Origin of the sequence: Enterococcus malodoratus, from assembly GCF_027659535.1 — a bacterium.
Classification (GTDB): domain Bacteria; phylum Bacillota; class Bacilli; order Lactobacillales; family Enterococcaceae; genus Enterococcus_A; species Enterococcus_A malodoratus.
This window is the reverse complement of record NZ_JAQDPG010000004.1, coordinates 1-115,343: the sequence shown is the minus strand read 5'-3', so window position 1 is coordinate 115,343 and position 115,343 is coordinate 1. Positions and strand designations below refer to the sequence as shown.

The 115,343-nt window shown below is 41.6% G+C and carries 115 protein-coding genes, 1 tRNA gene and 2 pseudogenes (1 of these 118 running past the window's edge); 92 read left to right on the top strand and 26 right to left on the bottom strand.

What is annotated here, in order from left to right; all coding sequences use genetic code 11:
- From PGP85_RS08205 to PGP85_RS08180, 6 genes are all read left to right on the top strand, one after another.
- Positions 1 to 1,980, top strand: partial view of an LTA synthase family protein gene (locus PGP85_RS08205; RefSeq protein WP_270327004.1) — the 3' portion only. It extends 87 nt beyond the left edge of the window; only the last 1,980 of its 2,067 coding nucleotides appear in the window; its start codon lies beyond the left edge, outside the window; it ends in the stop codon at positions 1,978 to 1,980.
- A gap of 421 nt (positions 1,981 to 2,401) precedes the next feature.
- The gene (locus PGP85_RS08200; protein WP_010741614.1) at positions 2,402 to 2,755 is read left to right on the top strand and encodes a DUF1622 domain-containing protein; all 354 of its coding nucleotides are present in this window, start codon (positions 2,402 to 2,404) and stop codon (positions 2,753 to 2,755) included.
- Between the two features lie 152 nt (positions 2,756 to 2,907).
- A tRNA-Sec gene (locus PGP85_RS08195) sits at positions 2,908 to 3,004 on the top strand.
- Positions 3,005 to 3,174: 170 nt separating this feature from the next.
- Positions 3,175 to 3,459, top strand: a complete 285-nt coding sequence (locus PGP85_RS08190; RefSeq protein ID WP_010741615.1) for a DUF1905 domain-containing protein — start codon at positions 3,175 to 3,177, stop codon at positions 3,457 to 3,459.
- A 153-nt stretch (positions 3,460 to 3,612) separates the two neighbouring features.
- On the top strand, positions 3,613 to 4,107 hold the full coding sequence (locus PGP85_RS08185; RefSeq protein WP_010741616.1) for a hypothetical protein: 495 nt from the start codon (positions 3,613 to 3,615) through the stop codon (positions 4,105 to 4,107).
- Between the two features lie 335 nt (positions 4,108 to 4,442).
- Entirely contained in the window at positions 4,443 to 5,552 is a 1,110-nt protein-coding gene (locus PGP85_RS08180) for a peptidylprolyl isomerase (RefSeq protein ID WP_270327001.1), read from the top strand.
- A 57-nt stretch (positions 5,553 to 5,609) separates the two neighbouring features.
- Here the strand turns inward: PGP85_RS08180 and PGP85_RS08175 are convergent, their stop codons facing one another.
- Both PGP85_RS08175 and PGP85_RS08170 read right to left on the bottom strand, forming a co-directional pair.
- The gene (locus tag PGP85_RS08175; protein WP_010741618.1) at positions 5,610 to 6,077 is read right to left on the bottom strand and encodes an ImmA/IrrE family metallo-endopeptidase; all 468 of its coding nucleotides are present in this window, start codon (positions 6,075 to 6,077) and stop codon (positions 5,610 to 5,612) included.
- 4 nt (positions 6,078 to 6,081) lie between these two features.
- On the bottom strand, positions 6,082 to 6,408 hold the full coding sequence (locus PGP85_RS08170; protein WP_270326998.1) for a helix-turn-helix domain-containing protein: 327 nt from the start codon (positions 6,406 to 6,408) through the stop codon (positions 6,082 to 6,084).
- A gap of 218 nt (positions 6,409 to 6,626) precedes the next feature.
- On the opposite strand from PGP85_RS08170, the gene PGP85_RS08165 reads away from it, so the two are divergent.
- From PGP85_RS08165 to PGP85_RS08150, 4 genes are all read left to right on the top strand, one after another.
- The gene (locus tag PGP85_RS08165) at positions 6,627 to 7,016 is read left to right on the top strand and encodes a RinA family phage transcriptional regulator (RefSeq protein WP_010741620.1); all 390 of its coding nucleotides are present in this window, start codon (positions 6,627 to 6,629) and stop codon (positions 7,014 to 7,016) included.
- 331 nt (positions 7,017 to 7,347) lie between these two features.
- On the top strand, positions 7,348 to 7,563 hold the full coding sequence (locus PGP85_RS08160) for a BhlA/UviB family holin-like peptide (RefSeq protein ID WP_010741621.1): 216 nt from the start codon (positions 7,348 to 7,350) through the stop codon (positions 7,561 to 7,563).
- A gap of 265 nt (positions 7,564 to 7,828) precedes the next feature.
- Complete coding sequence (locus PGP85_RS08155) at positions 7,829 to 8,506, top strand: peptidoglycan amidohydrolase family protein (protein ID WP_270326996.1); 678 nt, start codon at positions 7,829 to 7,831, stop codon at positions 8,504 to 8,506.
- Positions 8,507 to 8,527: 21 nt separating this feature from the next.
- Positions 8,528 to 9,220 (top strand): phage tail tip lysozyme, encoded by a 693-nt coding sequence (locus tag PGP85_RS08150; protein ID WP_010741623.1) that lies wholly within the window; start codon positions 8,528 to 8,530, stop codon positions 9,218 to 9,220.
- Between the two features lie 54 nt (positions 9,221 to 9,274).
- Here the strand turns inward: PGP85_RS08150 and PGP85_RS08145 are convergent.
- Together PGP85_RS08145 and PGP85_RS08140 are read right to left on the bottom strand one after the other, a co-directional pair.
- Positions 9,275 to 10,000: pseudogene (locus PGP85_RS08145) on the bottom strand (class I SAM-dependent methyltransferase); the annotation flags it as partial.
- An 86-nt stretch (positions 10,001 to 10,086) separates the two neighbouring features.
- Positions 10,087 to 10,302 (bottom strand): hypothetical protein, encoded by a 216-nt coding sequence (locus tag PGP85_RS08140; protein ID WP_010741625.1) that lies wholly within the window; start codon positions 10,300 to 10,302, stop codon positions 10,087 to 10,089.
- 535 nt (positions 10,303 to 10,837) lie between these two features.
- Here PGP85_RS08140 and PGP85_RS08135 point away from each other — a divergent pair.
- The gene (locus tag PGP85_RS08135; protein ID WP_010741626.1) at positions 10,838 to 11,269 is read left to right on the top strand and encodes a universal stress protein; all 432 of its coding nucleotides are present in this window, start codon (positions 10,838 to 10,840) and stop codon (positions 11,267 to 11,269) included.
- A gap of 57 nt (positions 11,270 to 11,326) precedes the next feature.
- Positions 11,327 to 11,755, top strand: a complete 429-nt coding sequence (locus tag PGP85_RS08130) for a universal stress protein (protein WP_010741627.1) — start codon at positions 11,327 to 11,329, stop codon at positions 11,753 to 11,755.
- Positions 11,756 to 11,776: 21 nt separating this feature from the next.
- Here the strand turns inward: PGP85_RS08130 and PGP85_RS08125 are convergent, their stop codons facing one another.
- Both PGP85_RS08125 and PGP85_RS08120 read right to left on the bottom strand, forming a co-directional pair.
- On the bottom strand, positions 11,777 to 12,337 hold the full coding sequence (locus PGP85_RS08125) for a GNAT family N-acetyltransferase (RefSeq protein ID WP_270326993.1): 561 nt from the start codon (positions 12,335 to 12,337) through the stop codon (positions 11,777 to 11,779).
- Positions 12,338 to 12,502: 165 nt separating this feature from the next.
- The gene (locus PGP85_RS08120; RefSeq protein WP_010741629.1) at positions 12,503 to 12,652 is read right to left on the bottom strand and encodes a hypothetical protein; all 150 of its coding nucleotides are present in this window, start codon (positions 12,650 to 12,652) and stop codon (positions 12,503 to 12,505) included.
- Positions 12,653 to 12,926: 274 nt separating this feature from the next.
- On the opposite strand from PGP85_RS08120, the gene PGP85_RS08115 reads away from it, so the two are divergent.
- The 3 genes from PGP85_RS08115 to PGP85_RS08105 all read left to right on the top strand — a co-directional run bounded on the left by PGP85_RS08115 (position 12,927) and on the right by PGP85_RS08105 (position 15,167).
- Positions 12,927 to 13,649, top strand: a complete 723-nt coding sequence (locus PGP85_RS08115) for a C39 family peptidase (protein WP_010741630.1) — start codon at positions 12,927 to 12,929, stop codon at positions 13,647 to 13,649.
- 149 nt (positions 13,650 to 13,798) lie between these two features.
- Complete coding sequence (locus PGP85_RS08110; protein WP_010741631.1) at positions 13,799 to 14,227, top strand: universal stress protein; 429 nt, start codon at positions 13,799 to 13,801, stop codon at positions 14,225 to 14,227.
- Positions 14,228 to 14,411: 184 nt separating this feature from the next.
- Entirely contained in the window at positions 14,412 to 15,167 is a 756-nt protein-coding gene (locus PGP85_RS08105) for a MerR family transcriptional regulator (protein WP_010741632.1), read from the top strand.
- Between the two features lie 22 nt (positions 15,168 to 15,189).
- On the opposite strand, the gene PGP85_RS08100 is transcribed toward PGP85_RS08105, so the two are convergent.
- Positions 15,190 to 15,870 carry a hypothetical protein gene (locus PGP85_RS08100; protein WP_010741633.1) on the bottom strand — a complete coding sequence of 227 codons (681 nt, stop codon included), beginning with the start codon at positions 15,868 to 15,870 and terminating at the stop codon, positions 15,190 to 15,192.
- A 125-nt stretch (positions 15,871 to 15,995) separates the two neighbouring features.
- Here PGP85_RS08100 and PGP85_RS08095 point away from each other — a divergent pair, with 125 nt between their 5' ends.
- Both PGP85_RS08095 and PGP85_RS08090 read left to right on the top strand, forming a co-directional pair.
- Positions 15,996 to 16,268, top strand: coding sequence for a hypothetical protein (locus tag PGP85_RS08095; protein WP_010741634.1), 273 nt, complete (start codon positions 15,996 to 15,998; stop codon positions 16,266 to 16,268).
- Positions 16,269 to 16,706: 438 nt separating this feature from the next.
- Positions 16,707 to 17,132 (top strand): universal stress protein, encoded by a 426-nt coding sequence (locus PGP85_RS08090; RefSeq protein WP_010741635.1) that lies wholly within the window; start codon positions 16,707 to 16,709, stop codon positions 17,130 to 17,132.
- Positions 17,133 to 17,162: 30 nt separating this feature from the next.
- Here PGP85_RS08090 and PGP85_RS08085 read toward each other — a convergent pair whose 3' ends face one another.
- From PGP85_RS08085 to PGP85_RS08075, 3 genes are all read right to left on the bottom strand, one after another.
- A complete protein-coding gene (locus PGP85_RS08085) occupies positions 17,163 to 17,423 on the bottom strand; it encodes a hypothetical protein (protein ID WP_010741636.1) in 261 nt (86 codons plus the stop codon).
- Positions 17,410 to 17,664, bottom strand: a complete 255-nt coding sequence (locus PGP85_RS08080) for a DUF5960 family protein (protein WP_010741637.1) — start codon at positions 17,662 to 17,664, stop codon at positions 17,410 to 17,412. The genes PGP85_RS08085 and PGP85_RS08080 overlap by 14 nt, the downstream gene beginning before the upstream one ends.
- A gap of 533 nt (positions 17,665 to 18,197) precedes the next feature.
- Positions 18,198 to 18,569, bottom strand: a complete 372-nt coding sequence (locus tag PGP85_RS08075; RefSeq protein WP_010741638.1) for a hypothetical protein — start codon at positions 18,567 to 18,569, stop codon at positions 18,198 to 18,200.
- Between the two features lie 184 nt (positions 18,570 to 18,753).
- Here PGP85_RS08075 and PGP85_RS08070 point away from each other — a divergent pair, with 184 nt between their 5' ends.
- Positions 18,754 to 19,191, top strand: a complete 438-nt coding sequence (locus PGP85_RS08070) for a universal stress protein (protein ID WP_010741639.1) — start codon at positions 18,754 to 18,756, stop codon at positions 19,189 to 19,191.
- Between the two features lie 28 nt (positions 19,192 to 19,219).
- On the opposite strand, the gene PGP85_RS08065 is transcribed toward PGP85_RS08070, so the two are convergent.
- Positions 19,220 to 19,540 (bottom strand): DUF960 family protein, encoded by a 321-nt coding sequence (locus tag PGP85_RS08065; protein WP_010741640.1) that lies wholly within the window; start codon positions 19,538 to 19,540, stop codon positions 19,220 to 19,222.
- Between the two features lie 190 nt (positions 19,541 to 19,730).
- Between PGP85_RS08065 and PGP85_RS08060 the strand changes: the two genes are divergently transcribed.
- Positions 19,731 to 20,624, top strand: a complete 894-nt coding sequence (locus PGP85_RS08060; RefSeq protein WP_010741641.1) for a diacylglycerol/lipid kinase family protein — start codon at positions 19,731 to 19,733, stop codon at positions 20,622 to 20,624.
- A gap of 19 nt (positions 20,625 to 20,643) precedes the next feature.
- The gene (locus PGP85_RS08055; protein WP_010741642.1) at positions 20,644 to 21,051 is read left to right on the top strand and encodes a pyridoxamine 5'-phosphate oxidase family protein; all 408 of its coding nucleotides are present in this window, start codon (positions 20,644 to 20,646) and stop codon (positions 21,049 to 21,051) included.
- Positions 21,052 to 21,100: 49 nt separating this feature from the next.
- Here the strand turns inward: PGP85_RS08055 and PGP85_RS08050 are convergent, their stop codons facing one another.
- Complete coding sequence (locus PGP85_RS08050) at positions 21,101 to 22,360, bottom strand: MFS transporter (RefSeq protein ID WP_010741643.1); 1,260 nt, start codon at positions 22,358 to 22,360, stop codon at positions 21,101 to 21,103.
- A 428-nt stretch (positions 22,361 to 22,788) separates the two neighbouring features.
- On the opposite strand from PGP85_RS08050, the gene PGP85_RS08045 reads away from it, so the two are divergent.
- From PGP85_RS08045 to PGP85_RS08020, 6 genes are all read left to right on the top strand, one after another.
- Positions 22,789 to 23,355: a glycerol-3-phosphate responsive antiterminator gene (locus PGP85_RS08045; RefSeq protein ID WP_010741644.1), complete on the top strand. Its 567-nt coding sequence runs from the start codon at positions 22,789 to 22,791 to the stop codon at positions 23,353 to 23,355.
- A 174-nt stretch (positions 23,356 to 23,529) separates the two neighbouring features.
- Entirely contained in the window at positions 23,530 to 24,306 is a 777-nt protein-coding gene (locus PGP85_RS08040; RefSeq protein ID WP_010741645.1) for an SDR family oxidoreductase, read from the top strand.
- A gap of 65 nt (positions 24,307 to 24,371) precedes the next feature.
- A complete protein-coding gene (locus tag PGP85_RS08035) occupies positions 24,372 to 25,493 on the top strand; it encodes an ABC transporter ATP-binding protein (protein ID WP_010741646.1) in 1,122 nt (373 codons plus the stop codon).
- Positions 25,494 to 25,504: 11 nt separating this feature from the next.
- On the top strand, positions 25,505 to 26,125 hold the full coding sequence (locus tag PGP85_RS08030; RefSeq protein WP_010741647.1) for an ABC transporter permease: 621 nt from the start codon (positions 25,505 to 25,507) through the stop codon (positions 26,123 to 26,125).
- Between the two features lie 4 nt (positions 26,126 to 26,129).
- Positions 26,130 to 27,038: an osmoprotectant ABC transporter substrate-binding protein gene (locus PGP85_RS08025; RefSeq protein WP_010741648.1), complete on the top strand. Its 909-nt coding sequence runs from the start codon at positions 26,130 to 26,132 to the stop codon at positions 27,036 to 27,038.
- Positions 27,038 to 27,655 carry an ABC transporter permease gene (locus tag PGP85_RS08020; protein WP_010741649.1) on the top strand — a complete coding sequence of 206 codons (618 nt, stop codon included), beginning with the start codon at positions 27,038 to 27,040 and terminating at the stop codon, positions 27,653 to 27,655. Before PGP85_RS08025 ends, PGP85_RS08020 begins: the two co-directional genes overlap by 1 nt.
- Before the next feature lie 82 nt (positions 27,656 to 27,737).
- Here PGP85_RS08020 and PGP85_RS08015 read toward each other — a convergent pair whose 3' ends face one another.
- Positions 27,738 to 28,451, bottom strand: a complete 714-nt coding sequence (locus PGP85_RS08015) for a MurR/RpiR family transcriptional regulator (RefSeq protein ID WP_010741650.1) — start codon at positions 28,449 to 28,451, stop codon at positions 27,738 to 27,740.
- 203 nt (positions 28,452 to 28,654) lie between these two features.
- Between PGP85_RS08015 and PGP85_RS08010 the strand changes: the two genes are divergently transcribed.
- The 6 genes from PGP85_RS08010 (at position 28,655) to ade (ending at position 36,260) form a co-directional block, all read left to right on the top strand.
- Positions 28,655 to 30,142 (top strand): FAD-binding oxidoreductase, encoded by a 1,488-nt coding sequence (locus tag PGP85_RS08010; protein ID WP_010741651.1) that lies wholly within the window; start codon positions 28,655 to 28,657, stop codon positions 30,140 to 30,142.
- Between the two features lie 70 nt (positions 30,143 to 30,212).
- The gene (locus tag PGP85_RS08005) at positions 30,213 to 31,001 is read left to right on the top strand and encodes an electron transfer flavoprotein subunit beta/FixA family protein (RefSeq protein WP_010741652.1); all 789 of its coding nucleotides are present in this window, start codon (positions 30,213 to 30,215) and stop codon (positions 30,999 to 31,001) included.
- Positions 31,001 to 31,927, top strand: coding sequence for an electron transfer flavoprotein subunit alpha/FixB family protein (locus PGP85_RS08000; RefSeq protein WP_270326990.1), 927 nt, complete (start codon positions 31,001 to 31,003; stop codon positions 31,925 to 31,927). Before PGP85_RS08005 ends, PGP85_RS08000 begins: the two co-directional genes overlap by 1 nt.
- Before the next feature lie 47 nt (positions 31,928 to 31,974).
- Complete coding sequence (locus tag PGP85_RS07995; protein ID WP_270326988.1) at positions 31,975 to 32,751, top strand: SDR family oxidoreductase; 777 nt, start codon at positions 31,975 to 31,977, stop codon at positions 32,749 to 32,751.
- 119 nt (positions 32,752 to 32,870) lie between these two features.
- On the top strand, positions 32,871 to 34,316 hold the full coding sequence (locus PGP85_RS07990) for an FGGY-family carbohydrate kinase (protein WP_010741655.1): 1,446 nt from the start codon (positions 32,871 to 32,873) through the stop codon (positions 34,314 to 34,316).
- A gap of 204 nt (positions 34,317 to 34,520) precedes the next feature.
- Positions 34,521 to 36,260, top strand: a complete 1,740-nt coding sequence (ade, locus tag PGP85_RS07985; protein ID WP_270326985.1) for an adenine deaminase — start codon at positions 34,521 to 34,523, stop codon at positions 36,258 to 36,260.
- A gap of 44 nt (positions 36,261 to 36,304) precedes the next feature.
- On the opposite strand, the gene PGP85_RS07980 is transcribed toward ade, so the two are convergent.
- Positions 36,305 to 36,562: a hypothetical protein gene (locus PGP85_RS07980; protein WP_010741657.1), complete on the bottom strand. Its 258-nt coding sequence runs from the start codon at positions 36,560 to 36,562 to the stop codon at positions 36,305 to 36,307.
- 268 nt (positions 36,563 to 36,830) lie between these two features.
- Between PGP85_RS07980 and PGP85_RS07975 the strand changes: the two genes are divergently transcribed.
- A complete protein-coding gene (locus tag PGP85_RS07975) occupies positions 36,831 to 37,361 on the top strand; it encodes a 5' nucleotidase, NT5C type (RefSeq protein WP_010741658.1) in 531 nt (176 codons plus the stop codon).
- 56 nt (positions 37,362 to 37,417) lie between these two features.
- Here the strand turns inward: PGP85_RS07975 and PGP85_RS07970 are convergent, their stop codons facing one another.
- Complete coding sequence (locus PGP85_RS07970; RefSeq protein WP_270326983.1) at positions 37,418 to 38,437, bottom strand: hypothetical protein; 1,020 nt, start codon at positions 38,435 to 38,437, stop codon at positions 37,418 to 37,420.
- 440 nt (positions 38,438 to 38,877) lie between these two features.
- Complete coding sequence (locus PGP85_RS07965) at positions 38,878 to 40,644, bottom strand: Na/Pi cotransporter family protein (RefSeq protein WP_270326981.1); 1,767 nt, start codon at positions 40,642 to 40,644, stop codon at positions 38,878 to 38,880.
- A 271-nt stretch (positions 40,645 to 40,915) separates the two neighbouring features.
- Here PGP85_RS07965 and PGP85_RS07960 point away from each other — a divergent pair, with 271 nt between their 5' ends.
- Both PGP85_RS07960 and PGP85_RS07955 read left to right on the top strand, forming a co-directional pair.
- Positions 40,916 to 42,316 carry a glutamate decarboxylase gene (locus tag PGP85_RS07960; protein ID WP_251864880.1) on the top strand — a complete coding sequence of 467 codons (1,401 nt, stop codon included), beginning with the start codon at positions 40,916 to 40,918 and terminating at the stop codon, positions 42,314 to 42,316.
- A 23-nt stretch (positions 42,317 to 42,339) separates the two neighbouring features.
- On the top strand, positions 42,340 to 42,657 hold the full coding sequence (locus tag PGP85_RS07955) for a DsrE family protein (RefSeq protein ID WP_090406124.1): 318 nt from the start codon (positions 42,340 to 42,342) through the stop codon (positions 42,655 to 42,657).
- Positions 42,658 to 42,764: 107 nt separating this feature from the next.
- Here the strand turns inward: PGP85_RS07955 and PGP85_RS07950 are convergent, their stop codons facing one another.
- Positions 42,765 to 44,075, bottom strand: coding sequence for an FRG domain-containing protein (locus tag PGP85_RS07950; protein WP_270326977.1), 1,311 nt, complete (start codon positions 44,073 to 44,075; stop codon positions 42,765 to 42,767).
- A 468-nt stretch (positions 44,076 to 44,543) separates the two neighbouring features.
- On the opposite strand from PGP85_RS07950, the gene PGP85_RS07945 reads away from it, so the two are divergent.
- From PGP85_RS07945 to PGP85_RS07890, 12 genes are all read left to right on the top strand, one after another.
- Positions 44,544 to 46,469 carry a BglG family transcription antiterminator gene (locus PGP85_RS07945; RefSeq protein ID WP_270326975.1) on the top strand — a complete coding sequence of 642 codons (1,926 nt, stop codon included), beginning with the start codon at positions 44,544 to 44,546 and terminating at the stop codon, positions 46,467 to 46,469.
- Positions 46,470 to 46,474: 5 nt separating this feature from the next.
- Entirely contained in the window at positions 46,475 to 46,801 is a 327-nt protein-coding gene (locus PGP85_RS07940) for a PTS lactose/cellobiose transporter subunit IIA (RefSeq protein ID WP_090406130.1), read from the top strand.
- 27 nt (positions 46,802 to 46,828) lie between these two features.
- Complete coding sequence (locus PGP85_RS07935; RefSeq protein WP_270326972.1) at positions 46,829 to 47,167, top strand: PTS sugar transporter subunit IIB; 339 nt, start codon at positions 46,829 to 46,831, stop codon at positions 47,165 to 47,167.
- 15 nt (positions 47,168 to 47,182) lie between these two features.
- Positions 47,183 to 48,532, top strand: a complete 1,350-nt coding sequence (locus PGP85_RS07930) for a PTS sugar transporter subunit IIC (RefSeq protein ID WP_010741666.1) — start codon at positions 47,183 to 47,185, stop codon at positions 48,530 to 48,532.
- Positions 48,533 to 48,604: 72 nt separating this feature from the next.
- Positions 48,605 to 49,687, top strand: coding sequence for a M24 family metallopeptidase (locus PGP85_RS07925; protein WP_270326969.1), 1,083 nt, complete (start codon positions 48,605 to 48,607; stop codon positions 49,685 to 49,687).
- A complete protein-coding gene (locus PGP85_RS07920) occupies positions 49,671 to 50,717 on the top strand; it encodes a M42 family metallopeptidase (protein WP_270326967.1) in 1,047 nt (348 codons plus the stop codon). The genes PGP85_RS07925 and PGP85_RS07920 overlap by 17 nt, the downstream gene beginning before the upstream one ends.
- Positions 50,704 to 51,897, top strand: a complete 1,194-nt coding sequence (locus PGP85_RS07915) for a MalY/PatB family protein (protein ID WP_270326966.1) — start codon at positions 50,704 to 50,706, stop codon at positions 51,895 to 51,897. Before PGP85_RS07920 ends, PGP85_RS07915 begins: the two co-directional genes overlap by 14 nt.
- Before the next feature lie 163 nt (positions 51,898 to 52,060).
- Entirely contained in the window at positions 52,061 to 53,701 is a 1,641-nt protein-coding gene (locus PGP85_RS07910) for a BglG family transcription antiterminator (protein ID WP_270326965.1), read from the top strand.
- Positions 53,698 to 54,147, top strand: a complete 450-nt coding sequence (locus PGP85_RS07905) for a PTS sugar transporter subunit IIA (RefSeq protein WP_270326964.1) — start codon at positions 53,698 to 53,700, stop codon at positions 54,145 to 54,147. The genes PGP85_RS07910 and PGP85_RS07905 overlap by 4 nt, the downstream gene beginning before the upstream one ends.
- Positions 54,144 to 54,425 (top strand): PTS sugar transporter subunit IIB, encoded by a 282-nt coding sequence (locus tag PGP85_RS07900; protein ID WP_010741672.1) that lies wholly within the window; start codon positions 54,144 to 54,146, stop codon positions 54,423 to 54,425. The genes PGP85_RS07905 and PGP85_RS07900 overlap by 4 nt, the downstream gene beginning before the upstream one ends.
- A 4-nt stretch (positions 54,426 to 54,429) precedes the next feature.
- Entirely contained in the window at positions 54,430 to 55,680 is a 1,251-nt protein-coding gene (locus tag PGP85_RS07895; protein ID WP_010741673.1) for a PTS ascorbate transporter subunit IIC, read from the top strand.
- Entirely contained in the window at positions 55,681 to 56,418 is a 738-nt protein-coding gene (locus tag PGP85_RS07890) for an SIS domain-containing protein (protein ID WP_270326961.1), read from the top strand.
- Positions 56,419 to 56,454: 36 nt separating this feature from the next.
- Here PGP85_RS07890 and PGP85_RS07885 read toward each other — a convergent pair whose 3' ends face one another.
- The gene (locus PGP85_RS07885; protein ID WP_010741675.1) at positions 56,455 to 56,634 is read right to left on the bottom strand and encodes a hypothetical protein; all 180 of its coding nucleotides are present in this window, start codon (positions 56,632 to 56,634) and stop codon (positions 56,455 to 56,457) included.
- 74 nt (positions 56,635 to 56,708) lie between these two features.
- Between PGP85_RS07885 and PGP85_RS07880 the strand changes: the two genes are divergently transcribed.
- The 8 genes from PGP85_RS07880 (at position 56,709) to PGP85_RS07845 (ending at position 62,289) form a co-directional block, all read left to right on the top strand.
- Entirely contained in the window at positions 56,709 to 56,876 is a 168-nt protein-coding gene (locus PGP85_RS07880; RefSeq protein ID WP_270326959.1) for a hypothetical protein, read from the top strand.
- A gap of 86 nt (positions 56,877 to 56,962) precedes the next feature.
- Positions 56,963 to 57,151 carry a CsbD family protein gene (locus PGP85_RS07875; protein WP_090402663.1) on the top strand — a complete coding sequence of 63 codons (189 nt, stop codon included), beginning with the start codon at positions 56,963 to 56,965 and terminating at the stop codon, positions 57,149 to 57,151.
- A 474-nt stretch (positions 57,152 to 57,625) separates the two neighbouring features.
- Positions 57,626 to 58,093, top strand: a complete 468-nt coding sequence (locus PGP85_RS07870; protein WP_010741678.1) for a cysteine hydrolase family protein — start codon at positions 57,626 to 57,628, stop codon at positions 58,091 to 58,093.
- Positions 58,094 to 58,197: 104 nt separating this feature from the next.
- Complete coding sequence (locus PGP85_RS07865) at positions 58,198 to 58,797, top strand: short chain dehydrogenase (RefSeq protein ID WP_090402687.1); 600 nt, start codon at positions 58,198 to 58,200, stop codon at positions 58,795 to 58,797.
- An 89-nt stretch (positions 58,798 to 58,886) separates the two neighbouring features.
- The gene (locus PGP85_RS07860; protein ID WP_270326955.1) at positions 58,887 to 59,519 is read left to right on the top strand and encodes a DUF998 domain-containing protein; all 633 of its coding nucleotides are present in this window, start codon (positions 58,887 to 58,889) and stop codon (positions 59,517 to 59,519) included.
- Between the two features lie 136 nt (positions 59,520 to 59,655).
- On the top strand, positions 59,656 to 60,567 hold the full coding sequence (locus PGP85_RS07855) for an AraC family transcriptional regulator (RefSeq protein WP_270326953.1): 912 nt from the start codon (positions 59,656 to 59,658) through the stop codon (positions 60,565 to 60,567).
- Entirely contained in the window at positions 60,560 to 61,498 is a 939-nt protein-coding gene (locus PGP85_RS07850) for a glycosyltransferase family 2 protein (protein ID WP_270326951.1), read from the top strand. Before PGP85_RS07855 ends, PGP85_RS07850 begins: the two co-directional genes overlap by 8 nt.
- Complete coding sequence (locus tag PGP85_RS07845) at positions 61,495 to 62,289, top strand: Cof-type HAD-IIB family hydrolase (protein WP_270326948.1); 795 nt, start codon at positions 61,495 to 61,497, stop codon at positions 62,287 to 62,289. Before PGP85_RS07850 ends, PGP85_RS07845 begins: the two co-directional genes overlap by 4 nt.
- Before the next feature lie 42 nt (positions 62,290 to 62,331).
- Here the strand turns inward: PGP85_RS07845 and PGP85_RS07840 are convergent, their stop codons facing one another.
- Both PGP85_RS07840 and PGP85_RS07835 read right to left on the bottom strand, forming a co-directional pair.
- The gene (locus PGP85_RS07840; RefSeq protein ID WP_270326946.1) at positions 62,332 to 64,425 is read right to left on the bottom strand and encodes an LTA synthase family protein; all 2,094 of its coding nucleotides are present in this window, start codon (positions 64,423 to 64,425) and stop codon (positions 62,332 to 62,334) included.
- 205 nt (positions 64,426 to 64,630) lie between these two features.
- A complete protein-coding gene (locus tag PGP85_RS07835) occupies positions 64,631 to 65,374 on the bottom strand; it encodes an epoxyqueuosine reductase QueH (RefSeq protein ID WP_090402652.1) in 744 nt (247 codons plus the stop codon).
- Positions 65,375 to 65,867: 493 nt separating this feature from the next.
- On the opposite strand from PGP85_RS07835, the gene PGP85_RS07830 reads away from it, so the two are divergent.
- From PGP85_RS07830 to PGP85_RS07795, 8 genes are all read left to right on the top strand, one after another.
- Entirely contained in the window at positions 65,868 to 66,599 is a 732-nt protein-coding gene (locus PGP85_RS07830; RefSeq protein ID WP_270326942.1) for a GntR family transcriptional regulator, LSA1692 subfamily, read from the top strand.
- Between the two features lie 48 nt (positions 66,600 to 66,647).
- Positions 66,648 to 67,949, top strand: a complete 1,302-nt coding sequence (locus tag PGP85_RS07825; RefSeq protein ID WP_270326940.1) for a Sapep family Mn(2+)-dependent dipeptidase — start codon at positions 66,648 to 66,650, stop codon at positions 67,947 to 67,949.
- A 180-nt stretch (positions 67,950 to 68,129) separates the two neighbouring features.
- Entirely contained in the window at positions 68,130 to 69,083 is a 954-nt protein-coding gene (locus PGP85_RS07820) for a N(4)-(beta-N-acetylglucosaminyl)-L-asparaginase (RefSeq protein ID WP_010741688.1), read from the top strand.
- Between the two features lie 20 nt (positions 69,084 to 69,103).
- Positions 69,104 to 69,433 (top strand): PTS sugar transporter subunit IIB, encoded by a 330-nt coding sequence (locus PGP85_RS07815; protein WP_010741689.1) that lies wholly within the window; start codon positions 69,104 to 69,106, stop codon positions 69,431 to 69,433.
- 26 nt (positions 69,434 to 69,459) lie between these two features.
- Positions 69,460 to 70,815 carry a PTS cellobiose transporter subunit IIC gene (celB, locus tag PGP85_RS07810; RefSeq protein ID WP_010741690.1) on the top strand — a complete coding sequence of 452 codons (1,356 nt, stop codon included), beginning with the start codon at positions 69,460 to 69,462 and terminating at the stop codon, positions 70,813 to 70,815.
- Positions 70,816 to 70,847: 32 nt separating this feature from the next.
- A complete protein-coding gene (locus PGP85_RS07805; protein WP_010741691.1) occupies positions 70,848 to 71,171 on the top strand; it encodes a PTS lactose/cellobiose transporter subunit IIA in 324 nt (107 codons plus the stop codon).
- Between the two features lie 102 nt (positions 71,172 to 71,273).
- On the top strand, positions 71,274 to 72,071 hold the full coding sequence (locus PGP85_RS07800; protein WP_270326935.1) for an N-formylglutamate amidohydrolase: 798 nt from the start codon (positions 71,274 to 71,276) through the stop codon (positions 72,069 to 72,071).
- Positions 72,072 to 72,075: 4 nt separating this feature from the next.
- Entirely contained in the window at positions 72,076 to 72,819 is a 744-nt protein-coding gene (locus PGP85_RS07795; RefSeq protein WP_270326933.1) for a methyltransferase domain-containing protein, read from the top strand.
- A 35-nt stretch (positions 72,820 to 72,854) separates the two neighbouring features.
- On the opposite strand, the gene PGP85_RS07790 is transcribed toward PGP85_RS07795, so the two are convergent.
- Positions 72,855 to 73,397, bottom strand: a complete 543-nt coding sequence (locus PGP85_RS07790) for a helix-turn-helix domain-containing protein (protein WP_010741694.1) — start codon at positions 73,395 to 73,397, stop codon at positions 72,855 to 72,857.
- Between the two features lie 239 nt (positions 73,398 to 73,636).
- Between PGP85_RS07790 and PGP85_RS07785 the strand changes: the two genes are divergently transcribed.
- From PGP85_RS07785 to PGP85_RS07725, 13 genes and pseudogenes are all read left to right on the top strand, one after another.
- Complete coding sequence (locus PGP85_RS07785) at positions 73,637 to 74,416, top strand: glycyl-radical enzyme activating protein (protein WP_270326930.1); 780 nt, start codon at positions 73,637 to 73,639, stop codon at positions 74,414 to 74,416.
- A 49-nt stretch (positions 74,417 to 74,465) separates the two neighbouring features.
- Positions 74,466 to 76,868, top strand: coding sequence for a trans-4-hydroxy-L-proline dehydratase (gene hypD / locus PGP85_RS07780; RefSeq protein ID WP_010741696.1), 2,403 nt, complete (start codon positions 74,466 to 74,468; stop codon positions 76,866 to 76,868).
- A gap of 628 nt (positions 76,869 to 77,496) precedes the next feature.
- The gene (gene trxB / locus PGP85_RS07775; RefSeq protein ID WP_270326928.1) at positions 77,497 to 78,426 is read left to right on the top strand and encodes a thioredoxin-disulfide reductase; all 930 of its coding nucleotides are present in this window, start codon (positions 77,497 to 77,499) and stop codon (positions 78,424 to 78,426) included.
- A gap of 96 nt (positions 78,427 to 78,522) precedes the next feature.
- Positions 78,523 to 78,840, top strand: coding sequence for a thioredoxin TrxA (gene trxA / locus PGP85_RS07770; protein WP_010741698.1), 318 nt, complete (start codon positions 78,523 to 78,525; stop codon positions 78,838 to 78,840).
- A 44-nt stretch (positions 78,841 to 78,884) separates the two neighbouring features.
- Complete coding sequence (gene grdA / locus PGP85_RS07765; protein WP_408639893.1) at positions 78,885 to 79,349, top strand: glycine/sarcosine/betaine reductase complex selenoprotein A; 465 nt, start codon at positions 78,885 to 78,887, stop codon at positions 79,347 to 79,349.
- An 82-nt stretch (positions 79,350 to 79,431) separates the two neighbouring features.
- Complete coding sequence (gene grdC / locus PGP85_RS07760; RefSeq protein WP_270326926.1) at positions 79,432 to 80,967, top strand: glycine/sarcosine/betaine reductase complex component C subunit beta; 1,536 nt, start codon at positions 79,432 to 79,434, stop codon at positions 80,965 to 80,967.
- A 4-nt stretch (positions 80,968 to 80,971) separates the two neighbouring features.
- A complete protein-coding gene (gene grdD, locus PGP85_RS07755) occupies positions 80,972 to 82,129 on the top strand; it encodes a glycine/sarcosine/betaine reductase complex component C subunit alpha (protein ID WP_270326925.1) in 1,158 nt (385 codons plus the stop codon).
- Positions 82,130 to 82,194: 65 nt separating this feature from the next.
- Positions 82,195 to 83,520: a glycine/sarcosine/betaine reductase component B subunit gene (locus PGP85_RS07750; protein ID WP_270326924.1), complete on the top strand. Its 1,326-nt coding sequence runs from the start codon at positions 82,195 to 82,197 to the stop codon at positions 83,518 to 83,520.
- 91 nt (positions 83,521 to 83,611) lie between these two features.
- Positions 83,612 to 84,898, top strand: a pseudogene (locus tag PGP85_RS07745) (glycine/betaine/sarcosine/D-proline family reductase selenoprotein B).
- A gap of 67 nt (positions 84,899 to 84,965) precedes the next feature.
- Positions 84,966 to 86,456: a BCCT family transporter gene (locus PGP85_RS07740; protein WP_010741706.1), complete on the top strand. Its 1,491-nt coding sequence runs from the start codon at positions 84,966 to 84,968 to the stop codon at positions 86,454 to 86,456.
- Between the two features lie 182 nt (positions 86,457 to 86,638).
- On the top strand, positions 86,639 to 87,337 hold the full coding sequence (locus PGP85_RS07735; RefSeq protein WP_270326922.1) for a GntR family transcriptional regulator: 699 nt from the start codon (positions 86,639 to 86,641) through the stop codon (positions 87,335 to 87,337).
- A 40-nt stretch (positions 87,338 to 87,377) separates the two neighbouring features.
- The gene (locus PGP85_RS07730) at positions 87,378 to 87,935 is read left to right on the top strand and encodes a DUF3841 domain-containing protein (protein ID WP_010741708.1); all 558 of its coding nucleotides are present in this window, start codon (positions 87,378 to 87,380) and stop codon (positions 87,933 to 87,935) included.
- Entirely contained in the window at positions 87,911 to 88,510 is a 600-nt protein-coding gene (locus PGP85_RS07725; protein ID WP_270326920.1) for a DUF3841 domain-containing protein, read from the top strand. The genes PGP85_RS07730 and PGP85_RS07725 overlap by 25 nt, the downstream gene beginning before the upstream one ends.
- 46 nt (positions 88,511 to 88,556) lie before the next feature.
- Here the strand turns inward: PGP85_RS07725 and abc-f are convergent, their stop codons facing one another.
- Entirely contained in the window at positions 88,557 to 90,050 is a 1,494-nt protein-coding gene (abc-f, locus tag PGP85_RS07720) for a ribosomal protection-like ABC-F family protein (RefSeq protein WP_270326917.1), read from the bottom strand.
- Positions 90,051 to 90,611: 561 nt separating this feature from the next.
- Here abc-f and PGP85_RS07715 point away from each other — a divergent pair.
- The 8 genes from PGP85_RS07715 (at position 90,612) to PGP85_RS07680 (ending at position 102,777) form a co-directional block, all read left to right on the top strand.
- Positions 90,612 to 92,360, top strand: a complete 1,749-nt coding sequence (locus PGP85_RS07715; RefSeq protein ID WP_270326916.1) for a glycoside hydrolase family 13 protein — start codon at positions 90,612 to 90,614, stop codon at positions 92,358 to 92,360.
- Between the two features lie 80 nt (positions 92,361 to 92,440).
- Entirely contained in the window at positions 92,441 to 92,812 is a 372-nt protein-coding gene (locus PGP85_RS07710; protein WP_270326914.1) for a DUF1304 domain-containing protein, read from the top strand.
- Positions 92,813 to 92,957: 145 nt separating this feature from the next.
- Positions 92,958 to 95,573, top strand: coding sequence for a pyruvate, phosphate dikinase (gene ppdK / locus PGP85_RS07705; RefSeq protein ID WP_270326912.1), 2,616 nt, complete (start codon positions 92,958 to 92,960; stop codon positions 95,571 to 95,573).
- A gap of 629 nt (positions 95,574 to 96,202) precedes the next feature.
- Complete coding sequence (gene pepV, locus PGP85_RS07700; RefSeq protein WP_270326910.1) at positions 96,203 to 97,621, top strand: dipeptidase PepV; 1,419 nt, start codon at positions 96,203 to 96,205, stop codon at positions 97,619 to 97,621.
- A gap of 85 nt (positions 97,622 to 97,706) precedes the next feature.
- A complete protein-coding gene (locus PGP85_RS07695; RefSeq protein WP_010741715.1) occupies positions 97,707 to 99,626 on the top strand; it encodes an OPT/YSL family transporter in 1,920 nt (639 codons plus the stop codon).
- Positions 99,619 to 99,984, top strand: a complete 366-nt coding sequence (locus tag PGP85_RS07690) for a PqqD family protein (protein ID WP_010741716.1) — start codon at positions 99,619 to 99,621, stop codon at positions 99,982 to 99,984. Before PGP85_RS07695 ends, PGP85_RS07690 begins: the two co-directional genes overlap by 8 nt.
- 185 nt (positions 99,985 to 100,169) lie before the next feature.
- Positions 100,170 to 101,543: an ATP-binding protein gene (locus tag PGP85_RS07685; RefSeq protein WP_270326909.1), complete on the top strand. Its 1,374-nt coding sequence runs from the start codon at positions 100,170 to 100,172 to the stop codon at positions 101,541 to 101,543.
- A 73-nt stretch (positions 101,544 to 101,616) separates the two neighbouring features.
- Positions 101,617 to 102,777, top strand: a complete 1,161-nt coding sequence (locus PGP85_RS07680; RefSeq protein WP_270326907.1) for an MFS transporter — start codon at positions 101,617 to 101,619, stop codon at positions 102,775 to 102,777.
- Positions 102,778 to 102,829: 52 nt separating this feature from the next.
- Here the strand turns inward: PGP85_RS07680 and PGP85_RS07675 are convergent, their stop codons facing one another.
- A complete protein-coding gene (locus PGP85_RS07675; RefSeq protein ID WP_270326904.1) occupies positions 102,830 to 103,102 on the bottom strand; it encodes a zinc ribbon domain-containing protein in 273 nt (90 codons plus the stop codon).
- Between the two features lie 109 nt (positions 103,103 to 103,211).
- On the opposite strand from PGP85_RS07675, the gene PGP85_RS07670 reads away from it, so the two are divergent.
- The 5 genes from PGP85_RS07670 to PGP85_RS07650 all read left to right on the top strand — a co-directional run bounded on the left by PGP85_RS07670 (position 103,212) and on the right by PGP85_RS07650 (position 108,363).
- Entirely contained in the window at positions 103,212 to 105,602 is a 2,391-nt protein-coding gene (locus PGP85_RS07670; protein ID WP_270326903.1) for a Xaa-Pro dipeptidyl-peptidase, read from the top strand.
- Between the two features lie 174 nt (positions 105,603 to 105,776).
- On the top strand, positions 105,777 to 106,685 hold the full coding sequence (locus PGP85_RS07665) for a DMT family transporter (RefSeq protein ID WP_270326901.1): 909 nt from the start codon (positions 105,777 to 105,779) through the stop codon (positions 106,683 to 106,685).
- Between the two features lie 88 nt (positions 106,686 to 106,773).
- A complete protein-coding gene (locus tag PGP85_RS07660) occupies positions 106,774 to 107,607 on the top strand; it encodes a TMEM175 family protein (protein ID WP_270326900.1) in 834 nt (277 codons plus the stop codon).
- Positions 107,591 to 107,788, top strand: a complete 198-nt coding sequence (locus PGP85_RS07655) for a hypothetical protein (RefSeq protein ID WP_270326898.1) — start codon at positions 107,591 to 107,593, stop codon at positions 107,786 to 107,788. Before PGP85_RS07660 ends, PGP85_RS07655 begins: the two co-directional genes overlap by 17 nt.
- Positions 107,789 to 107,814: 26 nt before the next feature.
- A complete protein-coding gene (locus PGP85_RS07650) occupies positions 107,815 to 108,363 on the top strand; it encodes a hypothetical protein (protein WP_270326896.1) in 549 nt (182 codons plus the stop codon).
- Positions 108,364 to 108,424: 61 nt separating this feature from the next.
- Here the strand turns inward: PGP85_RS07650 and PGP85_RS07645 are convergent, their stop codons facing one another.
- A complete protein-coding gene (locus PGP85_RS07645) occupies positions 108,425 to 108,754 on the bottom strand; it encodes a hypothetical protein (RefSeq protein WP_010741724.1) in 330 nt (109 codons plus the stop codon).
- A 237-nt stretch (positions 108,755 to 108,991) separates the two neighbouring features.
- On the opposite strand from PGP85_RS07645, the gene PGP85_RS07640 reads away from it, so the two are divergent.
- Positions 108,992 to 109,486, top strand: coding sequence for an Lrp/AsnC family transcriptional regulator (locus PGP85_RS07640; protein ID WP_010741725.1), 495 nt, complete (start codon positions 108,992 to 108,994; stop codon positions 109,484 to 109,486).
- Positions 109,483 to 110,646 (top strand): aminotransferase class I/II-fold pyridoxal phosphate-dependent enzyme, encoded by a 1,164-nt coding sequence (locus PGP85_RS07635; RefSeq protein ID WP_010741726.1) that lies wholly within the window; start codon positions 109,483 to 109,485, stop codon positions 110,644 to 110,646. The genes PGP85_RS07640 and PGP85_RS07635 overlap by 4 nt, the downstream gene beginning before the upstream one ends.
- A 68-nt stretch (positions 110,647 to 110,714) precedes the next feature.
- Here PGP85_RS07635 and PGP85_RS07630 read toward each other — a convergent pair whose 3' ends face one another.
- Positions 110,715 to 111,905: an AI-2E family transporter gene (locus tag PGP85_RS07630; RefSeq protein WP_270326892.1), complete on the bottom strand. Its 1,191-nt coding sequence runs from the start codon at positions 111,903 to 111,905 to the stop codon at positions 110,715 to 110,717.
- A gap of 241 nt (positions 111,906 to 112,146) precedes the next feature.
- Between PGP85_RS07630 and PGP85_RS07625 the strand changes: the two genes are divergently transcribed.
- The gene (locus PGP85_RS07625) at positions 112,147 to 113,268 is read left to right on the top strand and encodes an AI-2E family transporter (RefSeq protein ID WP_270326890.1); all 1,122 of its coding nucleotides are present in this window, start codon (positions 112,147 to 112,149) and stop codon (positions 113,266 to 113,268) included.
- 138 nt (positions 113,269 to 113,406) lie between these two features.
- Here PGP85_RS07625 and PGP85_RS07620 read toward each other — a convergent pair whose 3' ends face one another.
- Positions 113,407 to 114,795 (bottom strand): amino acid permease, encoded by a 1,389-nt coding sequence (locus PGP85_RS07620; RefSeq protein ID WP_010741729.1) that lies wholly within the window; start codon positions 114,793 to 114,795, stop codon positions 113,407 to 113,409.
- Positions 114,796 to 115,343: the final 548 nt, after the last annotated feature.

Genomic DNA, 115,343 nt, shown 5'->3' with positions numbered 1-115,343 from the left:
TATTATGTTGATTTTTCACTAGGTGTAGAAGGGTCCATTCAGTATTTGATCTTATGGATTAATCCGATCGCTACGACTTTACTGCTTTTTGGTGTTTTCCTCTACGTCAAAAAATTTAAGCCGGCCTTGATCGTGTTGTTTTTAATGGATCTGCTGAATACCTTGATTCTATATCTGAACGTGATTTTTTATCGGGAATTTACCGATTTTGTGACGATCAAATCGATTTTAGGTTTTTCTAAAGTGTCACAAGGAATTTCAGGCAGCTCTTTTGCCTTGATGAAAGTTCATGACATTTTTTATTGGGCGGACTTGCTCGTATTTTTAGGAATTTTGATCTACATCATTGCTAAACGTAAAGAAATCACCAGCAAGCCAGTCAAAAAGACCTTTGCGGTTGCGGTCAGCTGTTTGGCAGCTATGACTTTTTCTGTCAACTTATCATTGAGCGAGGCTAACCGACCTCAACTATTGCAACGGACGTTTGACCGTTCTTATATTGTAAAATATTTAGGGCTGGATGCCTTTACCGTTTATGATGGGATAAAAACTGAGCAGACAAATAGTGTCCGGGCCCATGCTTCAAGTAACGGGCTAACAGATATAATGAAGTACACCAAAGATCATTACGCCGCTGCTGATCCAAGTAAATATGGTATCGCCAAAGGCAAAAACATCATCGTCATTCATTTGGAAAGCTTCCAACAATTCTTGATCAATATGAAGGTCGATGGACAAGAAGTTACACCGTTTTTAAATAGTCTGGAAAATGACAATAAACAAACCTTAGCCTTCGATAATTTCTTCCATGAAGTCGGTCAAGGAAAGACGAGCGATGCGGAAAATATGCTGGAAACCAGTACCTTTGGTTTGCCTCAAGGGTCATTGTTTACTCAATTAGGGTCTGATAATACATTCCAGGCAGCACCAGCTATTTTAAACCAAGAAGCCGGCTACAGCAGTGCTGTTTTCCATGGGAATGTCGGCAGCTTCTGGAATCGTGACCATGTCTACAAAAATTTAGGTTATCAGGATTTCTTCGATCGGTCTTATTTCAACCAATCAGATGAAAACTTGGGCTACGGGATCTTAGACAAGGATATGCTGAAGGAAACAGTTGGTCATTTAGAGCATTTGCAACAACCGTTCTATTCAAAATTCTTAACGGTAACGAACCACACGCCTTATTTGACGGATGAAAAGAATTTTAATTTCCCATCGTTAAAAACGGGCAACAGTACTGTTGATGATTATGTGCGGACAGCACATTACTTGGATGAATCATTGCGCCAATTCTTTGATTATTTAAAAGCTTCCGGCGTTTACCAAAACTCGATCTTCATGATCTATGGCGACCATTTCGGAATTTCCGATAGCAACAACAAGGATTTGGCCAAAGCGATAGGAAAAGATCCAACGACTTGGAGTAAATTTAACGATGCGCAAATGCAGCGTGTTCCATTGATGTTCCATATTCCTGGCTATACAAATGGCGGAATCCAACATCAATACGGCGGTGAGATCGATGTCTTGCCAACTTTGCTGCACTTGATGGGCATTGATAATAAAAAATATATTCAATTTGGTACAGATCTGTTTTCACCACAGCATGATCAAACCGTCGCGTTCCGCAATGGCGACTTTGTTTCACCAAATTATACGGAATTAGGCGGCGAGACCTATGACAATAAAACAGGTGAGAAAATTGATCCGAAAGCTTTAGGCGTTGCGCCAGAGATTGATAAGGATCAAAAACAAGTCAAGCAAGCATTGAGTTTGTCTGATAAGCTGAACCAAGAAAATCTTTTGCGTTTCTACACGCCAGAAGGTTTCACACCGGTCGATCCGAAAAATTATGATTATCATAATCTTGATAAGAAAAATACGGCGATTGAAAAAGAAAAGGGCAATCAGTCAACGAGTATTTACTCGAAAAACGGTAATAAGACAACGGCTGGACTTTACCCGCCAATCCAATAGTTTTATGTAAGAAGTATCCACTCAAAGGATGCTTCTTTTTTTAGGTTAAAATCGGTTCGAGGAACCTGTTGAGCAGGTTGGATCCCTACATATTCCCGCCCCACAAGTTTTTATCAGGTCAATGATCCAATAGCTGGCTGATTATTTGGTAAAATAGATGAGAGAGAAGCAATATTGTTAAATCGTAGAAGGCGTCTTTTAAAAAGCTAGGTGTATTTTCTTTTAAGGTTTTTAACATAATAATCATCCTTTCAAACTAGTCATGGCTTCACCATAAATAGTGAAGCTTATGACCGACTTAAAAGATCCTAAGAAAATGTAAACGTAGATTTGGCAGAAGGAGAGTCAAAATCTATTTGATTCAAAAATGCTTTCGGCTTAATATGGATAGAGAGAATGAAAAGGAAAAGGTAGGATAGCTGTGACTAATTTCGAGAATATTATTCAACATGTTTTTCATCCAATCGTTCTATTATTGGATGTTGTATCGATTTCCATTATTGTACTTGGAGCGATTTTTGCGTTTATAAAATTAATTCATCGAGAAGACAAGAAGGATTTTTCGTCCGTTTTGCATAAAAACAGATATATCAAAGCGTATCTTGGCAGCTACATTTTATTGAGTTTAGAGTTTTTGATCGTGGCGGATATTATTGAATCTATTATCAATCCTACCTTTCAGGACATTATCCGGTTAGCGCTGATCGTGCTTATTCGAACCATGATTTCTTATTTTTTAAATAAAGAAATCAGCGAGTTTTCTGAAGATCAATAAATTATCAGATGAAAACCAAGCCCGTGTTTACCCTAATAGTTTAGTCATTTTAAAAAAGGAAGGAAGTATTCAAAAGATGGATGTTTCTTTCTTTTTTCTTTGCGATTTGTTATTGATTCCCACTTAAAGGAATGGTATGATTGTTTTGTTTCGGGAGTGGATGGGTTCTGGTGTTCCCTCTGGTCTTCAAAACCAGTATGAGGAGTTAGGAGCTTCTTGGGTAGGTTCGATTCCTACACATTCCCGCCAATATGACGTTAATAGCCAACGAGCTTTGATTTGGATTTTTCTAAGTCGGCGAGTTGGCTTTTTGTTTCAATTAAATCTATTGTCTTCATAAAAGAGTGTTTTATTATCTGTAAACGGCGGGTTGTTTTCTTATATAGAATGAAATTACGAAATAGGAGGGATTCTAGACAATGCAGGAATATAAATTTGAATCGGAAATTTACGCTTCGGATATTGGAAAAGGCGGTGCGTATATTATTTTTCCTTATGATCTTCGAACAGAGTTTAATAAAGGTCGCGTAAAAGTGCAGGCAACCTTTGACGGCATTGACTATCAAGGGAGTATTGTTAATATGGGTGTAAAAAATCAGGATGGCAGTATTTGCTACATTTTAGGAATTCGGAAAGATATCCGCAAAAAGATCAATAAAGATATTGGTGATCGGGTATCTATGGTGGTACGGCCGATTGAATGATTGACGTTAAAGAAAAATTCGTTTCCACAGTAAAACAAATGGGGTGCGGAATAACTCGTTGATTTTTTGAAGATTTTTTTTACTTTAATGACTAATCGATCATACAACGGAATCCTTTCCTCCTGTATAATAGGAGGAAAGGAGGCGTTTACAATGAAAAAAAGTTCCGTACTGATCTTTTTGTTGTTTGGTTGCCTGGCTTTATTCGGTTTCTCGACCAAAGTTTCCGCAGATGTCACTGTCTATCGTCTGTATAACCCTAATTCTGGTGAGCATTTTTACACTACGCAACTGCATGAGAAGGTTAATTGTGTAAGATCCGGCTGGCATGATGAAGGTGTCGGATGGAAAGCGCCTGAAACAGGGATGCGTGTATTTCGTGTGTATAATCCGAATGCCGGCGATCACCATTACACTGTGAATACCCACGAAGTCGCACATTTGAAGAGTTTAGGCTGGTGGGATGAAGGAGAGGCTTTTTATTCTTGCTTTGTAGATTGGCCAAAAGTTAATTTGTATCGTCTATATAACCCGAATGCGAAAGCTGGTGCTCATCATTACACACCGCATGCGTATGAACGTGATCAACTTGTTCGAGTGGGCTGGCGTTCAGAGGGAATTGGATTTTATGCAGCAAGCTTGAAATAGTTTAGCGGATCAACGGTGAAAGAAGAAGTTCTCCTTAACGTTGATTGTTAAAATGATGCGATTAGGCGCAGTAGATTTGTTTTTTTAAAGTTATATATGGCTTATGAATGCCCAAATCCAAACGGATCAGGGCATTTTTTGTGCTGGCTATTTTCGAATGAAAAAAAATACTCTGAAATAATTGTCAATAAGCAATCGTTTTAGTCTATTTTGATGAATTGAATCGAATTTATTGTTTAAATGAGAATTGTGTGAGAATGATAAAAAATAACTTAAAAAGAGATGTTTTAAAGGTAAAATGTAATCGGTTACAAATATAATCAAGGAGGACTGTTATGAAGCTGAGAAAAGGGTTTGTTCGTTTAGGTGTGGTGCTTGTTTTAGGGAGCAGCATGCTGGGGTTGGCAAGTGTGGCAGAGGCGAAGAGCAAAGTTCATGATTATTCAAAAGAAGAGACGGTAGACGAATTGATTGGCCGTCATTGGGATGAGACTGAAATTAAAGAGCAATTTGAGAAATTTTCGAAAAAGCTGACAGACAAAAAAAGCATCAAAAGTGAGATCGTCAGCGATATCTCGAAAAAGGATCAGAAGAAAATCACTGATTATTTTGACAAGTTTGCTGGGAAGAAAGTAGAGTATGTGTACACCAAATTTGATCAATTTTACAAAGTAAAAGCGGATGATGATTACAATGATTTGCGGGCAATTCTGGAGTATAAGTTTAAGGTTACTGACAAGAAAAAGGTAACAGAATACAGTGTTCTATTGAATATGGCACGTCTGGGCGACAAAGACGGTGTGAAGTGGCAGATCTACGATATCCTTTGGAAAGACACGGGAATTGATGTTTCGGATATCGATTTGAAGCAGCTGGAAAAACCGAGTAAAGGTGAAGAGGTCTGTGTCATGGACACGGATGCGGGAACTATTAAGATGCGTCTATTCCCAGATGAAGCACCCAAAGCGGTGAAGAATTGGATTCAGCTTTCTAAGGAAGGCTTCTATGATGGAACACCGTTTGCCCGTGTTATCAAAGATTTTGTAATTCAAGGCGGTGCACTCGATGGATCTGGCGATGAATCAAAATCAATCTATGACGGCTTCTATGAGGATGAAGTAAATAAAGGTCTGTACAATTTTGACGGAGCGCTATGCCTTGGAAATAATGGTCCCCATACGAATGGCAACCAGTTCTATATCGTGCAAAATACGAAGATCGATGAAGAACAATTACCGATTCTGGCTTTACCAGGGAATGTAGAAGAAAAATATAAAGAAATCGGTGGATTACCGGAATTAGACGGCCGATATACGGTGCTAGGACAGGTTTATGAAGGCATGGATGTCATGAAGAAAATAACAGATCAAGAAACAGACGACGATGACGCACCTGTTTCAGATCCAGTGAAGATTAAAAAGATCACTTTTGAGAAGGTAGAATAAATTTAGAAAAAATAAAACGACTTTGGCGTAGTAAGCCAAAGTCGTTTTTGCATTCAATTATTCAAAAAAATCGTAAACCCCAATCGTTCCGTCAGCCCGAAAAATGATTCGGTAATTTTTATAGGAAAGACCGTCTTCATACATTTTTGCATAGACCTTAACCGCATGCTCAAAGGAATGCTTTGTGATTCCTAAATAATCGGCGCATTCCCAGACATTTGTGAAGCGTTCTTTGTAGCAGTGGATAATGTCTTGAGGAGTGACGATCAAAGTCGATCCTAAATCACGGGCTTTTTGTTCTTGTTTTCGTTTTTCCTTTGTATCTTGACTGATGATATCACCTGAACTCGTTAAGTAATGTGCGATTTCCTCAGCAACGGTATCGGTCAACTCTTCAGAGGTTTGACGAGGATTCAAATAGACATGGTTATCAATATACAATCCTTTTTGGCCATCTGGCATAGAAGGATCGAAAACATAGTTGATTCCTTGAAAATCAGCCATTAATTTTTCTGCTTTATCCATTCACTCAATCCTTCTTTGCGTGTTTCTGCTTAATAAAGTCAATATAATTCAGAATATCTTCCATTTGTTCTTCAGTCACTTCATCATCAATATGCGCGGCCACGGTCATCTGTTTGGTCGAAAAAGCATTCTTTTGCGTGCGACCATGTAAATAATCTAAAGAGACATGAAAGAAATCGGCAATTTTATTTTGCGTTTCTATATCAGGTGTTCGTTTGCCTTGTTCATAGGAGGCATACGTGATTTTGGCAATCCCTAAATTTTTTGCCATGTCCAACTGGGTAAGGTGAGGTGTTTTTTTTCTAAGCTTTTTTAATTGTTGTGCAAACATAGGAACACTCCCTTCAGTTTCATAGTAACACGAATAGTATACTAATTTCCATAAAAAACAGACAATATGTCGACAAAACAATTTACAGAGTACGCGAAATGTATTACCATTAATTCATAAAAAAGATTTCGAATACCTATAATAGGGAATTTAGTATTAAAAATAATTTCACTATTTCTTGCTAATTCAAGCAGCTGTTATTTTAAGGAGGAGAGCTTATGGAAAAATGGAAGAAAGACTATTTAAAAGGAATTCTGAAAGATTACCCTAAGATGGAGGATTACTATTTAGAAAGAAAAGAAAAATTGCTCTTTCATACGAAAGAAACCCAGCAGCATGCGTATGCGAATACGAAAAATAAAAAACTATTGATTTCTATTTCTTTAGATCGTCAGCTGATTAATTTGGAACGAAACCGCAAGATCATTTCACTGTGCTTAGACAACGCGACTGCGGAAACCAGAGAGATCATTGAACTGCTTTACATGAACAACAAACAGAAGGTCAATCTAGACTTGGTGGCTGATCAAATCTATTTAAGCAAACGCCAAGTGATTCGCCTGCGCGATGCCTTTTTTGAAGAATTAGCGGAACATCTAGGAATTTGATGTCTTTTTTTTGGCAACAAAACAAACATACGTTCGTATATAGTGTAGATAGATCAAACAGAAAGGAATGAAACGGATGAGTAAACGAGTGCTTGTTTTGAGTTTGGGCGGGAAAACATAAAAATTATGTTTGTGGTGGAGTGAAAGTAGTGTCTTTGATAGTTCAGAAGGATTTTTGGCAGGTGGTTTTTCTATTTTTGAATGTTTAATGGAGTGTTTTTCAGCGTTGATAGAGAATTACGAAATCATTTATTGGTTCAAATTGTTCTTCTGAATGTGTTAGAAGGTCAGTAATAAAATAAACGAATAAATTCAGGAAAGCTGGTGAAGCATGGATAACTTTATCTCAACCTTTCTCAATAATCCTGAAAGCATCGGATTTCCAGTGCTTTTTGTATTTCTCTTAGTGTGGGTGATGAAACAAAATAATGCGCGAGAAGAACGCTATTTAAACACGATCGATGATTTGACAGAATCACTCAAGCAGGTAGAGAGAATTGAGACAACGGTCAATCGTATAAATGAACGAGTAGGAGAACATGAATGAGGATTTGAGGAATATTTTGGCGACAAGGCAAGTTGTACGTTGATTCTGATTAACGAAGACGTAAAAACTAACACGATTATTGAATAAAGAAATGTACTATTTATATCGCTTCCTTGAGGCCGGTTTTAGGAGCAGCTATTTCAAACAAATAGGGGAGTCAGTGCTCTGTGGGTTTGTTGTTGGCGACAGGATATGCTACCAACGAATACGGTTTAAAAAGCGGTACGAAATAAAGATAAATATATGAAGAAGGAGGGATTTATTAATGGGCGACATTAATAAAATGATTCAATGGATGAAGGATCATGAAGGCAAGGTTATTTATGAACAAGTCAGACCATGGGGAACAGGCAATCCACCGCGTTATGATTGTTCAGCAGCGGTTATTTCTGCGTTAAGGGCCGGTGGTTTTTTGGATAATAGCGGTGGAAATTATGGCAATACTGAGACGCTCTATGGACTGGAAGGTAGTCTTTTGCAGCCGATTTCGCAAGAGCAAGTGGGCAGAGGAGATATTTTTGTATCAGGACCTAAGGGATCTTCAATAGGAAACAACGGACATACAGGGATTTTTCTTGATAATCAAACGATTATTCATGCTACCAAGTATTTACCTTATGGTGTTAATGGAATTGTTACGACTGCGGCGGCCGGTTGGTTAGGCGGTCCTCCCGTTTATTATTATCGATTAAAAGGTGGGAATGCTTCTGGAGGCGGAGCTGCTAAAGGGGATGTTCAGCCGCAATGTTTCATTGAAATGAATAATGGAATCTCCTGGTTTGATGGAAAGCGAAGACACAATCTTCCTAATAAGGATTGTCAGGAAATTTTGAATCGAATTTATAGAGAAAACAATGGCAAGGATATGCCAGCAATCAAGTTGAAGGGTACTGATGAGGCATGGTTAGTACGATTAGATCAAGCCATTAATGCTAAAGCATAGAAAAGAAAGGAGAGGAATATATTGGGACAAAGAGAAGTAGCGAAACAAGTTTGGGATTTTTTAGTATCTCGAGGATGGACCAAACAATCTGTGGCTGGAATATTAGGAAATATTCAAAGTGAAAGTAGTCTAAATCCTGATATCTGGTCTGGTGATGGCGGTTATGGATTAGTTCAATGGACGCCGGGGTCAAAATTAATAAATTGGTGTAATGGGTTAGGTATGAATTATAAAACGGTAGATGCTCAGTGCCAGCGTATTCAATATGAGATGGAAAATGGCATTCAATGGTTTAGTAATCCACAAAGACCAGATCTAAGTTATATATCATTTCGAGATTTCACAAAGCTGACGGATGTAAGAAGAGCGGCTGAATATTTCATTGCGTTTTATGAACATCCGGCAAACCCCAATCAACCAGCTCGAGCAACACAGGCGCAATATTGGTATGACCAATTTAAAAATGAAGCAAATACAACAAGTCAAGGAGGAATTGAAATGCAAGCACTTATTACGATTGGACAAGGTAGTAAAAAAGGAATCAGTTGGTTTGACGGACAAAAGCGTCATAATTTGCCTGACGCAGACTGCGCTACGATTTTGAATCGTATTTATCATGAAAACACTGGGAAGTATATGCCGAATATTGATTTATCAGGTAGTTCAGAAGCTTGGTTAGTTCGTTTGGATCAAGCGATTAATGCAGGTTCTTAATAAGAAAAGCCACTTCAATTTGAAGTGGCTTTTCTTATTGAAATTAGACGATTGCTTCTTCTCCGCCGCAACGATCAGCATCATTGGTCGGCGCATCTCATCTTTCATTCCCGGGATATCCAGCATGTTTTCCGGTGGCATCGGTTCGACGATGCGCGTGATCTGAAAACCGTTGGTTAGCAGGGAATCTAAATAAGTAGTTAGGGTCCGATGATATTTTGTGACGTTGCTGCCGAGAAAGTGGGCGGTTCGCTGTCCTTCGTAAAAATAGTTATCAACGGGAAAGTGAGCGATTTTTCCTTCTTCATTATAAAACCAATCTTGGGAGCCCTCCGCGGTAAAGATCGGATGTTCGACTGAGAAGATTAGTTGACCGCCTGCTGTTAACCAGTGGGCGATTTTTTTCGCTGATTTTTCAAAGTCGGCAATATAATGGATTGCTAAGGAACTGATGACGATATCAAAGCTGTTTGGTTCAAAAGTTACGTCATCGATACTGGCTTGAAGATAACTGATTGTGTCAAAGGTATTTTTTTGGCGCGCGACTTCCAGCATCTTTTCGGACAGATCTACGCCTACAACTGAAGCTGCACCGTGTTCTGCTGCATATAAACAGTGCCAACCGTAGCCGCATCCTAGATCCAATACCCGTTTTTCTTTGAAATCCGGCAACAATTTTTCCAGTGTTTGCCATTCTCCGGCGCCATCTAGTCCTTTTTGACTGCGGTCCATTTGACTGTAGCTTTCAAAAAATTTCTCGTTATCATAAATATTTTTCATTGTGATTCCTCCATGTAATTTTTTTTTGCCTAAACTACATGGAGTGCATCTCTTTTGTGTGCGATCATTTTTATTCCCCACTTTCGTTAAATTTCATTCATCCAATACGTACGGTCGATCGGTTCGACAAAGATCTCAAATTCGATGGACTCGTTTTCAATAATATGTGTAATCCCATGTACCAATAAAAATTTGTTTGGCTCTCTCAATTGTAAAGTGTCGCCTACTTGAGGGATCAAAGAAAGATTCATTGTACATTCTTCCTTGCGGGTAAGGATATTTTTTAAGCTGGCTTTATACATTTTTGTTCCTCCAATTGCACTTGTGTGTAAACATATTCAGTTTAACACAGAAACGAAAGAAAAAAAGACCGTCCAAAAAAGGCAACGGTCCGCAAGTGAAAAAACAAATTCTATAAAGGATGGGTAATACCCGTTTTTACTATAATAGGAAAAGGCTTTCTTTGCAAATTTTATGCTCAAAAAAAGCCGTCGCAGGGCAACGACGGCTGGAGTCCTGGGAAGGAACTCGGATAAACAAATGAACTACTGTTACCATAACGGATAGCTAAAAGAGATACAAGAAAAATGCTCAGAGAAAAGTAAATGATTCGTGAAATCTGAATGTTGAATTTTATCATAAGATCGCTTTTGCTAGAGGAATAATAGTGAGAGAACGAAACAATTTAATGGAAATTTTCCAACGGAATGACTTCATTTACACACGGTTGGACGAAGTCGCGATTTTTTCGAGGTATGTTCGTTATTAAAAGAAAAGTTGATTTCGTTTCACAGAAAGCTTATTTTCCTTTATAATTTAATTAAGGAGGCGGTTACAATGATTCGTAAATACCAAAATATTTTAGTAGCAATCGACGGGTCTGAACATTCAGAGCATGCTTTTGATGAAGCCGTTGAAGCAGCCAAACGTTATGATGCCAAACTGAATGTTATTTCAATCATTAATGACAGTGAACTATCCACGAGTGCCTTTTCTTTCAGTAAAATTTATGCAGCAGAAAAAGAACAAATTGAAAAAGAGATGTTGAAAAAAGTTCATGACGCATCTCGCAAAGAATTAGACAATGTTGAACCCTTTGTGGAGCTGGGCAGTCCAAAAGAGAAAATTGTGGAATTTGCAAAAGACAATGAAATAGACATGATCTTTCTTGGTGCTACAGGAAAAGGCGAGATTCGCCTATCCAGAATCGGCTCGACCGCAGCCTATGTTGTGAATCACGCGCCTTGCAGTGTGACGGTTATCCGTTAATTGGAGTGACGCTGTTACTGTGTACGTTATTAAAACTTGGAATGAGGAGTAGATACTATGATCAGCAGATATAAAAATATTATGGTGGCCGTTGATGGGTCCGATCAATCGGAAGGGGCTTTTTTCGAAGCGATTGGCGCAGCAAGACGAAATGATGCTAAGCTGTATGTTGTTCAAGTGATTGATGATTCGAGTATTCTATTAAATAGTGCGCAACCAATGGACACGATTTTGGCCGAAGAATCTCAGCGGGCAAAGCAATATTTAGAAAAGTTAAGTGAACGCGGCCGTTATCCTAATATGGAGGTCATTCAATATATCGGGAACCCCAAAAAAGCATTGACGGAAGAATTGCCGCAGCAATATGACATCGATTTGATTTATGTAGGTGCGACTGGGAAGGGCCGTTTCCAGCGGTTGCTAGTTGGTTCCACGAGTGGTTATATAGTCAATCATGCACCATGCAATGTCATGGTAGTGAGATAAAAAAGGTTTTGACGAGTGAACTTATTCGTCAAAACCTTTTTCGTATTGTTCTTTCAATAAGGTGTAATGATTCATGTCCCGCAATTTGCCATAAAGAAGCGCATCTTGCTGTTCGATACTGGTTAAGCTGAAGCCGCATTTTTGCGCCACCCGGTTACTCGGAAGGTTTTCGACATCCACAAAGATCGATAATTTATTCAAGCCGAATTCGTTGAATGCGAGATTGCAAATTGCTTGAACACTTTTTGAGATAATTCCACGACTTGTATAAGAAGAATGCAGCCAATAACCGATTTCCCCTTTGCCAACTTTTTTATCGATTGTATGAATGTCGATACATCCGCAAAGCGTTTGATCGAGAAGGATGAAAAAGAGATAATCGGTTCCTTCAGCGTAACCGTGAAGCTTGGTCTTAATAAAATTTTTTTCATCATCCGAAGTTCTTGTTTCCGCGAAGACATCAATAAAAGCTTCAAGATGCGGCCGATCTGACTCCAGCAGAGAAAAAAGTTTTTCTGCCGCTTCAAGGTGAGGGAAGGCTAGAGACAAGTGGTCATCAATTTTATAAGTAAACGTATTCATTAGCAGCACCTCCAAAAAATTATTTTATCGATCATAACAGCGGATCTGCTTAAAGTCAAAAAAAGGCACCTACCGTGGATTCACAGCAGGTGCTCTTAACGCAACTTCGCGTCTTTCATTGAGGAGTCACTCCTATTTTCGTTTTAAGGTCAGCATTTCTGATCCTTATTTCGTTTTTTGCAATTCTTGTACCGCTTTTTCAATCGTTACGCCAGTTGCTACATGATTTTTGTCCTTTTTGTCGAAAACGATAAAAAGATTTAAATCAGTGTTCAATGTGACACGGTATTGCATGTTTGTGTTATCGAATGTCATAATCATTCTCCTTTCTTAGTGTGACGAAAGGCAACTATTACGTTGATAACGAAATTCCATGTATTAATATAACATAAATCATGAGTGTTTACTAACAAAAAGTTTGTAAACGCTGTAAAAAATACTGAACTTTAGCGAATAATTAATGTTTTCCCGCTAAGCCGAAAAAAACGTTAAAATAGCTTAAATATCTAGTGGATTTCAGGATTTTCTTTGATGCATTTTCTAATAGATTGTATAATTCCCCATGTGCTAATAAATGTTAGGTGATGGAATGAAGAAAAAAAGAATTGTTTTACTGCTAGTGCTCGTTGTGGCGATCGGCGGGATCATTTATTTTACTCAAGGTAAGAAGGAGCTGACGGAATTAATCGGTCAGCCGCCACAAGAAAATAAAGTGATCTTAGATGTTCCTTTAGAGGATCAGTTTGAGGATGATGCATTAGAGAATGGCTGCGAAGTGACGGCTCTGTCAATGCTGTTGCGTTATTATGGCTATGATACGAATAAAAATGAACTGGCTGACGAATTAGATTATCAGCCGCTGTATACGGAATCCGGCAACCACGGAGACCCTCAATTAGGTTTTGTTGGGGATATTACTGGCGGTGATGAAGCGATGGGTGTTGGTGTTGAACCAATCGCGAAGCTGGCGGAAGAATATGTCGGGGAGGATTACCGCGTTGTTGCGAGTAAAAAAACATCCTTCGAAAAAATTATGGATGTCGTGGCTAGCGGGAAACCCGTCTGGATTGTTGCGACGGTAGATTTTCAAGTACCGAAAGATGAGGATTATTTGCTTTGGGAGACGGATCAAGGCAGCACGTATGTTACACCATTGATTCATTCCGCGGTTATTACAGGGTTTGATCGTGCGAATAATATCGCTTATGTCAATGATCCCTATGGTTATCAAAACCGCGAAGTCGATTGGTCTGATTTAAAGGAAATCTATCAGGAGTCGGATCAACAGTCATTATATTTGGAAAAGAATTAGATCGTTTTAACCACAGAGATTTATTTTGCTGTGGTTTTTTATTGTCTTAAGATAAAATCCAAAATCGTTATATTCGTTTATTTAAAAGGGTTTTTACTGAAAAATAGCTCCTACTTGTTATACTGGAATAAAAAAGGGGGCAGGACTCAATGAATGAACGTTATTACAATATTCTAGCCGCAGTTGATGGGTCGCCGCAAGCACATCAAGCGTTGATGGAGGCAGTTGAAGCCGCACGCAGAAATAATGCTCGGCTGTACATTGCGCAAGTCGTTAACAGTAGTGGATTTTTGATCAATAGTGCGACACCTGTGTCCCAGATTATTGAGGAGGAAAAGGAGGCTGCGATCAAATTATTAGAGGAAGAATTTGCTGGGATCGACTACTACAACAAGCAGATGGTAACGTGTGTAGGAAGTCCTAAAAAAGTGCTTTGCTTTGATTTACCGGAAACATATAAAATCGATCTGATTTATATGGGAGCCACGGGAAAAGGTGCCGTTGAACGTATGCTAGTGGGTTCTACCACAGCTTATGTAGTCAATAATGCGCCGTGCAACGTGATGGTTGTCAAGTAAAGAGGGGAAGCAGACGCCAGCAGCGAATTGCTGGCTTTTCCTTGACCTTAACGTTGCGTTAAGGTGTAAGATAATTTTGTCAGGATGCCAGTTTTACTTCTTTAATGAATTAGTAGAAGGATAAAAACAAAAGAATTCTCGGATTTTTAAGAGAATCCTATAGTACGAAATAGAGGGGATCAAAATGGAGTACACAATTAAACAAATTGCTGAAATTTCAGGTGTTACGACGCGAACGCTGCGATTTTACGATGAGCAATCGCTGTTGAAGCCGGCCTTTTTAAGTGATGTGGGATATCGGATGTATACTGAAAAGGAAGTGGACCGCCTGCAGCAAATTTTATTATATCGTTCAATGGGGCTGCCCTTAAAAACGATCAAGGAGTTAATAGATCGTCCGGAGGATAAAATTCAAGAGACGCTGGTACAGCAAAGACTCCAACTAGAACAGAAACGTCAAGAGTTGGATCGCCTGCTGCAAGTCCTCGATGATACATTACTTTATTACAAAGGAGAGATTGAGATGACAAATAAAGAGAAGTTTGCGGCATTCAAAAAGGAAAAATTAGCTGAAAATGAAGCCAAATATGGAAAAGAAATTCGAGAGCAGTACGGGGAAGAGGCAGTTGAATCCTCCAATCAAAAATGGCAAGAGATGACCGAATTCGATTATCAAAAAATGGAAGAAATTGAAAAAGAGTTGCTTAATCGATTAACACGATATCTGCAAGAAGGAGAACTTCCTAGTTCGTTAGCAGAAGAGATATTTTCTCTACATAAATTATGGTTGCAGTTTAGTTGGGAAAAGTATTCTGGTGAAGCCCATAAAGGGTTGAGTGAGATGTATCTGAACGATGAACGCTTCACTCAGTACTACGATGAAAAAAGCGGAGTAGGCGCAGCCGAAGCGTTGTATCAAATTATTCAACATTATGCTTAGTAACCGAGGATTGAGCCCTGACTCAATCCTCTTTTGCCGCTAGTAATTTCAATGAGCGCTGGGCTTCGGACACAAATTGTTTTTCTTGTAATAAAAAGTCCACGCTCTGAGGAAACGCAGAAAAACAAATCAAAAGCTTCCATTGAATCAATGGCTTATCACGGTAAAGCTTCTGAATTTCAAGAAGCTGATGAAAATTCTCTGTCGTGGATACTTCTGGATGATAGAAGGCCATATAACCGATTGCATCAATTAGCTCACTTAATTGTGAGAGCGGCAGCCGCTGCGCACTTTCAAGTAGTATTGAAAAAATCTTCGGATTCATCCGTCCCAAGGAACGGGCAATCAAATCCCGCGGCAGCGGAAAGCTTTTTTTCTTGGACGGGCTAGTCGGTGAATGGTGCTGATTGTTACCGATGGATGCGAGGAAGGGAATCATTTTCTGAGCCGTCGCTTGATCCCCGTGCTCCAACTTTTCCATAATGGCTAACCGGGTATAAAGGGCTGATTCATTAGCCAGTGAGTTCAACAGGATGTTCGTTAACTCACAATCGAGCGGCAATAGTTGGACAGCAATGGTCCGTTCACGTGCGTCTTCAGCAGTGAGCATGAAGTTCAATTCACTTAGGAATTTATCTTTATAGGCCAATAAATCGCTGGTTTCAACCCATCCGCGTTGTTTTCGTTGCTGATACTTATCCATGAGTTTCGCTCCTTTTTACAAAGTATAACAGAAATGAGGTAAAATAAAATTTGTGTTTTAGTTCACAAAATCGTTGATTTCTATTAAATGCTGTGCTATGATCAAAAAAAGAAGAGGTGATGGGAATGAAAAAAGTAGTTGCGAATCCAATGGAATTAAGAGATGCTATTCGGTGCGAGAAACAAAATATTTCAATCACAGGCGGTTTTGCTGAAATGCTGCAACCATTAGCCACACAGCAAGAAGCGAATGCTGATTTGCCGATCGAAACGCTGGATCTGCCAAATTTCGTAAAATTAGCGCTAGATCCGACAACGATGAAAACTTTATCTACTGCGTACCAAGTGGCCATGAAGAATGGAACCAAAGGATTTGAATTAGAATACGTGAAGATCTAATTTTTTTATATCTGTTTGTGAAAAGTATATCAAACTGAAATGATCATTTCCTTGTAGCAAAATGCTGCAGGGATATTTTTTTAGGCCATAGATGGTTGTATATACAGGAAAATAATCATTTTAATAATTTTAATTCACCATAATTATGAAAAACGAACACTTTGATAGAAGGTAAATGTTTAGTAACATTCAGAATAAATTTGAAAATGTTAAAAAAACAATTCGTAAAATCGCCAAAAAGAAGAAGAAATCTGTTAAAATATGAATATGAGGAAGACCTCTCTCAATCTTTCTTAGCTAGTTTTATTTGACTAGCATCCCCTTTAAGCACCTTGGTGATCAAGGTGCTTTTTTATTTTTGAAAAAAGAAAGCGTTTTTTATATCTGCTGTACAAAGGTATTGATAGTTAGTTACAATGGAAAAAAGGAGGTCTTATTATGAAAGAGTCATACAAAAAGATACTTGTTGCAGTAGATTCATCCGAGCAGGCACGCCGAGCATTTCAAGAAGCAGTCGAAGTCACCCGCAGAAACGATGCACATTTGTATATTTTGATCGTATCCGACACCAATCATTTGGGGGCCGAACCTTACGCCGTGGATCACATCGTCAAGCAAGCCTATAAAGCTGCTAGCGCGGTTGTTGGTTCCTTGGAGGAATTACTTCCAGACGATATTTCCTTTACATCCATTATTGACGATGGCAATCCGAAAGCCCAAATTGTTGCTTATGCCGAAGAGGAAAAGATTGATTTGATTTTGATGGGTGCCACTGGAACGGGGACCTTTTCACGATTACTATTAGGATCGACGACAGCTTATGTTGTCAATAATGCGCCTTGTAACGTGATGGTTGTTCGATAAAAAAATTAGCCAGCACACGTGTGCTGGCTTTTAGCTTGCCGTCTGATAGGTTTGAAAATCGTTCATGAGTTTGGTTTTGCCCAATACCGCGTACTTGGCTACGATCAATTGTCCGCGGGTATTTCGTTTGCCTAAAACAACGATCTTCATGCCATTTTCTACATCCGCTAGAAAGTTCAGCGAGTGAGCGGCAATCAAGCAATTGGTATCGGCAAGTTGGAAATAGACTAAGGGCTGCTGTGAAAATTGAACAATTTTTAGTTTTGTAACGGTTCCTTTAAGTGATTCCATCGGACTTCCTCCTCGTGTGGATGCCTTTGAAAACGAGTTCATTGTTTTTGCGTTCAAACTGAAAATAAATATCCTTTTTGCGACCGGTCTTTTTGGCAGGGATAACAAAATAATCACGATCTTCAGCATCCATTTTTGCGGTAATTTGGTTCAAAAATAAAGCTAGCGGCAGTGAATCCTTCACTAGGGAATCATAGGTTCGATAGAAAATTTCAACAGAATCTGGACTAATCATAGACATGGTCATCACCTCAAAATCATTATACGAACATTTGTTCGAAAAGTAAAGCGGCAAGCTAAAAAACTTTTCGAATTAAAGTACGCAAAAAACAAAAAAAGAAACCTCCAAGTAATTGGACAGTTCCTTTACAGCAATATCTTTAAAATGAAATAGACAATAATCCAGAATAGGATGCAAAAAGCAAAAATAAGTCGATAGATGATGTGTCTTGGCTGGCGGTAAAGCCATTCGTAAATTTTTTTCATAGTAAAAATCCTTTTTATTCAGTGATTCTGACAGGAAAATCTGTCACCAACTGGAATGCTACCGCAATGGAGGAGAGAAGTAAAGCAGGGAAGATCAAAAAAACACGGCTGCGAATTTCACAGCCGTGTTTTACTATCCAAGTGTGGACGGCTGGAATCGAACCAGCACCTCTATCTTAAATGCGGACTACATCACTGAACGAGTAAAACACCAAGTTCATCCACGACTATAAGTATAGCGAAGCGGCTGGGAATTTGAAAGAATACGTATGTTTTATTAAAAAATTATTATACTTTGACCTTTTTCTCGTACTCTTCGCCGAATTCTCTGGCGATCATCCAGCCATAGCTTTCAGTAATAGCCGCAGCGGTAGAGCCGTTGACGATGTTGCCGGCAACTGGAAGCTTTCCAGCTAAGAAGCGTGCAGTCATTTGACCTGCTTTTTGTGCTAAAAATTGTGTCGCTAAGGCTTTTGCGGCGCCTTCTTCAAGTTTGATATGAAAAACTTTGCCCAAAGCGATCACCATGGCGGTTTGGATCGGCAGCAAGACGGTCGCATCTGGAAATGGCAGTTGAGCCATCCCGGCACCGACTCCTGCGGCAGCCGACGCAGCACTGTGAATGATGAGATGGGCTTTTCTTCGTTGTATTTTGTTCATCTCGGAATCTCCTTACCCGTTTGTTGAAGAAAGTTTAGCATCTTAATCAGAAAAGGACAATTTATCCAACCTTCCTTAAAGCAGTTTTAATGATTCCAAAATTAAAAAAACGAGGAGAAACGTTTGTTTTCATTTTTCCTGTGATTGCTGGAATGATAAACTAGGGGTGAAAGGGGCGGCAAAAATGGTTGATGAATATAAAAATATTTTAGTAGCAGTAGATGGTTCTGAACAATCCAAAAAAGCGTTTGATGAAGCGATCAATATCGCGAAGAGAAATAACGGCAAGCTGACCTTGGCAACAGTGATCGACACGGCTAGTTTTAGCGGAACGACCGGAGGAAATTCGATTCCATTGATGCAGGAAGTCCACGAAAAAGCCCAGAAAATCATCACAGAGCTGGAGCATCATCGAATCGCCGAGGAACAGGAAGTTCATTTGACTTCGCAGATCATCGCGGGAAATCCTAAGCGGGAAATCGTAGAGCTGGCCGAAAAACTTGAGATAGATTTGATCGTTATGGGAGCCACCGGTTTAGGGGCATTATCCTTGCTGCTCGTTGGTTCGACAACCGCCTATGTGGTAAATCAGGCGCCATGTAATGTCATGGTAGTAAAATAAATACACAAAAATCGTCTGACCGGTAAAGTCAGACGATTTTTTCGTCTAAAGTCATGAGTAATTCGTTCCCGTCATCATAGACATACATGACTTTAGGAAATTCCACCTCATCGTAGGCTTCGACATATGGTGCTGTGATTCCATCGGAAAAATAAGGATCATTTTGTGAATACACGACACTCAGTGTTCGAGCCATTTTGTTTTTGAAAAAGTGAAAACGTTGTGGTGAAGTAAGCGGCAAGCCCTTCATGGGACGGATAAAAATCATATGCCAAATTTCTTGCTGCATATGCTCAGGAACGACGTCAAAAGGGACATCGCTGCGGCGTGTTTTGGTTGGTTCAAACATTTTCTCAGCCCTTTCTTTGCTTTATCATAGCAGGTTTTTTTTAGAAAAAAAGCAAAAGCAATTAATTTCTAGGAATTTAGTTCGTTAAAACTGTTTTTTTAGATTAAAAATGATAAGGTGAAGGGGAAAAGAACAAGAGATTTCGCACTTGAAATCAATTTTGAACGACAAATGAATGAGGGTGAAACAGATGCGTTATGGAATTTTTTTTAATCCTAATGCTGGAGATGGCGATGCAGAAGAATTAGCCAAGAAAATGCGTGAAAAATTTGAACAAGCCGGACATTCGGCCGATTTTTTGACCGCACCTGATCCTGATCAGGCAATCGAAGAAGTCAAGAGTGCTTTGGATGATCACGACGGTATCGTAGCGATTGGCGGCGATGGTTCGCTGAATATCGTAGGGACGGCATTTGTTCAAGCAGGAAAGTCATTGCCGCTTGGAATTATCCCAGGAGGGACCATAAATAATTTCGCAAAACGGTGGCATTTGCCAATGGATGAGGAGGCCGCAATGGATGTGATCATTGCTGGTCATCAGCGCAAGGTGGGAATCGCGGCCTGCCAAGATCGACAAAAGGCGGTCATTAGCTCCTTTACTTTTGGCTCATTTGCGGATATTTCAAATGAGGTTCGTCAAAGTGAAAAACGGAAATTTGGTTTGATCGTTTATCCTTTGAAGGCGCTCAAACAAATTGGGAAAGATACTTCTTATCCTGTAGAAATTACGGCAGACGATTATCATGAGAAACTGAAAGTTTGGTTTGCCTTATCTACGACCACGCATTCGATTGGCGGAAGAGAGTATGTAGATTCAGATCTTGACGACCTGCATGTCAGCATTTTGCATAATATGCGCTTTCGGAAATTACTTCAGCTTCTCCGCTTTGTTTTTACTGGTCGGCTAAAAGATTCAGATGCAATGACTTATTTAGAGACGAGCAAGTTGGAGTTAAAACCGCTGACAGACAAAAAGATCTATTCCCGAATTGATGGGGATAAGGGTCCGGCATTACCGTTAACCGTGGAATTTCTGGCCGATTTTGTGCCGCTTTATGTACCAGAAGAAGATGAAAAAAACTAAGGATCGGAGGAGTTTAAAAATGGATAAAAACATGGAAACATTGTTGGCTAATGCCGATACATTTATGTTGATCACAATGGACAATCGCGAGTTTCCTCATGCGATCGCAGTTTCCCCGCCGCTGGAACGAAATGGCTTCTACTATTTCAAATTCTATATCAATGGTGAGGGACGTACGGCAGAAAACATTCGTCATAATCGAATCGGCAGTCTTTTTTGTTTCGACAAAGAAAAACATGAGAGTGTTTCGTTGAAAGGCTATCTATTTGTTGAAGAATTAGTTGAGTATAAGAAATTAGCTGCTCAACTGAATGAGTTTCAAAAAGGCTTGAATTACGAACACCCGGTTATCGCGATTTTTGAGACCTTAAGCGTTAAACATTACGAGAATATGCACGGCGAATTTTTAGATGTACCGGAAAAATAAAAAGAAAGTTTCGTCCCTCGAATTTAAAGGGATGAAACTTTCTTTTTGCTTAATCTATTTCAGCTGTAGCGGTACCTGAAGCTTTGGCTTTTTTGATGATCATAGTAAGAACCAATGAGAAGACGATACAGCCAATCCCCATTGCAATGGCATACATGAACATCATGTTGAAGCCGGCTTTACCAGGATTTGCGTCTAACCAGCCGCCGATCATTGTATACATGAAAACATCTGGCAAGTAGCCTAAACATGAAACGATCCCAGATACACGACCGGTCATTTCAACTGGGAAGCCAGCGTCATCAATAATCGCGAAGTATTGACTGCGTACTACGTAGATAAAGAACAATCCGAAGATAAAGTTCGCTATTACAGCGGTCAATAAGCCAGCGCCAACCGGTAAAACTAAGAAGCCGGCAAAACAAAGTGTCAGTAAAGCAGCACCGCCGATAATTACGCGAAGTCGCGAACCTAATTTATCAGCAATAATCCCGCCGATGATTCCGCCGGCCGCCTGAACTAAATAACGCATCCCGCCAAGTGTGGTTCCGCCTGCGACAGATAATCCATAAACATTGATGGCGTAAGTGTTGATGTATCCTAAAATACCGTAAATACTATAAGCGAAGAATACGATTGCGACCAATACCCAAGTACGCGGCATTTTCAAGGTCTTAAACATTCCGATAGCAACTTTTGATAGAGGCTCTGTATGAGTTTCTGCTGCAGTGTCTTCAATAACAAACCAATTTAAAATACCAATAATGATAACAGCGATCGCACATACGCGAATAGCCCAAGTTGTACCTAAAACTTCATTTGAGAAACGACTGTAAACGAATGTCATCCCGAATACCAGCAACGCGTTCAAAAGTCCGCGCAATCCTTCTTGCCAACCGAATAAACGTCCTTGTTCTGAGCTGTCGCCCAACATCCGAGTAGCTTTAATCGCGGCAGACCAGTAGGTGATGATGGTCGAAACCCCCATTAAAACGAAAATCAATCGGCTGATTTGGAAGCCCGGGAAAGTTGAAAACCAAAAGCCCAAGACACCCGTAATCAAGAATGAAAAGGTCAGCAACTTGCGAGCTGAGAATTTATCGGCAACGATCCCGCCGACAAAGTAAGAAAATGTCGCCATAGTGGCATAACCCGATGAAAGCATCCCCATTTGTGCGTTGGTCAGATCCATCGCCTTTTGGATCGGAACATAAAACGTCTCCCGAATGTAAGGAAGCTGAAAGATAATCCCAGCGCCGGCCGATAATAGCAATAATGTTCCCCATTTTTTAACTGCTTGTTTGTTCATATAACACCCTCCTGCTTGTGAATTGTTTTACAAAAAACAAAAAAGAAGCAACGCTTAAGTAAGCGTTACTTCTCTCTGGTCTCCAGCAACACCCAAAGTATAGAATTTAATGAAAGCGATGTCAACATCTTTTTAAACCTAAAATTTTTCAGAAAAATAATCTCAATGAATATTTAGCGGTAAAAAAGTAGGGAAAACCTTGATAAATCAACGAATAATTTTGACTCAGCCTTTTTTCGAGAGATTGACGTAACGTCTGTTTTCCCTTAGACTGTGGAAATACAGCAGCCGCGGAAATGATTCTTTTGAGAGATTGGCGAAATCAATTCAGGAAATAGATTTCGGATCGCACAAATTTTCATGAAAGGGCTTGTGAGATATGCTAGAATGAAAGCGTATTAAATTACTTGGTAGGGATAAGGATAAAAATGAAAAAGAAAATTATTCAAATGATGGAAGACAACCCATTGATTGCTGCCATCAATAGTAAGCGCAGTTTTGAAAAGGCCTTGACCTGCGAAAGTGATATCATCTTTGTCTTGTATGGCGATGTTTGCAGCATCGTAGACATTGTCGATCGGCTAAAGGAAGCCGGCAAGATCGTGATGGTGGATGTGGACTTGATCGATGGCTTGGCTACCAAAGAGACGGCGGTCGATTATTTGAAGCGAGCCACGCGAGCAGATGGGATCATCAGCTCGAAATCAATCTTATTAAGGGCCGCAAATGCCAGAGGATTGTTTACGGTTCATCGCTTCTTCCTAATTGACTCAAAATCGTATCATAATTTACCGAAGCAATTAGGGACGTCAAAGGCGGATGTCGTGGAGGTCTTACCTGGTGCGATGCCAAAGGTTTTATCATGGGTACAAGATGTCGTGGATGTACCAATCATCGCCAGCGGACTCGTTTGTGACAAGGAGCTGGTAATGACGGCATTGCAGGCAGGAGCAGTAGCCATTTCAACAACCAACATGGATGTTTGGGAAATATAAAAAATTAAAACGGTCGTTGTTGCTAAGAGGACAGAGAAAAGCGGACACCAGCTTATTTGGTGTTCGCTTTTTTGTTTTGGATTTATCTATGTATGGCCTAACGAACACGTTGCATCAGTAACGGATTGAACGAGTTTGCGCAGCCTTTATCACACACTAACAGGGGGAAGATAAATGGAAATCACAGAATTCGGTATGGATTTTTTTTCATTGGAGGGAAAAGTCGCCATCGTGACTGGGGGGAATACCGGTATTGGGCGGGCCTTTTCATTGGCATTGGCAAAAAGCGGAGCAAATATCCTTGTTCCCAGCTTGATCGATGATGACGGTACCACGCAAAAAATTATTGAGGAGACTGGCTCATGCTATGTCTTCATGGAAGTGGATTTGACCGAAGAGGGCGTTCCCCAACAGGTGGTGGAGCATTGTGTGGAGGTTTTCGGCACCGTTGACGTGCTGATTAATTGTGCCGGGCTGTATCTTGCAGCCGATGTGCGCCAGTTCGACCGCTCAAAATGGGACCCGATGATCCAGCTGAATCTGACCGCGGCTTTTGAGATGGCTCATGAGGCAGCCAAAGTAATGATTCTGCAAAAGAGCGGCAAGATTATCAATATCTGCTCCTTGTTTTCATACTTAGGCGGCCAGCAATCTCCGGCAAATGCCGCAGCGAAGCATGGATTGGTCGGGTTGACCAAGGCATATTGCGACGAATTAGCCCAATACAATATTCAAGTGAATGGAATCGCGCCAGGGTATTTAGCTACGGATATGACTAAGAAGGATCGCGAAGACCCTGAGATCAACCAGCAAGTCTTGGCACACGTCCCCGCCAATTATTGGGGAGAGCCAGCGGATTTGATGGGGGCGATTATTTATTTAGCGAGTCCCGCTTCAAATTTTGTTAACGGACATATTTTACCAGTGGACGGCGGCTATTTAGTCCGCTAGCGACTGTTTGTTGCGGCAAGCTTTTTTGCCGCGACGTATTACATAATGGATGGAGGAATCATTTTATGATCGAGTTTGAACAGGTAGAGAAAAGGTATGGCGAAGAGGCAATCGCAGTCCACCCATTTGATTTGACGATTGAAGATAATCAATTTATTTGTGTCATCGGTACCAGCGGGAGCGGGAAAACCACGCTGGTGCGGATGATCAATCGAATGATCGAACCCTCAAAGGGGATTATTAAGATCAATGGGCAAGATGTCACCAAATTGAACGAAGACGAGCTGCGGCGAAAAATCGGCTATGTGATTCAGAACATCGGCTTATTTCCTCATATGACCATTCGGGATAATATTATGATCGTTCCGAAGCTTTTGAAATGGAGCGAAGAAAAGAAGGCGGGAATTGCGGAGCGCTTGATTCAACGGGTAGATTTGCCGTTAGAATTTTTGGAACGCAAACCGAAAAATCTTTCCGGCGGACAGCAGCAGCGGATCGGAGTAATCCGCGCATTAGCCGCCAGCCAAGATATTATTTTAATGGATGAACCCTTTGGCGCCTTAGATCCAATTACGCGGGATGCCTTGCAGGAGATGATCAAAGGTCTGCAGCAGGAAATGAAAAAGACGATTGTTTTTGTGACTCATGATATGGATGAGGCGATCAAGCTGGCTGATAAAATCATCATCATGGATCATGGTGAACTCGTTCAATATGACGAGGTTGAAACGATCCTTGAACATCCGGCGAATGATTTCGTGGAAGAATTGATTGGGAAGCGCAAGCGCAACAGTTATTACAACAATGAAATGACCGTGGCCGATTTGATGGTGAAGCGGGTCGAGGCTATTTCGATCAGCAAGTCGATCACCGATGCGATTCGTCAAATGTCCGAAAAGAAGGTGGACACGCTGCTAGTGGTGGACGATCAGCGCTGCTTAAAAGGCTTTGTCGATATCAACTTTATTGAACGAAATATTTCTAAACTAAAGCCGGCTTCGTCGGTTTTCGAGGTCATGGGAAAAGATACGGCCAGCGTTAATCAAAATGACCGTGTGGCCGATGTGATCGAGCCGCTAATCAACCATACCTTTAAATATTTGCCGGTAGTGGATGATGAGGACCATCTTGTCGGGATCGTGACCCGATCGTCCTTGGTGTCGCTTGTACAGGAACAGTTGCAATAGGAGGTGATGACATGAGTTTTTGGTCCGAATACGGAAGTGAAATAGTATTAAAATTTTGGGAACATTTTTATTTATCCTTTTTAGCGATTTTTTTAGGAATTCTAGTGGCGGTTCCTTTAGGCGCGTGGCTGACCCGTGTGAAAAAAGGGTCTGAGACAGTCATCAAAGTGGTCGGTGTGTTTCAAACAATTCCTTCGCTGGCGCTGCTTTCCATCATGATTCCTTTTTTCGGGATCGGTAAGATTCCAGCGGTCATCGCCTTGTTCTTATACTCATTATTGCCAATTTTGCGCAACACTTATGTCGGTATCAAATCGGTGGATGCGACCTATTTGGATGCCGCAAAGGGTATGGGAATGTCGCAAATGCAGCGTTTATTGCAAATCGAATTGCCTTTAGCAATGGGCGTTATCATGGCGGGCATTCGGGTATCGACGGTCTATGTTATCTCTTGGACGACTTTGGCCGCTTATATCGGTGCCGGCGGTTTGGGCGACTATATTTTCAATGGATTGAACCTTTATCGGATGGACCTGGTGCTGATGGGGACGATCCCAATTACGCTGCTGGCGTTGATTTCTGACGCGCTTTTGAAACGCTCTGAACAAAAATTAACGATGGATCGAGGGTGAGTCGATGAAAAAGCGAAATGTACTTTTAGCGGCGATGATCCTGTTGTTCGGCAGCTTTATTGTGCGGAATTTTACCGCCAAAGACGATACGATCACGGTAGCCGGAGGAGTCACTTCGGAATCGCAGATCTTGGGAAATCTCGTAGTCGAACTGCTCCAGCATTCGACGGATAAAAACATTGTCTATCTGAATAATTTAGGTTCGGCGAATTTGATGCATGAAGCGATGGTTCGCGGCGATTTGGATATTGCTCCGACTCGTTATACCGGAACCGATTTGATCGGTACGCTAGGACTGCCGACGGAAAAAGATCCGGATAAGGCCTTAAAAATCGTTCAGCGGGAGTTTGATAAACGGTTTGGTTTTGATTGGTTCCCTAGCTATGGTTTTTCGAACCAATTTACCTTTATGGTGACACAGGAAACGGCCAAAAAATATGATTTGAAAAAGGTTAGCGATCTGCAGAAATGTGCGGGAAAAATGCGTTTGGGTTCGGATCAAACGTGGTACAAGCGGGAAGGCGACGGCTATAAGGGCTACACTGAAGCGTATAAAACCAAGTTTCAGCGAGTCTATCCAATGCAGGTCGGGCTGCTGTATGATGCCTTGGTCGCTGAGGAGCTGGATGTGATCCTAGGCTATTCAACCGATGGCCGGGTCGGCAGTTATGATTTGGTCATGCTGGAAGACGATTTAAAATTCTTCCCGCCGTATACTGCCAGTGTCGTTGTTTCGGGAGAGACGCTGAAAAAATACCCCGAGCTAAAGCCGATCTTATTGAAACTGCAAAATACGATTGATACGGAAACCATGCAGCGTTTGAATTACGAATCAGATAATGAGCTGCTGGAGCCAAAGATTATTGCGCGCCGTTTTTTAGAGAAGCATAACTTTTTTGAGGAGGGAAGCTGATGTTTGATAATCTTGTTCAATACCTAAGTGAAAACTCTTCTTACCTGATCACACAATTCGGAGTTCATGTGTATATCTCGGTGATTGGTGTCGTGTTGACCTTCTTGATCGGTTTTCCTTTAGGGATTCTTTTATCGGAGCGGCCAAAGCTTTCGGATATCGTGATCGGGATCATCAATGTGATCCAAACCATTCCCTCGATTGCGATGTTGACCGTTCTTTTGATTTTGATGGGGCTAGGGCAGAATACGGTCGTGGCTACCGTTGTCTTGTATTCGCTGCTGCCGATCGTGAAAAACACCTATGTTGGCTTAGTCAATGTGGACCCGATGTACGTGGATAGTGCCAAAGGAATCGGCATGAATCGTTATCAAATTTTATATATGATCAAGATTCCGTTGGCGATGCCGGTGATTTTAGCCGGCGTTCGAAATGCTTTGGTGATTTCTGTCGGGATCACAACGATCGGCTCATTTGTGGGAGCCGGCGGGGTCGGGGATGTGATCTTACGCGGGATCGCGATCACGGATGGCGGACCAATCATTATCGTAGGGGCCGTTTTGTGCGCCTTTATCGCTATGATGATGGACTGGCTGTTTGATTGGATCATGAAATAAGCGGGTCTGTTCAACGTGAAAGTCGCTTGCTGAGAACAAGCAGCGACCAGCAAATGAATCACAAAAAAATGACCTTCGCGAATTATTCGCGAGGGTCATTTTTTGTCAGCTTGCGGATGACTTCTTCGATGTACATCAACAAGATCGTTCGGGTCTTTTCGTGGGATTTCAAGTGTTCCTCTTGGTGAGACTTGGTTAAGAAGATGATCTCACTGGCATCGAGGGACAAGTCGGTATTCATTTCCTCCATGACCAATAATGATTTGGCATGGTGTTTTTTGGCTTCTTCGAATAAAGGATCGAAATTCGCGAATTTTCCCGCGACGGAAAAAATCAGCAGCAGCGAGTCATCCGTCAACAAATCAGGAATCAAGGAAGGCTGACTTACACGAATGACATTTTTGTTCAAGGTGAAGTTCAGCTTATATTCAAAATATTCCATACAGAAGTTTGTTGGGCCGTACCCAAACAATAAGATTTTTTCTGATTGCTGGATCAAATCGGCCAGATAATCAACGGAGGATGCATCGAAGTTTTCCATGAAGTCTTGAATACGGGCAAATTCACTATTTAATTTTTTTTGTTTGACTAATTCCTTCCCGGCTAAGAAGCGCGAATATTCCTTATAGCCTGAGAAGCCCATTTTTTTAACCAGCTTAGAGATCTTTGAAGGAGAAACGTCTGCTAGTTTCGCGGCTTCGGTGATTGTCATCTGCGGCTGGTCTTGGCTGGCCGTCATCAAACAGCGATGAATCTCTATTTCCAGATCATTTAACCGATCCAATTGAATCTTCATTGCGGTGCCTCCTTTATGATACATCAAGAATAGCATAGCAAAAGACAAAAAAGCAAATAAAAAGTGGAAAATTTTCCAAACAGTTCAATAAAGTTGAAAAAAAGTAGAAAATCTAATTAAATTTTAATGTAAAATGAATTTCAGCACTTTATACTGAACTCAGGAAAAGCGCTTTCGAAAAAAAGATGAATGGAGCTAATTGAATGAATTCTGAAACATTGGTGAAAGAAGCAATCATTAAAGACGTAAAGAACATCGTTTCTGAAGAGCAGGTCGTTACGGATCGCGAAACATTGTATGATGCGTCCTCTGACCGCTATCGTAAATACATGAAAGCAAAAGGAGTATTAGACAATCCGCTGCCGACTGCAGTCGTTTATCCTAATAATCCAGAAGAAGTGAAAGAGCTTTTGATGTATTGCAACGAAAATGATATCAACGTCATTCCCCGCAGTGGACAAACTGCAACAGAAGGCGGCTTGGAAAACTGGAAAGATCTAGCATTAGTGATCGATGGATCGCATATGAACAAAATTTTGAAGATCGATCCTTATAACATGCAAGCGACTGTTCAAGCAGGTGTGCCGTTGCAAGCATTAGAAGATGAATTAAGAAAAATCGGCTACACTACCGGACATTCGCCGCAATCAAAACCAATCGCGCAATACGGCGGATTAGTGGCAACACGCTCAATCGGACAATTTTCTACCTTATACGGCGGAATCGAAGATATGGTCGTAGGGCTTGAATGTGTCTTCCCGAATGGGCATATCTCGCGTATCAAAAATATTTCTCGTCGTGCTGGCGGCCCAGACATTCGCCACATCGTTATCGGAAATGAAGGAACGTTGTGCTATATCACGGAAGTAACAGTGAAAATCTTTAAACATTATCCAGACAACAATAAATTCTACGGCTACCTAGTGAACGATGTAGAAGATGGAGTGAAGGTCCTTCGCGAAGTGATGGTCAACGGATATCGTCCATCTGTTGCTCGGACGTACTCGCCGGAAGATGCGCGTCAGCACTTCTATCATTTCTACGAAGACAAATGCGTCTTGATTTTCATGGCTGAAGGCCCAGAAGGTATTGTTGAAGCGACTGGTAAGGGAATCGAAGAAGCGGTTGAGAAATTCAAAGACGGTATCGTGAAGCAAGTGGATTCTCAATTGATCGAAAACTGGTTCAACCAATTGAACTGGACACAACAAACGATTGATGATGAAGTTCAGGGCATGATCGATAACGACAAACATGATGGCTACACTACCGAAGTATCAGCGGATTGGGAAACAATCACTAAGATTTACAACAACGTAATCGACAGAATTCGCAACGAGTTCCCGCGTGCTGATGATTTGACGATGCTGGGCGGACATTCTTCACACAGCTATCTAAACGGTACAAACATGTACTTCGTTTATAACTATGACATCAACTGTGAACCAGAAGATGAAATGAAGATCTATCACCATCCGATCCAAGCGATCATCGTAGAAGAAACGCTGAAATTAGGCGGCTCAATGTGTCACCATCACGGTATCGGCAAGTATCGTAACGAATGGACAAAAGAAGAGCATCAATCTGCGTACTATATGTTAGAAAGCCTGAAAGAAGTTTTCGATCCGAAGGGTGTCATGAGTTTCGGAAATATTTATCCCGTTCAAGAAGGCTTGAAGTATCAAAAATAAAACAGGATTCATTCGAGGGCGAGTCTTCGCCCTTGAATGAGAATGGAATTTGCGAGATAGGAGGGGAATCATGAAAATCATTTGTTTAGTCAAATTTGTACCGGATACGGAAAAGTTTGTCTACGATTACGAGACGGATAAAATCGACCGAGATATGTCCCGGCTTATTCTAAATCCAGATGATAAGAATGCTTTGGCTTTTGCGATGATGCAGAAAAAAAAGGACCCTGCTATTTACGTAGAGGTCGTTACTATGGGACCCATGAAGCTGGAAGAACCGATGAAGGACTTTGTACGATTAGGTGCCGATCAGGCGGTTTTGATCAGTGATCGTCAGTTCGCCGGCAGTGATTCACTGGTAACGAGCCGGATCATCTCTAGTTATTTGGCTTCAAAGGACTATGATCTATTGCTCACCGGCACACATACGTTAGATGGCGGAACGGGGCATGTTGGTCCGCAGATTGCAGAAATCATGGGGATCAACCAATTTTCTAATATCGTGGCCATCAAAGAAGCAACGGAAGAATTTTCGATCGTGGAAGCCTTGCAGGAGGAAAAAACGTATCGCTTGAAAATTCAAAATCCGAGTGTGTTGAGTGTGACGCATCAAATGAATTTGCGTTTAGGATTTGTAAGATATGAAAATATCGGGAGAAATGTGGATGACCAATTTTCACTGGTGAGCAACGAAACGTTGAAGTTGCCGGCAGAAAAAATTGGCGGCAAGGGTTCACCAACTAAGGTGAGAAAAAATGTGGTTGTTAAAAGAGAGCAAGTGGCGCATAAAGTGGTAAAAGTCGACGACGAGGGTATTGAAGAAGTCGTTCATTTTCTAAAGGAAAAGGGGTACTTATAATGTTTAAAGGACTCATTCTGATAGATAACGATCAGGTCGACTATTCATTGGCTTTGGTTGATGTAGTGAATCGCCTAGCTGGTGAAGAAGAAACGTTTGTTTATGGTTTAGGAATCAATTTGCCTGAAAAAGTAAAGGGACTGGATGCAGTGATCCAGGTCAATGCACCGACGATCCAGCCAAAGGACAGTCGACTAACGACCGATATCATTGAACAGGTTCATAGGAAGTATCAGTTTGACAGCATCATCATTCTAGCGACGGAATTTGGGCGAATGGTGGCTCCTCGCTTGGCAATGCGGCTTGAGGTAGGATTAGTGGCTGATATTACGGATATCCAAGTTGATAAGCGCGGAAAAAAATTGATTCGACCGGCTTTTTCAGGCAATATCATGGCAAGTATCGTGTGTGAATCGACACCGATCATGGCAAGTGTGCATCCGAATGTTTTTCAGACGGCGGACTTGACCAAAGAACCAGAAGTGATTGATTTTATCCCGACCGATTTGAAAGCGTCATCAATCGAGGTGTTAGAGGTGGTTGAGAGCGCAGAAAGCACTGTGGATATTCGCGAGGCGGATGTGATTGTTTCGGCAGGCGGCGGATTTACGCAACCGATCGATCAATTGCAGGATTTGGCAGATGAGCTGACGGGTGTCGTAGCGGCATCAAAGCAGCTCGTGGATCGGAAAAAGGCGCCGCGAGAAATTCAGGTGGGGCAATCGGGTAAAACAGTCAGTCCGGATCTCTATATAGCGTTAGGTATTTACGGCTCGACGCAGCATATCGAAGGGTTAAAAAATGTGAAGGAAATTATTTCGGTGAATACCGATCTTGGGGCACCGATGAATTATTTAGCCAGTCTCGTCGTTCATGGCGATGCGGCCGAATTTGCAAGGAAACTGAGTACCAAACTTAAGGGATAACCCCAAGCGGGTGAAAAAACAAAATAAAAGGAAAAGAAGGTAAAAAAATGGAAATCAAAGACTTTAAGATGGACATGTTTCACATCAAAGGAAAAAACGCGATCGTAACAGGCGGAAACACTGGATTAGGACAAGCATTCTCATTGGCATTAGCTGAAGCTGGCGCAAATATCTTTATGCCATCAATCATGCCGGATGATCCAGAATTTAACGCGGTTCTAGCAGAACGCGGCGCGAAAACAGCATATATGGAAGCCGATATTACGAAAGACGGTGTCTGCCAAGAAGTAATTGAAAAATGTGTCGCTGAATTTGGCTCCGTTGATATTTTAGTAAACTGTGCTGGGATTTGCCCATGTGACGACGTAGTAAGCTACGGCCGCGACAAATGGGACCCAACGATCAATATCAACTTAACGGCAGCCTTTGATATGAGTCATGAAGCAGCAAAAGTTATGATTCCGCAAAAGAGCGGAAAAATCATCAACATCTGTTCAATGTTCTCTTTCTTAGGCGGACAATGGGCACCCGCTTATGCAGCCTCTAAACATGGTTTAGCTGGCTTAACCAAAGCGTATTGTGACGAATTAGCGCAATACAATATCCAAGTAAACGGTATCGCACCGGGCTATTTCCAAACCCATGCGGCGAAGGCTTCGATTGAAGATCCTGAACGCAGCAAATGGATCGTGAACCACACACCAGAAGGGCGTTGGGGTGACGTTGCTGACTTGATGGGTGCGACTGCATTCTTAGCTTCTGAGGCTTCACATTTCGTTAATGGCCACATTCTAGCAGTCGATGGCGGATTCTTAGTACGATAGTCTATCCAAAAGACTGAGAACCTTTCTTCTCAGTCTTTTTGTACTTTTTAGGGTTCGCGAAAAGGACCGATGCAAGGATCTATTATATAGAAGAAAAATTTCAATTGAAGGAGAGCCGTATGGAGAAAAAATATATTGTTGGGATTGATGGCGGGAGTCAAAGCACGAAGATCGTCATTTTCGATTTGGAAGGAAATATCGTAGGTGAGGGCAAAGAAGCGTTGCGTCCGATGCACTTAGGCGAAGACGTCGTTGTTGAACATCCGGGCGATGACCTGTGGGATGCGTTATGTGTCGCAGCGAATAAAGCGATGGATGAATTCGGCGTACGAAAAGAAAATATTGTCGGCATCGGATTAGGATTTATTCGCTGCTGCCGCGTACTATTGAAAAAAGACGGCACCTTGGCGCAGCCGGTAATCAGCTGGATGGATAAACGGACCTCTACGCCCTATGTCCATGATAATCCCGATGTTCAATATGTAACATCAACAAGCGGGTATATTACGCATCGTTTGACTGGCGAGTTCAAAGATAATATTGGTAATAACTTTGGTCAATGGCCGGTTGATTATGAAACATGGGACTGGTCAACCAATGATGAAGTACTGAAGCAATACAACCTACCGGAGGATATGCTTTTTGAAGCCGTGAAACCCGGCGACAAATTGGGTGAGGTGACTAAAGAAGCCAGCGAGAAAACAGGCTTGCCAGCAGGGTTGCCAGTTTTTGCGACAACAAGCGATAAAGCAGTGGAAGCGTTAGGTGCCGGATTGATCCAAAATACGAGTGCAGTCGTTTCTTTAGGAACCTATATTTGCAGTATGATGATGGGCAAGGAGATGCCGCCAAGCGACGCGGTTAATTACTGGGGAATTCTATCATCAATGCCGAACCGCTATATTTATGAAGGCTACGGCATTCGCCGCGGAATGTGGACAGTGTCTTGGTTCAAGGATCTTTTAGGCGAAAAAATCAGCATTCGTTCGAACTATCAAGGCATCAGCGAAGAGGAATATTTGAATGAACAAGCAGCGAATATTCCCGCCGGAAGCGACGGTTTAATGACAAAATTAGACTGGTTAGCGAATCCATGGGAACCCTTCAAACGCGGCGTGATGATCGGCTTTAATGCCCATCACGATTATCGCTATTTATACCGTTCGATTTTAGAAGGTATCGCCTATACAATGAAAAACAATGTCACAAACATGACGGACGAAATGGGTCATCCGATCGATGAAGTAATCGTGACTGGCGGCGGATCAAATAGTGATCTATTGATGCAGATTTTTGCGGATATCTTTAATTTGCCGATCAAACGAAATGTAGTCAACGGCAGCGCCAGTGTTGGTGCGGCGATTAACGCGGCAGTTGGCTTGGGCATTTATGAGAGTTATGAAGAAGCTGTTGAAAAAATGGTTAAGGTGAAGGATGTCTTCACACCGAAACCGGAAAACGTTGCGATCTACAAACGCTTGAATGAAGAAGTTTATCAAACCTTGACGAATTATACCGATGAAGTATTGAAGAAGAGCTATGAGGTGCTGCATCCAGAAGGATAACCAGCGTTAAGACTGATTCTGTTTTTAAATGAAATAAATCCATGAGCGGGTCTTCAAATGTTAGAGCAAAAAGCTAATGTTTGGAGATCGGCTTTTTTTGAACTCTTTTTTTAGAATCATTTTAGTGATTATGAGTAATTTATGAGTGAATCGCGGGTGCAACCCTGCTATAATAGAAAAAATATTTAAAAAGGGGCGAAGGAAGTGACAAAAGAGACATTAAAGCGATTGATCGATGCGGCGGCAGGACGTGTTCCGGCTGATTTAGTTCTAAAAAATGCGCAGGTGGTCGACGTTTATCAAGCAGAGATCATGCAAGGCGATGTGGCGATCATCGATGGAAAGATTGCCGGTGTTGGTAAAGATTATCAAGGAAAAGAAACGATCGATCTAAAAGGAAAATTTGTTGCTCCAGGATTTATTGATCCCCATATCCACGTGGAATCGTCTTATGTGACCCCAGAAGAGTTTGGCCGATTGCTAGTTCCTCATGGAACGACAACCGTGCTGGCTGATCCCCATGAGATCGTGAACGTACTTGGCTTGCAGGGCTTGGATTATATGGTGGAGGCGGCCAAGGAAACAGCCTTGGACATTCGCTACATGATGCCTTCTTGTGTGCCCGCGACCAGCATGGAGAATGCTGGAGCAGTCGTAGAAGCAGCAGATATGATTCCGTCGTTTGAAAAAAATCAGGTCGACGGATTAGCCGAATTTATGAATTTTCCCGGCGTGATCAATGCTCAGGATGAGGTGCTGGATAAACTAGTAGCCGCCAAAGAGCGGAATCTACGAATTGATGGGCATTCGCCAATGGTCTTTGAAAAAGATTTGAACGCTTACGCAGCAGCGGGCATTGCGAATGACCATGAATGTTCGACGGTCCAAGAATTAAAGGATCGGATTGCTCGCGGCATGTATGTCTTTTTACGTGAAGGATCAGTTACGCAAAACTTGCGGACCCTCCTAAAAGGTGTGACCGATAATAACTATCAGCGATGCGTGTTATCAGCGGATGATTTGCAGGCAAAAACGATGCTGGAAAAGGGACACTTGGATAACAGCATTCGAGTTTGTATCGAGGAGGGCGTTTCGCCGATTCGAGCGATCCAACTGGCTACGATTAACGCTGCGCAATGCTGTCAATTGACTGACCGCGGCGCGATCGCTCCAGGGTTAAGAGCAGATCTAGTCATCTTCTCTGATTTGGCACAGCCAGAAGTCGAAGCGACTTATATCGCCGGAAAATTGATTGCTGAGGCTGGAAACTATCTGCCAGCAATCAAACGAATTTCAACGGAAAACGTTCAATCCAGCGTGCATATCGATAATTTCCGTAAAGAGCAATTAACGCTGACCTTAAACAGCAGCAGAGCCCGTGCGATCGAAGTGATTCCGCAAGAAGCGTTGACCAATGAAGCAATCGTTTCTGTTCAGCGAGATATCAACGATCAGTTTGTCTTTGATCCGCAGCAGGACGTGACTAAAATCGCCGTCGTTGAACGGCATCACAATACTGGAAATGTGTTTATTGGGTTATTGAAGGATTACGGCTTGAAGAAAGGCGCGATCGGCTTATCGATCGCCCATGATTCACATAATCTGATCGTAACAGGAACGAATGATGAGGACATGGCCGCAGCTGTGCAAGCGTTAAAGGAACAAGAAGGCGGCGTGGTTTTGGTTGAGGCAGGAGAAGTCATCGGTAGTATGGCCTTGCCAATCGCGGGCTTGATGAGCGACCTTTCAGGCGAAGCGGTAGCGGAACAAGAGGCGGAGATCAATCGTTTGGCTCATGAAACATTAGGTGTCTCGGAAAAAGTTGATCCGATCATGACGTTAGGCTTTATGTCGTTAGCGGTCATTCCCAATTTGAAAATCACGGATATCGGTCTGGTAGACGTAACGAAATTTGAAGTCGTTCCAGTATCGGTGGAAGAATAAGAAAAAGTTAGGTAAAAGATCCTCGAAAGAATCTTTTGCCTAACTTATTTTTTTGGTTTAAAAATGGCTGGCAGAAAAATGAAGAATGAAAGAATGATCACACTAGCACCAACAGTCAGCAATAATTTCGCCAGACCTAACTGGGAAGCCCCGGCAAAATTGCCAAAAACATTCGACAAAATAATAACCAAACTGACTAATACCGTAGCAATAATTGCTTTCATCCGTTCCCCGCGTTTCTCAAAATAAGTAATCACTGAATAAAGTCCCCAACCCAACAAAACAATCGTTAATGTATCCATTTTTTTCCAACTCCCTTTCTTTGATGTATTCATCATATCAAGGAAACAAGAGAGAAAAAACTTACGAAAGCAGTGGTAAACTTACGATTGTGAAAGGTTCAATGTTATTTGGTTATAAGCGATAAATGAAGGTTGAGAATAAAATCCAGGTCGGAGCTTATTGACGAAGCACTCGGATTAGGAGAAAATGTTCGCAAAGAGAGTTTTACCAGAAGAGCGGTCTGCTGAAGCAGTCGGTCCTCTGACAAAATAGTGAAGGAGTGTTGGCATGGTACGAATAGCTGTCGATATGGACGAAGTGATCGCGGATTTTATGTCTAAAGAGATTCGACTGTTTAATGAGTCGAATGGAACCGCGTACACCAAAGAAGGGATAGCAGGCAAGAAATTGCGTGAGCTGCATCCAGAAGAAACTGAAAATATTCGCAAACGGGTCAGTGATCCCACCTATTTCTCTGATTTGCCCTTGATTGACGGCGCAAAGGAAGCGCTAGAAAAATTGGCGGAGAAACACGAGATCTTTATTACGACTGCCGCAATGGAATTTCCGACATCGTTCAACGCAAAATATGCTTGGCTCAAGGAGCATTTTGCTTTTATTCCGGAAAGCCATTATGTTTTTTGCGGCGATAAATCGATTATTTCTGCCGATTATTTGATCGATGATCATTTGCGTCATTTGGAAACCTTCCGTGGCCAAGGCATTCTTTTCGCTGCCCCCCATAATGCCCATGAAACCTACGAGCTCAAATTGAACGGCTGGGATGAAGTGTACCGTTACTTTGACGAGAAGTACTAGACGGCCTTACAAAAGGGGTCGATGAATAGGTTTCTTGTGATGAAACAAGGAACCTGCTATTTTTTCTTTCCCTTTAAGAATTTATTGATTCTATTCTGCCGGCTTTTCTCTGCTCGATCCTGTGCGATTTGTTCTTTGGTCTTGCCATAGAGCAGAAAGTTAGTATCCGAGTAATCCGGGGTCGCGGCAGTGTTTTTAGTCGACGTTTTACTTGGTTTAGACGTCACAGGCTCTTCGCTAGGGAGCGGGTACAGCGCATCTGCCCTCGCAGCGGCTTCTTCATAGCTCAGCGGGCGTTTGCGGGGACTGTTGGCTGACTTCGTGGGCTGATTTTTTTGCGTCGTTTTCTTTTTAGTAGAGTTGGAAACCGTAGGAACTAGTTCTTGCGGCTTTTTTGCTTTGCGAGGCTGTTTTTCCTCAACAGTCAGTTCCTGAGCAGGGGTTTCTAGTTCTGCTTGAATCGCTTCATGCTCCGCATCAATACAGCCTTTTTTGCTTTTGAATTTTACGTATTCAGCAAAGCGGCGGACACCGGCGGCTTGGAAAATGGTCAGCGTTGTCAAAATCCCCAATACTTCAGCGGTTTCCTCTACGGAGCACACTTGCTTCGTATCACGCAGTGTCCATGTATGGCGTTTTCCGTTAGCGTCTTTAAAAATCGACACAAGATCGAATTGAAAGTCGGATTTTTTTGCTGTTTCAAGGTTCTTTTTCTCTAACAGCTGGTTGTAAAGCTGAGCTTCTTTGGTTAATTGCTGATAGTCTTCTTTATTGCTGAATAAACGCTGGATGACAGTTTGCCATTCAACGCTGGAAAAGAAGTCTTCAAAGTAGACGCAGTGTCTGCGCAAAGTATCATTTGGTGTTTCAGTCATGAAAATTTGACGAATCAACGCACTTAGTGGCTGAAGCGAAAAGTCGCCCACACAGATCGAGTGGCGAAATAGGATCGCTACAAGGTACTCCACGACTTCGGCTGCTTGCTGCGTTTGTTCGAAATACTGACGAACTCTTTTCAAGAGCGTCTCCTTTTTCATACCAAATAATTGTCTTTGCCCCAATTTCGCTACTTCCATCTTCAATTTCCTCCAGACTAGTAAAAAACATTTGTTGTAAACGTTTTCTGTAATTTATATCTAAAAGAGTAACCTTTAATAACAAGGTTGTAAATAGTTTTTCGATATACTTTTTTTAATAATCTTTCGTAAAATATTTGAATAATAAGGTTTATGAGTCTCTTTTTTGAAAAAAACTCACGGATTAGTAAGGATTAAAATAACTAATTAGTGATTTTACTCAAGAGGAGATCGGTCGCGAGCGGTTCTATTTGTTTTTTTCGCATTTGGTTTATTCTAAAGTAAGCGAGATGATTATAACCAGTCTAGTAGAGGCCGTGGATCTCTATGGGAAATGGTACTTTTTTTAAGCAGATAGCGGATTTTTTGATGAAAAACCCAGATTTTTAATGCAAAAAAAAGCTGCCTGTATCTCATTAAGAGATCAGGCAGCTTTTCTATTAGTCTAATGCTTCGCTAGCATCACCAATTGCGTCGTCAAGTGATGCTGCGGGTTCTTTGTAATGGAAGTTCGAGGTATCGTATTTAAAGTTGTATTTATTTCCTAAGAAATATTTTGCGATATGCAGCGTACGATCACTGGAACGTTCAAGGTTAGAACTGATATCGATCAACAGCACGCCATCCGCTGCCCGACCTTCACCTTTAGTCATTAAGCGGATATATTTATTCCGCAATAGTTCAACCAGCTGATTGATCTCTTCTTCACGATCCAACATTTTCTGAGCGAGTTCAACATCGTCATTATCTAAAACCTGCATCGCATCTCGGATATTTTTTAGGACTTTATCGAAAAGCAGCTCAAGGTCTTCGTCATGAAGCAGGAATGTTTGCCGATTATTGGTTGATTTGGTCTTATTCCGTTTGTCTTTTGCCCGCTGCTTTTCTTCTAGGGCAATGGATTCTTTGACATACCGAATGATGTTCATCGAATGGTCGCCCATGCGTTCGAAGTCTTTGGTGAACTCTAGCAGCATCGCTTGTTCCTGACTCTCCAAAGGTGTTAACTCGGTCGCAGAAATTTTTACGAGATACTCCGTCAATTCAATGTCGCATTGATTGATGGCATCCTCATATTGTAAAACGTCATCGCGCCATTCTTCTTTGGTGTCGTTGTAGTATTTACGCGCGGCCTTCAATGAAGAAAGGACATAATTTCCCATTTGAACCACTTCACCTTTTGCTTGCTCGATCGCCATAACAGAAGATGTATGGATGATAGGCTCGCTTAAAGTGACTGAGCGGATGTTCAGATTCTTCTCGCTGCCAGGAACGATCTTCTTCACGATCATCTCGATCTGAGGAATGAACCAGAACTGGATCGCCAAGTTAGAAAGATTGAAGAGCCCATGGGCAAAGGCGATTTGCATGGCTGGATTCAAGCCCAGTGAACTCGCAAAGATAGTCACGAGTTTCGTGAATGGGACTAGTAACAAGGTGAAAATGAAGGCACCAACCAAATTGAAAATCACATGAGAGGCCGCAGTCCGTTTAGCGGCAACACTGGCACCCAAGCAGGCGATGACAGCGGTGATTGTCGTACCGATATTATCCCCAAATAGAATGGGTAAAGCAGCGGTTAAGGTGACGCTGCCCTGCATATAAAGCTGTTGCAGAATCCCGATCGTCGCACTAGAGCTTTGCAAGACCATCGTCAATAATGTCCCGATTCCAACACCTAGGATTGGGTGATGAGAAACACTGATCATTAATTGATTGAATTGCGGGAGATCTTTTAATGGGTCCATCGCCGTTCCCATCAACGTCAAACCATAGAAAAGGGCTCCGAATCCGAAAAGGATCTGCCCAATTGATTGCAGAGTAGTTCGTTTGGAAAAGAAGAGCAGGATTGCACCCGCACCGATGATCGGCAGGGAGTATTCACTCAAATTGAAGCCGATAATGAAAGCGGTGACAGTCGTCCCCACGTTGGCTCCCATGATGACTCCGATCGCTTGCTTTAAAGTCATAAAGCCGGCACTCACAAGTCCGACAGCTAAAACGGTTGTGCCTGAACTGCTTTGGATTAAACCGGTAACGATAATCCCGGCTAAAACGGCACGAAATGGCGTTGAGGTGAAACGATTTAGAATTTCTCTTAATCGATTTCCGGCAGCTTTTTGCAAGCCGTCGCCTAAATATTTGATCCCAAAAAGGAAAATTCCTAATCCGCCTAAGAAAGAAAAGATCATTTCTTGATAAGACATAATGCGCGTCCTCCGCTAAATTTTTTTGCATGCTACTACCAAAATAATAGATTCACAAGTAAAAAGAAAGTCTTTTATTAAAAAAAGCGTTGTTTTTTTCGAAATAACTGAATTATTTTGAGTTAATTCGAAAAAACTGCTTCATCTAAGGGATAAACGGAAGGAATTCTTTTGTGTTTTTTAGCGCTTTCAGCTACTCTTAAAGTAGAAGGAATTTTTTTGTTCAACTGGATAAACAAGGGCATTTTCAAAAACAGAGGAGATGTGTCGGATGCTTTATGGAAAGAAAAATCGGCGTGAGGCAAGTTATTTGGAACCAATTTTTGGATCAAAGAATGAAGATGAAACATTACCTTCGTACCATTTAGGTGAAAAATCGATCGAACCGCGAATCGCCTATCAGATGATCAAGGACGATCTATTAGATGAGGGAAATTCGCGTTTGAATCTAGCGACGTTCTGTCAGACATTTATGGAGCCGGAAGCGGTCAAGCTGATGAGTGAGACGCTGGACAAAAATATGATCGATAAATCTGAGTATCCTCGCACAGCCGAAATGGAGAATCGCTGCGTGAATATCATTGCAGATCTCTGGCATGCGCGTGGACCAGAAAAATATATCGGAACGTCAACGATCGGTTCCTCCGAAGCCTGTATGCTGGGCGGAATGGCGATGAAATTTGCTTGGCGCAAACGGGCAGAGGCCTTAGGTGTGAATACCCAAGCGAAGAAGCCGAATTTGATTATTTCTTCGGGCTATCAAGTTTGTTGGGAGAAATTTTGCGTATATTGGGATATTGAGCTGCGGGAAATTCCGATGACGGAGGATCACTTGTCGTTAGATGTGGAAAAGGCCATGGAAGCGGTGGATGACTATACGATCGGAATCGTTGGGATCTTGGGGATTACGTATACCGGACAATACGATGACATCAAAAAATTGGATCAATTAGTCGAAGCACACAATCAGCAAACCGAGCACAAAGTCTATATTCACGTGGATGCGGCCTCTGGCGGGCTATATGCGCCATTTGTCGAACCAGAATTAGAGTGGGACTTTCAATTGAAAAATGTCATCTCAATCAATACTTCTGGGCATAAATATGGCTTAGTGTATCCCGGTGTCGGCTGGATCGTTTGGCGTGATGAAAAATATTTGCCGGAAGAGCTCGTCTTTAAAGTCAGCTATCTCGGCGGCGAAATGCCAACGATGGCAATCAATTTTTCCCACAGTGCTTCCCAGATGATCGGTCAGTATTATAATTTTGTGCGTTTTGGCTTTGATGGGTATCAGAGTATTCATCAGCGGACACACGATGCGGCGGTTTATCTAGCTAAAGAAATTGAGCAGTCCCGTCATTTTGAACTGATCAATGATGGCAGCCAGCTGCCGTTGGTCTGCTATAAATTAGCCGCTGACAGTGAGCGCAAATGGACGCTTTATGACCTGTCGGATCGCTTGTTAATGAAGGGCTGGCAAGTTCCTTCCTATCCGCTGCCCAAAAATTTGGACCATCAGATCATTCAGCGGATCGTAGTACGAAGTGATTTTGGCATGAATATGGCCCATGACTTTATTGAGGATTTAAAGGCGGCAATCAAAGAGTTGGAAAATAGTCACTTAGTTTTTCATAAGGAGACGGAAATAAAAAATTATGGCTTTACCCATTAATTGAATCAAAGGAGGCGTTTTTAATGAAAGTAGTTTTCCATGTCGATGAGTTGGGAATGATCAGAGAAGCCCGTCATAACATCGAATACGTGTTATTGACGGAGCCGGAGGCAGACATTGTGCTATTGATGAATGGCGAAGCGATCCAAGGGTACCTGCTGCCGCGAGTGATCAAGTTCATGAAGGAATACCGCAACATCACATATCAAGCTTGTCACCAATCAATGCGCAATTTTCACGTTCGTTCGAAGCAAATGCATGAGCAAGTCGAAATCATCGAGTCTGGCGTGATTGGCTTAGTTGCGCTGCAAGAGCAGGGTTATTCGTATATTAAGTGCTAAACCATTTTTTAGATCGCCTCGGCGGTCTTTTTTTTATTGATTGTTAATGAAGAAGCCTGAATTATAAAGTTTAATAGAAAAAGAGTTGCATTTTTGCAACTCTAATCTCAACTAAATTTATTTCTAATGTGTTTTGCAATATTATCTGGATCAAGATATATAGTTCCTCTGTTTATACCCAGATACTCCAATTGTTTTAAAATCTTCTTCTTATCAGTAATCAGTATTCTTCTATTGCTAATTATTTTTTGAGTAATTTTTTTATTTTTGATACTTACTCCCATGCCTACAGTGTTATACGCAATTGGTATTTCACCTGAAATTTGATAGAAAAAGATTCCACCCTGAGCTCTTATCCGTCCAAATTTACTAGATGGCTTAATAAGGAAATATGGTAAAGGAGGTAGTGATTGTGGTATTTTTGACTCATTTTCAATAAATAAATTACTACTCAAATAAAACAAAGCAATATCTAGTAAACATAAGTACAAAAGAACTGGATCATTTCTTAATAAATTTTTCATTATGTCAGAAGATAGTTCATTAGTATCTTTTGATATTCCTAATACATCAATCTGTTTTGAATATTTGATAAGCAATAAGTCAAAATCACCTGAATACAATATGTCACCTATTTTATTTTGGTTAACTTTCTTTATAAAAATTTTTATTTCATTTAGATATGTTTCGTATTGATTGAAAGATTCCTTATTCCTACTCGTAGTGAACGCTGACTCATTTTTTAGGACATTTTCATTAATGTATTCTATTAAGTCATGGGATAGTTGATCAATCACAGTCCGGATATAGTTGTTACTAAAAAGTTTATTAATTAAAATTGAAAAAAATTCGGAATAGTCGTTTTTTAGAAACTTATTGTATTCGTTAATTATGTTGATATCCCATTTTCTATTTTCTATAATTGAACTAATGTCTATGCAAAAATTTGATTCAAAGATGTGTAAAACTCCGAAATTCGTATTTTGGTTTCCATCTTCATTACAGGCAAAATACAAAGCAGAGTTCAAAATTTCTGTTATATCAAGTAGAGGAGTTGGCAACCCATGATGTTGGGCGTACAGTAAAAAATTTTTCTCCTCAATCGGAAGTAGATCGGCATTAACCTCACTAGAATATTCGCTTATCATTTGAGAGAAATTAATATCATCAAATCTATGTACCGAGGCATTAGGGGCGTCATAGACATCAGATTCGCCTCTAAAAATCAAATCAGAATTAGCAGATTTTAAAAAGCTTTCATAGATTGCATTTATATCATTGCTTTCATAATATTGGATACTACTCTTCTCAGAAGAATAACCAATCATATCGCCTTCGTTATTAGCATTTATCTTAAGTATCGAGTTTTTACTTAACAAATCATTATATAAATTTTCATCTTTTCCGTTAAAACCCATAAAATTCTCCTGTATAAAAGTATTTAACAAAGTCTATCAAACATTGGAAAACTAGTAAATAGTACTTTTTGAAAGGTGCTATTATAATGAACTATACATTTATTAGTGAATTAATAAGAGTAGGCTATTAAGATTATATATTTGGCTAAAGTTCCGAAATGAGCTATTTCCTAACGCACTTTTTATCAGTATTATCTATGTATTGATTTGTAACATTAAACTGATATAAGAAATGTTGAGTCCTTCTTCAGAAGAAGGGCTTATTTTTTTTGCTTTAGCAGTTGAATGACTGTCGCTCCAAAATATTTTGAACACTTTAGAAAAATAAATGCTGAAATGACCGCCGGCTGTGCTTTAATAGTGAGTGCACCATTGATTCAGGCGTTTTTTGCATTTTTAATTTGAAAAAGTTGCCATTTTAAGTAAAGGGCTTACATTGTATAGTTTATTTGTAAGCGGGAGGTAGTTATGAGACAAGAAAAAATTGTTGAATACTTATATGCGAAGAAGCAAGCGATTGCTCCCAAGGCATTAGCCGCTGCCGTTCAAATTTCGGAGCGGACACTTGCCAATGACATCAAATGGCTGAAGGAAATCGGTTCGACAGAAGGCTTCACGATCGAACGCGTACGTTCGGCGGGCTATCAGTTGAAGATTCTGGATAAGGCCAAGTTCCGAAACTACTTGTCACAGTCAAAGCAGCAAGAACAGGTAGACAATTCAAGTCCGCAAGAACGCGTCAAAAATATCGAACTGCTACTGCTGTTCAATGATGAGTACATCACCATGCAGCAAATCGCGGAATGGCTGGATGTCAGTTTGTCGACAGTCAAGGCGGATATCAAACAAGTCGAACAGTTTTGCGAGAATTACGAGCTTTCGCTTTTCAGTAAAGCTCATTACGGCTTGAAAATTCTCGGAACAGAAAGTAAAAAGCGGCGGGCGATTTTATATTTGGTTCGCAACACGATTCATACACCGGTACTGACGGAAAAGTATAAAGAATTCAATTTTGTTTTTGATGAACAGGCTTTACGGCAATTCTTACAGGAACAGCTGAAAATGAATCAATTAAAAATCAGCGACATCGTCTTTGAGAACATCGTCCAGCATATTCGATTACTAAGTTTTCGAATTTTGCAGAACAATACATTGAGCAAGGAAGAGGTTGAAGAGACCAATATCGTTGATGGCTATGACCGTTTGACGGAGGCGCTGGTTGGTTATTTAGAAGCGACCTATCAGTTAACCTTTTCTCACGCGGAGAAAAATTATTTAGAAGAGCAGCTGCGGGGGAAATTCACGGTTCTCGATGATGCCGCGAGTAACAGACAATTGGCTTCGGCGATTCAAAAAGCGCTGGAACTGGTTGATCGGCGTTACCATACGAGCTTCCGGCAAGATCAGGATCTGGCGAACGCGTTATTGATGCATGTCGCGCCATTACTTCAACGGCTCTATACCGGACATCAGCTGGAAAATCCGATCATTGAAGATATTTACACACAATACGCCAATGTTTTCAATGTGGCGATGGTATTCATCAATGAACTGAATAAGGATTTGGACGCGGATATCAGCAAAGACGAGATCGGTTATGTGGCGATTTACTTTGCGGCCAGTTTGGAAAAGCAATCCAATCAAGTGATTGATGATTATCAGAAAATCGCGGTGATCTGTTCAACCGGCGGCGGTGCGGCGTACTTGCTGAAGGTTAACTTGGAACGTCTTTTCAGCAATGCCGAGGTCGAAACCTTCGCTTTAAATGAGATGGATCAGATTGATTCAAGCTTTGATTTATTGATCTCAACGGTTCCATTGGAGCAGGCCAATTTCGAGCTTCCGATTATTTTTACGAAAACGATTTTGAGCCAAGCGGAAATCAGCAAAATCGAGAAAGACTTGAATTTGCTGCGAGAATCGCAAAATAAAGTTCATGATGTGAATCAGTTTATTCTCAGTCTGTTTGAGCCGGAGTGGTTCCAAATCGAGGAACAGGCAGATAATTATTTGCAGGTCTTAGAAAATGAAGGCGCTCGCTTAGAAAAGCAAGGCTGGGTCGAACAGGGCTTTAAGCAAAGTGTTTTAAATAGAGAGCAGATGATCGATACGATCTATCAGCAGGGTGTCGCAGGCCCTCACCCGATGGAACAAATGGCGGTCAAGGAAGTCATTGATGTGATCTTGCTGAAAAAACCGCTGATGTATCGCGACAAACAAGTAAAAATCGTCTTTCTGATCAACATAAAAAAAGACCATTTAAATCTTCACAAAGAAATTAGCCGGCTGATGATCAAAATGATGGATGATCCGATGCTGGAGCTGCAATTAACGAAAATCAAGAATTTCCAAGACTTTACGTCTTATATGAAAAGTTTAATGAAAGAAGGATAAAAAGAATGAACGATCAAGAGATGGATATTTTTAAAATTATTTCCGCGGCAGGGGATTCACGAGGCTCTGCTTTTGAGGCTTTGCGATTGGCGCGTAAAGGAAAATTCGAAGAGGCGGATGCAAAAATGCAGGAAGCCAAAGAAAAAAGCATCGACGCACACGATGTGCAATCTAAATTGATCACTGGCGAAATCAACGGGGATAAAACGGAAACCAGCCTGTTGATGGTCCATGCGCAGGATCATTTGATGACCAGCATCTTGGCGCGTGATTTGATTGAAGAAATGATCGGTATGTTAAGGGAACAAAGCGAAGCAAAGGCTTTGCACTAAAAAAAAAATATTTAGGGGGATATACACATGAAAACACTGCTAGTTTGTGCCGGAGGCTTTTCAACGACCATGATGATGGAGTCAATGAAGAAAGTCGTGAAAGAATCAAAAAATTTGGAGGAAAAGGATTATCCAATGGAAGCGATCGGTGTCGATAAATTGGAACGCTACATCGATGATTATGATGTGATCTTAGTCGGACCGCAATTGAGCCACAAATATGATTTCATCAAAGGCGAAGCAGAAAAGGCCGACAAGCCAACAGTTTTATTGACTTCTGATATTTATGGATCAATGGATGGCGCTACCGTGATGAAACAGGCCTTAGTCGCTTATCGTAAAAATCAAGCAATCAAAAATCAATAGTCAGGAGAGAAAAAAATGGAAAATCCAAAGAAACAGAGTGCCTTTGATAAAGTCGAAGCATTCATTCGTAAAACATTGGTTCCAATTGCCAACAAAGTTGACAGCAATCCTTACTTAACGGCCATTAAAAAAGGGATGGTCGTGATGACACCGGTGCTATTGTTGGGTTCGATCGCGGCGATCTTCCCATCGATTCCCGAGTTCATCAAAACGCAGGCTGTGGCGAACTGGTTTGAGAATTATGGCTATATTTTTGGCATCATCTCTAAAGTTTCGTTAGGTTTGGTTGGTTTGTACGCGGTCTTAGCCATCTCGTATTTCTTGAGTGAGCATTACAAGCTCTATACCGTCGGCTCTATGATGCTTTCTGCCATCGCTTTTTTAATCGTGGCGATGGATGTCGATAAAAACGGCAATATCGTTGCTTCTTACCTGGACTCAAAAGGGTTGTTCACCGCCATTTTCGTAGCTATTATTTCGGTAAAAATTTATCAGTTCTTTACGAAGCACAAATTGGTGATTAAAATGCCTGAAGGGGTACCGGATTTTGTTTCCAGCTCCTTCGAATTGATTACACCGACTGCGGCGATCGGGATCTTGTTCATCGTGATTCGTGCAGTGACAGACAGCTTATCTGGCGGGATCTTATTACCGCAGGTTATTATGAACATCTTAGCACCAGCGATCGGCAGTCTTGATTCATTATGGATGATCTATTTTGTCTTAGTATTACGTTTGGTCTTCTGGTTCTTCGGTATTCACTCAGCAGTCTTGTCTCCGATTCTTTCACCGATTGCGGTGCAATATTTATCAGAGAACATTGCGGCTCACGAAGCTGGTCAACCGTTGCAGCACGTAATTACAAATGGTACGTTATCTGCTTTTGCGAATTTCTCAGGATCAGGGGTCACGATCGGTTTAGTCTTGGCGATGCTGATCAGTAAATCCTTGCGTTATAAAAAGGTTGGGGCGGTGGCCTTGCTGCCATCACTATTTGGGATCAATGAGCCGGTACTCTTCGGTGTGCCGATCATTCTGAATCCGGTGTTGATGATCCCATTCATTTTCGGCGGGGCATTTGTAGGCATGCTGCCGATGATTTGTATGAAACTAGGTCTATTGAACTTCCCAATCTTTGATCCGCCATATGTTCCGGTCTTCATGGAAGGCTTTTTGACCGGCTTTGACTGGCGCTCGATCATTGTTCAAGTAGTACAAGTAGCCTTGTCATTTGGCTTGTATCTGCCATTCTTCAAAGTTTTAGAAAAACAAGAATTAGAACGCGAAGCATTATTAGAAGCAGAAAAAGCGAACTCTGTCATTTCAGATGACGATGAACAATATTTAACAGATATTGATTTCTAGCCGAGAAAAAGGACAGTTGCGACTGTCCTTTTTTGGTCGATCCTGAATGACATAGAAATAAGGAGTAATCAGATGAGAATAGAAAAATTACGACAACTGCTGGCCGAAAAGCAGCTATCTGGACTGTTAGTGACGGACAAAATCAATCGCCGCTACCTATGCGGATTTACCGGTTCTAACGGACTATTATTGGTCACAGAAAACGACTTGCGTCTCTTTGTAGATGGCCGCTATACACAACAAGCGCAGCAGCAGACTGCTGGAGTTGAGATTTGTGAGATTCCTGTTGGCGGCAATCTGCTATCGACTTTACAGCCCTTCGTGAAGGGATTGACTCTAGGATTTGAAGCAGGCACGATTTCCTATCAAACATTTATCGGCTTCCAATCATTGCTGGAAGAAGTCGGCGGGCAATTAATCAAAACAGCCAATTTAATCGAAAGCCTGCGGATGATCAAAACATCAGAAGAAATTCAAGCAATCAAGCAAGCGGCCGCTATCGCAGATCAAACGTTGGAGATTATCTTGCCGATGATCCGCAGCGGAATGAGCGAGTTGGAATTGGCCAATGAAATTGATTACCGCAGCAAGAAACTAGGCAGTGAAGGTCCCGCTTTTGAAACGATCGTAGCTTCAGGAACACGCACGGCCTTGCCTCATGCCCATGCCAGTCAGAAAAAAATTGAAGCCAATGAGCTGATCATGATCGATTTTGGTTCGATTTATCAAGGCTATTATTCGGATATCACACGGACTTTCGGCTTTGGTGAAGTATCCGCTGAAATCGAACAAACCTATCAGCAGGTTTTGACTGCCCAAAAAACGGCGATTCAAACAGTGGCTCTAGGGAAAACGCTCGGGGAGATCGACCAAACGGCACGGCAAATTTTGGAGCAGGACAATCTGGCGCAGTTCTTCAGCCACAATCTAGGTCACGGTATCGGACTTTCTTGTCACGAATATCCGGCATTGGCACCAAATGTGGCGTTGCCAATCGAAAAGAATATGACCTTTACGATTGAACCGGGAGTGTATTTACCAGCATCTGGTTTTGGTATTCGAATCGAAGATGATGTAGTCGTGAATGAAGCGGGGCACGCCGAAATTTTGACTCAGTTTAATAAGGAGTGGATGACAATTGACTGCAACGGATAAATTATTGATGGAATTATCTAACCTAGACGCATTGCCAGGACAAGAGGCACAGGTTCAAGCGGCGCTGCAAGAAACGATTCAAGGACCAGTCACGAAGGATGCATTTGGCAATCTTTATTTCGGTGATTTGCAAACTACTAAGAAAAAAATCGCTCTGTACGCCCATATGGATGAGGTCGGCTTTTTCGTTCATCGGATGACCGAGGACGGCTTTGTTTATTTTTATCCGATTGGCGGCTGGTGGGGCCATGTGGTTTTAGGTCAACAAGTACGGGCGACCTGTCGTAAAAACGGCGCCGTTTTGGAAGGAATCGTGGGGACACTACCCAAAACAAGCCATAAAATGTCCGAAGTCGTGCCCCTCAGTGAGATGTACATTGATTTTGGCGTTCAGTCAAAGGCTGAATTAGAAGCGGCCGGCTTGCAGGTTGGCGATATGATTTTGCCGAATACAGCGGCAAAGAAAAGCTTCAATCAAAAGAAAATCATCGGCAAAGCGTTGGATGATCGGGTGGCTTGTACCGTCATGGCGCAAATCAAAAATCAAGTTGAAACTAAAAATATCGAAGTCATCGGTGTTGGGACTGTTCAAGAAGAAGCGGGAACCCGCGGCTCAAAAGTCGCTGCGGCGCAAGTCGAAGCGGACATCAATATCGTGATCGATGTTGCCAATGGGAAAGATACGCCGAAAGCGGCAGAATTTCCCAATCGCATTCAAGGAAACGGCCCCGGTTTGGTCTTGGCGGATAAAACAGCTCTCGGCAATTTAAAATTACTAGATTATTGCAAGGAAATCGCCGAAAAGAATCAAATCGCTTGGCAATATGATCTATTAGGCGGAGGCGGCACGGATGCTGGATCAGTCCAGCTATACGCCGGGAAACCAACCTTAGTATTTTGCGTGCCGGTTCGTTACTGTCATTCATGGAATTCGATCGTGGCGATCTCCGATGTCGAAGCGACGATCGAGCTGCTGTCGACAGTTATCCGTTCATTAGATGAAGGAGGCTGCGATCTTGAGCAATTTTAACGAACAACGTTCCCGTTACGGAACTTATTCGACCCAATGGGACTATGTACAGGATCGTTTTGGCGAAAAGGACCTGCTGCCGTTTTCTATTTCAGATACGGATTTTATGATTCCAGATGGCACGATCGAGGTACTGGATGAAGCCGTTGCACGAGGCTTTTTCGGCTATACTCGCTGGAATCATTTGGATTACAAACGCAGCATCACCCGCTGGTTCCAGCAGGAATTCGACAGTGAGCTTGATCCCGAGTGGTGTGTCTATTCACCGAGTGTGATTTACAGCTTATCGGTTTGCATTCAATTGCTAAGCCAAAAAAACGACAAAATCGTGACCTTCACACCTTGTTACGATGCCTTTTTCAATTGCATCGGCGGAAATGAACGAGAACTGATAGGCTTTTCACTAACGAATCAGAACGAACAATTTACGATCGATTTTCCAGCACTGGAAAAAGTATTCATTGCTGAAAAACCAGCGATCTTCCTATTGTGCAACCCGCATAATCCAACAGGCCGAGTATTCACCGAAGAGGAATTGACGCGCCTGATTTCATTATGCAACGCCTATCATGTCGCGCTCATCAGCGATGAAATTCATATGGATGTTCGCCGTCCCGGAAAGCAGCATTTACCAATTTTACGTTTTATTGATCAAATTGAGGTGCCGGTCGTTTTATTATCCTCCGCATCGAAAACCTTCAATTCACCAGGACTTGGCGGTTCCTACGCGCTGTTTCCAGAAGCAGCACTCCGCGAGCAATTTTTGAGTATTTTGAAGGGAAGAGACGGTCTATCGTCGATTCCATATCCGGCACTCTTGGCAACGATGGATTGCTACAACAATCAAAAAAATTGGCTGGAAGAGCTGAATCGGACTATTGATGGAAATTTTGAGCTATTGAAAAAGATTTTGGCTGGTGATCCACGCATTCACTTTGCCATTCCAGAAGCGACCTATCTCGGCTGGATCAACGTCAAGGAATTGCCTTATAGCATGGATGAATTGCAGACGGTTTTGGTCAAACAAGAAAAAGTCGCCATCATGAAAGGCGCGACCTATGGACCAGAAGGCGCCGATTATCTGCGCTTCAATCTCGGAGCACCAAAAGAAAAAATCATTGATGGTGCGGAACGCTTAATGCACGCTGTTCGATATTTAGATGAAAGATCCTCTTGCTAGAGGGTCTTTTTTGTATGGCAGGACATGTTATATTTTAAGTTACACAAACCTTGGGCAATGAACGAAAAGTAGTGTTCAGTGTTTTTTTATTTTACGGGACTATTTTTTGGTCTACTTGCCATTTTGGAGGCGTGCTACATTAAGGATGAAGGTGAGGATGATAATGAATAACGAATATGTAGATAGTAAACAACGGAAGTATTTGATTATCAAACGTTTGCTTAATCAGGAGCATCTAAGTTATCAGCAATTATCAGAGGATTATTATGTTTCTCGAAGCAGCATCGCCAATGATATTTCCTATATTAAGGATGTGTTTTCGAAGGAGGATTTAGCGTTAACGTTTGACAACTCGGGCACCTATTTCAAAGGATCAGAAGCACAAATCCAGAAAATATTAAAACGAATTGTACTTAATCTGCTGAATAATGAATTATCGACGGAACATTTCATTGATGCGGCGTTAATGAAAAAAGTCGCCCAAGGATTCTCGCGAGCACTGAATGAGAAAAAGATCGAGATACCTGAAAGCTATACTCAGAATATTATTGTTTCTATTGTACTAATCATTCAACGAGCTAAGGAAAATCATCACATTCACTTAGAAGGAACCAACCAATATGGCAGGTTCTTCTTGGAATTTGACAAGTATCCCTTAGTTTATGGACTTTTAAACGAGCTGCAGGAACAAAACATTTATCATTTTTCCCAAGAAGAAATCCAGCATTTAACCTACTTGATTGTCGGAAGCGGCTTGCGTTTCTTTATGAAGGATGATGCGATTCCCCTCAGTTTTAGAGGGAAAGTCCGTTTTTTGATCCAAAAAGTTAGTGAGGGCCTGCAGACGGATTTAACGCAGGACGGACGTTTGGAAGAAGATTTAGTGGTACATCTGTATCAATTGATTTTACGGCTCGAGGCCCAATCATCAGTAGTCAATCCGCTGATTGAGGAAATTAAGCAAACGTATCCGTCTCTATATGGTGTTGTTTGGTTTGCGTTAGCAGATTTTTGTAAGCCGTACCAAATTGCTTTGTCTGATGATGAGGTGGGTTTCGTAAGTATTCATTTTCAAGCTGCTTTGGAGCGTATTAAAAAGATGCATAAAATTTTGTTTGTTTGTCCAAATGGAATCGGAACAAGTTCGTTTGTTTCGGCGAAAATCCGTCGGATATTACCTGATGTGAATAGCATTGAAACCGTATCGACCTCGACCCTTACGAAAATGGACCTTTCGGATGTTGATTTTATTATATCCACTGTTCCTGTACCGATCACTGAAAAACCAGTTGTCCGAATCAGTCCGATGGTGACAGCGAAGGACATGAAACGAATTATGAATCATTATATTGATTTGATCATTGCCCGAGAGCAAAATGCTCCGTCTAAATTGGAAATAGCCAGCGAGACTAAAGATCTGATTGCACAAAATATTTTATTTCAAAATTTTTCGACGAAGCAGGAAGCCTTAAATTTCTTAATTGATCAGCAAGCCTTTTCTGACGAGGAACTAAAAGAAAAGTTCAAATTATCTGTTTGGGAACGCGAAAGATTGCAATCGACCTATTTAGATAACGGCTTTGCGATTCCTCATGGTTCACCTGAATTTGTTGAGAAAACAACGATTTCAATTTTGATTTTAGACAAACCCATCAACTGGGGGAATCAAAAAGTCGATATTATCGTCTTATTGATAATCAAGGAAGAGGAAGTTCGAAAAGTGGAACCTGTGATGGAATTGGTCATGCAAGGGATTGAGGATAAAAACGGATTCATATCAAAAATGATGGAGGTTAAAACATGACTTTAACAAATACGATATTACCAAAAGATCAAATTCAGGTCGCCGAAACAATTGAGAATTGGCAGCAAGCAGTCAAACTTGCCAGTGAACCTTTGCTAAAACAGGGATTTATCACTCAAGAATATATCCAATCCATGATTAACAGTGTGAAGGAACACGGACCGTATATGGTAATAGCCGATTATTTTGCTTTGATGCACACTCGTCCTGGAGAGGGGGTTATTCAGCAAAGTATGAGTCTGCTGGTAGTGAAGGAACCTGTCGATATGATGAACAAACCCGTGAAGATATTTTTAATTCTAGCGGCCAAAGACAATCAAAGCCATTTAGAAAGCTTGCAGAAGATCATGACAATCTTTATGGATACCCAGAAATATCAGGTAATTCTAAGCGGAAATAAAGCAGAAATAACCAATTTGTTTATTGAAGGAGGAAATGGAAGATGAAAATTTTAGCAGTCTGTGGATTTGGTGTAGGCAGTTCGATGGTATTGAAGATGTCAATTGATAAAGTGGTGAAGGAATTAGGTTTGAAAGCCACTGTTGAAAATACGGATCTCTCAACAGCGAAGGCGACACCGGCCGATGTATATTTCACCAGCAATGAATTGTTGACGGAACTAAAATCATCGGTTAAATCACCTGTTTATCCGATTAAAAAATATATGGATGTTGCTGAAGTACGTGCGCAAATGGAAAAATACTTAAACGAAAGAGAGGGGTAAGATAATGGGATTTATTACAGATCACATTCTAAAAAATCCGCCGGTGCTATTAGGATTAATTGCTATGATTGGACTAGTCATCCAACGAAAATCGATTTCTGAAATTATTAAAGGTTCTATGACTGCGGCTTTTGGGATGGTTATTTTAACTGCTGGTGTCAACATGCTGGTAGGTACGATCGCACCAATTAATGTGGCCGTCCAAACACAGTTAGGGGTAAAAGTAGCGGAAGGACTTTCAGACGTGACCTTTACTGCTGAATACGGCGGGACAGTAGGTCTGGCGATGTTCTTGGGCTTGATCCTGCATTTATTGATCGCGCGTTTCACACCGATCAAAACGATTTTCTTAACCGGTCATATGCTTTGGTGGTTCCCATTTGTATTGGTTGCTGGTGGGGTAGAGGCCGGCATGAAGGGGACCATGCTAATTGTAGTAAGTGCGGTCTTGTCAGCCGTTTACTGGTCAGTGATGCCGTGGATTATGCGGAAATATGTCTGGGATGCCACCGGGGACGACTCCTTCTTGATTGGTCATCCGACAGGAATATTATCTTTGATTTCCGGATTCGTTGCAAAAAGAGTGGGTAATAAGGAAAAATCTACAGAGGACTTGAATGTTCCGGAAAGTTTATCCTTCTTTAGAGAAATTTCGATTACTGGCGGACTGGTGATGTTTTTGATGAATCTTGTTGTGGGGATTATTGCTCCTGTCTTGATTCCCAAAGGCGGCAACCTAGTTATGTTTGGGATTGAAGCAGGTCTAAATTTTGGTGCCGGCTTACTGATCATGCTTTACGGTGTTCGCCTGCTGATCAATCAAATTATTCCTGCCTTCCAAGGGATTGCTGAAAAAGTCGTGCCCGGGGCAAAACCGGCATTCGATGTGCCGATTCTATTTAATTACCGTCCAAATGCCGTAATCATTGGTTTTATCGTCGCGATGGTTACGTCAACAATCATGGTTATTATCGTTAATAGTTTTGATCTTTTCGGTATTTTGATTGTTCCATTGGTCATCACGAGCTTTTTCGAATGCGGCGGTGCTGCTGTAATCGGGGAAGGACAAGGCGGACTTCGCGGAGCAATTATTGGGACAATTACTGCATCGATAGTGATGGTTCTGCTAGTCGGTGTTTCAGCGGTAATGTTTAGTACGACAATTCAGAATTGGATACTGATCTTTGGCGGAAATGATCTTTCCTTGTGGGGAATGGTCGGAAAACTAGTGGGCAGTTTGTTTGGAGGGTTTTAAATGTTTCAATACTTTGATCGTATTCAGGAAATACTAAAAGAGGTTGAGTTAAAAGAAGCAGAAGCAATAAATCAAGCGATTGAGCTGCTGACAGATGCTAATTTGAATGAAAAGGGAATTTATATTTTTGGAGCGAGCCATGCGGGGATTTTGGCGGAAGAGCTGTACTATCGTGCTGGCGGAATGATGACGATCAATGCAATTTTTGGTCGCGAGCTGATGCTAGATCAATCACCGATCACGGTTACCAGTAAAATGGAGCGTTTGGAAGGCTATGGGACTACATTAGCCTCAACGATTCCCTTCAAGGAAGGTGATGTGCTGATTCTCCATTCTGTTTCTGGGCGAAATCCCGTAACGATTGATCTGGCATTATCGGCTATCAAAAAGGGTGTAAAGATCGTGGCATTAACGAATGTCAATTATTCAAAACAGGTTTCGAGTCGTCACTCATCAGGCAAACGGTTATTTGAATTAGCGGATGTTGTTTTGGATAATCACGGAGACACGGGAGATGCCTGTTGTTCTATCGAAGGGATTGAGCAGAAGGTTGGACCTAGTTCTACAGTAGTTGGAGCGACGATTTTAAACACGATTGTCGTAGAAGTCACACGTAAATTAATTGAACGTGGGGTTGAATACCCGCCTATTTTCTACTCAGCTAATCTTGATGGCGGCGACCAATTGAATCAAGAGCTGTTTAAAAAATATGAACAGGTCATTCATTACAGCTTATAGTACAAAAAAGCAGAGAAGCAGCCAGTCAACCTTGGCTTACTTCTCTGCTTTTTCGTTCCATTTTTTAGGACTCCAAATATTGCCTTCCAGCGCGATTTGCAGACTTTCGTTGTCATCTTCTAATTGTTCAATGTATTTTACCGCTTCGCCTATAACGAATTGATACTTTTCATCTGAAATCGTGGCTAATTGTTCTTGCAACCAAGTATTTCGCATTTACTTCACCTCAAAAGCAGTGTAGCATAGAATCAGTTGATGGTCGGCACGTGATGCTTGGGAGGAAATAGACAATGGAAATAAATGAAAGCGTTCTTTTAGAGATAAAGGCTGAATTGGCGGCAGCGAAAATCGAACTGGAACGATTGGAACGGTTGACGTTTTCTAGTGAATTAAAAGAGGAACGAATCAAAACAGTCCAACGCGAAATCCAACAGGCGGAACAACTGTTGAATTCATAAGCAAATTCTTCGCCTTCTAATTTTCCCGATGGTAGAATAATTTTAGGAACAAATTTCGATTATTTTATCAAACAGGAGGGTTTATTATGGCAAACAACGATGAACTAAAAGGTAAAGTGAACGAAGCAAAAGGAAAAGTTACAGATGACGAATCAACCGAATTAAAAGGGAAGATTCAACAAGGCTTCGGTAAAGCGAAAGACAAAGCAAAAGAAACAGCAGACGATGTTGCTGGTAAAATCAACAAAAAACTCGACAAAGAAAAAGAAGATTAATTTTTTTGACCCGCCCCGGCGGGTCTTTTCTTTTGCCAGTTTTGCTTTTAGCAGTATATTAATCTTGAGTGACAAATAAGGATTTTAGTAAGAAAATGAGCAAGCGGTTTAGCAAAATGGTATGCGTACGAAAACAAAAGCATTTTTCTGTTTTTTAGAAAAATGCATTCAACCGTATGAGTTAGCTGCCAGTTCTGTTTTTAGCAGTATCTTAAATCTGAGTGGTGAATATGAATCTCATTAAGTAATTGAACAAGTAGTTTAGCAAAATGGTATGCGTACGAAAACAAAAGCATTTTTCTGTTTTTTTGGAAAAATGCATTCAATCGTATGAGCTAGCTGTCAGTCCAACTTTTCATAGATTGTCTGATTATCAATTTTTCTCTTTCCTCGTAAGTTAATCTCAATTTTGGCTGAAAGCCTTTCGCGATTGCATTATAATGGGATAGAAGGAAATTGAAAGGTTGGGGTTAGGTGAAACAGACAGCATTATTGGTTGTGGATATTCAAACTGGAACATTGGCACCGTTAATTGGGAAGGAAAAACTGCTGGAAAATGTGAATGAATTAATCGGACATTTTCATCAGAAAAAACTGCCGGTCATCTTCATAAAGAAAGTCGGATATGGGGAACTTTCTTCTAAATTGCAGCGAGGAGCAAATGATTTGGTGGTTTCAAAGGTTCAAATGAATACATTCAAATCATCAGATTTTCAGCTGTTGGTTGCCGATCATAAGCTGGATGATTTTGTCGTCGTCGGTTTGATGAGTAATGCTTGTGTGCAAAGTACTTGTAAAGGGGCGCTGGCAGAAAATTACTCGGTAACATTGATCGAAGATGCTCATGATTCGGTGATTAAGCCGATGCGAACTATTTGGAATAAAAAATTGAGTGATCTTGGTGTAACGACAAAAACTACCAAAGAATATTTAGAACAGTAAAATATCAGCCTCAAAGTTTTCATATTTCAATTTTATTAGCGGAAAACGTTGGGATGACAAACGAATTAAAAAATTAGTTTATAAAAAACGAGGAGTGAATGATTGTGCGTATTTTAGTAGTCGGCGGCAAAGGGACGATCGGTCAAGCGATCGTTGAGAAATTAAAAGAGAATCATGAGCTTATTCTAGCGGGCAGAACCAGCGGCGATGTCCAAGTAGATTTGACTTCGACGGACAGTATCGAAACGATGTTCAAAAAGGTTGGTCATGTGGATGCGATCGTTAATGCATCGGGAGCCGCAAAATTTCAATTAGTAGAAGAAATGACACCAGAGGATAATATGGTGGCGGTACAAAGCAAATTGTTAGGCCAAATCAATTTGGCGCTGATCGGGCAAAACTATTTATTACGTGATGGGAGCATCACCTTGACCACAGGGATCATGAAGGATGATCCGATTCCTGGCGGGGCTTCTGCGGCGATGGCAAATGGCGGAGTTAGAGCTTTTGTAAAATCAGCGGCGATCGATTTCACTCATGGAATCCGGATCAACTGCGTCAGCCCCAATGTTTTGGTCGAGTCCTATGACAAATACCAAGATTCTTTTAAAGGGTTTGTGCCTGTACCCGCTGAGCGAGTGGCGATGGCCTACGTTAAGAGCGTGGAAGGCAAACAAACCGGGCAAGAATACCAAGTCTATTAAAAACGAATCACTTTCGCAAAAGCGGGAGTGATTTTTTTGTTTCATTAACGGTATAATAAAACTAAAAGCTAGTTAAAAAGGGAGAAACGATGGGAAGATCAAGGATTCAATGGTTAGGATTGTTAGGGGTAATCAGTTTTCTTTCGTATACGGCGGCGGTGTTTTTAAGTCCGCTGGCCTATCCGGGATATGATTGGATGGCGCAGGCCGTCAGTGATTTGAGTGCATCGAATGCCCCTTCGCGCGTATTATGGGGACAGCTTTCTGCGCTATATAATGGGTGCGGCTTGGTATCGATAACTTTGGTTTTCATTTTTGTTCAAGGCAAATTAACGAAACTGCTGCGAAGCGGGATCTACTTTTTTACCGCGATGAACTGGGTCAGCGGTGTCGGATACCAGATGTTTCCGCTAACGGATAGCGGTTACGCAGGCGAATTTCAAGATCAGATGCATGTGGTAGTGACGGTTCTAGTCATTCTATTATCGATCATTTCTTTAGTCTTGATCATAATTGGCGGTATTCGTGAAAAAAGCTTCTTTTCATTAGCGATTTGGGCCGGATTGGCGCTGGTATTAATGATCGCTGGAGCGGTTGGTATCAATGTTGTGCCGATCGAATACTTTGGCATTCCTGAACGCTTTAGTGTGTTCGCAGCCACACTTTTCAACGCTGTATTAGGAGTTTATTTGTTCAATGGATTTAATATCGCGGATAAATAGAGATAAACACTTTCACAGTCGTGGAAGTGTTTTTTTGTAAATGAAATTTCTATTTATAAAAAAATAGTTTCAGTTTTTTATGGTGGTAGGCTATAATGTTCATAAATACTATAAAAATAGTTTCGGATGTGATTCGGTGTTAGCGAAAGAGCTTTACTTAGACAGTAACTTGAAGGAATTGATGGAATACCCGGATAATGCCTTCCCCTTCGGTATTTGGCAGGATGATTTTAACAAAACAGTCGGTCAGATTTTGAATTATCATTGGCATGAGACGATCGAAATGAATGTGCTGTTGAATGGGACCTTGGATTATCGTTTGGCCGATCAGCGATTTGTCTTAAATGAAGGAGATACCATGATCGTTTATTCCAATAGTCTGCATGGTGCGGCGCTGCGGGAAAAAGCGGAATCGGCGGAGATGCTGACGATCGTTTTTTCGGCTGATTTATTAACCGGCGGTGCAGGGACGATTTATCAAAAATACTTTCAAGCGTTAAGCGCGGAAGGTTTCCTTGGGAAAAAATTCGAACATAATAGTGAGATGGGACGAGAAATGTATGAGCTGCTAACAGATTTAGCAGCTACTGAAGAAGGCATCGGCTATGAGCTAAGGGTGCTTTCCAAGCTTAGTCGGATTTGGGAAAAGCTGTTCATTCACCTGATGGAACAGCAAAAAAAACCGGTAAGCAAGCGCTCGGAAAAATATGAAAAAGAAATCAAAGACGTGATGAATTATGTTCAGCAGAACTACATGGAACGTGTCACGATTCAAACGATTTGCCAGCATACTGGAATCAGCCGCTCGGAGTGCTTTCGCATTTTCGCCCGCTTTACGCAAAAGAAACCGATGGAGTATATCAACGATTACCGCATGTCAATGGCTGTCGCGCTGATGCTGAACACGAGTTGGACTGTGGACCGAATCGCGCAAGAGTGCGGCTTTAAAAATGCCAGCTATTTCGGAAAGCTGTTTAAAGAGCGCTTTAATCAAACGCCTAAAAAGTATAGAATAAATCAAAGAAAAGAGGAACGAGCGATTGGATAAAATTGCAGTACTGATCCCTTGCTTTAACGAAGCGCAAACCATTCAAGCAGTGATCGATGATTTCAAGAAGGAATTACCAGAAGGCACGATTTATGTGTACGACAATAATTCTACTGACGACACCTATGCGATCGCCAAAGCGGCGGGGGTGAAGGTTAAAAAGGAAAGCCGCCAAGGAAAGGGAAACGTGGTACGAACGATGTTTCGCGAGATCGATGCCGAATGTTATCTGCTGGTCGATGGCGATGATACGTATCCTGCTAAAGATGCGCGTAATTTGTGCCGTGAAGTTTTGGAAAACGGAGCGGATATGGTGACGGGCGATCGCTTGTCTTCGACTTATTTTTCGGAGAATAAACGTCCCTTCCATAATTCGGGCAATGTCGTCGTACGCAATCTGATCAATTATTTCTTCAAGGGCAATATCAAGGATATTTTGACTGGCTATCGTGCGTTAAGCCCGCTGTTTGCTAAGAGCATGCCGGTTTTGAGTAAAGGCTTCGAGATCGAAACGGAAATGAATATTCACGCGTTGGATAAAAACTTTGTGATCAAAAACGTGGAGGTCGATTATCGCGATCGACCTGAAGGCAGCGATTCGAAATTGAATACGGTGTCCGATGGGCTGCGTGTGATCAAGACGATTTTCCAATTGTTCAAAGATTATCGTCCGTTGTTGTTTTTCAGTGTATTGGCCGCATTTTTGGCCGTCTTGGCAGTCATTTTGGGAATTCCCGTTTTCTTAGACTATTTCCGAACTGGTTTGGTGGAACGGATGCCGACACTGATCACCGCCGGCTTTCTGATGCTGGCCGCGTTGCTGAATTTATCCTGCGGGTTCATATTAGATACGGAAAATAAAAAAGCACGTCAAAATTTTGAGCTGCAATTAAATGTTTTACACCAACTTATCAAAGGAGGCAACGCATGATCAAAGCAGTAGCAGTAGATATGGATGGAACATTTCTAAATAAACAAAATGACTATGACCGTCCTCGATTCGAGCAGCTTTTCAACCGGATGCAAGAAAAAGGGGTTCGTTTCATTGTAGCTAGTGGAAATCAGTATTACCAGTTGCGCTCATTTTTTAGTTCCTATCAAGGAATTACTTATGTTTCGGAAAATGGGGCTTTGGTTTTTAACGACCAAGGATTGCAGCAGGAGCGGCATTTTACCAAAGAACTCACTGAAAAGATCATTACGTTCTTAGTAGAGGGCGATCACGATTTGGAATTTGTGACTTGCGGTATCAAATCCTCTTATATGTTGGAAAGCGCCAGCGAAGACTTCAAAAAATTTGCGCGGATTTATAGCTATCGTCTCGAAGAATTAGCGGATTATGCGGAGCTGCCAGATGATCCAATCGTGAAATTTGCTTTGGATGTCGAAGTGGAGAAGACGTATGAGATCGCTGAACATCTAAACGAAGCATTTGCCGGTGAAATTACGGCGGTTACTAGCGGACATGGCAGTATCGATATCATTATTCCGGGAGTAACAAAGGGGCGAGCGATTAAGAGCTTACTAGAAGAATGGGGTATCGAGCCGAATGAGCTGGCCGCATTTGGCGATGCCAATAATGATTTGGAGATGCTGGCATTAACGGAACACAGCTATGCCATGAAAGAGTGCAGTCCTGATGTTTTAGCAACAGCGAAAAAACAGGCGCCATCCAATAATGAATCTGGAGTCTTACAGGTTGTAGAAACATTATTAGCGTAAAAAAGGCGAAAACAGTTTGTTACTCACTGTTTTCGCTTTTTTTTATTTGTCTGTTTCATTTGCGTATTCTTTAAATGATTTTGTTTTGTACAGCTCTTCCGTCGAGCGTTGACCGTTCTTAGAAAAGATACTGGTTGATTTATCACCCAACTGCTTTTCTATACCATTCAAGGTTTTCACTGAATTTTTGTAGTTGAACTGCTCGGTTTTAACTGGGCTCAGGTCGCTGTCATAATAGAATCGCAGCAGGTCGCCATTATTGATTTGATCAGAAGTGGCAAGCTGTTCATCGACTTTCTTTTTAAGCTCTTTCGCTTCTTCAAGCACTTCAGGGCGGCTAAAGTTTAACAGGTCGCCGGTTTGATTGTCGTAAACGTCTCCTTTATGGTAAGAATAATCCTTCGTGACGAAATTTCCGTTGCGGAAGGCGACCAGTTCCTCTTTATTCGGTGACAGCATATCATGTCCCAACAGCATCAAATTGTCCGAATCGTAACCGATCATGTTTAACAATGTCGGCAGTACATCAACCTGTCCACCATAAGTATGATTGATCCCACCCTTTTCTTGACCGGGAATATGAATGATCATTGGAACTTTTTGCGCCTGCATCGTATCGAAAGTCGTCCAATCCTCCTTACCAAACAATTCCTTCGTGTCCTCGATCCGAGAATCAGAAATCCCATAGTGATCCCCATATAAGACAATCATCGAGTTTTCGTAGAGGCCGCTGGCTTTGAGATAATCGAAAAATTCCTTAATCGCGGTATCCGTATAGTTTGCGGTTGCGAAATAGCCGTCGATCGTAGAATCTCCGGTATTTACCTTAGGAAAACCATTCTCCACTTCGGGCAATTCAGAAAACGGGTAGTGATTAGAAACAGCCAGAAACTTCGCATAAAAAGGCTGCTGCAAATGCTCCAAATACTTCACCGATTGTTGGAAAAAGGGTTTGTCGTGCAAGCCATATTGGAATGAGTTAGCATCATTTAATTTGTAATAGCTGGCATCAAAGAAATGCTGATAGCCGAATTTTTTATAGGTCTCGTTTCGATTCCAAAAGCTGCCGGCATTTCCGTGGAAGGCGGCCGTTGTATAGCCCAATTTTTGATCAAGAATCGAAGGTGCGGCGTTAAAAGTATTTTTCCCACCCAGTTGGGAGAAAAGTGAGCCTTGATTCAGTCCAAACAGCGAATTTTCCAACAACGTTTCTGCGTCACTGGTTTTTCCAGCGCTCACTTGATGGTAAAAATTATCGAAGCTGAAGGAACTGTTGCTGTGATACAGACCATTTACGAAAGGCATTACCTCATGTTCTACGCCATTTTCATCCTTCAGTTTGTAATCGATCAAGAATTGATGGGCACTTTCCAAATGAACGTAAATAATGTTCTTATCCTTAGCAATGCCAAAGGTTTCAGGATTCTTTTCTTTTGGCTGCTGCTTCAGCTTTTCTGCCAGTACTTCCATATCATTGGGACTTGCCTGTGCGCGGATTTGTGAGACTTGGTAAGTCTTGACACCATCATAAACCGTGTAAGCATTGATCCCTAAATATTTCACCAGATAATCTCTGGAGAAGGTCCTCGTTAATAGCCCCGGTCGACTCGTTTCCGCCAAAATAATATTTCCAGATAGGAACAATAAAGAAGCGATCGTGACCGAAAAAGCAAACTTCGCTCGAACAGGACGGATATCTAAGGGTATTTTTTTGAGGAGTAAGACGGCTAATACAACGATACAATCTAGAAAATACAACACATCATGGGGCTTAAATAAACGAATCGCACTCTCGCCAAGACCGCTGGCGACTTTCCCGGCCCCCAAGATCGTATCAATCGTAAGAAAATCCGTAAATTCCTGATAATAAACGACGTTCGCAAACAGCAGCAAGCTCAATAACAAATAGATGAGATAGCCGGTGATATAGGCGGCTTTAGTTCTTCTGATAAATAAAAAGATCGACAAAAAGAGCATCGTTGTCGCTATTGGGTTAATCAAGAGGATGAATACTTGCAGCGCATTATCCAATCTCAAATCGAAATCAACAAAATAGGCAAATAAATTTTTAACCCACAATAAAAGCGTCAGTAATAAAAAGAAGCCGAAGCGTGAATTAAGTTTGCGTTTGATCATAATAGAACCTCTCTTAATCAGCTTTGTAATTAGTTAATTGTACCCAATCTGACACCAGCGTGTAAAGGTTACATGAGATTTATCCGCATTATTTATAAAAAAAGCAATGATAAATGAATAAAAAATAGAATTTATCCATATTTTGAATCATTTTCTTTGGTCAAAAAAAGAACCGATAGAGAAAATCTATCCGTTCTAAAAAATCTTATGATTCCGCTGGTTGTTTCTGATGTTCCTGCACAAATGCTTTGGCTTCTTTATTGATCGTTTTCAAATCACAGCCCTGCTGTTTCGCGGCAAAAACACAGCCGCAGTAGCATTGACGGTAAACATCATATTCTTTGCACATTTCAATTGAGCGTTGATAACCGGAATTTTTTTTGAAATCACTTGGCAAATAGTGGGTATTGTAAATCTTTTGGATATCCATGCCGATTTGATTGATCAATTGACTATTTTTTTTCGGGGAGATCGTCAAGGCACTGCCGAAATAGTCATATCCACGTTCCAGCGCTTCTTTAGCCGCTAAATCCAAGCGCATATTAAAGCAGGCGGTACAGCGTTCGCCGCCCTCAGGTTCTTCAGTCAAATTCTTTTGCTGCATCAATTGAATGAATTCATTCGGTTTGTAGTCATCAATGATCAAGTCCACCTGATTGCCAGTCGCTTCATTAAAGTCATTGATAAATTTTTCTTGAACCAGAACCCGCCGTTGATACTCACTTTCGGGATGGATGTTTGAATTGGAAAAGAAAATTGTCACATCCGCGTGCTGAGTCAAAAATTCCAATGTATATGTACTACATGGCGCGCAGCAAGAATGAATCAGAATTCTCGGACGTACTTCCTCTTTTTCCCATGATTGAATCATCTTGTGCAACACACGATCATAATTTATTTTTTGGTTGCTCATTTTATCAACGATTTCCGTTGCATCTATTGTATTCATAAAATCACCTGTCGGTATTATAAGCGAAATGACTTCAGAAAGAAAGCGGAGCGAGAAGATAATTTTATTAAAACCCGCTGTTTCAAAAGTAAAAAAAATCTGAGAATGATTGAATTTTTTTAAATTACGAATATAGTATATACTGTTAGGTATATACCGAATGAATATTTACTAGTAAATGTTGGTCTAGCCAATACGCCAAAGAATCAGTATAGTGAAATTGAGAAGACCTTTGGCTTTAAAAATAGAAATAAATAGATTAATAGGAATAAGGGTGCCAGTTCCACTCGCATTCTTAATGGGTTAGAGGAATGGTATATGGCATGACCATCAGACTTATTTTTCTCAAAAGAAAAATAAATACATTAGTAGGAATAAGGATGCCAGTTCCACTCGCATTTTTAATGGGTTAGAGGAATGGTATACGGCATGACCATCAGACTTATTTTTCTCAAAAGAAAAATAAATACATTAATAGGAATAAGGAGCGATTATGGAAGAAAAGAAAACGACAAAGGCGAAATTTGACCAAGTATCTGCTGAGATCGAAAAACGAATCCATGAAGGTGTCTATGTGAGTTCGCAAAAGCTGCCTTCAGAGTACGATTTGGCTAAAGAATTCGACTGCAGCCGCTTAACGGTTCGCAAAGCCATCGATGATTTGATCAATAAAAATATTTTGGTCAAGCGCCGTGGGAAGGGCAGTTATGTCATGTCGCAGCCAAAAATTCAAAGTGGACGTTCTGGGCTGCAAGGCTTTACCGAAGCAGCGAAGGCCTACGGGAAAACCAGCAGTACGGAAGTCATCTCGTTTCAAAAGGTAGACGAGCCCTCAGAAGAAATACTGGGCGCGCTGCAATTAGAAGAGGATCATCCAATCTATGAACTCGTTCGTCGGCGGATTTTAGATGACGAGCCGATGACGGTCGAAAAGATCTACTTGTCTGAAGATTATGTCAAAGGCTTGACCAAAGCGGATTTTGACGGATCGTTATTCAAGTTGTTGGAAGAAAAGACTGAGATCGCCTATTCGCACCAAGAGGTAGAAGCTATCTTAGTCACTCCCGATCTTTCAAAACTATTGGATGTGCCGATGGGGGAACCGTTGCTGCAGGTTTATTCGGTGACATTCGCGTTAGATGCAACGCCGATCTTTTACGATATCTCCTATTATCGATCTGACCGCTATGTCTTCAAAACAACGTTGACCCGCTATAGTCATTAGAGAGTACGAAATAAAATAGAAAATTTAATAGGAATCAGGAGGCTTCTCATGTCCATTGATTTTAGAAAAGTAATTGAGGAAAACAAAGAGCAGTTTTATCAGGATCTGGATCAAGTGATGCAGGTAGAAAGTGTCAAAGGAACGCCTGCAGAACAGGCACCTTTCGGAAAGGGACCCAAAAAAGCACTAGAGACAGCACTGGTATTGGCTCGAAAATATGGTTTTGAAACAGCGATCGTAAACGACGCGGTCGGCTATGCTCAGTGGGGTGAAGCTGAAGAATATATTGGCGTAGTGGGCCATTTGGATGTCGTGCCTGCCGGTGACGGCTGGTCGTTTCCACCTTTCAAATTGAGCAAGCAGGATCAACGTTTCTACGGCCGAGGAATTTTGGACAATAAAGGACCGATCCTCGCTTGCTTGTTCGGGTTGAAGCTGCTGAAAGAACTGAATTTGCCAATCAAAAAGACGATTCGGATCGTTTTTGGAACGGATGAGGAAAGCGGCAGTTCGGATATTCCGCTGTATTTAAGTGAAGAAAAAGCACCGCAATTCGGTTTTACTCCTGATTGCAAATATCCGGTGGTCTATGGTGAACGAGGAATCGTCAATTATGAAATTCTGACAACGTTCTCTGAAGCTGAATTGACTATTTTAGGTGACTTTATCGGTGATCAGGCACGGGATCATGTACCTGATGACTTGTCCGTAGCGATCAATGGCACAGAAATTCATGTAATCGGGAAAAGAGCTCCATCGAACGCGCCTGAGCTTGGAGAAAACGCGATTACTCTGTTAGCAGAGAAAATTATCCAAGAGAACCGAACTTCTGGTAAGCTGGCGGATTATTTCTCATGGATCGTCAAAAGTTTGGCGAATCAGCATTATGGTGAAGGGTTGGGAATTGATTTTTCCGATGCTGACAGTGGAAAATTAATGATCACCCCCTATCAGTTAATCAAAAAGGGCAATCAATTAGCTCTTTCTGTTGCCATTCGCTATCCGGTTTCAATTGAAGAATCTGATGTAACAAGGGCTTTGGAAGCACATCTGCCTGCTGAAAGTCAGTTAGAAGTCAGCCGGAGAATCAAAAGCAGTCATTTTCCGAAAGAGGATCCAAATGTTCAAACACTAGCCAGTGTTTATGAAGAGGTAACGGGATTAGATGGGACACCGGTAACAACTACGGGAGCGACCTATGCGCGTTTTGTTCCGAATATTGTCGCGTTCGGCCCGTCATTTCCTGGGCAAAAGGGTATCGCTCATAATCGCGACGAATATATGGATGAAGAAGACTTGTTACTAAACATGGAAATTTACATGCGGGGAATGTTAAAACTAATCGAATAGCAGAATTTAAAAGGTCTGACGATCAATGTCAGGCCTTTTTTTGCAGGATTTATTTTTTTTAGCTTAGAAAACGCTAAAAAAAGATAAATAAATTTCAAATTTAGTATATACAAAACAGTATATACTATTTATAATGAGGTCAGATTTTTAAATGTAAACGGTAACGGAAGGAGCACGACAATGGCGTGGGGAGCAATTGCCACATGGCGTATGGCGCACGATGGCGTAGTAGAAGCGATGCGCTTATTAGCAGAAAAAGGTGAAGCGGGGGATGCCGTAGAGACCTTGATCAAAACAGTAGAGGATTATCCTTACTATAAATCGGTCGGGTTTGGCGGATTGCCAAACGCGGAGGGCATCTTGGAAATGGATGCGGCCTTCATGCATGGAGATACCTTTGAAATCGGCGCAGTCGCCGGGATCACGGATGTAAAAAATCCAATCTCTGTCGCACGAAAACTTAGTCAAGATAAATTCAACAGTTTTCGAGTGGGTGAAGGTGCCACAAAATATTCAATGTTAGAAGGCTTTGAAAGAAAGAGCATGCTGACAGAACGGGCCCACAAGATTTGGGAGAAACGGCTAATAGAGATTCACGAAAATAATTTAAACCCTTATGACGGCCATGATACGGTCGGCGCGATCACCTTGGATCAAATGGGAACGCTGACAGCGGGAACCTCCAGCTCGGGTCTATTTATGAAAAAACCGGGTCGCGTAGGGGATTCTCCGTTATCTGGTTCAGGCTTTTACGTCGACAGCGAAATCGGCGGAGCAACTGCGACGGGTTTAGGTGAAGATCTAATGAAGGGATGTTTATCCTATGAAATCGTCCGTTTGATGGGCGAAGGCTTCACACCGCAAGCTGCTTGCGATAAAGCCGTTTATGAATTTCACGATAAATTAACCGCCCGCTATGGAAAGGCCGGCGCCTTCTCCTTGATCGCCATGAACACCAAAGGGGAGTGGGGCGTTGCCACCAATGTCGAATTTACCTTTAGTGTTGGTAACGATCAGCAGGAACCGCAAATTTTTATCGCCGATATGGGAGCGAACCATACTACCAATATCCAGCCAATCACCCAAGAGTGGTTAGAAGCATATGAAAAACGAATCAAAGCACCAATCGAATAAACAATAGGAGAGTGGAGAACATGAGTAAAAAACAAATTTATCTATTTTGTGATGCAGGAATGTCAACGAGTATTATGGTGAACAAAATGATGGAAATCGTCGATAAGCACAATATGCCGCTTCAAATTACGGCTTTTCCAGTGGCGCGTTCGCAAGAAGTTGTTGAAAAAGAAAAACCAGTGGCGATTCTTTTAGGCCCGCAAGTAAAATTCTTGCTGGAAAAAACCAAAGAACAATTCGCACCGCAAGGAATTCCAGTTGCTGTGATCGCACCAGAAATCTATGGCATGATGGATGGCGAAAAAGCGATGAAAGAAGTTTTAAAATTAATCAAACAAAATAAAAAATAATCCATGATCGATTGGAGGAAAAAAAGATGCAGAAGTTTTTAAACTGGTTGGAGAAAATTTTAACACCGCTGGCCAAAGTAATCGGAGAAAATAAGTATTTGATTGCGATCCGTGACGGATTTTTGATTTCAACGCCATTATTAATCGTTGGTTCCTTTTTCCTATTACTTGCGAATTTCCCGATTCCTAATTGGAGCAATATGATCTCTCCGATTCTAGGAAAAAACTGGGAGTCACTGATGTCAGTACCCGCTTCGGCGAGTTTTGATGTAATGGCCATTTTGGCTGTTGTCGGGATTGCCTACAGTTTAGGGCGTCAATTAGAGATCGATGCGATCCAGTCAGGTGCACTGGCTTTGGTTTCATTCTTCATTTTGACACCGTATACGACGATGTTTACTCCTGAAAATAGTACTCAAGTTTATGAAGTAACCAGCTTGCCGTTAAAATGGATGGGTTCAAGCGGTCTATTCTTAGGGATGATCATCGCTTTAGTTTCAACTCGAATTTTCGCGGCAGTGATTCACCGCGGCTGGACGATCAAAATGCCAGAAGGCGTTCCGCCGACCGTTGTGAAATCTTTTGAAGCATTGATTCCAAGTTTTGTTGTGGTAACGATCATGTTCGTTATCAATTGGCTAGTTTCATTAACATCAATGGGGAACCTGCAAGATGTCATCTTTAAATTCCTGCAAACGCCATTATTAAGCTTAGGAAATACTTTAGGGGCAATGATCGTTGCCTACTTGTTCTTGCACTTCTTCTGGTTCTTCGGAATCAACGGTTCTAGTGTTGTTGGAGCGGTATTCAATCCAGTTCTACGCGCGTTGTCAGTTGAAAATATGCAAGCGTTTAAAGATGGTCATGAAATTCCTAATATCATTACCGGCCAATTCCAAGATATGTTTGCCACTTTCGGCGGCGGCGGATCGACCCTATCATTGATTATCGTGATGGTGATCTTTTGTAAGAGCCAGCGAGTGAAAAAACTATCGCAATTATCATTAGTACCAAGTATTTTCGGGATTAATGAGCCGATTATTTTCGGCTTGCCGATCGTATTGAATCCGATTATTTTGATCCCATTTGCACTAGTTCCTACTATTAATATTATTATTTCTTATTTTGCGATGGATTGGGGCATCGTTCCTTATACAAACGGGATTCAGTTGCCATGGACAGTACCGCCGATTATCTCTGGATTCTTAGTCAGCGGCTGGCAGGCCTCGGTGCTGCAGGCTCTGCTGATCGTCTTAGGAATGGTGATTTACTATCCATTTATCAAGGTATTGGATGATCAATACTTGCGCGAGGAAAAAGAAGCCGAAGAATTAGAAACAGAAGAAATTGATTTTGATACATTCGATTTTGATGAAATCTAAAATAGATAAAGTGATGGAAGGAATTTTTGCAGATGAACGATGAACAATTACAAGTAGTCATGGGCTTGATCATGAATGCCGGCAATGCGAAAAGCGAAGCCGTTGCTGCTTTGGCCGCGGCAAAGGAAAATAATTTTTCCGAAGCTGAGGAACGAATGAAGGCGGCAAACGAGGCATTGGTTGAAGCACACAATACGCAGACAGGGCTATTGACTGCGGAGGCAAGCGGAAACAATTCAGAAGTGACGCTATTGATGGTACACAGTCAAGACCATTTAATGAATGCCATTTCCTATATCGGCTTGACGCAAGAATTGATCGATATGTGTAAACGTTTGACAGCTTTAGAAAACTAAACAGACAACGAACTGACAAGGTATAATAACCTTGTCAGTTTTTTTGTATTCATTAATTATTTCAAAAGGCCTATAATCAAGGAAAAAGAAAGCAGGAAATAAATGAACCCATTCACTATTTATAATGAAGGAAAAAATCAAGCGCCTGTCATTATCAGCCTGCCTCATAGCGGAACCTGGCTACCAGAAGAGATGCGGAAAAGTTTACGAAACGAGGCTGTTCTAGCAAATACTGACTGGTTTTTACCGGAATTGTACAGCTTTTTGGCAGCCAGCGGCTATACAGTGATCGAAAATCAGGTGAATCGGTATGCGGCTGATCCCAATCGCGAGAGTCGTATGTCTGGCGAGGATTATCAAGCTACCGCGGTTTATCAGCGAAATACCTTTGGCAAGCAGTTGTATGATGAGACGCTCTCGCAACAAACGGTCGATGAACGGTTGAACAAATATTATTGGCCGTATCATCAAGCGCTGCATGAATTGATCGAGGAAAAACGAAAGTATTTTTCAAAAATCTACCTGTTCGATCTGCATAGCTTTGCGGAATATCCGAATGCTGATCAGCAGAAACCGGCTGATTTTGTGATTGGAAATCATGCAGATCAAACTGCCAGCGCGGATTTGCGTGAGACATTGACGGAGTTACTAGAGGCGCAAGGGTATAGTGTTTCGAATAATCATCCGTTTCGCGGCGGATTTATTACGCGCCATTATGGGGAGCAGGCCGCGATCGAAGCGCTGCAGCTGGAGATTCGTTATAATCAATACATTGAGAAGCGGGCGTTTGGCGAAGAAGAATTGAGCAAGTATGATCCGGAATTGTTCTTATCAACACAAAAACAGTTAAAAAAGATTTTTGCTGAATTACTAGCTAAACTTGCATGCGAGAGGAAGTAAAAAAATGAATGAACGTAATACGTTTACCCAAAAATTATTGATCGACTCTGGGATCAAAGAAAACCTGCGAGTTTTAGATGTCGGCTGCGGCACTGGCGAAGTCAGTTTTTTAATTCAGGAGCTGATGGCTGGCACTGGTGAAATTGTTGGAATTGACATCAATGAAGCAGCGATTGCAGGTGCCCAAAAGGCAGCTGAGGAAAAACAGCTGACTAATGTACGATTCATGACGCTGCCGATTGACGCTGCGGCGGAAAAGTTAGGAACGTTTGACGCAATTGTCGGTAGGCGAATACTGATGTATCTGCCTGATCCCTTTCAGGCAATCAAGGATCTAGCAAATTGTTTAAAGCCCAACGGACGTATGATTTTTCAAGAAAGCGATGCAGCAGGAGCGGGGACGTTAGCTGAAAAATTTCCGCTGCACACCCAAGCGCAACAGTGGGTCTGGGAAACCGTCGCTCATGAACAAGGGAATATCCACATTGGTTCTGAAATGTATTCATTGTTCACCAAGGCGGGGCTTTCGGTGAAGGATGTTCGTGCAGAAGCCGTTTTACAGACGGCTGAATCAGGCAGCGATCTTGCTTGGCTGCTTCAGATGATGGCGGGGCGAATCATTCAAACAGGCGCCGCAACAAAAACAGATTTAGAAAGCATCAATGAAGAAGCGTTACTCAAGGAAATGAATCAGGCACAAGCGGTCTTCCTCAGAGATATGAACTTTGGCATTTGTGCGGTGAAATAAAAAAGCGTTCGATCAAATTTTTGATCGAGCGCTTTTTAATAATCATTTGGGGAATGAACGACGATGAATTTTACAACATTGCTCGTCTGGTTGTCCCAGTTGTGATCAATCGTCGAAAAATAATGCGCCGAGTCGCCAGGATAAAGCTGGTAGGTCTCTTTTTCGATCACCAAGGTCAAAATTCCTTCTAATACATAAACAAATTCTTCACCTTGATGCGGATAAGTAGTAGGCAGCTCACGTTTTTCGTGGGGCATGATCTCAATCATCTTCGGTGCGATCTGTTTATCTTGAGGTGTCCGGCTCAACTGCTTGTAGATCATATTGTTCAATTTATGGATGACTGGTTGATCATATCCGCGAACGATCGGTTCGATTTCGGGCTCCTCTTCAAAGAAGTAATTGATTTTTACTTTGAATAAATCCGCGATATTCGACAAATGCTCTACCGCAATAGTCGTGATTCCTCGTTCAAATTGAGACAAAAAGCCTGTAGACAGGCCTGTCGCCTCCGAAAGCTGTTTAAGGGTCATGCCGCGTTCATTGCGCAGGTTTTTTACTTTTTCGCCAATATTCATCTCCATACCTCTATTTCATATTAAAGTAATTTCTGATTAAGAAAGAACTGAGCAGGATGCCTATTGCGCGTATCCTGACATCAATTAGTTGTTTTTAGTATACCCGAAAAACCGTAAAACGCCTAACCATCATTTAAATGAAAAACTTTAGAAAAAATAAGTTAAAATATTCACTATTATGAATAAAGCGCTTGCAACTAGGCGAGCGGCGCTTTATAATTGAGGCGGGAGGGAAGAACGTGAAAAAGCCTACGATTTTTAATATTCAGAAGTTTTCGACCCACGATGGTCCGGGGATTCGGACAACGATTTTTTTCAAAGGGTGTCCTATCAGATGTGAATGGTGTCACAATCCTGAAAGCCAAGTATTTGGACCGGAAATCATGTTAAACAAATACGGCAAAGAAGAACTGATTGGCAAGGACTATTCGATTCGTGAGTTGGTCAAAAAAATCCAATCAGACCAAATCTTTTATGATCAGTCAGGGGGCGGGGTGACCTTTTCTGGCGGTGAAGTGATGGCGCAAAATATGGATTATGTAGTGGAACTGGCGCAAGAGTGTCAACGATTGGGGATAACGGTCGCGATTGATACTTGCGGAGTAGCACCAACGGAGAATTATCAGCGAATTTTACCTTACGCGGATTTGTTTTTGTACGATTTAAAGTTCATCGATTCACATAATCACCAGCTTTATACCGGTGCAGGGAATCAGCTGGTCCTGGAAAATTTACGTTTCTTATCAAAGAACCAAGCGGAGATCAATTTACGTTTGATCTTATTAGATGAAATTAATGCCGATGAAGTAGATGCGGAGGCGATTATTGACTGGTTGGCAAAAGAAAAAATTCATGTGAATGAAATTTCACTGCTGCCCTATCACGATTTTGGCCGTGACAAATATGAACGTTTGAAACGTGTGTGTACGCAAAACTTTATCAAACCGGCAGACGAAAAAGTTGAACGGCTTCAAAAGGTTTATCAAGATGCTGGTTATCAAGTGACGATCGGCGGATAAAGAAATATAAGGAAGCATTGGATCAAAACATAAAACAGGAGGAATAGTAATGACAGAATTAACACTGGAACCAACAAGAAGAGGGAGCACAGAACGAATCAAACGGTTGCGGGAGATCAGTGATAAGGAATGTACACCGAGTATTTCGATGGAACGAGCGGTCCTATTGACCGAGGCCTACAAGAAATGGGAAGGTAAAGTTTCTGCCCCTGTTCTACGCGGTCTTTCTTTCAAGTACATCATGGAAAATCGAACGAACTACATTGAAAAAGGCTCGTTAGTTCTTGGAGAAAAGGGTGACAAGCCTTGGGCGGCACCAACTTTCCCTGAATTATGCTGCCACACCTTGGAAGATTTCGACAATATGCATAATCGCGAAAAAGTATTTTTCCGAGTGAGTGAAGAAGATCGACGGGTTCAAGAAGAGGTTATTATTCCTTATTGGCACGATCGTGCGATGATGACACGGATGAATCGTCTATTACCAGAAGAATGGCACTTATTATTTGATGGCGGCCTATATACAGAATTCTTGATGCAGCGCGGACCGGGACATACGGTAGCAGACGGAAAAATGTACCAAAAAGGCTTCGCTGATTTCATAGCAGATATCCAACAGGAAATCGACAGCTTGGACTATAACAATGATATGGAAGCATTGAATAAACGCGAAGAATTAGAAGGCATGAAGTTAGTCTGCGAAGGGATGATCATTTACGGCAAACGCTACGCGCAGCAATGTCGCGATATGGCTGAATCAGAAACAGACCCGCAGTGGAAACAGGAACTGTTGGAGCTGGCTGAAGTCTGCGATGTGGTTCCAGAGCATGCGCCGCAAACCTTCCGTCAAGCGATCCAAATGTATTGGTTCACTCATATTGGCGTGACTGTCGAAATGAACAACTGGGATGCTTATTCTCCAGGGAAATTGGATCAGCATTTAGAACCTTTCTATGAAAAAGATATTGAAGAGGGTCGTTTGACCCGTGAAGAAGCGCGCGAGTTGTTAGAAAATCTCTGGATTCAATTTAATAATCAGCCAGCGCCGCCAAAAGTCGGAATCACCTTAAAAGAAAGTGGGACTTATACCGACTTCTGTAACTTAAACACTGGGGCCTTGCGTCCTGATGGAACCAGCGGCGTAAGTGATGTCAGCTACCTAATCTTAGAAGTTATGGACGAAATGAAATTGTTGCAGCCAAGTTCTAATGTACAAATTTCGCGGAAATCACCAGAGAAATTCCTGCGTGAAGCATTAAAAGTCTCGCGTAAAGGCTGGGGACAACCGGCGATGTATAACTCTGAAGCGATTTTGGCAGAACTAAGCTACTTAGGAAAATCCGTTGATGATGCCAGAGAGAGCGGAATTTGTTCAGGCTGTGTCGAAGTTGGTGTGGCCGGAAAAGAAGCCTATGTATTGACCGGGTATCTTAATATTCCGAAAATCTTTGAATTGGCAATGAATCGCGGCTACGATCATTATTCTGATAAACAAGTCGGGATCGATGTGGGCGATTTCACTGAGATGAAAACCTATGAAGAGGTCTTCAACGCTTTTTATGAAGAATTGCAATACGTGGTGGATGTGAAGGTTGCGGGGAATAATTTAATTGAGCGGATGTACATGGAATTCATGCCGGTACCATTGCTTTCTGTGATGTCCGATGATTGTATCAAGGTCGGAAAAGACTACAATGCCGGCGGCGCGCGTTACAATACCAGCTACATTCAATGTGTTGGGATCGCGACGATTACTGATTCATTGGCGGCAATCAAACACAACGTCTTCGAAGAAAAAACGATGACGATGCAAGAGTTGCTGGCTGCCTGTGAAGCGGACTTTGAAAACTACGACGAGATTTACGACAGAGTTTATAATGAAACACCTAAATACGGGAATGACGATGAATATGCGGATATGTTATTGCGAGATGTCGCGGCATCATTACAAGATGTGATCGCGGGACGACCAACACCGAAAGGTTCGAAAACAGTAGTAGAATTCTTACCGACAACGTGCCACGTATACTTTGGTCAAGTCATGGAGGCTTCACCAAATGGCCGTCATAAAGGAATCCCATTGCCAGATGGTATTTCACCAGAAAAAGGGGCCGATCGCAACGGTCCGACAGCAGTAATCAAATCTGCTTCGAAAATCGATCAAACCAAAACCGGCGGCGCATTACTAAATCAGAAATTTACTCCTAGTGTGGTAGCAGGTGAAGCGGGAATCACGAACATGGCCTCACTAGTTCGCAGCTACTTTGCTTTGGACGGGCACCACATCCAATTCAACGTGATTGATCGAGAAACCTTGCTGAAGGCGCAAAAACATCCGAAGGAATACGAAAACTTGATTGTTCGGGTAGCGGGCTACAGCGATTACTTCAATAATTTAGAAAAAGCTCTGCAAGATGAGATCATTTCTCGGACAGAGCAAGCATTCGGATAAGCCTAAAATCCTCGACAGTTGTCGAGGATTTTTTGCGTTAAGTCAGAGGAAAGACGCTCTGGCTTTTTATTTTTTTACCGATATAAAAATAGATAACGCTTCAAGCAGAAAAAGCATCATCAGCCAAAAAAACTATTTGAAAAAAAGTAAACTATTTATTTGACTGTTTTTGGTTTAAAGGAGTAGGTCAGCTTAATAGTTACAATATTTTGAATTTCAAGTTTGGGATTATAATTCAAAGGAATTGTGGATTAAGTGAAAATAGTAACTATATCACGTATCTGATTATATTAGGCAACAGATGAAACGGTTGTAAATTATTTCTAAAAGACGAAGGACGATTAAAAAATAAATAACAACAAAAATGAATAGAAAAAAGATTGAAAGTCGAAATGAATGCTGATAAAATGGGTTTGTCTATGTTAGTCGTTTGTCGACAATCGACTATAATTGGATGAATAGATTTTATTAGAAGCTAATCTATTTGAGTACTCTGAAATGCTCATCAAATCACAATTAGAACTGCAAGTAACGGGCTTTTAAAAAAGAAAGCGATACCATTTTGGCTTTTTAGAAAATCACGGTGAGTTTTCATCGTATTTTATATGGAAAGGAATGGAGGATAGATATGCAAGTGTATGACGTAATTATCATCGGTGCAGGTCCCGCGGGATTGTCAGCAGCTATTTATGCTGGGCGGGCAAGGTTAAAAACATTGCTAATTGAAAAGGGGAAGGATGGTGGACAAATCATACTGACTTCCGAGATTGAGAATTATCCCGGCAGTCTGGAGAAGGAATCCGGTCGTTCTCTGATTAAACGGATGACCGAGCAAGCAGCATCATTCGGTGTTGAGCGCGCAGCGGATACGATTGTTGAAGTCGATTTTTCAAATGATGTGAAAGTAATCAAGGGCAAAAAAGGGGAATATCAAGGTCGTTCAGTCATTATCGCCTCAGGAGCTTACCCTCGGCCGATCGGTTGTGCGAATGAAAAGGAGTTCATGGGTAAAGGGCTCTCTTATTGTGCGACTTGTGATGCGGCTTTTTTCGAAGATATGGAAGTTTTTGTGATCGGCGGCGGGAATTCAGCGGTAGAGGAGGCGATCTTCCTATCAACCTTTGCTCGTAAAGTGACGATCATTCAAAATCTCGCAGAACTGACCGCAGATGCGATCGCGATCGAACAAGTTAAAGCCAACGAGAAGATCCACTATGTCTATAATTCGGTCGTGGAGAGTCTCGAGGGTGACGGTATTGTTGAAGCGATCACGATTCGCAACACTGAGACAAATGAAATGACCCGCTTCGATGCTGACGAAGAAGACGGGCTGATTGGTATTTTCAGTTTTATCGGTTATTTGCCGCAGTCGAAAATTTTTGAAAATATCGTTGAAATGGAAAGAGGCTACATTAAAACCGATGAAAAGATGGCGACGAATGTTCCGGGCGTATATGCTGCTGGCGATGTTCGGGTCAAAAATGTTCGTCAAGTTGTCACAGCAAGTGGCGATGGCTGTACAGCGGCTGTTGCGATTGAAAAGTATCTGCATCATTAAAATTTTTCTTGAAATGTCAGCTCCGTACCTTTGCATAAGTAAGCGGATTGGCAGATGAAGTGTGGATTAGAAAATTGATTAAGGAGTAGTTTGACTATGAAAGTTTTAGATAAAAAGAATTTCGAAGCGGAAGTATTGCAAAGTCAGGGAACGATGCTGGTTGATTTTTTCTCAGAAACTTGTGAACCTTGCCAAGCTTTGATGCCCAGTATCGAAGAATTTGCGGATAAATACAGTGAGAAAATACCATTCGCTAAGTTAGATACAGCGAAAGCCAGAAGAGTGGCGATCGGCCAAAAAATTCTTGGCATACCAGTAATCGCTATCTATAAAGACGGTGAAAAAATCGAAGAGCTGGTGAAAGACGATGCTACACCTGAGAGTGTAGAAGCAATGATTCAAAAGTATATTTAACGGATCAAACCGTTTAAATAATAAAAAAACAAGGAGGAATCATTATGTTGCTGAAAGACAAAAAAGTTATCATCCTCGGCGACAGAGACGGCGTTCCCGGGCAAGCCATTGAAGAATGTGTGAAACCACTAGGCGCAGATGTAGTATTCTCATCCACAGAATGCTTTGTCTGAACGGCCGCGGGCGCAATGGATCTGGAAAATCAAAAGAGGGTCAAAGAGTTTACAGAGGAATTCGGTGCTGAGAATATTGTTGTTGTTCTTGGCGCGGCGGAAGGTGAAGCTGCTGGGTTAGCAGCTGAAACTGTAACTTTGGGTGATCCTACGTATGCCGGTCCATTAGCGGGAGTCCAGTTAGGACTTGACGTATATCATATCGTTGAACCAGAAATGAAAGAAGCGATCGACTCTGAACTGTACGAGGAACAAGTTGGAATGATGGGAATGGTCTTAGATGTTGACGATATTGTCGACGAAATGGCTTCAATTCGAAGTCAAATAAGTGAATAAGTTTTGCGTGCAGTTCTTTTATGATACTGGACGATGACTTGTTCAGTATCATTCCAAAATTTTGATCAGAAAGGATGTTCCTATGTATAGCGTATTGAAAGGGTCGAGCTATTATCTGGCACATACTCCAGATATGGTCGTTCATAATGGCACTACTCAAACACTTCAAAGAAAAATTGATCCTGATTCAGAATACTTAAAAGAAATAAGCAACCACTTGCGCGATTACGAAACCTGCGTGTCCTATCCGCCGAATCAAGTTTATATCGGGAACATGACTCCAGAAGAGCTCGAAAAAATCGAAACTCCTTGGTATGACAAACAGGCTGAGGACAAACGACAAGGGAAATTTGGAGAAATCATGCCAGAGGATGAGTTTATCGGCATGCTGAAATACGTTGATGTTTTTGATTTGGTCAAATTGAATGATGAATTTAGTAAACAGGTAAAAAATAAATTAGATAAACATCCATTATTGGAGGAGAAAATTTTAGCAAAGCTCGCAGAGGAAGTTTCTTCTGATGAGATCTTAGGTTTTATCGAAAATGAGAAGGCAGAACCGATCCGCTTTAATGACGAGATCGTTGGTTGTGTAAAAGCCGCTCACAATTTGGATGATACCTTATTTGCGCATGTCATTTTTGAAAATCTTGTTTCAAAGGCCTCTTGTACGATTGCGATTTTACACTTGCTTCAACAAACAGGCATCGATAAAAACGAAATTGAATATGTCTTGGAATGTTCAGAGGAAGCCTGTGGCGATATGAATCAACGCGGCGGCGGGAACTTTGCAAAGGCGGCAGCAGAAATGGCTGGATTGGAAAACGCGACAGGCAGCGATGTTCGCGGTTTTTGTGCTGGACCAACGCATGCTCTGATTCAAGCAGCTTCATTAGTAAAATCTGGTGTTTTCAAAAATGTGATCGTTGCGGCTGGCGGATCGACTGCAAAATTAGGCATGAATGGCAAGGACCATTTGAACAAAGGACTGCCGATTCTAGAAGACTGCGTCGCAAGTTTCGCGGTATTGATTTCTGAAAATGATGGGATTAGTCCAGAATTAAATACCGATATTGTCGGACGTCATACCGTTGGCACAGGGGCCTCGCCGCAAAAAGTGATTTCTTCTTTAACGAGTATTCCTTTAGAAAAAGCGGGTCTCAAATTAACCGATGTCGATAAATACTCTGTTGAGATGCAAAATCCAGATATTACAAAACCGGCGGGAGCAGGCAATGTTCCGGAAGCAAATTATAAAATGATCGGCGCATTGGCAGTGATGAAAGGTCAAATCCAAAAAGCCGAATTGGCCGATTTCGTGAAGCAGCACGGCATGGTGGGCTGGGCACCGACTCAAGGTCATATTCCTTCTGGGATTCCTTATCTAGGCTTTGCTCGCGAGAATATTTTGGCTGGTGAACTCAATCGGACGATGTTTGTCGGAAAAGGCAGCCTTTTCTTAGGGCGGATGACGAACTTATTTGATGGGATTTCCTTTATGATGCAAAAAAATAGCGGAGAACCAGAAGCGGCTGTTTCTGAAGAACAAATTAAGCAGTTGATTGCGGAATCTTTACGCGATTTCGCGAGCCATCTTGTTGGAAAGCTTGAGGAATAAACTTATGGCTGGAAAAGATACGAAACAAATAATTGCTGAGGTATTTCAGGAACTTGCGGATACATTGGAAACCGGACGGAGTGTTTCGTCAACAGTGGCATTGACTGCTTTGGGGAGTGAGCATGACGAAGCAGAGCTGATTGATGCGGCGAAAATGGCGGCGGATAAAGGAATTTCTGTGAAAGTCATTGGGACTAAGGAAATTGATTATTCAGGCATCGAAAGTATCTTAGTTTCAGATACAGATGAAGCACAAAAAGAGCTGGAGAAGGTTTTGTCTGAAGGAACGGCGGATGCCGGTGTGACAATGCATTACCCGTTTCCCATCGGTATTTCTACTGTTGGTCGAGTCATCACGCCAGCAAAAGGCAAGCATATGTATCTTGCGACAACGACAGGTACTTCTGCGTTAACACGCGTTGAAGCTTTAGTGTTGAATGCCTTGTATGGCATTATCACAGCGAAAGCCTGCGGTATTGCGGAGCCAACTATCGGCTTATTGAATATTGACGGTGCGCGCCAAGCGGAGATTATTCTAAAAAAATTGATGGATAATGGGTATCCGATCCACTTTGCAAAATCCAACCGCAGCGACGGCGGAGCAGTCATGCGAGGCAATGATGTTCTGGCAGGAACGTGCGACGTCATGGTGATGGATTCCTTAACGGGGAATATTTTGCAGAAAGTCTTTTCTTCCTATAGTACTGGAGGAAATTATGAATCTTTAGGCTTCGGTTATGGTCCAGGCGTCGGCGAAGGAATGGACAAATTAATTATGATTGTTTCTCGTGCGTCGGGAGCCCCCGTTGTCTGTGGGGCCATCGAATTCGCGGATGAGCTGGTTCGTGGCGACTTCAAGCAAGTTCAAAAAAACGAATTTACAAGATTGAAGCAGGCATCTTTAGAAACCTTACTAAAAGAAGCGCAGCCAAAGAAAGAGGCCATTCAAGAGGAAGTAGCTGCACCAGATAAAGAAATTGTTACTGAAGAAATACATGGCGTTGAAATTTTGGATTTAGAAGATGCCGTGCAGCATTTATGGCAGAAAAATATTTACGCTGAGAGCGGTATGGGATGCACCGGTCCAGTGGTGATGATTGCAGAAAAGAGAGTATCGGAGGCAAAGGCTGTTTTGGCTGACGCCGGCTATATTGGCGGCTGATCAATCAACTGTTGCAAAGATAGTTCAGTTAAAAATTAGTCCCAAAATGAGAAAGGAGTAAGCAAATGAAATTAGACATCGCAAATTTTCATGTTAAAGATATTCAGTTCGGTGAGAAAACAGAGTATGCCGAGGGTATCTTAACGATAAATAAAAAAGAGGCGCTAGCTGTTGTTTTTGAAGATGAACACATTACCGAAGCAGAACTGCATATTGTCAAACCTGGGGATGAAGTCCGAATGGTTCCAGTCAAAGAAGCCGTTGAACCGCGTTATCGGGTTGGGGGCGGCCCGGTATTTCCTGGTGTAACTGGAAAATTAATGCAAGCGGGCGACGGAGTGACTCATGCTTTAAAAGATATGAGTGTCTTAGTTGTCGGTCAGCATTACGGTGGGTTCCAAGACGGATTGATCGATATGAGCGGAGAAGGTGCGAAGTATACGTATTACTCGCAGCTTAAAAATGTTGTTTTGGTTGCTCATACCGATGAAGCCTTCGAATACCACGAGCAGCAAAAGAAAAATCATGCCTTGCGTTGGGCAGGTATGCGTTTAGCAGAATATATCGGCGCTTGCACAAAAGGATTGAAATCAGATGAGGTGGAGACCTATGAGCTGGCACCAGTTACTAAACGGGATGAAGCCGTGAATCAATTACCAAGTGTAGTCTTTGTGCTGCAGCTGCAATCACAAATGGAGGAAGATGGCTACAATGATTTGAATTATGGCTGGAATTGCAATTCGATGCTGCCGACCTTTATGCATCCAAATGAGGTGTTGGACGGTGCAATGATTTCTGGTTCCTTCATGCCTTGTTCCTCAAAATGGTCGACCTATGATTTTCAAAACTTCCCAATGATTAAACGATTGTATGAAGAACACGGGAAAACGATCAATTTCTTAGGCATAATCATGTCGAATCTGAACGTGGCTTTGGAACAAAAAGAACGGGCAGCTATATTTGTCGCTCAAATGGCGAAAAGCCTAGGCGCTGATAGCGCGGTGGTAGCCGAAGAAGGCTATGGGAATCCAGATGCTGATTTTACTGCTTGTTATGTGGCGTTAGAAGATGCGGGTGTTAAAACGGTTGGACTTACCAATGAATGTACAGGGCGGGATGGCGCCAGCCAGCCGTTAGTATCAATGGACGAAAAATGTGACGCGATCGTTTCGGCAGGGAATGTTTCTACTTTGATTGAATTGCCGCCGATGAAAACAGTGTTGGGAGAATTAGAAGCTTTAGCCCGTGACGGACTTTCAGGCGGCTGGTCAAATGACGAAATTCTAGGCTCCTCGGTCAAATCAGATGGGTCAATCATTATGGAAAACAACGCGATGTTCTGCGGAGATCAAGTAGTCGGCTGGTCAACGAAAACGATGGTTGAGTTCTAATTCGACTTGCGGCTTATTATTTCAAGAACTGTTTAACAGCAGACACGATCTTTTTCCAAAATAGATCTCAGTAGTATGAATTAGGAGGGAAATTATGAAAGCGATTTTATACATTAATCAGTTTTTCGGCCAGATTGGCGGAGAAGAATTCGCTGGTCATGAACCGGAAATCAGAGAAGGAATTGTTGGCCCGGGCATGGCCTATGCCAAAGCCCTGAAGGATGAAATTGAAATCACTCATACCGTTATTTGCGGAGACAATTTCATGGGTTCAGAAACAGAAGAGGCAATTGAACGTATCTTAGGATTTTTAGATGACAAAGAGTTTGATATTTTCTTTGCAGGTCCAGCGTTTCGAGCAGGCCGCTATGGGGTTTGCCTGCGGTCATATTTGTTCGGCGGTTCAAAAGAAATTTGGCGTACCAGCAATCACCTCAATGAATGAAGAAAATCCCGGTGTAGAAATGTATCGCAAGGAAATGTACATTTTTGAAGGTGGAGCCAGCGCTGCGGCGATGCGTAAAGATGTGGCGAAAATGTCGGCTTTTGCTTTGCGTTTATTGTATGATGAAAAACTAAATTCAGCGGCGGAAGAAGGGTATTTTGGCCGTGGTGTTCGTGATCAAGTTTGGTTGAACCCGCCAGTTCCTGCGACCGATCGTGTGATCGACATGCTGCTGAAGAAAGTAAATGGCGAAGAATACCAATCCGAATTGATTATTCCTAAATCCGAGCGAGCACCGATCGCGCCAGCTATCCCGGCGGAAGAATTAGCGAAAATCAAAGTAGCGCTTGTCACTTCTGGCGGAATCGTACCGGTCGGCAACCCTGATCGAATTCAATCGGCTTCGGCAACCAAATGGGGAAAATACAATGTAGACTCAATGGACGAGTTGAAAAAGGGTGAGTTTATGACGATCCCAATGTCGTTTTACCATTAGATGTGATGAAAGAGTTCGCTAAAGAAGGAAAAATCGGCGGTGTTTATCCTTACTTCTATGCGACGGTTGGGACTGGAACAACGCAGGCGGAAGCAAGCCGGATGGGGCAAGAAATTGCACAGGAATTAATTGATGATGGCGTTAAGGCCGTTATTCTCACCTCCACCTGAGGAACCTGTACTCGTTGCGGTGCAACGATGACCAGAGAAATCGAAAAAGCGGGAATTACAATTGTTCAAATGGCCAACTTGATTCCAGTTGCTCGGACAGTAGGTGTCAATCGGATCGTACCCACGATCTCGATTCCATATCCGTTGGGAGACCCAGCAACACCGAAAGAAGTTCAGCACAAGCTGCGCTACCATCGTGTGGGTGTTGCTCTAGACGCGTTATCGACTGAAATTGAAGAACCTCGACTCTTTGAAGTGAAAGTTTAGTAAGTGAATGACGAGTCGCAGAAATGCGGCTCGTCCGATAAAAAAACTTTGAGGAGGAGGCGTTAAAATGAAAAAAAATATAGTATTTTATGTATCTCTTTTGATCACCGCCGTAATTGTACTTGTCGGTTTAGTCGCACCTAAGCCATTTGCGCAGGCGATGAATGGAACAAAGGCCTTCTTGGTAGATACTTTTGGTTGGTTTTATTTAATTGCTATGTTTGTTTTTGTCATTTTCTCGTTGCTGATCGCTTTTAGCCGCTTTGGAAAAATAAAACTTGGTCCTGATGATTCTGTTCCTGAATACAGCAATCGTTCTTGGTTCGCGATGCTGTTTGGTGCCGGTATGGGGATTGGCCTAGTTTTTTGGGGTGTTGCTGAACCGTTGAACCACTTTGCTACGTTTGGCGGAACGGAAAAAGCAGCCGATCTAGCGATGCAAAAATCCTTTTTACATTGGGGCTTTCATCCGTGGGCGGCCTATTCGATTATCGGAATGGCGCTGGCTTATTTTCAGTTTAGGAAGAAGACACCGGGGTTGATCAGCAGTATTTTTTTACCGATCCTAGGTGAAGAGGGTGTTCGCGGTCCGATCGGTAAAATTATAGATATTTGCGCGGTCTTTGCGACAGTTGCTGGAATCGCGACGTCACTTGGTCAAGGAACGCTGCAAATCAACTCGGGATTGAACTACCTGTTTGACATTCCAACAACCCGACTCGTTCAGATAGTGATTATTGTTTCCTTGACGGTCGTGTATACATGGACCGCGGTTAGCGGAATCGATAAAGGAATTAAACTTTTGTCAGATATCAATTTATTCTTGGCGGTGGCGATTCTTTTAGGGGCTTTTCTAATCGGACCCAAAATCATGTCCTTGAATATTTTTACAAATTCTTTTGGCGGATACATCAATAACCTAGTATCAGAAAGCTTTTCGATTAATCCATTTGGGGACAATGCGTGGTTAGGTTCGTGGACTATTTTTTACTGGTCATGGTGGATCGCTTGGGGACCGTTTGTTGGAACCTTTATTGCTAGAATATCTAAAGGAAGGACGATTAAGGAATTTGTTTTGGGAGTAATCATTGCTCCTTCGATGGTCTCGTTTATCTGGTTCTCAATCTTTGGCAGCTTAGGACTTAATTTGGATATTGAGATTATTAACAAAGCGAAGGCAGTAACAGAGACGGCACTTTTTGTTGTTTTAGCCGAATATCCGCTGGGAATGTTCTTTTCGATCATTGCTATTTGTCTCCTGTGTACTTTTTTTATTACTTCCGCCAATTCGGGTATTTTTGTTCTGTCGATGTTTTCATCGGAAGGCGACTTGAATCCCGGCAACGATAAAAAAATTCTATGGGGAGTTATTCAAGCGCTGCTGGCATTAGTTTTATTGATGACGGGCGGTTTGGATGCGTTGCAAACTTGTTCGATTGTTGCAGCCCTGCCATTGACGGTGATTATGCTGCTGTGCGCGGTGTGTTTATTCAAAGCATTGCTGCAGGAGAAACCCAAACCAGAGGAGTTATCGAAGTCCGCTGAACTGGAAAAGTAATCAGACAGTGAATAATCATGTGAATGAAAACACAATTTAGATAGGGAGTATCAGTAGATAAAGTCGAAGGAAGTGCGCGTATTTATAATGGTCAAAAGGATCAGACACCGAACGCCATGAGACTTAGTAAAGGCTTTCTGATATAATTAATGGGATATATCGGAAGGGATGCTGATTTATTTATGGATATTATGCCTAGATACGAAAAACAAAGTTTAAGCGATATGGTTGTGTCGTATGTTAAAAATAGAATCTTGTCAGGAACGCTAAAGGGCGGCGACCGATTAATTGAAACAGATATCTCAAATAATTTTAATATTAGCCGAGCACCTGTCAGGGAAGCGATGCGTATTTTGAACGAACAAGGATTGATTACATTTTCTCCTCGTAAAGGAAACCATGTGATTGAAATGGAACCTCCTGAAATAATGGAAGTCTTTGAAATACGAACGTCACTTGAAACACAAATTTTGCGAAAAATTTTGCGGAATCAATTGCTCAAAGAGGAAGATTTCGATCAGCTGACGAAAATTGCGTTAGAAATGAAAGACGGGGAACAGCGTTGTCGAAATGAAGAGGACAAGGTCTTTTTGCTAAACACATTAGATATTTCTTTTCATAAATATCTTTGGCAATTATCAGGCAGTGTGCGACGGGCCCAAATACTAGAGAGCTTGTTTTATCAATTGCTTATTGCCATGAACGAAGATTTGTCATCGTTGGGAATTCTGGAAAAGAAATCAGATGAGCATTTGGCTTTTGTTGACGTTTTACGGAAAAATGAACTTCCTTCGGTTGTTCGCGCGTTTCATGGGCATATTCAAAATTATGTCAGAGCCACCTTGCCGGAAGAAGAAAAGTCTTTTTGTTTGGATTGTTAAGAGGAAGAACTCTTTTGCTTATTTCTGATTTGGAGGAAATATGACAAATAAAATAAAGGTTTGGACGAAGCAGCATGCAGATATTTTGAACGTATTGAATCAGACAGGGCGGTATATTGCAAAAAAAGAGTATATTGAGCAAAAAATGGAGGATCATACAAGCCTTTATTTGGGTGTCTATGATTGGTATTTTCATGCGGCCTCAAAGCTGGTTCAACCGCCGGCGGACGTGAAGTATCCGATTTGGGTCTCGCTCTCTCAAGAAGAGAGTATTCAAAATAGCGAAGGCAATGCGATCTTGGAAATTGAACTTGAGCAGGACCAATTGATTATCGTGGATCTGCTGAAATGGGGCAATATTGTTAATTATTTGTACATTCCTAAGGATCTGGAGGATCAAAAGGCTCATAGTGAACTCTTAGAGCAATATGGCATCGATGATTGCACGGCTTTTATGACACCGTTTTATCCTAATATCAAACGAAAAATCGAAAAAAGCCGTGAACGTCTTTTTGATGATTCCAGTGTATTGGGAGAAATGAAAGTTGGGACGATATGGGAGATTCGCAAAGAATGGATTACAGAGATCACCAGGTAACGCTGTTTACTTCTCAGAGCCAAGTGGTTGTTGATAAAATTGTTGAGACAGGAAGATACACGGTCAAGAACGAATTCATCAGCAAGAAATATGGTGAAACTTCGCAAGTTTTTTTGCAGGCCTATGGCTGGTATCGTCAAAACGCCTCGCAAATCGTTGAACGGCCCGCGGATGGAGACTCAGCAATTTGGTCATTTCTAAATGTAAACTATCTCGATTACTCAGCAGATTCGAAAATTATCAAACTGCATGTTCCAATCGAGCAGATTGTGTTCTTTCGAATGTCTGATTGGAATAAAATTTTGAATTTACGTTTGCTGGGAACGCCTGAAGAGGAAGCAGAGTATTATGAACGACTAAAAAAATTCAATGTTGCTTATGAAGGCGATGTTTATACAACTGGGTTGTATCCGCATTTGAAAACAGAGCTGGTTCGAAGCTGGCAAAAACTTTTTCAATATGATCACATGATCAAAGAGACCAAAAATTTGCCTTTTGACGATATTCAAGGGGGAATTTGGGAAATTCGAAACAGCTGGGTCGAGTCATTTACGGATTGGGGAATTGAGCAGTGAGTCGAAAAATAAAATGCACCGTCCAATTTTTTTGGACGGTGCATTTCTATTTTTTCAAGGCAATTTGCTGCGCGCCGATATTTTTCAAAAAGGTTTGATCGTGTTCGACGATCAACATCGTAGGTTGCTTTTGCAATAAAAGATCCTCCAATTGCTTTTGATTGAAGACATCCAGATAATTTAACGGTTCATCCCAAATATAAAGTTCCGCTTCCTGCGCCAATGATTTCGCCAGCTCAACCTTTTTCCGCTGCCCCATACTCATTTCCTCGATTTGGTTTTGAAACACGTTGCGTTCCATTCCCAGTTTTCGGAGGTTGTTCAGAAAAGCAGAATAGTCTAATTGATTGGCTTCAGCGAAATCCTGCCGCGTCCCGCGATTGTTTTCGTAGTTTTGTCTTACGTAACTAATTTTGACATTCGGTCGAAGAAGTTCACCGCTGGCTTGGCCCGCAAAAGTTCCTAATAAATAATGCAAGACGCTGGATTTCCCAATCCCGTTTGGTCCTGTGAGCGCTACGATCGTTCCTCGCTGTACTTCAAAGGATAGCGGGGCGAAAAGAGCCTCTTGTTCTTTGTAGTGCAAGGACAAATTTTCCATTTTTAACAGTTGCGCGTGACGGCTGGGATGATAGCTCATCGTTAATCGATCGACATCCTCCAAATCTTTCAAAAGTCCTTCTTTTACTTCGATTTGATCATACATCCGCTGCTCTATATTTTTCGAACGTTTCATCGTGCGTGCAGCCCGCGCACCGATGAAGCCAGTATCAAAGATTCCGCCGCTGCCTTTTTCTGACGGCTTGCCGTATTTTTCAGTCTCGCGAGAACGGGACCACTCTGCTTTTTCAGCGGCGGTTCTTTTCAGACGGCTAACTTCTTTTTTGATTTTTCGATTTTGGGCTAATTCAAATTCATCCCGCAATTCTTTTTGTTCTTCATACGTAGCAAAATTTCCTTGATACAAAACTAGCTGGCTTTTTTCGATGGCCAGTGTATGATCGGTGACTTGATTCAAAAATTGCCGATCGTGGCTAACGACGATGAAGCCATCTTTGTGCTGCAAATAATTTGCCACGTGCTGCCGACCTTGTAAATCTAAATGATTGGTCGGTTCATCGATCAACGGGAAGAAGTTTTCCTGCGTAAAAAGCAATGCTAATAGAACTTTTGTTTGTTCGCCGCCAGAAAGTGTCTGGTACGGTTGCCATAGCACTTGCGGATCTAACTGGATCAAATTCATTTCTCGTTCTAGTTCCCATAATTCGAAATCAGCGACTTCCAGCAACGCATAATAGGTGAGTTGATCCTGCTCGCTGATTGTCGCTGGAAAATAAACTGGCCGTAAAGGAAATTGAATTTCTCCTTGATAGGCGTATTTTCCTAACAATAGTTGCAGCAGCGTTGTTTTGCCGCGGCCGTTCCGACCGACCAACCCCAGCTTCCAGCTGCTGTCGATGGTCAAATTAGCATCCTCAAATAATAATTCGACTTGTTTATCAAACCCGAAGGTCAAATGTGTAATTTTAATTGTAGACATAAAAATTCCCCCTTTGTTTCACGCTGGAAACAAAAAAATCCCAACCAATTTTCAGGATGGGATCAGGAAGCGATCGACTTTTTACTAACGAGTGATAAGCAGGCAGATCATGCTGCAAAACGGCTTGTTCACTAGTTTTGCAATTCATGCTCGACAAACTGCGAAAAGCATAAACGACAAAAAAAGACCATCCCTTGAAAACCTAAGCCAATCCTGAAAATTTGCCCACTAACCCTATCAACATAAGTTAATTTAAGACTAGTTTGCAACTTCCAACATTCGCTTAGTTTTTCAATGGCATGATCCCTCGTTTCTCTAATAGATGCATTTATTAAAACAGATTATTCTGGCTTTGTCAAAAAAAATACGGACGCAGCCGCTTCCCCAAACATGCTACGCCCTGGAGTGATCCTCGATAAACGAGGCGAAGAAAATTTTTTTCTTCTATTATTATAGTAGCATATTTTGAAGAAAAATTTGTGTTTGAACACTTGGCTAAGGTCTAAGTGGAGAGAGGAAGAAGATATTTGGTACAATGGAAGCAGAAATGGAGGTGGAGGGATGAATTATGCAGGAATTTATCATCGTCCCGAGAGTGAATTTGCGTTTCTTTATACAAAAGATTTGATGCGGATTCGCTTGCAGACAGCACGCAATGAAATAAAGTCCGTTGGGTTGATCAGCGGAGATTTCTATTTGTTTGCTGAGGAAAAATGGTATCAAGAGCAGCAGCCAATGAACAAAACCTACACGACCGATAACCTCGACTATTGGGAAATCGAAGTGACTGCGCCGCATCATCGCTTGGCGTACGCTTTTTGTATTACGGATTATTCGGGGAAACAAGTCTTTTATACCGATCAAGGGATTTTTGACTATGAAGAAAGTCGTTTGGAACGTGATTTTTTGTACTTTCGGATGCCTTACTTTCAAGAAATCGATCGTTTCAAAGTGCCGGATTGGGTCGCAAAAACAGTCTGGTATCAAGTTTTTCCAGAACGCTTTAACAATGGCGATCCCTCTAACGATCCAGATGACGTATTGGCATGGGGGAGTGAGAAACCGACCCGCGAGAATTTTTTTGGCGGCGATCTGCAAGGCGTTATTGATAAGTTAGATTATCTGGAAGATTTGGGCATAAACGGTCTTTATCTGTGTCCGATTTTTACGTCACCATCGAATCACAAGTACGACACGGTGGATTATTATGAAATCGATCCGCATTTCGGGGATAAGCAGACCTTCCGTGAGCTGGTCGAAAAGGCTCATGAACGCGGAATTCGTGTGATGCTGGATGCGGTCTTTAATCATTTAGGGGCGAGTTCCCATCAATGGCAGGATGTGATTTTGCAGGGGGAAGAATCGGCGTATGCCAATTGGTTCCATATAGACTCTTTTCCACCGCGATATACGGCAATTCCGGATTCGGAAAATGCGAAGAATTTGAATTACGATACCTTTAACTTCAATCCGCATATGCCGAAGCTGAATACTGCTAATCCAGAGGTACAAAAATATTTACTTGAGATCGCAACCTATTGGATTCGTGAATTTGATATTGACGGCTGGCGCTTAGATGTAGCCAATGAAGTCGATCATCATTTCTGGAAAGAGTTTCACGAAGCGGTCTTACAGCAAAAAGACGACCTCTATATCTTAGGCGAAATTTGGCATTCGTCACAGCGCTGGCTGCAGGGCGATGAATTTCATGCGGTAATGAACTATGCCTTTACCGATAGTATTAAAGCCTTTTTCGTGGAGCAGTCGATCTCAATCTCGCAAATGATTTTCGGAATGAATCGTCAGCAGCTGCTTTACCGCGATCAAACGAATGAAGTCAGCTTTAATTTGCTGGATTCTCACGATACGCCACGCATATTAACGTTGTGTTCAGGAAACAAAGACTTGATGAAGGCAGTGCTGACCTTTATGTTTATCCAAAAAGGAACCCCTTGTATTTATTATGGAACCGAGGTCGGCATGGAAGGGGAAATGGACCCAGATTGCCGCCGCTGCATGATTTGGGAAGATCAAGATGAGGAGCTCAAGCTCTTCTTCAAGCAATTGATCGCACTGCGGAAGCAGTTTTCTGAAGTCTTCAGCTATGGAACGATGATCTGGCATTACGATGACGATAAAAAGACGTTTTCGCTAACACGAACCTACAAAGAGAAGACATTAATTGCTACCTTTAATGAAGGGGAATCGTTTGAGGTCGAAAAAGCAGGGCGCCGTCTGTTTGGTCATAATTATCATGAGGGGGATGCATATCAGCTGCTGTCCCATGGATTTGTGATTGAAGAACGGTAGCAGCAAGTCGCTTTAATTGGAAAAAAATAGAAAAATGAATATAGTAGATAAATCAACCGTATAAATAAGGAGAATTATCTATGACAGGATTCATTTTACTATTATCAGGAATTATCGGTCTGCTGCATTTAGTGATCATGGGATTAGAAATGTTCGCATCGCCGGAAAAGCAGGCGAAAACATTTGATATGCCTCATGATTTTGTGACTCAGCCGAATGCGCAAATCGCGTTGAAAAATATGGGTATATATAATGGCAGCTTAGGTTTAGCGCTTCTGACCAGCTTGTTTTTATTTCAAGGAGACGTGAGATTGAAGGTTTTGCTGCTGTTTAATCTTTTTGTTGTGATCGTTGGATTGTACGGCGGGAAGACCGTCACTAAATCGATCTATCTAATTCAAGCATTACCGGCAATAATCACGGTACTTTTGATTTTCACTCAATTAGTCTAAAAAGAATCGACTAGGATAATCATCCTAGTCGATTCTTTTGCATATATGTGCGTTATATTTTTATATAAACATCTTATTGACTTTGTATAATCATCGTATTAAACTGTAGTCAGGTCAAATAAAACTTTTTTAAGAGGAGAAGCGCATGAATCGTTGGGTTTATTTATTTTCAGAAGGTTCAAAAGAACAAAAAGATTTACTAGGCGGGAAAGGTGCCAATCTTGCTGAAATGACAAAATTGGGTCTGCCAGTACCGACCGGATTCACGGTAACAACGGAAGCATGTTTATATTATTTAAATCATGGCAATCAATTGATCTCGGATATGAAGGATCAAGTGATGGATGCTGTTGAAAAATTATCCGCTAAAACGGGAAAGAAATTTGGCGATATGGAAAATCCATTATTGGTTTCCGTACGAAGCGGCTCCAAATTCTCAATGCCGGGGATGATGGATACGGTTTTAAATTTAGGATTGAATGATCAAACAGTTGCAGCCTTGGCAAGTAACAGTCAAAATGAACGGTTTGCCTATGATTGCTACCGTCGTTTGCTGCAGATGTTCGGAAATGTTGTGATGGGAATGGACAACAGTGATTTTGAAAATCGCATCACGGCACTAAAAAAAGTAAACGGTCTGTCTTTCGACAACGAATTGACCGCGGATCATTGGAAACAAATTGTAAGCGAGTACAAAGAGATTTATCGCAAAAAATTGCAGCGGGAATTTCCGCAAGATCCGATCGAACAATTATATTTAGCGATCGAAGCCGTCTTTGGCAGCTGGAATAACCAACGGGCGAAAACGTATCGCCGCCTGCATGATATCAGCGATGATTTAGGGACCGCAGTCAACATTCAAGAGATGGTCTTTGGAAACTTTGGTGATAGTTCTGGGACTGGGGTGGTCTTTTCACGCAATCCATCACTAGGCGATCCAGGATTATTCGGTGAATATTTAATCAACGCACAAGGAGAAGATGTGGTGGCGGGTGTTCGAACACCAAAACCGATCCAAGTATTGGCGGACGAATTGCCTGAACAGTTCCAACAATTAAAAAGCATCTGTGAAGATCTAGAGAAACATTATCAAGATATGCAGGATGTTGAGTTTACGATCGAACGAGAAAAATTGTTCATCTTGCAAACCCGCAGCGGCAAGCGGACATCGAAAGCGGCATTGACAATCCTGTTAGATTTCTATAAGGAAGGAATCATCAATGAAGCAGAATTGGTCAGCCGAATCGAGGCAAAGGATTTAGAAGCAGCATTGCATCCAAACTTTGACGAAGACGCGCTGAAAAATCGCGTATCCTTCTTATCTGGCTTGGCGGCTAGCCCGGGCGCTGCTACAGGAGCGGCTTACTTTACAGCCGAAGCAGCGACCGAGGCGAAAGCTCGCGGCGAAAGAGTGGTCTTGGTCCGCGAAGAAACATCACCAGAAGATATCGAGGGAATCGCAGTCAGTGAAGCGGTCATCACTAGCCGCGGCGGTATGACTTCACACGCGGCGGTAGTCGCCCGCGGAATGGGAATCTGTTCGGTTGTTGGCTGTGAACGATTGACCGTGCTGGAAGAAAATAAAGCAACAGTCGGGGAAGAAGTAATCGAAGAAGGAACGATTCTTTCCGTTGATGGAACGAGCGGCAAAATCTACTTTGGCAAAATTCCAATGGAAGAAGTGACCAATACAGTCGCTTTGGATGAACTGCACGTTATTTGGGATCGTCATGCCAAAATCAAAGTAAGAGCGAATGCTGAAACACCAAAAGATATTGCTACAGGGATGGCTTTAGGGGCTGTTGGTATCGGGTTGGCCCGGACAGAGCATATGTTCTTTGAAAAGAGCCGTCTGCTGCAATTCCGTCAATTAATTTTGGCTGATAGTTTAGACGAACGGCTGGAAGTTTTGAAAGACTTGAAACAGGTGCAAAAGCAAGACTTCAAATTCATGTATGAAGCCGCTGAAGGCAAGCCAACAACGATTCGCTTGTTGGATCCGCCGTTACATGAATTCTTGCCAAAAGGAGCCGATGAATGTCGCGAAGTTGCTAAGGAATTAGGCAAGACCTACAATGAAGTGAAGCGTAAAACAGACAATTTAGCAGAAGTTAACCCAATGTTGGGATTCCGCGGTTTGCGCCTAGGGGTTGCTTATCCAGAAATCTATCAAATGCAAGCGGAGGCGATCATTGAGGCGGCCTGCGAAGTAACGAAGGAAACAGGATTGGCCATTCAACCGGAGATCATGATTCCATTTACCATCGATGCACAGGAATTCGCTCGTGTCCGTTCATCGATCGAAGAAGCGATTCAAAGAAGTCTTAAGGAATACAAACAGGACCTTAGCTATCAAATCGGAACAATGATTGAGATTCCTAGAGCCTGCTTCGTTGCGGATGAAATTGCTCAGCATGCGGATTTCTTCAGCTTTGGAACCAACGATTTGACTCAGATGGCGTTAGGTCTGTCTCGTGATGACTCGCCGCGCATTATCAATCAATACATGGAAGCCGGAATTTTTGCGGACGATCCATTCCAAGTCTTGGATGAATCGGGTGTTGGGGCTTTAATGAAGCTGGCAATTGAACGGGGAAGACAAGTCAATCCGAAGCTGAAGATTGGAATTTGCGGTGAAGCAGCGGCTCATCCGAAGTCGATTGCCTTCCTAAATAACTTAGCGATCGACTATATCTCTTGCTCGCCGTTTAGAATCCCGCAGGCAAAAATGACTTTGGCTCAGGATGCGTTGAAAATATAAGAGGAAACACGGATAAAAAAACAAGTATATGAGTATTTAATTAAAAAACAGCATGAATTTGGAAAGAGATAGTCTTTTATGAGACTATCTTTTTTTTGTTATTAACAGGACAATTCAAAAATTTTAAATTAATGATAGATAACAAATAAATGAGAAAGAACACGCTTAAATGAATGAAATATAATTTGTAAACGGATTCAACCTTCGTTATACTTCTTATAGGCTTTAAATATGTCATGTCACTAAAAGATAGCGTCTTTTTTGATCAGCTTGAATAACAAGAGAATTTAAGTGAAAACTTTATTTTTAATGAAAATCAGCTTTTTTATATTAAATGATGGTTTTTTCACAATGACTTATGAATAAAAATACGGTATAATGCTAACTTGGGAGGTGAAACAAACTGCGGAATTAGGAATCATAGAATAACATTTTTGATTTTCATGAGCGGTCTTTTCCGTTGATTGTTTTGACGTATTACAACCTCAAAAGGGGCCGTGAATTCGTCTTTTTGAAAAAAGTTATTCTAAGCTGTCAAAATTTGAATACTATATTTAGACATGATCTTTCTAATGAATCTAACAGGTTTTACAGACTTGTTACAAAAAAAAGAAAGCAGGGATTAAACAATGACAATTGATTGGCAAAAAGAAGTAGAAGCACGCAAAGATGATTTACTTAAGGATTTAGGCGAACTTATTCGCATCAACAGTATCCGCGACGTGGAACATGGAACAAAAGAAGAACCTCTTGGACCTGGACCAGCTGAAGCATTACGTAAAGTTTTGGAATTCGGTGACCGCGACGGTTTCGTTACAAAAAATATCGAAAACGTAGCTGGCCATATCGAATACGGCGACGGCGAAGAAATGTTCGGACTATTAGGACACGTTGACGTGGTTCCTGTTGATGATAATTGGGATACAGATCCATTTGAACCCGTTATTAAAGATGGAAAATTATATGCTCGTGGCTCAGCCGACGACAAAGGTCCTTCAATCGCTGCGTATTATGCAATGCGCATCATTAAGGATCTAAAATTACCAATCACTAAAAAAATCCGCTTTATCTTCGGTACAGACGAAGAAAGCGAATGGGTTGGGATCCACCGTTATATGGAAGTGGAAGAAATGCCTAAAGTTGGTTTTTCTCCAGATGCACAATTCCCAATCATTAATGGTGAAAAAGGAATCTTATCTTATGAAGTAACTTTCGCGGCTAAAGATGGCGCTGAAGCTGGTGACTTTGATCTTGTAAGCATGAAATCTGGCTTACGTACAAACATGGTACCAGGGGACGCTACAGCTGTTCTTAAAGTGAACAATGAAGCAAAAGTTGCGGACATGAAGGCTGCATTTGACGCATTTATCGAAAAATCTGACGTTAAAGGCGAATTCGCTGAAAGCAATGGCGAAATCACATTAACTGTCATCGGTAAAGGTGCTCACGCACAAGAACCTAAATTCGGCGTTAACTCTGCAACATTCTTAGCGGCATTCTTAGCTGACTATAACTTAGACGGCAATGGTGCTAACTACATTCAAACAGTTGCTGAATATATGCATTTAGATTACAACGGCAAGAAATTAAATGCTTATACAAAACACGATGTAATGGGTGAAACAACTTCATCAGCGAACTTGTTCGATTATACTGCTGAAGGCGATAAAAAAATCACTATCAACGTTCGCCATCCAGAAGGCATTGACAAAGATACTATTTTAGCCAACATGGAAGAAGTCCTTAAAGATGCAGGCGTTTCAATCGCGATCATCGGTGACGTGAAAACTCCTCATTATGTTCCAGCAACAGATCCATTAGTGAAAACATTATTGGATGTTTACGAAGAACATACTGGTCTTGAAGGCCATGAAGAATCAATCGGCGGAGGTACTTACGGTCGAATCCTAGAACGTGGTGTCGCATACGGCGCAATGTTCCCAGGTGAAGAAAACGTAATGCACCAACCAAATGAATTTATGCCGATTGACAGCTTGTTCAAAGCAACAGCAATTTATGCTGATGCTATCTATCGTTTAGTTAAATAGTCGGTAATGAGAGACAGGAATCCTGTCTTTACAGGATTCCTCATCTCATTGAGGAAATGAAAGTAAGGAAGGAATTTCAAAGATAATGAAAAAACTCTCAAAAGACGCTTTTGGTGGAGTTGCAGGGAAAGATTATGTCCCGTATGTAGCTGATAAGCCTAAAAAATCAGGTTCACCAATCATCATGATTCTAGGTATTTTACTAGCTGCATTATTTGCTGCATCGACCGCTTATTCAGGTATGAAAGCTGGTTTGACCGTAGCAGCAGGTATTCCAGGTGCAATTATTGGATCAGGGCTAGTTGCCCTATTTGTAAAACCTAAAACAATTTTAGGTAAGAACTTATTGCAATTAATGTCAAGTGGTGGGGAATCTGTAGCATCAGGTATGATTTTCGTATTACCAGCCGTAATTTTAGTCGGTGGTAAAGTGAACTTCATCGAAGGTGTAGGAATCGGAGTCGGCGCTGTCTTACTTGGTGTTGGTGTGTTCTCATTGGTTGAAGAATATATGTTAGTTAGTGAACATGGTAAACTGGTTTATCCAGAAGCAATGGCTATTTCTGAAACATTAGTCGCTTCAGATACTGGTGGCGATTCACTTAAATACATGGGTATCGGCTTCGGTATCGGTGGTGTTTTAACTGCGTTGACTGGTTCTGTTTTCGGAATCATGAACAATGTTATCAGCTATGTAAATGAAAGTTTCTATAAATGGAAATTTGAAACAGAAGTAAACCCATTATTAGCAGGTATCGGATTTATCGTCGGAATGGACGTATCTGTCTTGATGTTTGCTGGTTCGATCTTAGCGAACTTCGCGATCGCGCCATTATTAGGTTACTTCATGGAAATGGCCAACAGCAACGCTCATGTTTGGGATAATGCGTCTCAATTATTGAGTGCTTCAAACTTCGCAGTGATCTCTGGTTCTTATGTTAAATACATCGGTGCTGGTATGATGATCTCTGGTGGATTGATCGGTGCGATCAAATTGATCCCAACAATCATTTCATCTATCTCTGCAACTTTGAAAGGCCGTAAAGACGGTTCTGAAAAAGAAGGCGGCGGTATGCTGCCATTGATCGTAGGTGCTGTGATCGGTATTATTATGGGATTTGTGATCACTGGAAGTGTTGCAATGGCACTTGTAGCGGGTATCCTATCAATCATCTTAAGCTTCCTATTCGTTATTGTTGCAGGTCGTTTGACTGGTACGATCGGTACATCAAACTTACCTGTATCTGGTATGACAATCGCTTCAATGGTTATCTTGACGCTAGTATTTGTAATGATGGGCTGGACTTCAGCTGAAAATACTCAACAATTACTATTGTTTGGTACATTTATCGTATTGGCAATTTCAGTAGCCGGCGGTTATGCACAATCACAAAAAGTGACGTTTGTAATGGGCGGAAACTTCAACGAAGGCCGTAAATATTTCTTGATTTCTAATATCGTTGGTGTGGTAATCGTTACAGGTATGATGGTTATCTTATCACCACAATTAGCAATCACTGGTTCTAACCCTCCATTCGGTTTACCACAAGCGAACTTAATGGCAACATTAACTTCAGGGATCACGTCTGGCTCTCTGCCTTGGCACATGATCATCGCTGGTATTGCAATGGGTGTTGTTTTACACTTCATGAAGGTTCCAATCATGACATTTGCGATCGGTTTCTACTTACCAATCTCAACAACTTCAATCATCTTAGTTGGTGCGTTGATCCGTCGTTTGATTGACGAATTGAACAAAAAAGAAACAGAAGAAGTTGCAGAAGAACGCATCACTTTAGGTGTCAGCTTGTCTTCTGGTTTGATCGCTGGTGGTTCAATCATCGGTTTGATCGGAATCATTTTACAAGTAACAGGGGTCGTAACTCCTGGTACACCAACAGGCTTCTTAGGATCTAATGGTTCAGCATTCTTGCTGCTTATCGTCTTGATCGTTGCGATCATTGCGCCATTGTTAAGTGTGAAGAAAGTGAAACACAATGACTAATCAACAGCCAAATGCTGTAAATCCTGAAACAGAAGAGCTGCTAAAACGAGTGTATCGTCTTAGAGAAGGCTTGCATTATGAAGTTCGTGACGGCATCGTCTTTGTCATTACGGAACAAAATGCTTGGATCCAACGAGTCTTACGCAAGATTCATTACAAGATCCCAGAAACTTCTGAGATGGAGCTCGACAAATACGGCAGCTTCATTTTTCAACAGGTGGATGGTAAACGAACCGTTAAAGAAATTGGTGAAAATCTTGGCGCAGCCATTGAAGAAGCCAATGATCAACTATACGATCGTCTATTGATCTATCTGCATCATTTAGAGAAGAATGAAAAGTATATTGAGTTAGTTTAAAAGAGTGTCCTTCAAGTGTTTACACTTGGAGGACATTTTTCTTTTTCGGTTATTTGAAATGCAGCTAATTTTTCGTGAACAGACTACTTATGATGATTCGAATCATGAGTGGTCTGTTTTTTGAACTTCACACTTTTACTACTTTAGATTATAATAATTTAAAGTAGTAAAAACGGAGGTGTATCATGTTTCTAGGAAGAGAAAAAGAGTTAGAGTCTCTTGAGCGAATGTATCAAAAGGAAAATTTCCAAATGGCGATAGTTTATGGCAGACGGCGAATTGGTAAAACAGCGTTGTTGAATGAATTTATCAAAGACAAGAATTCACTTTATTTACCGGCAGAAGAAGTCAATGATTCGTTAAACTTGCAAAAGTTTTCTAAACTATTAGGTGAAAAACTAGGCATCAAAGATTTTCCAACAGTTGATAATTGGAACGCCTTTTTTTCTATTATCAAAGAGCAGCTTGGAGATAAGCACATGGTGGTTGTGATTGATGAGTACCCTTATGCAGCTTCCGCAAATAAATCGTTGAATTCCATTTTGCAGCATGTTATCGATTATGATTTTAAGGAGACAAATATCTTCTTGGTTTTGTGCGGCTCATCCATGAGTTTTATGGAAAACCAAGTATTGGGAGAAAAAAGCCCACTATTCGGCCGAAGAACTGGACAGCTCAAAATCAATCCCTTAGATTATTATGATTCGGCACGTTTTTACCCGAATGCCAGCGATGAGGACAAAATTAAATACTATGCTTGTATTGGCGGGACGCCGTACTATCTCTCATTAATCGATCCGAAGCTGAGTTTTGAGGAAAATCTGCGTGAACTTTATTTTGAAATCAGCGGCTATTTACTTAATGAAGGAATTCTTCTGATGAAGCAAGAGTTTAGAGAGCCGGCAAACTATAATGCTGTTTTACAGGCCATTGCCAGCGGCGCAAATACGCTTCGCGAGATTGCAGGGTTTACAAAGCTTGAGAGCAGTTTTATCTCGAAATACCTGCTAACTCTGCAAGAATTGAACTATATCGAGCGCGTCATTCCATTTGGTTCAAATCCATTAAAAGGAAAAATCAGCCAATATCAGATCACTGAGAACTTCATTGCTTTTTGGTATCGGTATGTCTTTTCCGTAAGAGCTGAAATTGAACGAGGAAATGGCGATATTTACTTTTCAGTAGCGCTGGATCATTTATCCGATTTTATTGGACCACTATTTGAAGAAGTAACGCGTCAGTATTTGAGAAGACTTAATGCACAAGGAAAGCTTCCTTTTATTGCCAAATCATTTGGCAAGTGGTGGGGCAAAGACCGAAAAGGCAACGTCCAAGAGTTAGATATAGTGGTTGAATCCGTATCGGGAAAAGAACTGCTGGTTGGTGAGTGTAAGTGGCGCAACTCCTTTAAGGTGAATAAGACGATAGAAGTATTGAGTGAAAGAGCCGCGTACTTTGACAAATACACCACGCACAAATATCTTTTTACAAAAGGACCAATTGATAGTAAGGAAGATTCGGAGGTTCGCAACATTTCGATTGCGGATTATTTTAAGTAATTTGAGAACCATAGAACCATCAATTTAAACAACCGCTCTTCTGACGTTCGGAAGAGAAAAGAAAGAGGGAATAATGAAGAAAAGTGTTTTGTTTTTGGGTTTGATTTATCTGATATTTATTAGTTTAGGGCTGCCGGATTCAATTTTGGGTGTGGCGTGGCCGAGTATGAACGGCGATTTCCAAGTTGCTGCCAGTTCCGCGGGAATCGTGGCAATGGTGATTTCAATCGGCACGATTTTATCCAGTTTTCAAACCAATCGGATGATTCAAAAAATCGGTGTTGGAAATTTGATCGTATGCAGTATTTTCTGTACGGTGATCGGACTTTGCGGTTTTTCGATTTCGCAAAATTTTTTCTTTTTGATCGTCAGCGCGATTCCGCTTGGGTTAGGTGCCGGAGCGATCGACACAGCCGTCAACGACTATGTTGCTTTGCATTATAAGGCGCATCATATGAATTGGCTGCATGGATTTTGGGGGATAGGTGCAACTGCGGGACCGATCATTATGGGCTTCTACTTGAAGAATCAAAATTGGCGCGGCGGATACCTTGTTTTAGCCAGTCTGCAATTTATCTTAGTGGTGATCGTCTTTTTCTCTCGGAAGCAGTGGCAGCAACCACGAAAAATTGCACATGCCAGTGAGAAGCAAGACTCGATGATCACTTTGATCAAACGGCCGGGAGTCATTTTTTCTTTGATCTGTTTTATTTTTTATGTTGGAATAGAAGCCTGTATGGGGTTGTGGGGAAGCAGCTTTTTAGTCAGAGTGAAGGATATTCCGGTATCCACAGCCGCGTTTATGACGTCGACTTATTACGCGAGTTTGACGGTTGGTCGTTTAGCCGCTGGTTTTATTACCTTTTTCCTATCGAGTCGAAAATTATTGTATCTGAGTGAAACACTGCTGATAGCCGGTGTGGTCGTATTATTATTCGGCAACGGAAATTTCGCCGCGATTGGGTTTATTTTCACCGGCTTAGGTTCTGCTGCGATCTTTCCGACGATGCTGCATGAGACTCCAGGTCGCTTTGGCGTAAAAAACTCCGCGCGAATCATGAGCTTGCAGTTAGCGCTAGCGTATACTGGAACAACTTTTTTGCCGCCGTTATTAGGCTTCTTGGCAGAACGATTTACCTTAGTGATTTTCCCTTACCTGCTGTTTGTTTTCGGCTGCATTTTGTTGGGATCAACGATTATTTTAGAGAAACGAGTGAAAGAACTTCGTAATTAGCAGATCCTATATCGTAAATAATCCCCTCCATAATATATGAAGGGGATTATTCCTATTTTTTCCACCGTTTCAATTCAGGGAAGAAGCTGTCCAAGAATTCTTTGGTTTCTTCTTCGGTTTTTCCTTGTTCTGCTAAAATACCGGCTTCTTTCATATGCTTCAGGCTGATGGCGACCATATCATCCATCGTGCAGTCATCTACGAAAGTTCCGTGTTTGTAGCAATAGAGACAGTAGTCATTATTTTGAGAGCCATCATGCTCGGTGCCGTGCGTTCCTTTGGTTAAGGGCATCCCGCAGCTTTGGCAATAGGTCATTTTTTCCATGTTATCCTCCTTAAACAAGTCACAGTAATCGTTTTCATTGAACTTTAACCGAACTTGCTGGTAGTATTTGTTATACTTATTTTATCAGAAAAAAAAAGGAGAGAAGTAAATGAAATTACATCAATTTGGTTTAAAACGTGTCTCGCTTGAAGAAGCGAAAAAAGAATTGATGAAGAGTGGCTTTTTAGCCATTGATTCAGCAAAAGATGCGAAGACATTATGGTTTGAATTTTTACGAAAAAGTTTTTTAACTGTCCGCGATGAAAGTGGCTTTACGAATAAACTTGGCAACTTTTTGGCAGATGAGCACACAGATTTGGCCGAATTTTATCAGGCCGGCTCTCCGTTAACAAAAGAAGTCTTCTATACTATGGGCCTGCAATTACTGGATTTTGAACCGACAATTGATTTTGATCCAAAAAACGTTTTGGCAGAGGCTGAAAAAATCGGCGTCCCCATGAAGGATGGCGACTTTTCTACCAGCGAAACAATCATTGAAGCCTGGTATTTACTATTAACGAGTCACACAAAGAATGGTTTGAATTATTTAGACAAACTTGCTTCAGAAGGGTTCTATGTAGACAAAGAAGTCAGCAAACCCTTCTTCTTCAACGGCAAAGCGCAAGCGGTTTTTGACACGGCTCAATTGATTCGTGAGGTTGTCTATGTAGAAGCGCCGCTAGATACGGATAAAGACGGCAAAAGAGATCTGCTAAAATTAGAAATCTTGCGCCCAGCCGAAACAGAGGATGGCTTGCAAGTTGCAACTCTATTCACGGCAAGTCCGTATAGCCAAGGAGTCAATGGACCTGCTGGCGAAGAACTGACTTATGATGTAAACGTCCCATTGGAACGGAAAGAACCGACAGAGACTACTTATGAGGATATTCAATATAAACCAGCACCGGCGGAATTGCCGGCTGAACGAGAAGTAAAAGGCAAAGCCACCCATGCGACTGAAACCTTCGCACGAGAAAACAATCATAGCTTGAACGATTTCTTCTTGGCTCGCGGTTTTGCGGTCGTGTATGGTGCAGGAATCGGGACACGTGACTCTGATGGGATTCAAACGTGCGGTTCGGTGGAGCAAACAACTTCGATGGTTGCTTATATCGAATGGCTGGCCGGTAATCGCCGGGCTTTCACTAATCGTACAGATAATATTGAAATCAAAGCTTGGTGGAGCAACGGAAAAGTAGCGATGACCGGGAAATCTTATCTAGGAACCTTAGCAACGGCCTGTGCGACGCGCCAAGTGGAAGGCTTAGAAACAATTATTTCCGAAGCGGCGATCTCTGATTGGTATCAATACTATCGTGACAATGGCTTAGTCATCGCGCCGGGCGGATTCCCAGGAGAAGATGCGGATGTTTTAGCAATCGAAACCTTCAGCAAAATGCGCAATGCTGGTGATTACCTGCACAGTAAGAAATTTTTCTTGGATTATCTAAAAGAAATGGCCGAATTACAGGACCGCAAAACTGGAAATTATAATACTTTCTGGGATGAACGGAATTACTTGCCATTTATTAAGGATATCAAGTGCGACGTGGTAATGGTTCATGGGTTAAATGACTGGAATGTGAAGCCTCGTCAAGTTGCGGATTTATGGGATGCATTGAAAGATGTGCCGGTAGCGAAGAAATTGATTTTGCATCAAGGACAGCACGTCTACATCAATAATATGCCGTCAGTAGATTTCCAAGACATGATGAATTTGTGGTTAAGCCATAAATTGTACGGCGTTGAAAATAATGCCAAAGAAATTTTACCAGATATCGTTTACCAAAAAAATACCGCGGCTGAAACGTGGGATACCGTCAAGGATTGGGCACCAGCGGCTGAAAAAGTTTATCATTTAGGCGAAAAGGCGTTGTCAACAACCGTCGAAGCTGGTCAAGTAAGCTTCAACGATCAGTTGCCAAAAGATCAATACGAAGGCTACACGAAAAATATTGAGCTGTGGGAAAAGGAACTGAAGGAAAACGGGCCAATGGACGGTCACCGCTACTTGATGAAATCAGAAGCATTGGATGAAGAGCTCTTCTTAAACGGTCGTCCAAAAGTCAAAATTAAAGTGGCTTCCAGTGTTGATTTAGGAATGCTGAGTTTTGAATTGATCGACTTTGGGACAGCCAAACGCTTGAAACCTGTGCCGGATGTGGTGGCGCTGCATGGCTTGCCGCTGGGCCGCAATTGGCGCGAGGACAATCTCGTGGAATTCAAATTAGGCGCAGAAAATGACTATAAATTAATCACTCGCGGGCATATCAATTTGCAAAACCGTGAAAATGCATGGAAAAACGATGATCTGAAGGCGAATGAATTCGTCGAGATCGAAGTGATCTTGCATCCAACGATGTATCATTTACCAGCAGGCCGTCAAATCGGTTTAGCGGTTTATGGTACGGACTTCGGCATGACTGTTCGCGGAAATCAAGATATTCAGTACACCTTAGATTTGGCAAAATCGCAATTGATTTTACCAATCGGCGAATAAAATAAAAAATGAATGAAGCGCAGAAAGATTGAGTTCCACACTCACTTTCTTGCGCTTTTTTTGCTGTTACGGCTTTTTCCGACTAGCGCGTTTTTTGATGAATGCTATAATGATGGAAAAAGTAAACAGGGGTATTCGTTCAGCCCTTCATAAAAAAAGAGATCGGAGTAAGCAATGAAAGTTAGAGGAGTGTTGTTAGCCTGTTCGGCAGGTGCGTTATGGGCACTATCAGGGATCATGTGCCAAATTCTTTTTGAAAAATATTTCGTTTCGCCTGAATGGTTAGCGAGTGTACGTCTTTTGATTGCGGGCCTGCTGCTGACAGGTCTCAGTTTTTTTCAGCGAAATGTCCCGCGAAAAAAATTTTCTTCAAAGGATTTATTTAGTTTAGTATTGTTTTCTTTAATCGGTATGCTGGGTGTACAGTATACTTATTTCAAAGCGATCCAGTACAGCGGGGCGGCTATCGCGACGATCCTGCAGTTTACTGGACCTATCTTCATCTTTATTTTTTTGGTTTTGAATAAGGAAAAGAAGATCAAATGGCTCGAAGTTTTATTGATGCTTGCGACCTTTGTCGGTGTTTTTTTGATTGTGGCAGAAGGCAGCATTCGAACGCTGAATATTTCGACGATGGGCTTTATTATGGGGATCGCGTCGGCGGTTACATTGGCTTTTTATACGCTGCAGCCGCGGAAATTATTAGTAAAGTATGGTGAAATGCGTGTTGCAGGGCTCGGAATGCTCATTGGCGGTCTTGCGTTTCAGCCAATTCGACCGATCTGGCGGCCGGCGTTTCAAATGGACAGCTACTCGCTGGGGTTGGTTATCAGCATCATCGTTTTTGGAACGGCGCTGCCTTTTTTATTTCAATTATCTAGTTTGCGATTTATTGAGGCGTCGCTGGCCAGCGTTTTGACGGTGGTCGAGCCGATTTTGGCGACGATTTTAAGTGTGGTGCTGTTCAACAGTCATTTTGCCGGAGTTCAGCTGCTGGGATTCTTGATTGTAATCGTTTCAGTGATTCTTTTGACGCGTTTATCCGATAAAAATGTACTGCCGGAAGAGGAGCGGATCAGCTAAAAGACCGTTTCAACGGCTTCCCTTATCTTTATTCTTTTTTGACGATTTGGTATATGATAGACCAGAAGTATGAAAAGGAGTGGAGAATATGAAGGAACGTGTTGTCGTTTTTGGCGATGCGATCATTGCGATTATTTTGACCATCATCGTTTTAGAATTACCGATTCAGACGGCCGCAAATGGCGCTGTCGATATGTACTCACTGTTAAGAGCGGTGGGAATTTATTTTATTAGTTTTTGTTTTGTGGCGAATCTGTGGTTTCAGACCGGGTACGCGTTTAATAAGATCGAACAAGTGAAGAATAAGGATCTCGTGGTTTATCTGCTATTATTATTCTTCTTATCATTGGTTCCATCAGCGACACGGTTACTAATTGAAGATACAACCAAACAAACACTTTTGATCTATGGGGTGCTGACCCTGATCGTGACGCTAGTGATGCGGCGTTTGATTGTGGCTTTGACAAGTCAATCGTTGAAGGACGAGGAACAACGAAAACGGCGAGTAAACGAGCTGAACAAGCAGGACATGGTATCGATTGGATTTCGAGTGATCGTGTTGATCTTTGGGCTGTTTTATGTACGTCCTGCTTTAATTATTTATTTAATTTTGCCGATCATGGCCTTTTTGCAAAATATTATTGATCGCGAAGAAGACAACTTGCTTGCGACATTGGATGGTCAGCAGCAGGCGGATTACTTTCAAGATCGAAATCAGGTTTGGGGAAATTCAGTAAGACGATATTCAACCTTGCTGCGTGATTCAATGAAGGCAAATGGCGATCATGACCCTGAACGGTGGAAACAAGTCATGGCCGATTGGGAAGGACATATCAATAACGAGATCAATGAGCGGAAAGAACGACTTTCATCTTTAGATGGGAACGATAAACGGCGAGTAGAAAATGAGATCGACGGTTAGAAAAACAAAAGCAACGAATGGCGATGCAAAAGGCGATGACGGAACGACGTCTGAACCAGCAAAAGGACATGCCAAACCAACGCTTGGAGCAGCAGAAAGAGCGAAAATAAATACCGAGACGAAGGGTAAAAGAGCTTTTCGTCTTGGTATTTTTTTCATTCTTTTATATAATGAAGTATAAATATCGCAGGAGAGCTAGGTGGTAAAATGTCATTAATAATGATTGAGCACCCAATAAAGATGTACATCCGTCGTGACCTCGGAATGACTGTCGAGCAGTTCGGTAAGCTCGCAGGAATCCCGCAATCGACCTTGGCAACCTGGATCAAAAGAGAACGTCGAGTGGAAAAGCTGCCGATTGATTTTTATAGCGCATTGGCTACGGTTCGCAAACAAAAAATTGAAACCGTATACGGAGAATTACTGGAGTGGCAGCAGCGTTATGATCGCTACAAACAAGAGAGTCTGCAAACGATCGCTGAAGAGCAGCCGCTATTTTCGTTAGCAGCTGAAGAAGGCCGGACGATTTATCGGATTTATCGAACACGTCAGATGGAAAGCCAACTGCTGGAACCGGCTAGACGTCTAAGAAAAGCCATCGATCAATTGAACGCACAGCTCTTTATTCAGGTGATGATCGAGATTTACGGAACAGTAGAGACTCCTATGCCGACTTGGATCGCCAAATCCTTTAATAAAAGCGAACTGAAGGAAATCGGACAGGCTTTTTACAACGAGTTATTAATGAAGGGATAGATCTGGGAAACCAGGTCTATTTTTGTTTAGAAAGCAAAAAAAGAAGCGGTTATCCGCTTCTTTAAAGTTCTTCTTGAACTGTCTTGGTAATTTTTTTAAGATCATCCGTCATTTGACCGGAATGTTTAATGATATCTGATACTCGCAAGAAGCTGTTTTTGTACATAGCGACTTCGCGGAACTTTTTGTATTTCTCTTCGATCTCGTTAAAGGTTGCTGGTTTGCGGTCATCCTTTTCGACGGTTTCGGAGCCATTCACATAATGCATCCCTAAAAATGAAAGAGCATCATTAATTCCGTCTAAAAATGCCTCGTACTCTTCTTGCCGGATCTTGCCATCCGCTAAGCGTTGACGCTGTTTTTCAATAAACATTTCGATTACTTGTTCCATTCACAATCCTCCTGCCTCTACGCATTTTTCTTGTTGCTCATCCTGTTTATTGTACTATGAAATTTAGTGTTTGTGTTATAAAAAAAGTGAAAAATTTCGAGCAAAAGGAAAATTTGCAGTAATTTTAACGCTGTTGGCTGAATTTTCAAAATAATTTGACAGTTTTTCCTTTTTTGGGAATAATAAGTAAAAGATTAAAAAATCCTAACAACTTGTTAAACTGAAGGAGACGTTCATATGGAACAAAGTAAACGCAAGCAATTATTGAAGCTGATTGAATCCGACTGTCGGTTAAGTATGGAAGAATACGCGGTGATGCTGGGCGAGGATGAAGTGATCGTTTCTGCGGAAATCAAACGACTGGAAGAAGAAAAAATTATTTGCGGCTATCGGGCCCTGATTGATTGGGATAAAGTGGAGGATGATTGGATCGAGGCTTTGGTTGAGGTTCAAACGATTCCGAAAGGCGAAGAAGGGTATCGTGAAATCGCGGAACGGGTACGGAAATTTCCCGAAGTCAAATCGTTCTTTTTTGTCAGCGGCGGGTTCGATTTCATTTTGCTGCTGCAGGGGCGCAACATTAAAGAAATCTCGAAATTTATTTCGACGAATTTAGCGTCAATCCCGGATGTTTCGGGAACGCAGACGCATTTCTTGCTGGACAAATACAAGGAGTGGGGCATTGATATGTATCAAGATGACTCCGACCCTAGAATTCAGGTGAGCCCATGAGAGATTTTTTAACGAAAAAAATTACAGATATCCAGCCATCAGGCATTCGGAAATTCTTTGACATCGTTTCTGAACAGCCTGACGCGATCTCGCTAGGTGTTGGGGAACCAGATTTTGATACGCCTTCTCACATGACGCAAGAAGGGGTTCGTTCGATTCAAGAAGGGCGGACATTTTATACGGCTAATGCCGGTCTGATTGAATTACGTGAAAAAATCAGCGATTATTTACTTTTTCGCAATAAGGTTAACTATGATCCGAAAACGGAGATCGTTGTTACAGTTGGCGGCAGCGAAGCCATCGACATCGCCTTACGAACATTTGTCGATCCTGGCGATGAGGTAATCATTCCTCAACCTAGTTTTGTATGTTACGAACCGATCACTCAAATAGTCGGCGGCACGCCGGTAACGATTGATTTGAAAGCAGAAAATCAATTTATGTTGACGCCGGAAGAGCTGGAAGGCGTATTGACTGAGAAAAGCAAAATCTTGATTTTGTCTTATCCAAATAACCCGACAGGCGGGACAATGGATCGCGAAGCGCTGATTAAGATCGCGGATGTCGTGAAAAAACATGATCTGCTGGTTATTACGGACGAAATTTATGCGGAACTGGTTTACGATGAACCGTTTACCAGCATCGCGGAATTGCCTGGGATGCGGGAACGAACAATCGTTATCAACGGTTTTTCAAAAGGGTTTGCGATGACTGGCTGGCGCTTAGGTTTTATGGCTGGTCCAGAGATGTTTATGGAGCAGTTGTTGAAGCTGCATCAGTATACGATTATGGCGGCACCTACAGCGAGTCAATATGCGGCGTTAGCAGGATTGAAAAATAATTGGCAGGAAACCGTGGAACCGATGCGGTTGTCCTATGAAGAACGGCGGAACTATCTGCATCATGCGCTAGAGAAAATGGGATTGACCTGTTATAAGGCGAAGGGAGCCTTTTATCTCTTCCCGCAGATCAGTCAATTCGGCTTAAGCAGTGAAGAATTTGCTTTGCGCTTGCTGGATGAAGAAAAGCTGGCGGTCGTTCCTGGCTCGGCGTTTGGAAAAAGCGGCGAAGGTTTCATCCGTCTTTCCTATGCGTATTCGATTTATGAATTAAAAGAAGCGATTCAGCGCTTGGAGCGTTTTGTGACACGACTGAAATAGCAGCAAGGAGCGGAGAGATCCGCTCCTTTTTTTTGCGAAAAAAAAACTGCTCAAAAATGAACAGTTTTCTAATTGCTGGGATATTCTTCTTGCGAAAACTCAGTTTTTTCATATTCACCTTCATCAGTGCCATAATAGCGATTGTAGCGTTGCTTGAATTTTCGGAAAAGAAAGACGCCAAAGGCCTTTAATACCGTATAGGTTGGAATACCGAAAACTAAACCGAAGAGACCGAATAGATTTCCCATCACTAATAAGACCAAAACGATGGTTACAGGATGGACCTTTAATTGATCACCTAAAACTTTCGGCTCGATCACATTGCCATTCAAAATTTGTTCGACGATCCAGACAGCAACCAAACCCAACAACATTTGGAAGGAATGCAGCAAAGCAATCACCGCACACGGGACAAAGGCAATAAAAGGGCCGATATAAGGAATAAATGAAGTGACTGTAACTAAAATGGCCAATGGCAAGCCATAGGGCATACCGATGATCAAAAAGCCGACAAAGACAATCAAGCCATTGGCTAGGGCGACAATAAATTGGCCTTTCAAATAATCCCCAACCTGGCTGTTTAAGATCCCGCCTAGTTCATTTGAATCGTCGCGGAATTTAGGCGGCAGCAATTTTAAAAAGTACTGATAAAAGTGACGCGCATCCTTCAGTAAGAAGAAGGTAATGATCGGTGCAGTAAATAGAATGATGAAAAAGCCGCCAACGGTTGAAAATAATCCGCCGATAAAACTCTGGATATCGCCTAAAGAATTGGACAGAGTGTTAATTACTTGGTAAACAATATCTTCTAAAGAATCAAAAATATCAGCTGTCGGACTTTCTAAGACCGTTCCAGAGACAAGTTCCTGTAACGTTTGGTTGAAAGAATCAACGTGCTGCGGGAAGTCATTCACCAAATTCGCCGTTTGACTATAAATTTTAGGAACAGCCCAAACACTAAAGGCGCTTAAAAGAAGTAAGAGGACAACAACGATCCCTAAAATTGAATAGATTCGCTTGATCCCTTTTTTCTCGAAATAATTGACGATCGGGTCCAATAAATAATACAGGATCAGTGCCAGCAGGACAGGGGCAAAGATCGTTTTAAAAATAATCAGCAATGGATTAAAGATAAACCGCACATGGTAAAAAATAAAAATCAAAGCTCCTAATAAGACACCGGCAATCAAGGTAAAGAGTAGGTTCCGGCCGCCGATAAACTTGATCCAACGGGTCGCTTTTGTCGAAGGTCGTTCCATTTTTATCAAATCCTTTTTCTTTTTATTGTAGCGAAGAACGAATTCCGACACAAAAAATAGGCTTAAACCGTCCGTTTTAAGCAATAATTTGAAAAATGAAGGAGCAATTTCAATTTAATTGATTTGTTTAGTTTATATAAAACTTTTACTTTATTTTTAATAAAAGCATTCTTACTTGATTCTAGAAATGATAAGATGAAGCCATATCCTGGGGGATAAGAATTTTTTTAAGGAGGCTTTTATGCTGACACGTTTCAAACAATCAAAACTGTTTTTTTGGACAGCCGAGATTGTCTTAACTATTATAGGTATTTATTTTCTGCTGCAAATGCCTAATATTTTCGAACCAGTGCTGGGGATGATCTCCGCGATCGTAATGCCGTTGTTAATTGCTGGTTTTCTTTATTATATGTTCGATCCAATCGTTGTCATTTTGGAAGAACGCGGGGGATTGCCGCGCGTCGTTGGTTTTCTCTTATCCTTTGTTGTGATCGCCTTTATTATTATGTTGATCATGATGAATGCTGTTCCGAAGATGATCGAACAAACGGTTCAGCTGACGCAAAATCTGCCTGTATATGCAGAGGAATCCGGCCGCTGGATAAATGATCTGGCTAATCGAGAGGAATTTAAGAATTTCAATCTTGAACAACAGCTGGCATCTGCGAATTTAACAATCAATAATCTGCTTAAAGTCGGGATCGTTAGTGTAACCTCTAGTTTGTCACGAATTGTTGGGTTTGCGATGAAATTTTTTGTTCTATTATTTACGGTTCCTTTTATCTTGATTTTCATGTTCAAGGATGGACATAAATTCTTAGACGCTGTTTCTCAGTTCTTTCCAATATCGATTCGTAAGGAATTGCGTCAAACGGTTCGCGAATTAAATGAAACATTATCCGCGTATATCAGCAGTACGGTTTTAGATGCCTTTATCATTGGGATCTTGAGTTTTATTGCGATGACGATCTTTAAACAGCCGTATAGCTTGCTGCTGGCTCTTTTCTGCGGAATCACTAATATTATTCCGTATGTCGGTCCCTTTATTGGAGCCGTGCCGGCAATCATCGTAGGACTGTTCATTTCACCGCTGCAGGCGCTTTATATGGGGCTTTCAGTGCTGGTCATTCAACAATTAGACGGCAATCTGATCAAACCGCTGCTGTTTGGCAAGTCGTTGAATATCCATCCGTTGACGATCATCTTGGTTTTGATTGGAGCAGGCAGTGTTGCGGGAATTGTTGGGATGCTGATCTGTATTCCAGTGTATGCCGTGATTAAAACGTTGATTATCAATATCCATAAAATCTATCAAATTCGTCGCGAAAGTCAGTTGTTTAAGGACAATAGCGAAGGCAGCTAAGCCAGCGGATTTTCTGATTAATTGAAGAGGCTCTGAACTATCAGAGCTGTCCTATGTACGGGGCAGTTCGATTGTTCAGAGCCTTTTTGTGAATAGTTTACATAAGTAATGAAACGAAATAAATAACTGATTTTAATTCTAGTCATCAGAATTTCGAAAAATTTTGTTGAATATCGGTATATTTTGCTCGAATTTGAAGTAGTAAATCCCTAGAAGGGTGATAAACCAGATTGGCGAGAAAAACAAAGCCTCTCGAGTATCATCTGCTAGTGCTAGAACGAACAAGACAAACGCCAGAAAAGCGAATATCAAATAGCTGGTGTAAGGAAAGAGCGGCAGTTTGAAAGAACCCTTAGCTGCTAGTTCCGGTTTTGTTTTGCGATAACGCATATGAGTGAGGACGATCATCCCCCAAATAAAGATAAAGCAGATCGTCGCGATCGAGCTGATCATCGTAAAAATCCGACTAGGCACGAAGAAGTTCAGAATCACCGCAATAAAAATGACGAGTGTTGAGAATACCAGTGCATTCCCCGGAACGCGATTACGAGTCAGTTTGGTAAAGCGGCTTGGCGCACTGCCTTCTTGAGCCAGCGATCGAACCATCCGACTAGTACTGTAGATCGCGCTGTTGCAGGCCGACATAGCAGAACTTAAAACGACTAAATTAACGATCGAAGCCGCCGCTGCAATTCCAATCTCTGAAAAAACTTGGACGAACGGGCTTTGATCTGCGGATAGACTCGACCAAGGATAGATTGACATGATCATGAATAAGGAGCCTAGATAAAACAAAATAATCCGCAATGGAATGGTATTGATCGCTTTTGGTAAAACAGATTTTGGATCAGAAGTTTCACCGCCGATTAAGCCGACCAATTCCACCCCGCAAAAGGCAAAGGTCGCCATTTGAAACGATAGAACGAAACCGTTCATGCCTTTCGGGAAGAAGCCGCCGTGGCTCCATAAATTGCTGACATTTACTGTGCCTGCGCTTGTTTTGAAGCTGGTGAAGATCATAAAAGCACCGACAACAATCAAAACGATGATTGCAACGACTTTGATCAGAGCAAACCAGAATTCCATTTCCCCAAAAAGACCTACGGCTACTAGATTCAAGCCTAATAGTAGAACGAGTGCGATAATCTCTGGCAGCCATTGAGGAATACCCGGCAGCCAGTAGTTGACGTACATTCCAGTTGCCGTCAAGTCGGCCATCGCGATCGCGATCCAGCAAAACCAATAGGTCCAACCAGTAACGAAGGCGGCTTTATTTCCTAAGTAATCTGCAATGAAATCTAAAAATGAATGATAATTTAAATTTGACAGCATTAATTCACCTAATGCACGCATAATCAAAAAAATAATGATGCCTGTGATCATATAAGATAAAAGAATCGAAGGACCGGTAAGTTGGATCGTTTTTCCGGCGCCAAGAAACAGCCCAGTGCCGATTGCTCCTCCAATCGAAATTAATTGCACATGCCGATTTTTTAATCCTCTTTCTAATTCTTCATGACTTTCCAATAAAATCAGTCCTTTTTTTAATATAAGAAAGAGTTTATCAAAAAAATTGGCGGAAACTAAAAGTTAGCCATCAAGATAATAAAACGATTAGATTTTTATAATAAATTTAAAATAACAAAAAAATAGAAAGAGTTGCTAAAGATTTCCCTATAACTTATGCTTTGTAATGATTAAAATGCTATAATATTGACAAATTGTGTTCAGAAGTCCATGTGCATGTTCAATTTTATTGGTTCATAGGTGAATGACAAAGGACAAGGAAAATAGATAGATTAAAACGAATAAGGATGCCAGTTCAACTTTTGGCAGTTCGTTCAGTGATAAGCTCAAAAAAAGGTTGAAGTAAATAAAAGTGACCGATACTAGTAGAATGGTATACGGCATGAGAATAAACCCTATTTTTCGGTTTCTGAAAAATAGATACATTAAAACGAATAAGGATGCCAGTTCAACTTTTGGCAGTTTGATCAGAAATAAGCTCAAAAAAATGGTTGAAGTAAATAAAAGTGACCGATACTAGTAGAATGGTATACGGCATGAGAATAAAA

Bases quoted from the DNA above. Each gene is read 5' to 3' on its own strand.
- PGP85_RS07635 (WP_010741726.1), top strand. From the start codon at position 109,483: ATGAGAGATTTTTTAACGAAAAAAATTACAGATATCCAGCCATCAGGC.
- PGP85_RS08035 (WP_010741646.1), top strand. From the start codon at position 24,372: ATGATCGAGTTTGAACAGGTAGAGAAAAGGTATGGCGAAGAGGCAATC.
- PGP85_RS08010 (WP_010741651.1), top strand. From the start codon at position 28,655: ATGAATTCTGAAACATTGGTGAAAGAAGCAATCATTAAAGACGTAAAG.
- PGP85_RS07695 (WP_010741715.1), top strand. From the start codon at position 97,707: ATGAAAAAACTCTCAAAAGACGCTTTTGGTGGAGTTGCAGGGAAAGAT.
- PGP85_RS07975 (WP_010741658.1), top strand. From the start codon at position 36,831: ATGGTACGAATAGCTGTCGATATGGACGAAGTGATCGCGGATTTTATG.
- PGP85_RS07900 (WP_010741672.1), top strand. From the start codon at position 54,144: ATGAAAATTTTAGCAGTCTGTGGATTTGGTGTAGGCAGTTCGATGGTA.
- PGP85_RS07840 (WP_270326946.1), bottom strand. From the start codon at position 64,425: ATGATCAAACGCAAACTTAATTCACGCTTCGGCTTCTTTTTATTACTG.
- trxA (WP_010741698.1), top strand. From the start codon at position 78,523: ATGAAAGTTTTAGATAAAAAGAATTTCGAAGCGGAAGTATTGCAAAGT.
- PGP85_RS08135 (WP_010741626.1), top strand. From the start codon at position 10,838: ATGATTCGTAAATACCAAAATATTTTAGTAGCAATCGACGGGTCTGAA.
- PGP85_RS07905 (WP_270326964.1), top strand. From the start codon at position 53,698: ATGACTTTAACAAATACGATATTACCAAAAGATCAAATTCAGGTCGCC.
- PGP85_RS08080 (WP_010741637.1), bottom strand. From the start codon at position 17,664: ATGTCTATGATTAGTCCAGATTCTGTTGAAATTTTCTATCGAACCTAT.
- PGP85_RS07895 (WP_010741673.1), top strand. From the start codon at position 54,430: ATGGGATTTATTACAGATCACATTCTAAAAAATCCGCCGGTGCTATTA.
- PGP85_RS07690 (WP_010741716.1), top strand. From the start codon at position 99,619: ATGACTAATCAACAGCCAAATGCTGTAAATCCTGAAACAGAAGAGCTG.
- PGP85_RS07715 (WP_270326916.1), top strand. From the start codon at position 90,612: ATGAATTATGCAGGAATTTATCATCGTCCCGAGAGTGAATTTGCGTTT.
- PGP85_RS07940 (WP_090406130.1), top strand. From the start codon at position 46,475: ATGAACGATCAAGAGATGGATATTTTTAAAATTATTTCCGCGGCAGGG.
- PGP85_RS08075 (WP_010741638.1), bottom strand. From the start codon at position 18,569: ATGAACAAAATACAACGAAGAAAAGCCCATCTCATCATTCACAGTGCT.
- PGP85_RS07980 (WP_010741657.1), bottom strand. From the start codon at position 36,562: ATGGATACATTAACGATTGTTTTGTTGGGTTGGGGACTTTATTCAGTG.
- PGP85_RS07665 (WP_270326901.1), top strand. From the start codon at position 105,777: ATGAAAGTTAGAGGAGTGTTGTTAGCCTGTTCGGCAGGTGCGTTATGG.
- PGP85_RS07885 (WP_010741675.1), bottom strand. From the start codon at position 56,634: ATGCGAAATACTTGGTTGCAAGAACAATTAGCCACGATTTCAGATGAA.
- PGP85_RS07945 (WP_270326975.1), top strand. From the start codon at position 44,544: ATGAGACAAGAAAAAATTGTTGAATACTTATATGCGAAGAAGCAAGCG.
- PGP85_RS08095 (WP_010741634.1), top strand. From the start codon at position 15,996: ATGAAAAAAGTAGTTGCGAATCCAATGGAATTAAGAGATGCTATTCGG.
- PGP85_RS08030 (WP_010741647.1), top strand. From the start codon at position 25,505: ATGAGTTTTTGGTCCGAATACGGAAGTGAAATAGTATTAAAATTTTGG.
- PGP85_RS08060 (WP_010741641.1), top strand. From the start codon at position 19,731: ATGCGTTATGGAATTTTTTTTAATCCTAATGCTGGAGATGGCGATGCA.
- PGP85_RS08015 (WP_010741650.1), bottom strand. From the start codon at position 28,451: ATGAAGATTCAATTGGATCGGTTAAATGATCTGGAAATAGAGATTCAT.
- PGP85_RS08070 (WP_010741639.1), top strand. From the start codon at position 18,754: ATGGTTGATGAATATAAAAATATTTTAGTAGCAGTAGATGGTTCTGAA.
- PGP85_RS07790 (WP_010741694.1), bottom strand. From the start codon at position 73,397: ATGAATATTGGCGAAAAAGTAAAAAACCTGCGCAATGAACGCGGCATG.
- PGP85_RS07890 (WP_270326961.1), top strand. From the start codon at position 55,681: ATGTTTCAATACTTTGATCGTATTCAGGAAATACTAAAAGAGGTTGAG.
- PGP85_RS08025 (WP_010741648.1), top strand. From the start codon at position 26,130: ATGAAAAAGCGAAATGTACTTTTAGCGGCGATGATCCTGTTGTTCGGC.
- PGP85_RS08050 (WP_010741643.1), bottom strand. From the start codon at position 22,360: ATGAACAAACAAGCAGTTAAAAAATGGGGAACATTATTGCTATTATCG.
- PGP85_RS08115 (WP_010741630.1), top strand. From the start codon at position 12,927: ATGAAGAAAAAAAGAATTGTTTTACTGCTAGTGCTCGTTGTGGCGATC.
- PGP85_RS08190 (WP_010741615.1), top strand. From the start codon at position 3,175: ATGCAGGAATATAAATTTGAATCGGAAATTTACGCTTCGGATATTGGA.
- PGP85_RS07955 (WP_090406124.1), top strand. From the start codon at position 42,340: ATGAAAGTAGTTTTCCATGTCGATGAGTTGGGAATGATCAGAGAAGCC.
- PGP85_RS07670 (WP_270326903.1), top strand. From the start codon at position 103,212: ATGAAATTACATCAATTTGGTTTAAAACGTGTCTCGCTTGAAGAAGCG.
- PGP85_RS08180 (WP_270327001.1), top strand. From the start codon at position 4,443: ATGAAGCTGAGAAAAGGGTTTGTTCGTTTAGGTGTGGTGCTTGTTTTA.
- PGP85_RS08005 (WP_010741652.1), top strand. From the start codon at position 30,213: ATGAAAATCATTTGTTTAGTCAAATTTGTACCGGATACGGAAAAGTTT.
- PGP85_RS07660 (WP_270326900.1), top strand. From the start codon at position 106,774: ATGAAGGAACGTGTTGTCGTTTTTGGCGATGCGATCATTGCGATTATT.
- PGP85_RS07930 (WP_010741666.1), top strand. From the start codon at position 47,183: ATGGAAAATCCAAAGAAACAGAGTGCCTTTGATAAAGTCGAAGCATTC.
- pepV (WP_270326910.1), top strand. From the start codon at position 96,203: ATGACAATTGATTGGCAAAAAGAAGTAGAAGCACGCAAAGATGATTTA.
- PGP85_RS07880 (WP_270326959.1), top strand. From the start codon at position 56,709: ATGGAAATAAATGAAAGCGTTCTTTTAGAGATAAAGGCTGAATTGGCG.
- PGP85_RS08065 (WP_010741640.1), bottom strand. From the start codon at position 19,540: ATGTTTGAACCAACCAAAACACGCCGCAGCGATGTCCCTTTTGACGTC.
- PGP85_RS07640 (WP_010741725.1), top strand. From the start codon at position 108,992: ATGGAACAAAGTAAACGCAAGCAATTATTGAAGCTGATTGAATCCGAC.
- PGP85_RS07675 (WP_270326904.1), bottom strand. From the start codon at position 103,102: ATGGAAAAAATGACCTATTGCCAAAGCTGCGGGATGCCCTTAACCAAA.
- PGP85_RS07960 (WP_251864880.1), top strand. From the start codon at position 40,916: ATGCTTTATGGAAAGAAAAATCGGCGTGAGGCAAGTTATTTGGAACCA.
- PGP85_RS07805 (WP_010741691.1), top strand. From the start codon at position 70,848: ATGAACGATGAACAATTACAAGTAGTCATGGGCTTGATCATGAATGCC.
- PGP85_RS07725 (WP_270326920.1), top strand. From the start codon at position 87,911: ATGGATTACAGAGATCACCAGGTAACGCTGTTTACTTCTCAGAGCCAA.
- hypD (WP_010741696.1), top strand. From the start codon at position 74,466: ATGACAGAATTAACACTGGAACCAACAAGAAGAGGGAGCACAGAACGA.
- celB (WP_010741690.1), top strand. From the start codon at position 69,460: ATGCAGAAGTTTTTAAACTGGTTGGAGAAAATTTTAACACCGCTGGCC.
- PGP85_RS07965 (WP_270326981.1), bottom strand. From the start codon at position 40,644: ATGTCTTATCAAGAAATGATCTTTTCTTTCTTAGGCGGATTAGGAATT.
- PGP85_RS07795 (WP_270326933.1), top strand. From the start codon at position 72,076: ATGAATGAACGTAATACGTTTACCCAAAAATTATTGATCGACTCTGGG.
- ppdK (WP_270326912.1), top strand. From the start codon at position 92,958: ATGAATCGTTGGGTTTATTTATTTTCAGAAGGTTCAAAAGAACAAAAA.
- PGP85_RS07625 (WP_270326890.1), top strand. From the start codon at position 112,147: ATGCTGACACGTTTCAAACAATCAAAACTGTTTTTTTGGACAGCCGAG.
- PGP85_RS08160 (WP_010741621.1), top strand. From the start codon at position 7,348: ATGGATAACTTTATCTCAACCTTTCTCAATAATCCTGAAAGCATCGGA.
- PGP85_RS07630 (WP_270326892.1), bottom strand. From the start codon at position 111,905: ATGGAACGACCTTCGACAAAAGCGACCCGTTGGATCAAGTTTATCGGC.
- PGP85_RS08090 (WP_010741635.1), top strand. From the start codon at position 16,707: ATGAAAGAGTCATACAAAAAGATACTTGTTGCAGTAGATTCATCCGAG.
- PGP85_RS07825 (WP_270326940.1), top strand. From the start codon at position 66,648: ATGTCCATTGATTTTAGAAAAGTAATTGAGGAAAACAAAGAGCAGTTT.
- grdD (WP_270326925.1), top strand. From the start codon at position 80,972: ATGGCTGGAAAAGATACGAAACAAATAATTGCTGAGGTATTTCAGGAA.
- PGP85_RS08085 (WP_010741636.1), bottom strand. From the start codon at position 17,423: ATGGAATCACTTAAAGGAACCGTTACAAAACTAAAAATTGTTCAATTT.
- PGP85_RS07800 (WP_270326935.1), top strand. From the start codon at position 71,274: ATGAACCCATTCACTATTTATAATGAAGGAAAAAATCAAGCGCCTGTC.
- PGP85_RS08045 (WP_010741644.1), top strand. From the start codon at position 22,789: ATGAAAAAGAAAATTATTCAAATGATGGAAGACAACCCATTGATTGCT.
- PGP85_RS07820 (WP_010741688.1), top strand. From the start codon at position 68,130: ATGGCGTGGGGAGCAATTGCCACATGGCGTATGGCGCACGATGGCGTA.
- PGP85_RS07875 (WP_090402663.1), top strand. From the start codon at position 56,963: ATGGCAAACAACGATGAACTAAAAGGTAAAGTGAACGAAGCAAAAGGA.
- PGP85_RS08155 (WP_270326996.1), top strand. From the start codon at position 7,829: ATGGGCGACATTAATAAAATGATTCAATGGATGAAGGATCATGAAGGC.
- grdC (WP_270326926.1), top strand. From the start codon at position 79,432: ATGTATAGCGTATTGAAAGGGTCGAGCTATTATCTGGCACATACTCCA.
- PGP85_RS07970 (WP_270326983.1), bottom strand. From the start codon at position 38,437: ATGGAAGTAGCGAAATTGGGGCAAAGACAATTATTTGGTATGAAAAAG.
- PGP85_RS07735 (WP_270326922.1), top strand. From the start codon at position 86,639: ATGGATATTATGCCTAGATACGAAAAACAAAGTTTAAGCGATATGGTT.
- PGP85_RS07730 (WP_010741708.1), top strand. From the start codon at position 87,378: ATGACAAATAAAATAAAGGTTTGGACGAAGCAGCATGCAGATATTTTG.
- PGP85_RS08165 (WP_010741620.1), top strand. From the start codon at position 6,627: ATGGAAAAATGGAAGAAAGACTATTTAAAAGGAATTCTGAAAGATTAC.
- PGP85_RS08000 (WP_270326990.1), top strand. From the start codon at position 31,001: ATGTTTAAAGGACTCATTCTGATAGATAACGATCAGGTCGACTATTCA.
- PGP85_RS08055 (WP_010741642.1), top strand. From the start codon at position 20,644: ATGGATAAAAACATGGAAACATTGTTGGCTAATGCCGATACATTTATG.
- PGP85_RS07750 (WP_270326924.1), top strand. From the start codon at position 82,195: ATGAAATTAGACATCGCAAATTTTCATGTTAAAGATATTCAGTTCGGT.
- PGP85_RS07990 (WP_010741655.1), top strand. From the start codon at position 32,871: ATGGAGAAAAAATATATTGTTGGGATTGATGGCGGGAGTCAAAGCACG.
- PGP85_RS07645 (WP_010741724.1), bottom strand. From the start codon at position 108,754: ATGGAACAAGTAATCGAAATGTTTATTGAAAAACAGCGTCAACGCTTA.
- PGP85_RS07815 (WP_010741689.1), top strand. From the start codon at position 69,104: ATGAGTAAAAAACAAATTTATCTATTTTGTGATGCAGGAATGTCAACG.
- PGP85_RS07835 (WP_090402652.1), bottom strand. From the start codon at position 65,374: ATGAATACAATAGATGCAACGGAAATCGTTGATAAAATGAGCAACCAA.
- PGP85_RS08120 (WP_010741629.1), bottom strand. From the start codon at position 12,652: ATGACATTCGATAACACAAACATGCAATACCGTGTCACATTGAACACT.
- PGP85_RS07860 (WP_270326955.1), top strand. From the start codon at position 58,887: ATGGGAAGATCAAGGATTCAATGGTTAGGATTGTTAGGGGTAATCAGT.
- PGP85_RS08130 (WP_010741627.1), top strand. From the start codon at position 11,327: ATGATCAGCAGATATAAAAATATTATGGTGGCCGTTGATGGGTCCGAT.
- PGP85_RS07830 (WP_270326942.1), top strand. From the start codon at position 65,868: ATGGAAGAAAAGAAAACGACAAAGGCGAAATTTGACCAAGTATCTGCT.
- trxB (WP_270326928.1), top strand. From the start codon at position 77,497: ATGCAAGTGTATGACGTAATTATCATCGGTGCAGGTCCCGCGGGATTG.
- PGP85_RS07655 (WP_270326898.1), top strand. From the start codon at position 107,591: ATGAGATCGACGGTTAGAAAAACAAAAGCAACGAATGGCGATGCAAAA.
- PGP85_RS08185 (WP_010741616.1), top strand. From the start codon at position 3,613: ATGAAAAAAAGTTCCGTACTGATCTTTTTGTTGTTTGGTTGCCTGGCT.
- PGP85_RS07995 (WP_270326988.1), top strand. From the start codon at position 31,975: ATGGAAATCAAAGACTTTAAGATGGACATGTTTCACATCAAAGGAAAA.
- PGP85_RS08105 (WP_010741632.1), top strand. From the start codon at position 14,412: ATGGAGTACACAATTAAACAAATTGCTGAAATTTCAGGTGTTACGACG.
- PGP85_RS07910 (WP_270326965.1), top strand. From the start codon at position 52,061: ATGAATAACGAATATGTAGATAGTAAACAACGGAAGTATTTGATTATC.
- abc-f (WP_270326917.1), bottom strand. From the start codon at position 90,050: ATGTCTACAATTAAAATTACACATTTGACCTTCGGGTTTGATAAACAA.
- PGP85_RS08140 (WP_010741625.1), bottom strand. From the start codon at position 10,302: ATGTATAAAGCCAGCTTAAAAAATATCCTTACCCGCAAGGAAGAATGT.
- PGP85_RS07685 (WP_270326909.1), top strand. From the start codon at position 100,170: ATGTTTCTAGGAAGAGAAAAAGAGTTAGAGTCTCTTGAGCGAATGTAT.
- PGP85_RS08125 (WP_270326993.1), bottom strand. From the start codon at position 12,337: ATGAATACGTTTACTTATAAAATTGATGACCACTTGTCTCTAGCCTTC.
- PGP85_RS07935 (WP_270326972.1), top strand. From the start codon at position 46,829: ATGAAAACACTGCTAGTTTGTGCCGGAGGCTTTTCAACGACCATGATG.
- PGP85_RS07925 (WP_270326969.1), top strand. From the start codon at position 48,605: ATGAGAATAGAAAAATTACGACAACTGCTGGCCGAAAAGCAGCTATCT.
- PGP85_RS08110 (WP_010741631.1), top strand. From the start codon at position 13,799: ATGAATGAACGTTATTACAATATTCTAGCCGCAGTTGATGGGTCGCCG.
- PGP85_RS08020 (WP_010741649.1), top strand. From the start codon at position 27,038: ATGTTTGATAATCTTGTTCAATACCTAAGTGAAAACTCTTCTTACCTG.
- PGP85_RS07710 (WP_270326914.1), top strand. From the start codon at position 92,441: ATGACAGGATTCATTTTACTATTATCAGGAATTATCGGTCTGCTGCAT.
- PGP85_RS07950 (WP_270326977.1), bottom strand. From the start codon at position 44,075: ATGGGTTTTAACGGAAAAGATGAAAATTTATATAATGATTTGTTAAGT.
- PGP85_RS07845 (WP_270326948.1), top strand. From the start codon at position 61,495: ATGATCAAAGCAGTAGCAGTAGATATGGATGGAACATTTCTAAATAAA.
- PGP85_RS08170 (WP_270326998.1), bottom strand. From the start codon at position 6,408: ATGTTTGCACAACAATTAAAAAAGCTTAGAAAAAAAACACCTCACCTT.
- PGP85_RS07650 (WP_270326896.1), top strand. From the start codon at position 107,815: ATGTCATTAATAATGATTGAGCACCCAATAAAGATGTACATCCGTCGT.
- PGP85_RS08175 (WP_010741618.1), bottom strand. From the start codon at position 6,077: ATGGATAAAGCAGAAAAATTAATGGCTGATTTTCAAGGAATCAACTAT.
- PGP85_RS08040 (WP_010741645.1), top strand. From the start codon at position 23,530: ATGGAAATCACAGAATTCGGTATGGATTTTTTTTCATTGGAGGGAAAA.
- PGP85_RS07680 (WP_270326907.1), top strand. From the start codon at position 101,617: ATGAAGAAAAGTGTTTTGTTTTTGGGTTTGATTTATCTGATATTTATT.
- PGP85_RS07740 (WP_010741706.1), top strand. From the start codon at position 84,966: ATGAAAAAAAATATAGTATTTTATGTATCTCTTTTGATCACCGCCGTA.
- PGP85_RS08100 (WP_010741633.1), bottom strand. From the start codon at position 15,870: ATGGATAAGTATCAGCAACGAAAACAACGCGGATGGGTTGAAACCAGC.